116 protein-coding genes, 1 other RNA gene and 1 other annotated feature (1 of these 118 only partly in view) are annotated in these 113148 nt (G+C 55.5%); of the genes, 59 read left to right on the top strand and 58 right to left on the bottom strand.

The window, feature by feature from the left end; genetic code table 11:
* Nucleotides 1-1088, top strand: the 3' portion of a protein-coding gene (ydiK, locus tag AC2FAK_RS07480) for an AI-2E family transporter YdiK (protein ID WP_013096976.1). The gene continues 28 nt to the left of window position 1, outside the view; 1088 of the gene's 1116 nt are visible here — the last part of the coding sequence; the start codon falls outside the window, past its left edge; it ends in the stop codon at nt 1086-1088.
* 209 nt (nt 1089-1297) lie between these two features.
* Nucleotides 1298-1405, top strand: an RNA gene (gene rprA / locus AC2FAK_RS07475) — antisense sRNA RprA.
* Between the two features lie 5 nt (nt 1406-1410).
* On the opposite strand, the gene AC2FAK_RS07470 is transcribed toward rprA, so the two are convergent.
* The 3 genes from AC2FAK_RS07470 to ppsA form a co-directional block, all read right to left on the bottom strand.
* Nucleotides 1411-3786 (bottom strand): glycoside hydrolase family 3 N-terminal domain-containing protein, encoded by a 2376-nt coding sequence (locus AC2FAK_RS07470; protein WP_095454819.1) that lies wholly within the window; start codon nt 3784-3786, stop codon nt 1411-1413.
* 3 nt (nt 3787-3789) lie between these two features.
* The gene (locus AC2FAK_RS07465; RefSeq protein ID WP_095454820.1) at nt 3790-5190 is read right to left on the bottom strand and encodes an MFS transporter; all 1401 of its coding nucleotides are present in this window, start codon (nt 5188-5190) and stop codon (nt 3790-3792) included.
* A 233-nt stretch (nt 5191-5423) separates the two neighbouring features.
* Nucleotides 5424-7802, bottom strand: a complete 2379-nt coding sequence (gene ppsA, locus AC2FAK_RS07460) for a phosphoenolpyruvate synthase (RefSeq protein WP_020688345.1) — start codon at nt 7800-7802, stop codon at nt 5424-5426.
* A gap of 335 nt (nt 7803-8137) precedes the next feature.
* Here ppsA and ppsR point away from each other — a divergent pair, with 335 nt between their 5' ends.
* From ppsR to AC2FAK_RS07420, 8 genes are all read left to right on the top strand, one after another.
* A complete protein-coding gene (gene ppsR, locus AC2FAK_RS07455) occupies nt 8138-8971 on the top strand; it encodes a posphoenolpyruvate synthetase regulatory kinase/phosphorylase PpsR (RefSeq protein ID WP_023620693.1) in 834 nt (277 codons plus the stop codon).
* A 152-nt stretch (nt 8972-9123) separates the two neighbouring features.
* Nucleotides 9124-10170 carry a 3-deoxy-7-phosphoheptulonate synthase AroH gene (gene aroH, locus AC2FAK_RS07450; protein WP_095454821.1) on the top strand — a complete coding sequence of 349 codons (1047 nt, stop codon included), beginning with the start codon at nt 9124-9126 and terminating at the stop codon, nt 10168-10170.
* Between the two features lie 208 nt (nt 10171-10378).
* Entirely contained in the window at nt 10379-10561 is a 183-nt protein-coding gene (hemP, locus tag AC2FAK_RS07445) for a hemin uptake protein HemP (RefSeq protein WP_061771859.1), read from the top strand.
* Nucleotides 10562-10637: 76 nt separating this feature from the next.
* Nucleotides 10638-12623: a TonB-dependent hemoglobin/transferrin/lactoferrin family receptor gene (locus AC2FAK_RS07440; protein WP_095454822.1), complete on the top strand. Its 1986-nt coding sequence runs from the start codon at nt 10638-10640 to the stop codon at nt 12621-12623.
* A gap of 45 nt (nt 12624-12668) precedes the next feature.
* The gene (locus tag AC2FAK_RS07435) at nt 12669-13697 is read left to right on the top strand and encodes a hemin-degrading factor (RefSeq protein ID WP_095454823.1); all 1029 of its coding nucleotides are present in this window, start codon (nt 12669-12671) and stop codon (nt 13695-13697) included.
* Entirely contained in the window at nt 13694-14515 is an 822-nt protein-coding gene (locus AC2FAK_RS07430) for a heme/hemin ABC transporter substrate-binding protein (protein WP_095454824.1), read from the top strand. Before AC2FAK_RS07435 ends, AC2FAK_RS07430 begins: the two co-directional genes overlap by 4 nt.
* The gene (locus AC2FAK_RS07425; RefSeq protein WP_014831563.1) at nt 14515-15507 is read left to right on the top strand and encodes a FecCD family ABC transporter permease; all 993 of its coding nucleotides are present in this window, start codon (nt 14515-14517) and stop codon (nt 15505-15507) included. Before AC2FAK_RS07430 ends, AC2FAK_RS07425 begins: the two co-directional genes overlap by 1 nt.
* Nucleotides 15500-16279: a heme ABC transporter ATP-binding protein gene (locus AC2FAK_RS07420; protein WP_094084151.1), complete on the top strand. Its 780-nt coding sequence runs from the start codon at nt 15500-15502 to the stop codon at nt 16277-16279. The genes AC2FAK_RS07425 and AC2FAK_RS07420 overlap by 8 nt, the downstream gene beginning before the upstream one ends.
* Here AC2FAK_RS07420 and AC2FAK_RS07415 read toward each other — a convergent pair.
* Nucleotides 16246-17169: a LysR family transcriptional regulator gene (locus AC2FAK_RS07415; protein ID WP_170942739.1), complete on the bottom strand. Its 924-nt coding sequence runs from the start codon at nt 17167-17169 to the stop codon at nt 16246-16248. The genes AC2FAK_RS07420 and AC2FAK_RS07415 overlap by 34 nt on opposite strands.
* Before the next feature lie 140 nt (nt 17170-17309).
* Between AC2FAK_RS07415 and AC2FAK_RS07410 the strand changes: the two genes are divergently transcribed.
* The 5 genes from AC2FAK_RS07410 to AC2FAK_RS07390 are packed head-to-tail and all read left to right on the top strand — an operon-like array spanning nt 17310 to nt 22083.
* Nucleotides 17310-18017 carry a CoA transferase subunit A gene (locus AC2FAK_RS07410; protein WP_095454826.1) on the top strand — a complete coding sequence of 236 codons (708 nt, stop codon included), beginning with the start codon at nt 17310-17312 and terminating at the stop codon, nt 18015-18017.
* Nucleotides 18018-18019: 2 nt separating this feature from the next.
* A complete protein-coding gene (locus AC2FAK_RS07405) occupies nt 18020-18676 on the top strand; it encodes a CoA transferase subunit B (protein ID WP_047023717.1) in 657 nt (218 codons plus the stop codon).
* Between the two features lie 9 nt (nt 18677-18685).
* Nucleotides 18686-19867: an acetyl-CoA C-acetyltransferase gene (locus tag AC2FAK_RS07400; RefSeq protein ID WP_095454827.1), complete on the top strand. Its 1182-nt coding sequence runs from the start codon at nt 18686-18688 to the stop codon at nt 19865-19867.
* Between the two features lie 43 nt (nt 19868-19910).
* Entirely contained in the window at nt 19911-21302 is a 1392-nt protein-coding gene (locus AC2FAK_RS07395) for a GntP family permease (protein ID WP_095454828.1), read from the top strand.
* Between the two features lie 10 nt (nt 21303-21312).
* Entirely contained in the window at nt 21313-22083 is a 771-nt protein-coding gene (locus AC2FAK_RS07390; protein WP_095453118.1) for a 3-hydroxybutyrate dehydrogenase, read from the top strand.
* Between the two features lie 39 nt (nt 22084-22122).
* On the opposite strand, the gene selO is transcribed toward AC2FAK_RS07390, so the two are convergent.
* The 14 genes from selO to thrS all read right to left on the bottom strand — a co-directional run bounded on the left by selO (nt 22123) and on the right by thrS (nt 34818).
* On the bottom strand, nt 22123-23565 hold the full coding sequence (gene selO / locus AC2FAK_RS07385; protein WP_013096994.1) for a protein adenylyltransferase SelO: 1443 nt from the start codon (nt 23563-23565) through the stop codon (nt 22123-22125).
* A gap of 64 nt (nt 23566-23629) precedes the next feature.
* Nucleotides 23630-24340, bottom strand: a complete 711-nt coding sequence (locus AC2FAK_RS07380; protein WP_023620701.1) for an EAL domain-containing protein — start codon at nt 24338-24340, stop codon at nt 23630-23632.
* A gap of 293 nt (nt 24341-24633) precedes the next feature.
* The gene (locus AC2FAK_RS07375) at nt 24634-25098 is read right to left on the bottom strand and encodes a C40 family peptidase (protein WP_023620702.1); all 465 of its coding nucleotides are present in this window, start codon (nt 25096-25098) and stop codon (nt 24634-24636) included.
* Nucleotides 25099-25172: 74 nt separating this feature from the next.
* A complete protein-coding gene (btuD, locus tag AC2FAK_RS07370) occupies nt 25173-25928 on the bottom strand; it encodes a vitamin B12 ABC transporter ATP-binding protein BtuD (RefSeq protein ID WP_013096997.1) in 756 nt (251 codons plus the stop codon).
* Nucleotides 25928-26479, bottom strand: coding sequence for a glutathione peroxidase (locus AC2FAK_RS07365; RefSeq protein ID WP_020688363.1), 552 nt, complete (start codon nt 26477-26479; stop codon nt 25928-25930). The genes btuD and AC2FAK_RS07365 overlap by 1 nt, the downstream gene beginning before the upstream one ends.
* A 22-nt stretch (nt 26480-26501) precedes the next feature.
* Nucleotides 26502-27482, bottom strand: coding sequence for a vitamin B12 ABC transporter permease BtuC (btuC, locus tag AC2FAK_RS07360; protein ID WP_095454829.1), 981 nt, complete (start codon nt 27480-27482; stop codon nt 26502-26504).
* A 103-nt stretch (nt 27483-27585) separates the two neighbouring features.
* Complete coding sequence (gene ihfA / locus AC2FAK_RS07355; RefSeq protein WP_013097001.1) at nt 27586-27885, bottom strand: integration host factor subunit alpha; 300 nt, start codon at nt 27883-27885, stop codon at nt 27586-27588.
* 4 nt (nt 27886-27889) lie between these two features.
* Nucleotides 27890-30277 carry a phenylalanine--tRNA ligase subunit beta gene (gene pheT / locus AC2FAK_RS07350; protein ID WP_095454830.1) on the bottom strand — a complete coding sequence of 796 codons (2388 nt, stop codon included), beginning with the start codon at nt 30275-30277 and terminating at the stop codon, nt 27890-27892.
* A gap of 15 nt (nt 30278-30292) precedes the next feature.
* Nucleotides 30293-31276, bottom strand: coding sequence for a phenylalanine--tRNA ligase subunit alpha (pheS, locus tag AC2FAK_RS07345; protein ID WP_013097003.1), 984 nt, complete (start codon nt 31274-31276; stop codon nt 30293-30295).
* Between the two features lie 62 nt (nt 31277-31338).
* Nucleotides 31339-31463 (bottom strand) — a sequence feature (Phe leader region).
* Nucleotides 31414-31458: a pheST operon leader peptide PheM gene (pheM, locus tag AC2FAK_RS07340; protein ID WP_001386830.1), complete on the bottom strand. Its 45-nt coding sequence runs from the start codon at nt 31456-31458 to the stop codon at nt 31414-31416. It overlaps the preceding feature by 45 nt.
* A gap of 178 nt (nt 31464-31641) precedes the next feature.
* Nucleotides 31642-31998 carry a 50S ribosomal protein L20 gene (rplT, locus tag AC2FAK_RS07335; RefSeq protein ID WP_000124850.1) on the bottom strand — a complete coding sequence of 119 codons (357 nt, stop codon included), beginning with the start codon at nt 31996-31998 and terminating at the stop codon, nt 31642-31644.
* Nucleotides 31999-32048: 50 nt separating this feature from the next.
* Nucleotides 32049-32246, bottom strand: a complete 198-nt coding sequence (rpmI, locus tag AC2FAK_RS07330) for a 50S ribosomal protein L35 (protein WP_001124225.1) — start codon at nt 32244-32246, stop codon at nt 32049-32051.
* Between the two features lie 97 nt (nt 32247-32343).
* Nucleotides 32344-32886, bottom strand: a complete 543-nt coding sequence (gene infC, locus AC2FAK_RS07325) for a translation initiation factor IF-3 (RefSeq protein ID WP_023616141.1) — start codon at nt 32884-32886, stop codon at nt 32344-32346.
* Between the two features lie 3 nt (nt 32887-32889).
* On the bottom strand, nt 32890-34818 hold the full coding sequence (gene thrS / locus AC2FAK_RS07320) for a threonine--tRNA ligase (RefSeq protein WP_013097005.1): 1929 nt from the start codon (nt 34816-34818) through the stop codon (nt 32890-32892).
* A 294-nt stretch (nt 34819-35112) separates the two neighbouring features.
* Between thrS and yncL the strand changes: the two genes are divergently transcribed.
* Nucleotides 35113-35217 (top strand): stress response membrane protein YncL, encoded by a 105-nt coding sequence (gene yncL / locus AC2FAK_RS07315; RefSeq protein WP_071829997.1) that lies wholly within the window; start codon nt 35113-35115, stop codon nt 35215-35217.
* Between the two features lie 85 nt (nt 35218-35302).
* Nucleotides 35303-35410: a small membrane protein YniD gene (gene yniD / locus AC2FAK_RS07310; protein ID WP_008500658.1), complete on the top strand. Its 108-nt coding sequence runs from the start codon at nt 35303-35305 to the stop codon at nt 35408-35410.
* Nucleotides 35411-35517: 107 nt separating this feature from the next.
* On the opposite strand, the gene AC2FAK_RS07305 is transcribed toward yniD, so the two are convergent.
* Nucleotides 35518-35727, bottom strand: a complete 210-nt coding sequence (locus AC2FAK_RS07305) for a hypothetical protein (protein ID WP_013097006.1) — start codon at nt 35725-35727, stop codon at nt 35518-35520.
* 261 nt (nt 35728-35988) lie between these two features.
* The gene (locus AC2FAK_RS07300) at nt 35989-36747 is read right to left on the bottom strand and encodes a DUF481 domain-containing protein (RefSeq protein WP_013097007.1); all 759 of its coding nucleotides are present in this window, start codon (nt 36745-36747) and stop codon (nt 35989-35991) included.
* Between the two features lie 295 nt (nt 36748-37042).
* Here AC2FAK_RS07300 and pfkB point away from each other — a divergent pair, with 295 nt between their 5' ends.
* From pfkB to AC2FAK_RS07285, 3 genes are all read left to right on the top strand, one after another.
* Nucleotides 37043-37975 carry a 6-phosphofructokinase II gene (gene pfkB / locus AC2FAK_RS07295; RefSeq protein ID WP_020688369.1) on the top strand — a complete coding sequence of 311 codons (933 nt, stop codon included), beginning with the start codon at nt 37043-37045 and terminating at the stop codon, nt 37973-37975.
* Between the two features lie 103 nt (nt 37976-38078).
* Entirely contained in the window at nt 38079-38369 is a 291-nt protein-coding gene (ghoS, locus tag AC2FAK_RS07290) for a type V toxin-antitoxin system endoribonuclease antitoxin GhoS (protein ID WP_013097009.1), read from the top strand.
* 105 nt (nt 38370-38474) lie between these two features.
* A complete protein-coding gene (locus AC2FAK_RS07285) occupies nt 38475-39335 on the top strand; it encodes a fructosamine kinase family protein (protein ID WP_013097010.1) in 861 nt (286 codons plus the stop codon).
* Between the two features lie 33 nt (nt 39336-39368).
* Here the strand turns inward: AC2FAK_RS07285 and AC2FAK_RS07280 are convergent, their stop codons facing one another.
* The gene (locus AC2FAK_RS07280; RefSeq protein ID WP_013097011.1) at nt 39369-39905 is read right to left on the bottom strand and encodes a YniB family protein; all 537 of its coding nucleotides are present in this window, start codon (nt 39903-39905) and stop codon (nt 39369-39371) included.
* A 148-nt stretch (nt 39906-40053) separates the two neighbouring features.
* Here AC2FAK_RS07280 and hxpB point away from each other — a divergent pair, with 148 nt between their 5' ends.
* From hxpB to tcyP, 4 genes are all read left to right on the top strand, one after another.
* The gene (hxpB, locus tag AC2FAK_RS07275) at nt 40054-40725 is read left to right on the top strand and encodes a hexitol phosphatase HxpB (RefSeq protein WP_095454831.1); all 672 of its coding nucleotides are present in this window, start codon (nt 40054-40056) and stop codon (nt 40723-40725) included.
* 129 nt (nt 40726-40854) lie between these two features.
* Nucleotides 40855-41616 carry a 2-dehydro-3-deoxy-D-gluconate 5-dehydrogenase KduD gene (gene kduD, locus AC2FAK_RS07270; protein WP_029882011.1) on the top strand — a complete coding sequence of 254 codons (762 nt, stop codon included), beginning with the start codon at nt 40855-40857 and terminating at the stop codon, nt 41614-41616.
* A 93-nt stretch (nt 41617-41709) separates the two neighbouring features.
* A complete protein-coding gene (locus tag AC2FAK_RS07265) occupies nt 41710-42300 on the top strand; it encodes a metal-dependent hydrolase (protein ID WP_013097014.1) in 591 nt (196 codons plus the stop codon).
* 127 nt (nt 42301-42427) lie between these two features.
* Complete coding sequence (tcyP, locus tag AC2FAK_RS07260) at nt 42428-43819, top strand: cystine/sulfocysteine:cation symporter (RefSeq protein ID WP_020688372.1); 1392 nt, start codon at nt 42428-42430, stop codon at nt 43817-43819.
* Between the two features lie 53 nt (nt 43820-43872).
* Here tcyP and cedA read toward each other — a convergent pair whose 3' ends face one another.
* Nucleotides 43873-44121, bottom strand: coding sequence for a cell division activator CedA (gene cedA, locus AC2FAK_RS07255; RefSeq protein WP_071829998.1), 249 nt, complete (start codon nt 44119-44121; stop codon nt 43873-43875).
* Between the two features lie 188 nt (nt 44122-44309).
* On the opposite strand from cedA, the gene katE reads away from it, so the two are divergent.
* On the top strand, nt 44310-46559 hold the full coding sequence (gene katE, locus AC2FAK_RS07250) for a catalase HPII (protein WP_038979915.1): 2250 nt from the start codon (nt 44310-44312) through the stop codon (nt 46557-46559).
* A gap of 89 nt (nt 46560-46648) precedes the next feature.
* On the opposite strand, the gene chbG is transcribed toward katE, so the two are convergent.
* The 7 genes from chbG to osmE all read right to left on the bottom strand — a co-directional run bounded on the left by chbG (nt 46649) and on the right by osmE (nt 52501).
* Nucleotides 46649-47398, bottom strand: coding sequence for a chitin disaccharide deacetylase (chbG, locus tag AC2FAK_RS07245; protein WP_058651487.1), 750 nt, complete (start codon nt 47396-47398; stop codon nt 46649-46651).
* Between the two features lie 11 nt (nt 47399-47409).
* A complete protein-coding gene (locus tag AC2FAK_RS07240; protein ID WP_095454832.1) occupies nt 47410-48765 on the bottom strand; it encodes a 6-phospho-beta-glucosidase in 1356 nt (451 codons plus the stop codon).
* A gap of 110 nt (nt 48766-48875) precedes the next feature.
* Nucleotides 48876-49694: a transcriptional regulator ChbR gene (gene chbR / locus AC2FAK_RS07235; protein WP_013097020.1), complete on the bottom strand. Its 819-nt coding sequence runs from the start codon at nt 49692-49694 to the stop codon at nt 48876-48878.
* A 29-nt stretch (nt 49695-49723) separates the two neighbouring features.
* Nucleotides 49724-50071, bottom strand: a complete 348-nt coding sequence (chbA, locus tag AC2FAK_RS07230) for a PTS N,N'-diacetylchitobiose transporter subunit IIA (protein ID WP_013097021.1) — start codon at nt 50069-50071, stop codon at nt 49724-49726.
* Nucleotides 50072-50119: 48 nt separating this feature from the next.
* Nucleotides 50120-51478, bottom strand: coding sequence for a PTS N,N'-diacetylchitobiose transporter subunit IIC (gene chbC / locus AC2FAK_RS07225; protein ID WP_013097022.1), 1359 nt, complete (start codon nt 51476-51478; stop codon nt 50120-50122).
* 79 nt (nt 51479-51557) lie between these two features.
* On the bottom strand, nt 51558-51875 hold the full coding sequence (gene chbB, locus AC2FAK_RS07220) for a PTS N,N'-diacetylchitobiose transporter subunit IIB (protein WP_013097023.1): 318 nt from the start codon (nt 51873-51875) through the stop codon (nt 51558-51560).
* 281 nt (nt 51876-52156) lie between these two features.
* Entirely contained in the window at nt 52157-52501 is a 345-nt protein-coding gene (gene osmE / locus AC2FAK_RS07215; RefSeq protein WP_003857836.1) for an osmotically-inducible lipoprotein OsmE, read from the bottom strand.
* A 232-nt stretch (nt 52502-52733) separates the two neighbouring features.
* Here osmE and nadE point away from each other — a divergent pair, with 232 nt between their 5' ends.
* Together nadE and cho are read left to right on the top strand one after the other, a co-directional pair.
* Entirely contained in the window at nt 52734-53561 is an 828-nt protein-coding gene (gene nadE, locus AC2FAK_RS07210; RefSeq protein ID WP_013097024.1) for an ammonia-dependent NAD(+) synthetase, read from the top strand.
* A 149-nt stretch (nt 53562-53710) separates the two neighbouring features.
* Nucleotides 53711-54589, top strand: coding sequence for an excinuclease Cho (gene cho / locus AC2FAK_RS07205; protein ID WP_013097025.1), 879 nt, complete (start codon nt 53711-53713; stop codon nt 54587-54589).
* Here cho and ves read toward each other — a convergent pair.
* The 7 genes from ves to astC all read right to left on the bottom strand — a co-directional run bounded on the left by ves (nt 54567) and on the right by astC (nt 62265).
* Nucleotides 54567-55124 carry an environmental stress-induced protein Ves gene (gene ves, locus AC2FAK_RS07200; protein ID WP_013097026.1) on the bottom strand — a complete coding sequence of 186 codons (558 nt, stop codon included), beginning with the start codon at nt 55122-55124 and terminating at the stop codon, nt 54567-54569. The genes cho and ves overlap by 23 nt on opposite strands.
* A gap of 288 nt (nt 55125-55412) precedes the next feature.
* Nucleotides 55413-55904, bottom strand: a complete 492-nt coding sequence (gene spy, locus AC2FAK_RS07195; protein ID WP_014831529.1) for an ATP-independent periplasmic protein-refolding chaperone Spy — start codon at nt 55902-55904, stop codon at nt 55413-55415.
* 337 nt (nt 55905-56241) lie between these two features.
* Nucleotides 56242-57207: a succinylglutamate desuccinylase gene (gene astE, locus AC2FAK_RS07190; protein ID WP_095454833.1), complete on the bottom strand. Its 966-nt coding sequence runs from the start codon at nt 57205-57207 to the stop codon at nt 56242-56244.
* 10 nt (nt 57208-57217) lie between these two features.
* Nucleotides 57218-58543 carry an N-succinylarginine dihydrolase gene (astB, locus tag AC2FAK_RS07185; protein WP_014831527.1) on the bottom strand — a complete coding sequence of 442 codons (1326 nt, stop codon included), beginning with the start codon at nt 58541-58543 and terminating at the stop codon, nt 57218-57220.
* The gene (gene astD, locus AC2FAK_RS07180) at nt 58530-60017 is read right to left on the bottom strand and encodes a succinylglutamate-semialdehyde dehydrogenase (RefSeq protein WP_095454834.1); all 1488 of its coding nucleotides are present in this window, start codon (nt 60015-60017) and stop codon (nt 58530-58532) included. Before astD ends, astB begins: the two co-directional genes overlap by 14 nt.
* The gene (gene astA / locus AC2FAK_RS07175) at nt 60014-61048 is read right to left on the bottom strand and encodes an arginine N-succinyltransferase (RefSeq protein WP_014831525.1); all 1035 of its coding nucleotides are present in this window, start codon (nt 61046-61048) and stop codon (nt 60014-60016) included. Before astA ends, astD begins: the two co-directional genes overlap by 4 nt.
* Entirely contained in the window at nt 61045-62265 is a 1221-nt protein-coding gene (gene astC, locus AC2FAK_RS07170; RefSeq protein ID WP_095454835.1) for a succinylornithine/acetylornithine transaminase, read from the bottom strand. Before astC ends, astA begins: the two co-directional genes overlap by 4 nt.
* A gap of 433 nt (nt 62266-62698) precedes the next feature.
* On the opposite strand from astC, the gene xthA reads away from it, so the two are divergent.
* The 6 genes from xthA to AC2FAK_RS07140 all read left to right on the top strand — a co-directional run bounded on the left by xthA (nt 62699) and on the right by AC2FAK_RS07140 (nt 68874).
* Nucleotides 62699-63505: an exodeoxyribonuclease III gene (gene xthA, locus AC2FAK_RS07165; protein ID WP_013097033.1), complete on the top strand. Its 807-nt coding sequence runs from the start codon at nt 62699-62701 to the stop codon at nt 63503-63505.
* Nucleotides 63506-63511: 6 nt separating this feature from the next.
* Entirely contained in the window at nt 63512-64195 is a 684-nt protein-coding gene (locus AC2FAK_RS07160; RefSeq protein ID WP_095454836.1) for a TVP38/TMEM64 family protein, read from the top strand.
* Nucleotides 64196-64210: 15 nt separating this feature from the next.
* Nucleotides 64211-65371, top strand: a complete 1161-nt coding sequence (locus AC2FAK_RS07155; RefSeq protein ID WP_375714102.1) for an ABC transporter substrate-binding protein — start codon at nt 64211-64213, stop codon at nt 65369-65371.
* Nucleotides 65344-66873, top strand: coding sequence for an ABC transporter permease family protein (locus AC2FAK_RS07150; protein WP_058681915.1), 1530 nt, complete (start codon nt 65344-65346; stop codon nt 66871-66873). Before AC2FAK_RS07155 ends, AC2FAK_RS07150 begins: the two co-directional genes overlap by 28 nt.
* A complete protein-coding gene (locus tag AC2FAK_RS07145) occupies nt 66873-67493 on the top strand; it encodes an ATP-binding cassette domain-containing protein (protein ID WP_061771528.1) in 621 nt (206 codons plus the stop codon). Before AC2FAK_RS07150 ends, AC2FAK_RS07145 begins: the two co-directional genes overlap by 1 nt.
* 73 nt (nt 67494-67566) lie before the next feature.
* Nucleotides 67567-68874 (top strand): sulfurtransferase, encoded by a 1308-nt coding sequence (locus AC2FAK_RS07140; protein WP_058681913.1) that lies wholly within the window; start codon nt 67567-67569, stop codon nt 68872-68874.
* On the opposite strand, the gene AC2FAK_RS07135 is transcribed toward AC2FAK_RS07140, so the two are convergent.
* A complete protein-coding gene (locus AC2FAK_RS07135; protein WP_058681912.1) occupies nt 68871-69488 on the bottom strand; it encodes a CDP-alcohol phosphatidyltransferase family protein in 618 nt (205 codons plus the stop codon). The genes AC2FAK_RS07140 and AC2FAK_RS07135 overlap by 4 nt on opposite strands.
* Nucleotides 69481-70050, bottom strand: coding sequence for a carboxymuconolactone decarboxylase family protein (locus tag AC2FAK_RS07130; RefSeq protein WP_095454838.1), 570 nt, complete (start codon nt 70048-70050; stop codon nt 69481-69483). Before AC2FAK_RS07130 ends, AC2FAK_RS07135 begins: the two co-directional genes overlap by 8 nt.
* A 75-nt stretch (nt 70051-70125) precedes the next feature.
* Between AC2FAK_RS07130 and AC2FAK_RS07125 the strand changes: the two genes are divergently transcribed.
* Entirely contained in the window at nt 70126-70542 is a 417-nt protein-coding gene (locus AC2FAK_RS07125) for a pyrimidine (deoxy)nucleoside triphosphate diphosphatase (RefSeq protein WP_058681910.1), read from the top strand.
* On the opposite strand, the gene AC2FAK_RS07120 is transcribed toward AC2FAK_RS07125, so the two are convergent.
* Nucleotides 70502-70774 (bottom strand): YnjH family protein, encoded by a 273-nt coding sequence (locus tag AC2FAK_RS07120; protein WP_013097042.1) that lies wholly within the window; start codon nt 70772-70774, stop codon nt 70502-70504. The two genes, AC2FAK_RS07125 and AC2FAK_RS07120, sit on opposite strands and share 41 nt — an antisense overlap.
* Before the next feature lie 228 nt (nt 70775-71002).
* On the opposite strand from AC2FAK_RS07120, the gene gdhA reads away from it, so the two are divergent.
* Complete coding sequence (gene gdhA / locus AC2FAK_RS07115) at nt 71003-72346, top strand: NADP-specific glutamate dehydrogenase (protein WP_020688396.1); 1344 nt, start codon at nt 71003-71005, stop codon at nt 72344-72346.
* Between the two features lie 69 nt (nt 72347-72415).
* On the opposite strand, the gene AC2FAK_RS07110 is transcribed toward gdhA, so the two are convergent.
* The 3 genes from AC2FAK_RS07110 to AC2FAK_RS07100 form a co-directional block, all read right to left on the bottom strand.
* Nucleotides 72416-74323 (bottom strand): DNA topoisomerase III, encoded by a 1908-nt coding sequence (locus tag AC2FAK_RS07110; protein WP_038979877.1) that lies wholly within the window; start codon nt 74321-74323, stop codon nt 72416-72418.
* 4 nt (nt 74324-74327) lie between these two features.
* The gene (selD, locus tag AC2FAK_RS07105; protein ID WP_014831513.1) at nt 74328-75371 is read right to left on the bottom strand and encodes a selenide, water dikinase SelD; all 1044 of its coding nucleotides are present in this window, start codon (nt 75369-75371) and stop codon (nt 74328-74330) included.
* Nucleotides 75372-75487: 116 nt separating this feature from the next.
* Nucleotides 75488-76039, bottom strand: a complete 552-nt coding sequence (locus tag AC2FAK_RS07100; RefSeq protein ID WP_014831512.1) for an NAD(P)H nitroreductase — start codon at nt 76037-76039, stop codon at nt 75488-75490.
* 167 nt (nt 76040-76206) lie between these two features.
* Here AC2FAK_RS07100 and sppA point away from each other — a divergent pair, with 167 nt between their 5' ends.
* The 4 genes from sppA (at nt 76207) to chiD (ending at nt 81222) form a co-directional block, all read left to right on the top strand.
* Nucleotides 76207-78063 carry a signal peptide peptidase SppA gene (sppA, locus tag AC2FAK_RS07095; RefSeq protein WP_095454839.1) on the top strand — a complete coding sequence of 619 codons (1857 nt, stop codon included), beginning with the start codon at nt 76207-76209 and terminating at the stop codon, nt 78061-78063.
* A 63-nt stretch (nt 78064-78126) separates the two neighbouring features.
* Nucleotides 78127-79143: an asparaginase gene (ansA, locus tag AC2FAK_RS07090; RefSeq protein WP_013097048.1), complete on the top strand. Its 1017-nt coding sequence runs from the start codon at nt 78127-78129 to the stop codon at nt 79141-79143.
* Between the two features lie 9 nt (nt 79144-79152).
* Entirely contained in the window at nt 79153-79794 is a 642-nt protein-coding gene (pncA, locus tag AC2FAK_RS07085) for a bifunctional nicotinamidase/pyrazinamidase (RefSeq protein ID WP_058681908.1), read from the top strand.
* A 171-nt stretch (nt 79795-79965) separates the two neighbouring features.
* Entirely contained in the window at nt 79966-81222 is a 1257-nt protein-coding gene (gene chiD, locus AC2FAK_RS07080) for a chitinase ChiD (RefSeq protein WP_095454840.1), read from the top strand.
* A gap of 60 nt (nt 81223-81282) precedes the next feature.
* Here chiD and AC2FAK_RS07075 read toward each other — a convergent pair whose 3' ends face one another.
* Both AC2FAK_RS07075 and msrB read right to left on the bottom strand, forming a co-directional pair.
* On the bottom strand, nt 81283-81561 hold the full coding sequence (locus AC2FAK_RS07075) for a YeaC family protein (RefSeq protein WP_013097051.1): 279 nt from the start codon (nt 81559-81561) through the stop codon (nt 81283-81285).
* 41 nt (nt 81562-81602) lie between these two features.
* Entirely contained in the window at nt 81603-82016 is a 414-nt protein-coding gene (gene msrB / locus AC2FAK_RS07070; RefSeq protein WP_013097052.1) for a peptide-methionine (R)-S-oxide reductase MsrB, read from the bottom strand.
* Nucleotides 82017-82357: 341 nt separating this feature from the next.
* Between msrB and gapA the strand changes: the two genes are divergently transcribed.
* Complete coding sequence (gene gapA / locus AC2FAK_RS07065; RefSeq protein WP_013097053.1) at nt 82358-83353, top strand: glyceraldehyde-3-phosphate dehydrogenase; 996 nt, start codon at nt 82358-82360, stop codon at nt 83351-83353.
* Nucleotides 83354-83425: 72 nt separating this feature from the next.
* A complete protein-coding gene (locus AC2FAK_RS07060; RefSeq protein ID WP_095454841.1) occupies nt 83426-84310 on the top strand; it encodes a D-hexose-6-phosphate mutarotase in 885 nt (294 codons plus the stop codon).
* Between the two features lie 97 nt (nt 84311-84407).
* Here AC2FAK_RS07060 and AC2FAK_RS07055 read toward each other — a convergent pair whose 3' ends face one another.
* Entirely contained in the window at nt 84408-85154 is a 747-nt protein-coding gene (locus tag AC2FAK_RS07055; RefSeq protein WP_013097055.1) for a MipA/OmpV family protein, read from the bottom strand.
* Between the two features lie 431 nt (nt 85155-85585).
* Here AC2FAK_RS07055 and yeaG point away from each other — a divergent pair, with 431 nt between their 5' ends.
* The 3 genes from yeaG (at nt 85586) to AC2FAK_RS07040 (ending at nt 89495) form a co-directional block, all read left to right on the top strand.
* Nucleotides 85586-87520 carry a protein kinase YeaG gene (yeaG, locus tag AC2FAK_RS07050; protein WP_013097060.1) on the top strand — a complete coding sequence of 645 codons (1935 nt, stop codon included), beginning with the start codon at nt 85586-85588 and terminating at the stop codon, nt 87518-87520.
* Nucleotides 87521-87596: 76 nt separating this feature from the next.
* The gene (locus AC2FAK_RS07045) at nt 87597-88880 is read left to right on the top strand and encodes a YeaH/YhbH family protein (RefSeq protein WP_057071578.1); all 1284 of its coding nucleotides are present in this window, start codon (nt 87597-87599) and stop codon (nt 88878-88880) included.
* A gap of 114 nt (nt 88881-88994) precedes the next feature.
* A complete protein-coding gene (locus AC2FAK_RS07040) occupies nt 88995-89495 on the top strand; it encodes a YbaK/prolyl-tRNA synthetase associated domain-containing protein (protein ID WP_095454842.1) in 501 nt (166 codons plus the stop codon).
* 21 nt (nt 89496-89516) lie between these two features.
* Here the strand turns inward: AC2FAK_RS07040 and yoaI are convergent, their stop codons facing one another.
* Entirely contained in the window at nt 89517-89621 is a 105-nt protein-coding gene (yoaI, locus tag AC2FAK_RS07035) for a small membrane protein YoaI (protein WP_020690334.1), read from the bottom strand.
* 145 nt (nt 89622-89766) lie between these two features.
* Between yoaI and AC2FAK_RS07030 the strand changes: the two genes are divergently transcribed.
* The gene (locus AC2FAK_RS07030) at nt 89767-90213 is read left to right on the top strand and encodes a DUF441 domain-containing protein (RefSeq protein ID WP_008500737.1); all 447 of its coding nucleotides are present in this window, start codon (nt 89767-89769) and stop codon (nt 90211-90213) included.
* On the opposite strand, the gene AC2FAK_RS07025 is transcribed toward AC2FAK_RS07030, so the two are convergent.
* Nucleotides 90197-90988 (bottom strand): AraC family transcriptional regulator, encoded by a 792-nt coding sequence (locus AC2FAK_RS07025; RefSeq protein WP_038419134.1) that lies wholly within the window; start codon nt 90986-90988, stop codon nt 90197-90199. The genes AC2FAK_RS07030 and AC2FAK_RS07025 overlap by 17 nt on opposite strands.
* Before the next feature lie 99 nt (nt 90989-91087).
* Between AC2FAK_RS07025 and AC2FAK_RS07020 the strand changes: the two genes are divergently transcribed.
* On the top strand, nt 91088-92263 hold the full coding sequence (locus AC2FAK_RS07020) for a CynX/NimT family MFS transporter (protein WP_013097065.1): 1176 nt from the start codon (nt 91088-91090) through the stop codon (nt 92261-92263).
* 33 nt (nt 92264-92296) lie between these two features.
* Here AC2FAK_RS07020 and AC2FAK_RS07015 read toward each other — a convergent pair whose 3' ends face one another.
* Nucleotides 92297-93004, bottom strand: coding sequence for a CTP synthase C-terminal region-related (seleno)protein (locus AC2FAK_RS07015; RefSeq protein ID WP_014831497.1), 708 nt, complete (start codon nt 93002-93004; stop codon nt 92297-92299).
* Nucleotides 93005-93105: 101 nt separating this feature from the next.
* Here AC2FAK_RS07015 and AC2FAK_RS07010 point away from each other — a divergent pair, with 101 nt between their 5' ends.
* Entirely contained in the window at nt 93106-93450 is a 345-nt protein-coding gene (locus AC2FAK_RS07010) for a DUF488 domain-containing protein (protein WP_058679138.1), read from the top strand.
* Here AC2FAK_RS07010 and AC2FAK_RS07005 read toward each other — a convergent pair whose 3' ends face one another.
* Together AC2FAK_RS07005 and AC2FAK_RS07000 are read right to left on the bottom strand one after the other, a co-directional pair.
* Entirely contained in the window at nt 93451-93756 is a 306-nt protein-coding gene (locus AC2FAK_RS07005) for a hypothetical protein (RefSeq protein WP_095454843.1), read from the bottom strand.
* 80 nt (nt 93757-93836) lie between these two features.
* Nucleotides 93837-94091, bottom strand: coding sequence for a putative hemolysin (locus AC2FAK_RS07000; RefSeq protein WP_038979863.1), 255 nt, complete (start codon nt 94089-94091; stop codon nt 93837-93839).
* A gap of 307 nt (nt 94092-94398) precedes the next feature.
* Here AC2FAK_RS07000 and AC2FAK_RS06995 point away from each other — a divergent pair, with 307 nt between their 5' ends.
* Genes AC2FAK_RS06995 through yoaJ form a run of 3 tightly spaced genes read left to right on the top strand, consistent with a single transcriptional unit; the run spans nt 94399 to nt 95646 of the window.
* Entirely contained in the window at nt 94399-95427 is a 1029-nt protein-coding gene (locus AC2FAK_RS06995) for a sensor domain-containing diguanylate cyclase (RefSeq protein ID WP_095454844.1), read from the top strand.
* Between the two features lie 45 nt (nt 95428-95472).
* The gene (locus AC2FAK_RS06990) at nt 95473-95571 is read left to right on the top strand and encodes a YoaK family small membrane protein (protein WP_014883431.1); all 99 of its coding nucleotides are present in this window, start codon (nt 95473-95475) and stop codon (nt 95569-95571) included.
* Nucleotides 95572-95646, top strand: coding sequence for a protein YoaJ (yoaJ, locus tag AC2FAK_RS06985; RefSeq protein ID WP_071830143.1), 75 nt, complete (start codon nt 95572-95574; stop codon nt 95644-95646).
* Nucleotides 95647-95700: 54 nt separating this feature from the next.
* On the opposite strand, the gene AC2FAK_RS06980 is transcribed toward yoaJ, so the two are convergent.
* On the bottom strand, nt 95701-95949 hold the full coding sequence (locus AC2FAK_RS06980) for a GlsB/YeaQ/YmgE family stress response membrane protein (RefSeq protein ID WP_008500746.1): 249 nt from the start codon (nt 95947-95949) through the stop codon (nt 95701-95703).
* 279 nt (nt 95950-96228) lie between these two features.
* Nucleotides 96229-97713: a sensor domain-containing diguanylate cyclase gene (locus tag AC2FAK_RS06975; RefSeq protein WP_045295800.1), complete on the bottom strand. Its 1485-nt coding sequence runs from the start codon at nt 97711-97713 to the stop codon at nt 96229-96231.
* Between the two features lie 247 nt (nt 97714-97960).
* Here AC2FAK_RS06975 and AC2FAK_RS06970 point away from each other — a divergent pair, with 247 nt between their 5' ends.
* On the top strand, nt 97961-99487 hold the full coding sequence (locus tag AC2FAK_RS06970) for an EAL domain-containing protein (RefSeq protein WP_095454845.1): 1527 nt from the start codon (nt 97961-97963) through the stop codon (nt 99485-99487).
* Here the strand turns inward: AC2FAK_RS06970 and AC2FAK_RS06965 are convergent.
* The 5 genes from AC2FAK_RS06965 to icd all read right to left on the bottom strand — a co-directional run bounded on the left by AC2FAK_RS06965 (nt 99465) and on the right by icd (nt 104527).
* Complete coding sequence (locus AC2FAK_RS06965) at nt 99465-99710, bottom strand: YmjA family protein (protein ID WP_020690326.1); 246 nt, start codon at nt 99708-99710, stop codon at nt 99465-99467. The two genes, AC2FAK_RS06970 and AC2FAK_RS06965, sit on opposite strands and share 23 nt — an antisense overlap.
* Before the next feature lie 71 nt (nt 99711-99781).
* Entirely contained in the window at nt 99782-100129 is a 348-nt protein-coding gene (locus AC2FAK_RS06960) for a DUF1304 domain-containing protein (RefSeq protein ID WP_095454846.1), read from the bottom strand.
* Nucleotides 100130-100190: 61 nt separating this feature from the next.
* Nucleotides 100191-102188 carry a BCCT family transporter gene (locus tag AC2FAK_RS06955; RefSeq protein WP_038979854.1) on the bottom strand — a complete coding sequence of 666 codons (1998 nt, stop codon included), beginning with the start codon at nt 102186-102188 and terminating at the stop codon, nt 100191-100193.
* Nucleotides 102189-102331: 143 nt separating this feature from the next.
* Nucleotides 102332-102967 carry a response regulator transcription factor gene (locus AC2FAK_RS06950; protein WP_095454847.1) on the bottom strand — a complete coding sequence of 212 codons (636 nt, stop codon included), beginning with the start codon at nt 102965-102967 and terminating at the stop codon, nt 102332-102334.
* Nucleotides 102968-103276: 309 nt separating this feature from the next.
* Nucleotides 103277-104527: an NADP-dependent isocitrate dehydrogenase gene (gene icd / locus AC2FAK_RS06945; RefSeq protein ID WP_013097077.1), complete on the bottom strand. Its 1251-nt coding sequence runs from the start codon at nt 104525-104527 to the stop codon at nt 103277-103279.
* A gap of 117 nt (nt 104528-104644) precedes the next feature.
* Here icd and rluE point away from each other — a divergent pair, with 117 nt between their 5' ends.
* The 8 genes from rluE (at nt 104645) to AC2FAK_RS06905 (ending at nt 112453) form a co-directional block, all read left to right on the top strand.
* Nucleotides 104645-105298 (top strand): 23S rRNA pseudouridine(2457) synthase RluE, encoded by a 654-nt coding sequence (gene rluE / locus AC2FAK_RS06940; RefSeq protein ID WP_095454848.1) that lies wholly within the window; start codon nt 104645-104647, stop codon nt 105296-105298.
* Nucleotides 105299-105307: 9 nt separating this feature from the next.
* Complete coding sequence (locus AC2FAK_RS06935) at nt 105308-105781, top strand: NUDIX hydrolase (protein WP_095454849.1); 474 nt, start codon at nt 105308-105310, stop codon at nt 105779-105781.
* A gap of 40 nt (nt 105782-105821) precedes the next feature.
* Nucleotides 105822-106934, top strand: coding sequence for a tRNA 2-thiouridine(34) synthase MnmA (mnmA, locus tag AC2FAK_RS06930; protein WP_013097080.1), 1113 nt, complete (start codon nt 105822-105824; stop codon nt 106932-106934).
* 27 nt (nt 106935-106961) lie between these two features.
* Nucleotides 106962-107591, top strand: coding sequence for a high frequency lysogenization protein HflD (gene hflD / locus AC2FAK_RS06925; RefSeq protein ID WP_013097081.1), 630 nt, complete (start codon nt 106962-106964; stop codon nt 107589-107591).
* Between the two features lie 19 nt (nt 107592-107610).
* A complete protein-coding gene (gene purB / locus AC2FAK_RS06920; protein WP_029881974.1) occupies nt 107611-108981 on the top strand; it encodes an adenylosuccinate lyase in 1371 nt (456 codons plus the stop codon).
* 123 nt (nt 108982-109104) lie between these two features.
* On the top strand, nt 109105-109776 hold the full coding sequence (gene phoP / locus AC2FAK_RS06915; RefSeq protein WP_013097083.1) for a two-component system response regulator PhoP: 672 nt from the start codon (nt 109105-109107) through the stop codon (nt 109774-109776).
* Nucleotides 109777-111240: a two-component system sensor histidine kinase PhoQ gene (gene phoQ, locus AC2FAK_RS06910; protein WP_029881973.1), complete on the top strand. Its 1464-nt coding sequence runs from the start codon at nt 109777-109779 to the stop codon at nt 111238-111240.
* 91 nt (nt 111241-111331) lie between these two features.
* On the top strand, nt 111332-112453 hold the full coding sequence (locus AC2FAK_RS06905) for a ribosomal protein uL16 3-hydroxylase (RefSeq protein WP_014831472.1): 1122 nt from the start codon (nt 111332-111334) through the stop codon (nt 112451-112453).
* A gap of 43 nt (nt 112454-112496) precedes the next feature.
* Here AC2FAK_RS06905 and AC2FAK_RS06900 read toward each other — a convergent pair whose 3' ends face one another.
* Nucleotides 112497-112988 carry an REP-associated tyrosine transposase gene (locus AC2FAK_RS06900; protein WP_038979836.1) on the bottom strand — a complete coding sequence of 164 codons (492 nt, stop codon included), beginning with the start codon at nt 112986-112988 and terminating at the stop codon, nt 112497-112499.
* Nucleotides 112989-113148 lie beyond the last annotated feature (160 nt).

The raw sequence follows: 113148 nt of genomic DNA, 5'->3' as shown, positions 1-113148 counted from the left end.
TTGCGCAAATTTTGCTGTCGGTGCTGTTTCTGGCCCTCATGATTATTGCGTGTCTGTGGATTGTTCAACCTTTCATACTTGGCTTCGCCTGGGCCGCAACGGTGGTCGTGGCGACCTGGCCGGTGCTGTTACGTTTGCAGAAACTGCTGTTTGGCCGCCGCGGTCTGGCGGTACTGGTCATGACCCTGCTGCTGTTCCTGCTGTTTATTATTCCGATTGCGCTGCTGGTGAACAGCCTTGTCGATTCCAGTGGCCCGGTTATTCGCGCCGTCACCAGCGGTGATTTAACGCTGCCGGATCTCGCCTGGCTGAACAGCATTCCGGTGGTAGGCGCCAAACTTTACAGCGGCTGGCATAGCCTGCTGGAGATGGGCGGCAGCGCGTTGATGGCGAAAGTGCGTCCGTATATTGGCACCACCACCACCTGGTTTGTGGGTCAGGCGGCACATATTGGTCGCTTTATGATGCACTGTGCGCTGATGCTGGTCTTCAGCGCCCTGCTCTACTGGCGCGGTGAGCAGGTAGCGTTGGGCGTACGCCATTTCGCTACCCGACTGGCCGGTAAACGCGGCGATGCCGCGGTTCTGCTGGCGGCGCAGGCCGTGCGGGCGGTTGCGCTTGGGGTGGTCGTCACGGCGCTGGTGCAGGCGGTGCTGGGCGGTATCGGCCTGGCCATTTCTGGCGTGCCGTACGCTACCGTCTTTACGGTGGTGATGCTGATGACCTGTCTTGCTCAGCTGGGGCCGTTGCTGGTGCTGGTCCCCAGCATCATCTGGCTTTACTGGACGGGGGATACCACGTGGGGAACCGTTCTGCTGGTCTGGAGCTGCGTGGTCGGCACCATGGATAACGTGATTCGTCCCATCCTCATCCGCATGGGCGCGGACCTGCCGCTGATCCTGATCCTCTCCGGCGTCATTGGCGGGTTAATCGCCTTTGGGATGATCGGTCTGTTTATTGGACCGGTGCTGCTTGCCGTCACCTGGCGTCTCTTCTCCGCCTGGGTACACGAAGTGCCGCCGCCGGGCACCGACCCGGATGTGATTTTGAGCGAACTCGAAGAGCTGGAAGAGAAGAATACGCAGTAAAAGGGATTGCCGGGTGGCGTTGACGCTTACCCGGCCTACATTCCCCCTGGTAATACTTAAATGTTGCTAAACTATTTATTCGTTGCGCACTGGTCCGACCCGCCTTTTTTGCTCTAAGTCCGCTATTCACCTCAAGAAATCTTTACTTCTCTTTAACTATTGAGACGAATCTGATCGACGCTCAAGGTTGGCATGCCTACTATTAGCTCACGGTTATAAATCAACACCTTGATTTATAAGCATGGAAATCCCCTGAGTGAAACAACGAATTGCTGTGTGTAGTCTTTGCCCATCTCCCACGATGGGCTTTTTTTTATCCTGGCTACGCGTGCTGAACCTGACAGGTGCTTAGCATGCGCCATTCAGCAGGCAGCACCCGCGTCTCTCCCGTCACATTGACCGTCACCACGTCGCGAATATCCGCCGATGATGCTCCCACCTGTAGCTCAAACTCGCCCGGCTCGACAATGCGTTTGCCGTCCCGACGAGTAAAGTTGAACATCTCCACGGGCAGCGTAAAGGTGAGCGTGGCCGTTTCGCCCGGCGCGAGCGCCACACGCTGGAACGCTTTCAGTTCCTGAAGCGGCCGCACCTGCGTGGCAACCTTATCCCGGACGTACACCTGCACCACCTCGCTGCCGCTGCGTTCACCGCGGTTGGTGACGTCAATACTCAACACAACTTCGCCGTCCACCGGTACGCTGTTTTGCGCGAGGCGTGCTGCGCCCCAGTTAAATTGCGTCCAGCCAAGGCCGAAACCAAAGGGATAGCGGGAGCCAAAGTGGAACGCGAATGGCGTGCCGCCGCTTTTCAGCTTGTGGTTGTAGTAGTACGGCATGGCGCCCGCACTTTTCGGCACGCTCACCACCAGACGTCCCTGCGGCTCCGCGCGCCCGGTTAACACATCGGCAATTGCCCAGCCCCCTTCCTGCCCAGGCGCCCAGGCCATCATCAGCGCCGCGACCTTATCTTCCAGCCCCTGAAGATTATACGGCCGCCCACCGGTCATCACGACAATCACCGGTTTGCCCGTGGCGACCAGGGCTTCCAGCAGCTGTTGCTGAACGCCAGGCAGGTTCAGGGAATCGGTATCGGATCCTTCCCCTACCGTGCCGCTCTGGAACAAACCGGCGAGGTCGCCGACGCAGGCCACCACCACGTCGCTCTCCTGCGCGGCGTTCACGGCTTCGGGGATCAGCGCGGTACTTTGCGACACCGGCGACTGCTGCATCGGTTTGCCCCCGCTGTCACCCGGGAAGACCGGCGCGCCCGCCATTCGTTTTTCGATGATGTGACACCCTTTGGCATAACGCACGTTCGACGCGCCCAGATAGTGCTCCAGCGCCGCGCGCGGAGTCGTCACCTGTGACGTTTCGTCAACCATATCGCTGATAATCAAATGCACCGGGAAGCTGTAGCCGCTGAGCAACGCCAGCGGATCGTCCGCCGTGGGGCCCACCACCGCCACGCGGGGTTTGCCGCCGAGAGGCAAAATGCCGTTATTCTCCAGCAGCGTCAGCGAACGGGTCGCCACCTCACGTGCAACCTGCCGGGTGGTCTCATTTTGCAAATCAATGCCACTTTCATCGGCATACGGGTTTTCAAACAGGCCGAGACGGAATTTTTCGGTCAGCACGCGTCCTACAATCTCGTCCACTTTCGCCATGGAGATCAGACCACGCTCAACGGCCTCAGCCAGATGGCGGGCGCAGTCATCTTTCGGCAGCTCAACATCAAGCCCGGCGTTAAAGGCCAGCGCGGCGGATTCGGTCGCATCATGCGAGACCCCGTGATGCTGATGCAGCAGGCTGACGCCGCCATAGTCCGCCACAACGATCCCGTCAAAGCCCCACTGTTCGCGCAGGACGGTGGTCAGCAGGAAGTGGTCACTGTGCCCCGGCTGATTGTCGATATCGTGGTAGGCAGGCATCACCGACCCGGCATTGGCCAGCTTCACCGCCATTTCAAACGGCAGCAGGAAGGTATCATTCAGTTCGCTAAAGCCCAGATGAACCGGGGCATGGTTGCGCGCCCCCTCGCTGAACGAGTGGCCCACATAGTGCTTAAGCGTGGCCAGCAGATCGCGTTTATCGCCCTGCAGCCCTTTAACGTAGGCCGTGGCCATCACACCCACCAGCCAGGGATCTTCGCCAAAGGTCTCTTCCGTGCGCCCCCAGCGCACATCGCGGGAGACATCCAGCACCGGGGCCAGCCCCTGCTGGCAGCCCACGGACCGCGCCTCTTTGCCTATCTGCTCGGCTGCCCGCTGTACCAGCGCCGGATCCCAGGTTGAACCGTAGTTGAGCGATGACGGGAACAGCGTGGCCGCTTTGCACAACAACCCCACCAGACACTCCTCATGGAACAGCGCCGGAATGCCGAGCCGCGTCTCTTCCATCATCATCCGCTGCAGACGGTTGGCGGCGCGCACGCCGGTTTGCGCATCAACGATATGGGTACCCAGCGGACGGGTAATCTGCCCGACGCCCAGCTTAAGCCGTTCGCTGAGCGAGGCCTGTTCACTCACCCCCGCGAATTCGTCACTCAAGTCGCTGCGTTCACGGTGGTTGCCGTTTTCATCGAGGATCAGCCAGTACGCGTGCATCTGGGCGAACTTCTCTTCCGGGGTCATGCGTGCCAGCAAGTCGGCGACGCGCTCGTGCACGGGACGTCCCGCGTCCTTATAGATTGCAGTCATGTTTTACTCCTGTAGGGCGGAAGGGGCAGCCGGGCTGAGTTGCCCTGCTTCTGGCCGCACGTCGCGCTTGCTGGCCAGTTCGCGGGCGATGGAATCCACCAGCCGACTGTTGAGTTTGTAGATGGCAAGCAGCGCGACCATGCCGAGGAACAGCACGCACGGAATAAGGGTAAACAGTGCGTTAATGGTCGTGAGTACGTGCGGCGTCTGGGTTGCCTGGCCTGGCGCGTAATCCACCATCCCGAGCACCCAACCCACCACTGCCCCACCCAACGCCAGACCAAATTTGATGGCGAACAGCGCGGTGGAGAAGACCAGACCATCGAGCCGGCGACCGCTGCGGTGCTCTTCATAGTCGACCACATCGGAGAACATGGTCCACTGCAGCGGCGTGGTCAGGTTCTGGATGAAGCTAAAGACAATATTGAGGCCGAAAATCAGCCAGACCTGTGAAGGCGGCAGGAAGAAGATCAGCGCCCCAAAAATCACGAAGGAAATAATGGTCCACTGATAGGCACGTACGCGGTCAAATTTCCCCAGCAGCCGTTCGGATAATAATGCGCCACTTAAGGAGGCCACCATCCCGGAGACGATAAAGGCAAACACCAGTTCCGGGCGCAACAGCACATAATTCACGTAATACATCGTGGCAGAGCCGCGCGTCACGACCGCCGTTAACAGCAAAATATTAAACAGGAACACAATTCGCCACTGGCTGTTCCCGGCCAGCAGTTTTAAATCGGTGAGCATGGAGCCAGAAGTATCATTCCGCGGAGAATAGCGCTCGCGGGTCATCAGGAAGCAGCAGAAGAATAAAATAATCCCCAGTAATCCCATCAGGCTCATGGCATAGAAATAGCCTTTCTGTACGTTGCCCTGTCCAAGATGCGAAACCAACGGCAAAGCGATAACCGTCACAATCAACCCGCCGATAAACGACAGGCCAAAGCGCCACGACTGCAGCGAATGGCGCTCGCGCGGATCCAGCGTCAGCGCGCCCGGCATGGCGCAGTAAGGGACGTTAATGGCGGAATAGATGAGGCTTAAAATCCCGTAGGTCACACAGGCATAGACGATTTTCGCCGTGGGCCCGACGTCGGGAACGTAGAACGTAATGAGGCAGCTCACGCCAAACGGAATGGCAAACCACAGCAGCCATGGACGGAAACGACCGTGACGCGTTTGGGTGCGATCCACCAGCGCGCCGATACAGGGATCAATAAAGGCATCGACCACGCGCACCACTAAAAACATGGTGCCCATAATGGCCGCGGGTAAACCGAAAACGTCTGTATAGAAATAAGCAAGAAATAACGTCGCTGTTTGCCAGACCAGCGCACTGGCCATATCACCTAAGCCATAACCTATTTTATCTTTGGTACGCAGTACAGAGGAGATTGTCATTTGTTATTTGCCTTTTTATCAGGTTAAAACGTATTTCAACCAGTTGCGCAAAATCCTGTTGATTTGCGCGGTAAGGCTCAAGTATTAGCAACCCTTTGTGTGCTAACAATTGTCTAAATTAACAGACAAATTATGATATTTGGTTTTTTACTTTATTTGTGATGGGGAGCAAATATAAGCGGAAATAAAAAAGGCGAGGATTATTTCCCTCGCCTTTTCAGATACGGAAGACGTTACTTGTTCAGTTCAGCCAGGCTCAGCCAGGTTTGCACCACGGTGTCCGGGTTGAGGGAAAGACTGTCGATCCCCTCTTCCATCAGCCAGGCCGCGAAGTCTTCATGGTCAGAAGGGCCCTGGCCACAAATCCCGACGTATTTACCCTGTTTCTTCGCCGCACGGATGGACATCGACAGCAGGGCTTTCACCGCCTCGTTGCGTTCGTCGAACAGCTCAGAGACCACGCCGGAGTCACGGTCCAGACCCAGCGTCAGCTGCGTCATGTCGTTCGAACCGATAGAGAAGCCGTCGAAGTGCTCCAGGAACTGCTCTGCCAGCAGGGCGTTGGACGGGATCTCACACATCATGATGATCTTCAGCCCATTTTCGCCGCGCTTCAGCCCCTGACGCGCCAGCTCGTCCACCACCGCTTTCGCCTGGTCCACGGTACGTACGAACGGGATCATGATCTCAACGTTAGTCAGCCCCATGTCGTTGCGCACGCGTTTTACCGCTTCACACTCCAGCGCGAAGCAGTCGCGGAAGCTGTCGGAGACATAACGTCCGGCCCCACGGAAGCCCAGCATCGGGTTCTCTTCTTCCGGCTCGTAACGCTCGCCGCCCACCAGGTTGGCGTATTCGTTAGACTTAAAGTCTGACAGACGCACGATCACGCGCTTCGGATAAAACGCCGCCCCGAGCGTCGCGATCCCTTCGGTCAGACGGCCAACGTAGAACTCTTTCGGCGAGTCGTAGCCTTTCATCATCTCGCGAATTTCGTTCTGCAGCTTTGCGTCCTGGTCGTCAAACTCCAGCAGCGCGCGCGGGTGAACGCCAATCATACGGTTGATGATGAATTCCAGACGCGCCAGGCCCACGCCTTCGTTCGGCAGGCAGGCGAAGTCAAACGCGCGGTCCGGGTTACCGACGTTCATCATGATCTTCAGCGGCAGGTCCGGCATGGTATCGACGCTGGAGCTTTTCACGCTGAAGTCAAGGATGTCGGCATACACGTAGCCGGTATCCCCTTCGGCACAGGAGACGGTCACGTTCTGTCCGTCCTTCATGCGTTCGGTTGCGTCACCGCAGCCGACAACCGCCGGGATCCCCAGCTCGCGGGCGATGATCGCCGCGTGACAGGTACGCCCGCCACGGTTGGTGACGATAGCCGCGGCTTTCTTCATGATCGGTTCCCAGTCCGGGTCGGTCATGTCGGTTACCAGCACGTCGCCCGGTTCAATGCGGTTCATCTCGCTGATATCGTGGATCACTTTCACCGGACCGGCACCAATGCGGTGACCAATCGCGCGGCCTTCCGCCACGATTTTGCCCTGCGCGTGGAGGGTATAACGCTCCATCACCTGGCCGCGGGAGCGAACCGTTTCCGGGCGCGCCTGGACGATGAACAGCTTGCCGGTGTGACCGTCTTTGGCCCATTCGATGTCCATCGGACGGCCGTAGTGTTTTTCAATCTGCACCGCCTGCTTCGCCAGCTCCTGCACTTCGGCGTCGGTCAGGGAGAAGCGGTCGCGCAGCTCCTGCGGTACATCTTCAATCTTCACCTGCTTGCCATGCTCCTGGGTCGGGGCATAGATCATGCGGATTTTTTTCGAGCCCATGGTGCGACGAACCACCGCCGGACGGTTGGCGGCAAGCGTCGGTTTGTGGACGTAGAATTCGTCAGGGTTCACGGCACCCTGCACCACCATCTCACCCAGACCCCACGCGGAGGTGATGAATACCACCTGGTCGAAGCCGGACTCGGTATCAATGGAGAACATCACGCCGGAAGAGCCCACGTCGGAACGCACCATACGCTGTACGCCCGCAGAGAGCGCGACGCCGCGATGGTCATAGCCCTGATGCACGCGATAGGAGATAGCGCGATCGTTAAACAGGGAGGCGAACACGTGTTTCACCGCCACCAGTACCGCGTCATACCCCTGAACGTTCAGGAAAGTTTCCTGTTGTCCGGCGAACGAGGCATCCGGCATGTCTTCTGCGGTTGCAGAGGAGCGCACGGCGAAAGAGGCCTGCGCATCATCAGCGGAGAGCTGGTTGTACGCATCGTGAATGGCTTTTTCCAGTTCCGGCTGGAAAGGTGTGTCGATAATCCACTGGCGGATCTGCGCCCCGGCTTTAGCAAGCGCGGTAACGTCATCAATATCCGTTTTATCCAGCAGGTCGTAAATGCGCTGGTTTACACCGCTCTGGTCTAAAAACAGGTTAAACGCATCGGCGGTCGTGGCAAACCCGTTTGGTACGGAGACACCCATACCGGACAGATTTGTAATCATTTCACCCAGGGAGGCATTTTTGCCCCCAACTCTGTCTACATCATTCATGCCGAGTTGGTTATACCAAAGCACCAGCGGTGACGAGCCATTGTTGGACATCGAAACAATCCTTTTGTGATATTTGATCGGAGTAAGAAACACCTGACTACGTATTTATACTGGCATATTTATTTACGCTAAAAAAACGGTGAATCGTGTAAGCAATTTAAATTTTCAACTTTTCGGATACTTTCCCTCCACCGGATAAGCCGATGATTCCTATATATTCAGCCAAAAACCACAAAAATGACGTCGCTATTTGAAAAATGAAATCCACTTTTCAGGAAAATCAAAAACACCATTTCATTTTAAATTCAGATAACTTCTTTGCTGTGCAATTAACTTTTTTAATTTATGCTTTCAGACAATTAGGTCCGATATTCAGGGTGGATAAAATGGATAATGCTGTCGATCGCCACGTTTTTTATATTTCTGATGGTACGGCGATTACCGCCGAGGTGCTGGGGCATGCGGTGATGTCACAGTTCCCCGTTTCGATTAACAGCATCACGCTGCCGTTTGTGGAAAATGAGAGCCGCGCGCGGGCGGTCAAGGACCAGATTGATGCCATTTACCAGCAGACGGGCGTGCGCCCGCTGGTGTTCTACTCCATCGTGATCCCGGAAATTCGCAACATCATTCTGCAAAGCGAAGGCTTTTGTCAGGATATCGTGCAGGCGCTGGTGGCCCCGCTGCAGAGCGAGCTGAAGCTCGACCCGACCCCCATCGCCCACCGAACCCACGGGCTGAACCCTGGCAACCTGACCAAATACGATGCGCGTATCGCCGCCATTGACTACACCCTGGCGCATGACGACGGCATCTCGCTGCGAAACCTCGACCAGGCGCAGGTCATTTTGCTGGGCGTCTCGCGCTGCGGCAAAACCCCGACCAGCCTCTACCTGGCGATGCAGTTTGGTATTCGTGCCGCCAACTACCCGTTCATTGCCGATGATATGGACAATCTGGTGCTACCTGCCGCCCTGAAGCCGCTGCAGCACAAGCTGTTCGGGCTGACCATTAACCCGGAGCGCCTTGCCGCCATCCGCGAAGAGCGCCGCGAAAACAGCCGCTACGCCTCCATGCGCCAGTGTCGAATGGAGGTCTCCGAAGTGGAAGCGCTGTACCGCAAAAACCAGATCCCGTGGCTGAACAGCACCAACTATTCGGTTGAAGAGATCGCTACCAAAATTCTCGACATCATGGGCCTTAATCGTCGCATGTACTAATATGCTAGTACATTAGCTCAGATTCAGGTATCATCCACCACATCCTCGGGGCGGAGCCGCCCCGAACTTGAAATCAGCAGGGATTGGTTTAAGGTGATGCCCATCACTTCCCGGTAGTCTGCCGATGAAGCAAAAAATTTCTGAGACATTCCATGAATAAAACCGACGAACTCCGCACAGCGCGCATTGACAGCCTGGTTACACCGGCTGAACTGGCACAGCGGCATCCACTTTCCGCAGGCGTTGCGGAGCATGTTACGGCCTCGCGCCGACGCATTGAAAAAATTCTTAATGGTGAAGACAAACGTCTTCTGGTGGTAATTGGCCCCTGCTCGATCCATGACCTGGACGCGGCGATGGATTATGCAAAACGGCTACAGGGGCTGCGGGAAAAACACCAGCATCGCCTTGAGATCGTGATGCGGACCTACTTTGAAAAACCCCGTACCGTGGTGGGCTGGAAAGGATTAATTTCAGACCCCGATCTCAACGGCAGCTATCGCGTTAACCATGGGATTGAGCTGGCACGTAAGCTGCTTTTGCAGGTGAATGAGCTGGGCGTTCCCACGGCCACCGAGTTTCTCGATATGGTGACCGGCCAGTTTATCGCCGATCTGATCAGCTGGGGCGCGATTGGCGCGCGGACCACCGAGAGCCAGATCCACCGTGAAATGGCCTCTGCCCTCTCCTGCCCGGTCGGGTTTAAAAACGGAACCGATGGCAACACCCGGATTGCGGTCGATGCGATCCGCGCTGCGCGTGCCAGCCACATGTTCCTCTCGCCGGATAAGAGCGGCCAGATGACCATCTACCAGACCAGCGGTAACCCGTACGGGCATATCATTATGCGCGGCGGCAAGACACCGAACTATCACGCCGGGGATATTGCCGTGGCCTGTGAAACGCTGGCCGAGTTCGATCTGCCGGAACATCTGGTGGTGGACTTCAGCCACGGTAACTGTCAGAAACAGCACCGTCGCCAGCTGGATGTCTGCGATGAGATCTGCCAGCAGATCCGCAGCGGTTCAAGCGCCATTGCGGGCATTATGGCCGAAAGCTTTATCCGCGAAGGCACGCAGAAAATCGTGTCGGGTCAGCCGCTGGTTTACGGCCAGTCGATCACCGACCCGTGCCTGAGCTGGGAAGACAGCGAACTGCTGCTGGAGAAGCTGGCGTCGGCGGTAGATTCGCGCTTCTGATGTTATTGTCGGGTGGCGCTGCGCTTACCCGACCTACGATACGTGCCCTTCTCCCTCTCCCTGTGGGAGAGGGCCGGGGTGAGGGCATCAGACCGCACCTCCCCCAAATTTGATCCTCTCACCCTTTTTTCACAAAAACGCTTGCCGCGAATTTGCAGTTTATTGATAATGATTATCATTGTTACATTGATTGTTATTTATAAACATTATGTCACGTACGGATAACACTGCGGCAACGCCGCCAAAAACAGACACAGCATCCGCCCCCGTCGAGCGTCGCATTGACAGCAAAACCCTGCTGGGCGATGAGGGACGGGTCATTATCGAGCATGACGGTCAACGCTACCTGCTGCGCCAGACCCATGCCGGAAAATTGATCCTCACAAAATAAACAACACAAAAACTCCGCCAGCCACCCAGGTGAACCCCAGGCAGCCAGCGCTTTCAATTCTTAATGGAGAGTTGCTATGCCACACCTGCCTTCCGCGCCTTTACGTCCGTCACTTCTGGCGCTGGCGATTGTCAGCACCCTGCCGGGCGTCGCGTTTGCTACCACAGATGAAATGACCGTGACCGCCACGGGTAACGCCCGTAGCGCCTTCGAAGCCCCCATGATGGTGAGCGTGATTGACGCCAGCACACCGGATAAACGAACTGCCAGCTCGGCAGCCGACCTGCTGCGTAACGTCCCCGGCCTGACGCTCGATGGCACCGGACGCACCAACGGCCAGGACGTTAACCTGCGCGGTTATGACCGTCGCGGCGTGCTGGTGCTGGTTGACGGCGTGCGCCAGGGAACCGACACCGGCCACCTGAACAGCACGTTCCTCGATCCGGCGCTGATTAAACGTATCGAAGTGGTGCGCGGTCCGTCGGCCCTGCTGTACGGCAGCGGCGCGCTGGGCGGTGTGATTGCCTATGACACCGTCGATGCCAAAGATCTGCTTGAGCCGGGTAAAAACAGCGGCTACCGGGTGTTCGCTACCGGTGCGACGGGCGATCACAGCATCGGCATGGGGGCCAGCGCCTATGGCCGCACCGATACCCTGGACGGGCTGGTCTCCTGGTCGAGCCGGGATCGCGGCGATCTGCGCCAGAGTGACGGCACAACCGCCCCGAACGACGAATCCATTCAGAACATGCTGGCGAAGGGCAGCTGGAAAATCGACGCGGCCCAGAGCCTGAGCGGCTCCCTGCGCTATTACAATAACGCTGCACAGGAGCCGAAAAACCCGCAAACCAGTACAGCAGACAGCAGCAGTAACCCGCTGACCGACCGCTCCACCATCCAGCGTGACGCGCAGCTCGGCTATCACCTTGCTCCACAGGGTAACGACTGGCTGAACGCCGACGCGAAAATTTACTGGTCCGAAGCGCGTATCAACGCCCAGAACATCGACGGCAGCGGTGAGTTTCGCAAACAGACCACCAAAGGCGGCAAAGTGGAGAACCGCACCCGCCTGTTCAGCGATTCCTTTGCCTCACATCTGCTGACCTACGGCGGTGAGTATTATCGTCAGGAGCAACGCCCGGGCGGGGCAACAACGGGCTTCCCGCAGGCACAAATCGATTTCAGCTCCGGCTGGCTGCAGGATGAAATCACCCTGCGCGACCTCCCCGTGACCCTTCTTGGCGGCACGCGCTACGACAACTACCGCGGCAGCAGCGATGGCTACAAGGATGTGGATGCCGATAAGTGGTCCTCCCGCGCCGGGTTAACCGTCAACCCGACCGACTGGCTGATGCTGTTCGGCTCTTACGCGCAGGCGTTCCGCGCGCCAACCATGGGCGAAATGTATAACGACGCCAAACACTTCTCCATTGGCCGCTTCTATACCAACTACTGGGTGCCTAACCCCAATCTGCGCCCGGAAACCAACGAAACGCAGGAGTATGGTTTTGGTCTGCGCTTTGATGATCTGATGCTGGCCAACGATGCGCTGGAGTTTAAAGCCAGCTATTTCGATACCAACGCCAAAGACTACATCTCCACCACCGTCAATTTTGCGGCGGCGACCACCATGTCATATAACGTCCCGAACGCCAAAATCTGGGGCTGGGACGTGATGGCGAAATACTCCGCCGACCTGTTCAACCTCGACCTCGCCTATAACCGCACGCGCGGAAAAGATACCGACACGGGCGAGTATATTTTCAGCATTAACCCGGATACCGTCACCAGCAAGCTGGATATTCCGCTGGCACAAAGCGGCTTCTCCGTCGGCTGGATCGGCACCTTTGTCGATCGCTCAACCCACATCAGCAGCAGCTACAGTGAGCAACCCGGCTACGCGGTTAATGATTTCTACGTGAGCTACACCGGCCAGGCGCAGCTTAAAGGCGTCACCACGACGCTAGTGCTGGGCAACGCCTTCGACAAAGAATACTGGTCGCCACAGGGCATTCCGCAGGATGGCCGAAACGGGAAGATTTTCGTCAGTTATCAATGGTAATCCCCGCCCCGGCTGGCCGGGGCAATGCTTTGAGAGGAAAAGACAATGAACCACTACACACGCTGGCTTGAGCTAAAAGAAGAAAATCCGGGTAAGTACGCGCGCGACATTGCAGGTTTAATGAACATCAGCGAAGCCGAGCTAACCTTCGCCCGTGTGGGTCATGACGCCTGGCGCCTGCGCGGTGATGCCCGCGAGATCCTGGCCGCGCTGGAAGCGGTGGGCGAAACCAAATGCATCTGCCGCAACGACTACGCCGTTCACGAGCAGGTCGGCGCCTTTACCCATCAACACCTGAGCGGCCACGCCGGGCTGATCCTCAACCCGCGCGCGCTGGATCTGCGCCTGTTCCTTAACCAGTGGGCGAGCGTATTTCATATCAGCGAGGCCACCGCCCACGGCGAGCGGCAGAGCATTCAGTTCTTCGACCTCCAGGGCGACGCCCTGCTGAAGGTTTACGCCACGGATAACACCGACCTCACCGCCTGGGGCGACCTGCTCACCCGCTTTATCTTTGCCGGGAATTCGCCGCTGGCGTTGAAAACGGCCGATGTCCCGGCTCACGCTGAAAACCCGGACGCCTCGCTCGTGGACACAGAGTGGCGTGCCATGACCGACGTGCATCAGTTCTTCAGCCTGCTCAAGCGTCACAACCTCAGCCGCCAGCAGGCGTTTCGCCTGGTGGGCGACGATCTGGCCTGCAGGGTCGACAACACCGCGCTGGCCCAGCTGCTGGAAACGGCACGCCTGGACGGAAACGAAATCATGATTTTCGTCGGCAACCGCGGCTGCGTGCAGATCTTCACCGGCGTGGTGGAAAAACTGATGCCGATGAAGGGCTGGCTGAACATCTTCAACCCGGCTTTCACCCTCCATCTGCTGGAAGGCGCCATCGCAGAATCCTGGGTCACGCGCAAACCGACGGCTGACGGGCATGTCACCAGCCTGGAGCTGTTTGCCGCCGACGGCACGCAGATTGCCCAGCTGTACGGCCAGCGGAGTGAAGGCGAAACCGAGCAGAGCCAGTGGCGCAGCCAGATCGACGCCTTAACGGCAAAAGGGCTGGCCGCATGAAAAAATGGCTTGCCCTGATCAGCGCCCTGCCGCTGCTGGCATTTGCTGCGCCGCAGGAGAAAATCGTCGCGCTCGGCGGCGACGTCACCGAGATTGTCTATGCGCTCGGCGCTGCGTCTTCGCTGGTGGCACGCGACAGCACCAGCCAGTGGCCACAGGCGGCGAACACGCTGCCGGACGTGGGCTATCTGCGCCAGCTGAATGCCGAAGGCATTTTGTCCATGCGCCCCACGCTGGTACTGGCCAGTGCACAGGCACAGCCGTCTCTGGCGTTAAAACAGGTAGAGCAGAGTCACGTCAGGGTGATCACCGTTCCGGCAGGCAATGACCTCAGTGTTATCGATGAAAAGGTTCGGGTTATCGCTGAGGCGACGCACCGCGAGGCAGAAGGGAAAACCCTGCGCAACTCGCTGCGTCAGGCGCTGTCGGCGCTTCCCGTGTCACCGCTCAATAAACGGGTGCTGTTTATTCTCAACCACGGCGGGATGACCGCGATGGCCGCCGGGCAACAAACCGCAGCGGATGCTGCCATTCGTGCGGCAGGGCTGCAGAACGCGATGCAGGGCTTCACTCGCTATCAGCCGCTGTCTCAGGAAGGCGTTATCGCCAGTCAGCCCGACCTGGTGGTGATCTCGCAGGATGGCGTGAACGCTCTGGGTGGGGCGGATGCGGTGTGGCAACTGCCCGGTCTGGCGCAAACTCCAGCGGGACGTCACCGGCAGATGCTGGCCATCGACGATATGGCGCTGCTGGGCTTTAGCGTGCGAACGCCACAGGCGATCCAGCAGTTACGCCGTAAAGCGGAGCAACTGCCCTGATGTCCCGACGCGCCGTACTGGCATTGTGGTTGCTGGCCGCGCTGCTGGCCGTCATGACGCTGGCGGCCAGCGGTGTGGGCGCGTTGCGCCTGCCGGTCAGCCTGCTGTGGACCGGCAGCGACGACGCGCTGCGTCAGATCTGGCTGACGATCCGCCTGCCCCGCGTGCTGCTGGCGCTGGCAATCGGCGGCTCACTGGCGCTGGCGGGCTGTGTGATGCAGGGACTGTTTCGTAACCCGCTGGCCGATCCGGGCCTGCTGGGGATCAGCAGCGGCGCAGCACTCGCCGTTGCGCTGTGGGTGGTTATTCCGCTCTCGCTGCCCGCGCTGGTGATGCTGTACGCCCCGATGCTGGCGGCGTTTCTCGGCGCGCTGGCCGCCACATTCGTCATTTTCCTGCTCAGCCGGCAGCGTGACAGTTCCCTGTCGCGACTGCTGCTGGTGGGGATTGCCATCAATGCCCTGTGCGGGGCGGCCGTCGGCGTGCTGTCATGGCTCAGTAATGATGCCCAGCTTCGCCAGCTCTCACTCTGGGGCATGGGTAGCCTCGGCCAGGCCCAGTGGTCAACGCTGCTGGCCGTCTGCTCGCTGATGGTTCCCACCGTGCTGGTTATCTGGCGCCTGGCTGGCGCACTTAATTTGCTGCAGCTTGGCGAGGAAGAGGCGCACTACCTCGGGGTGGAGGTGGCCGTTGTACAGCGGCTCCTGCTGCTGTGCAGCGCCCTGCTGGTGGCCGCCGCGGTGGCCGTCAGCGGTGTCATCGGCTTTGTTGGCCTTGTGGTGCCACACCTGGTGCGCATGTGGCTGGGGGCCGACCACCGGGCGGTGATCCCCGGCTCGGTGCTGGCCGGTGCGTTACTGTTGCTGGCTGCCGATACGCTGGCACGCACCCTGGTCGCCCCGGCGGAAATGCCGGTCGGTTTATTGACCAGTCTTCTCGGTGCGCCGTGGTTCCTGTGGCTTATCTTTCGTCGCGGAGGTGCGCATGGCTGAACGCTACTGTGCGGAAAATATTGTCTTTCACGCCGGGCAACGGACGCTGATCGACAACGTGTCGCTGACCCTTTCCCAGGGCGAACTGGTGGCGTTGATTGGCCCCAACGGTGCCGGGAAATCGACCTTGTTACGCCTGCTTACCGGCTATCTCAAACCCGCGAGCGGACGGTGCAGTCTTGCAGGAACGCCGCTTGCGGCCTGGCCGCCGGACAGACTCTCCCGCTACCGGGCGGTCATGCGCCAGAATACCCAGCTCGGATTCGACTGGCCGGTAGAAGCGGTGATCGGGATGGGGCGTGCGCCGTGGACGCGCCGCCCTGAGGCGTCGGTGATTGAGGAGGTGATGGCCATCTCCGGCTGTTTACCGCTGGCGGGCAGGCAGTTTGCGGCGCTCTCCGGCGGGGAGCAGCAACGCGTTCAACTCGCCCGCGCGCTGGCACAGCTCTGGTGCGACGGTGCGCCGCGCGGCTGGCTGTTTCTGGATGAACCCACGTCCGCGCTGGATCTTTACCACCAGCAGCATCTGCTGCGCCTGCTCTCTTCCCTGACCCGTCGGGGGCATTTGCATGTCTGTGTTGTGCTGCACGATCTCAATCTGGCGGCGCTGTGGGCCGATCGCATCCTGTTGTTACATAACGGCAAAATGGTCGCTCAGGGGGCCCCGGAGGCGGTTCTGCAGGCCGATACGCTGACGCGCTGGTACGGCGCGCAGGTGCAGGTTGGCCGACACCCGGCTCATGCTGCGCCGCAGGTGTTTCTCGTCCCCTGATCGGGCTGATAAAAATCTTTCAGGGTTTCCAGCAGGGCATGCGCCGCTTTTGAGAGCTGCGTGTGCCCTGGATGGATCACCCCGATACATTTTTCTATCGGCGGGCTGTCCAGCGGAATACAGACCGCACCCAGCGATGTCATCTGCGCCTCGCACAGCGCCGGTACGGCACTGCCGCCCAGCCCGCTGGCGACCATCCTTCCTACCGTCACCAGCTGATGGCTCTCCAGCGCCACCTCCAGCTTGCGGCCGCTACGGGCCAGCTCCTCTTCCATCATCAGGCGCACCGCCGAGGGGCGCTGCAGGGTAATGAAATCCAGCGTCAGCAGTTCATTCCAGGAGAGGCGTTTTTTCACCGCAAGGGGGGACGCTTTCGGCACAATGGCGACAAACCGGTCGAGGCCCAGCGGCGTAAACAGCAGGTTATGCGTCGGCGCCGGTTCAAAGGCGATCCCCATCTCGACCCGCCCTTCCCGCACCATCTCAATTACCTGTTCGTTGATGACATCATGCACGGTGACGTTGATCCCGGCATGGCGATCGCGAAACGCTTTCAGCACCTCCGGCAGGACGTTAGCCGCAAACGACGGCATGGCCGCGACCGAGATTTTGCCGCGCTGCAGCGTAAAGCACTGGTGCATTGCCTCTTCCACGTTATCCCAGTCAGCCAGCAGCTGCCGCGCCATCGGTAAAAAGGTTTCGCCCTCCTGCGTCAGGGTGACCTTACGCGTGCTTCGCTGCAGCAGCGGGCCTCCGAGCGCATCCTCCAGCCCTTTAATCGTCAGGCTGAGGGCTGGCTGAGAAAGATTTAACCGTTCGCTGGCGTGCGCAAAATTGAGAGTGTGAGCTACCGCTAAAAACGCGCGTAACTGTTTGACACTCATTCTCATTTTTCATCCTGTTAACTAATTGAAAAAATTTAGTTAACAGGAAATTAATAAGAAAACCAAATGAGTGGGTCACAAATTCAAAATTAACAAAAGAGTCGTCGCCCCCAATGATACCGCCACGGACAACAGGAGGGATGGCTATGGCAGGACTGGATAAGCGCGTCGGCAGCTATGCGCAGGCGCTGGAGGGGCTGACAGACGGGATGACATTACTGGCGGGCGGCTTTGGCCTGTGCGGTATTCCTGAAAATCTGATTGCGGAAGTCAAACGCCGTCAGGTGCAGGGCCTGACGGTGGTATCGAACAACTGCGGCGTGGATGGTTTTGGGCTCGGACTTCTGCTGGAGACGCGCCAGGTGCGGAAGGTGGTGGCGTCTTACGTCGGCGAGAACGTGCTGTTCGAACAGCAGGTGCTGAGCGGCGAGCTGGAGGTTGAGCTGACGCCCCAGGGCACGCTGGCCGAAAAGGTGCGCGCGGGCGGGGCCGGTATTCCGGCATTTTACACGGCCACCGGCTATGGCACGCCCGTGGCCGCAGGGAAAGAGGTACGTCAGTTTGCCGGTAAGCACTACATCCTTGAAGAGGCCATCACCGGCGATTTTGCGCTTATCAAGGGCTGGAAAGCGGACTGGTACGGCAACGTTATCTACCGCCACACCGCGCAGAATTTCAACCCGCTGATGGCCACCGCAGGACGGATAACCGTGGTGGAGGTGGAAGAGATTGTCCTGCCGGGTGAGCTGCCGCCGTCCGCGATCCACACTCCGGGAATTTACGTCGACAGGCTGATTGTCGGCCAGTTTGAGAAACGCATTGAACAGCGCACGCTGCGCGCAGAGGGAGTCTGACCATGTTAACCCGCGAACAGATGGCCATGCGCGTCGCCCGCGAGCTGCGCGACGGTTACTACGTCAACCTGGGGATCGGTATCCCGACGCTGGTGGCGAACTACATCCCGGACGGCATGGACGTGATGCTCCAGTCGGAAAACGGACTGCTGGGGATGGGGGAATTTCCCGATGCGCAGAGTCTTGATGCTGACATGATCAACGCCGGTAAGCAGACCGTTACCGCGCGAACCGGTGCCGCTATTTTCGACTCGGCCCAGTCGTTCGCCATGATCCGGGGCGGTCACGTCGACCTCACGGTGCTGGGGGCGTTTGAGGTGGACGTGGAAGGCAACATCGCCTCGTGGATGATCCCCGGAAAGATGGTGAAAGGCATGGGCGGCGCCATGGATCTTGTCGCCGGGGCGCAGAACATCATTGTCGTGATGACCCACGCGTCGAAGAGCGGTGAGTCCAAACTGCTGTCGCGCTGCACGCTACCGCTCACCGGCGTGGGCTGCATCCGCCGGGTGTTAACCGACCTGGCCCTGCTGGAAATTAAAGACGGTGCGTTCATTCTGCGTGAATACGCCCCCGGCGTCGGCATTGACGAGATCGTCAGCAAAACTGCCGGAAAAATCATCGTGGCGGACGACGTTCGCGAAATGCGCTTTAGCTGAGGACTCAACATGAAAAACGTCATGATAGTCGGGGCAACGCGAACGCCGATTGGCAGTTTTCGCGGTTCGCTCTCTCCCCTTTCCGCCGTTGAACTTGGTGCTGTCGCAGTGCGTCGCCTGCTTGAGGAGAGCTCGCTTTCGGCAGGTGACACAGACGAACTGATTTTTGGGCAGGTGCTGACGGCAGGCTGCGGACAAAACCCGGCACGTCAGACGGCTATCGCCGCCGGGCTGCCCGTCAGTACCCCTGCCACCACGGTCAATCTGGTCTGCGGCGCGGGGCTGAAGGCGGTACAGCTTGCGGCACAGGCTATCCGCTGTGGCGACGCAGAGGTGGTGATCGCGGGCGGTCAGGAGAGCATGAGCAATGCCCCTTACCTGCTGGACGGCGCCCGTTCCGGGCTGCGTTTTGGCCACACGGGCCTGCAGGACAGCATGATCGTCGACGGCCTGTGGGATGCGTTTAACGATTACCACATGGGGATCACCGCGGAAAACGTCGCCCGGCAGCACGGCATTTCACGCGAGCAGCAGGATGCCTTCGCCGCCGGGTCACAGCAAAAGGCTGCGTCTGCCATCGAATCTGCTCGCTTTGAGGCCGAGATTACCCCGGTAACGGTGAAACAGGGCAAGAAGCCGCTATTGGTGATTCGTCATGACGAACAACCCCGGCCAGGAACCACCGCAGAACAGCTAGCGCAACTACGCCCCGCGTTTCGCCATGAGGACGGCACGGTCACGGCGGGGAATGCCTCCACCCTGAACGATGGCGCCGCCGCGGTGTTGCTGATGAGCGAAGAAAAAGCGCGGGCGAGCGGGCTACCGATGCTGGGCCGGATCGTGAGCTACGCCGTCACGGGCGTCGATCCGTCCGTAATGGGCATCGGCCCCGTCAGCGCCTGCCAGACCGCGCTGGCGCGGGCAGGCTGGTCGCTGGATGAGGTGGATCTCATCGAAGCCAACGAAGCTTTTGCCGCGCAGGCGCTGGCGGTCGGCAAACTGCTTGGCTGGGATGCGCGCAAGGTGAATGTTAACGGTGGCGCTATCGCGCTGGGCCATCCGATTGGTGCATCCGGCTGTCGGATCCTTGTGACGCTGCTGCATGAGATGCAGCGCCGTGACGCCAAAAAAGGGCTGGTCACTCTGTGCATAGGCGGCGGGCAAGGCATTGCGCTGACCGTCGAGCGTTAAACCTCTCGTGAGTACCCGAATATAACAACAGTAAGGAGTCGCAATGAGTGTGTTAATTGCCCTGGCGGCGCTGGCGCTGCTGATGCTGGCGGCCTATCGCGGATATAGCGTTATTCTTTTTGCGCCCATTGCGGCGCTGGGTGCCGTGCTGTTAACCGACCCGGGCGCTGTCGGCCCGACGTTTACCGGCCTGTTTATGGAAAAGATGGTGGGCTTCGTCAAGCTCTACTTCCCGGTGTTCCTGCTGGGCGCCGTGTTTGGCAAGCTGATTGAACTCTCCGGCTTCTCACGCTCCATTGTTGCCGCGGCGATTCAAATCCTTGGCCGCCGCCACGCCATTCCGGTGATTGTGCTGGTCTGCGCGCTGTTAACCTACGGCGGCGTGTCGCTCTTTGTGGTGGCGTTTGCCGTTTATCCTTTCGCCGCCGAACTGTTTCGCCAGAGCGGGATCCCCAAACGGCTGATCCCGGCGACCGTGGCGCTGGGGGCGTTCTCGTTCACCATGGACGCCCTGCCCGGCACGCCGCAGATCCAGAATATTATCCCCACCAGCTTCTTCGGCACTAATGCCTGGGCTGCCCCCTGGCTGGGGCTGATTGGCTCGCTGTTTATTATCTGCTTTGGCCTGCTCTGGCTGGAGCGCCAGCGGCGGAAAGCGCTCAATAACAATGAAGGTTACGGCATGGATCTGAAAAACGAACCGGAAACGCCGGACAACATTAACCTTCCCCATCCGCTGATTGCGATTTCCCCCCTGCTGGTGGTGGGGATCCTCAACCTGCTTTTTACCCGCTGGATCCCCGGCTGGTATGGCACCAGCCACGAGCTGACCCTGCCCGGGCTGGCAAAGCCGATTGTGACCGAGGTCAGCAAGATCACCGCCATCTGGGCCGTGGAAGCTGCGCTGATTTCCGGTATCGTGCTGGTGCTGATCTTTGGCTTTCGCAACATCCGGGGACGTCTGGCGGAAGGCAGCCGGACGGCAGTGAGCGGCGCGATCCTGGCGGCGATGAATACCGCCTCGGAATATGGTTTCGGTGCAGTTATCGCCGCCCTGCCCGGCTTTCTGGTCTTATCCCACGCGCTGGCGGCTATTCCGAACCCGTTACTGAATGAAGCGATCAGCGTGACCGTTCTCGCCGGGATCACCGGTTCGGCTTCAGGTGGGATGAGCATTGCGCTGGCGGCCATGGCAGACAGCTTTGTCGCCGCCGCCCATGCCGCGAATATTCCGCTGGAGGTCCTGCACCGGGTGGCTTCTATGGCCAGCGGTGGCATGGATACACTCCCCCATAACGGCGCGGTGATTACGCTGCTGGCCATCACCGGTCTTAGCCATCGTCAGGCCTATGGCGGTATTTTCGCCATCACGATCATCAAAAGTCTGGCGGTGCTTTTTGTCATTGCCGTGTTCTATCTCACCGGCATTGTGTAAGGAGAATAAAATGAATCTGAACGGTAAAACGGCGCTGGTGACCGGCTCGACCAGCGGTATTGGTCTGGGCATCGCCCGCATACTGGCAAAGGCCGGAGCGCAGCTGATCCTCAACGGTTTTGGCGACAGTGACGCAGCAAGAGAAGAGATCGCCCGGCTGGGGAAAAAACCGGGTTATCACGATGCAGATCTGCGTGACGCCCTGCAAATCGATGCGATGATGCGCTACGCCGACACGCAGTTCGGCGGGGTGGATATTCTTATCAATAATGCCGGGATACAGCATGTCGCCCCGGTTGAGGCGTTCCCGGTGGAGAAATGGAACGACATTATTGCCATTAACCTGTCGTCGGTGTTTCACACCAGCCGACTGGCGCTGCCTGCAATGCGCGAGAAAAACTGGGGACGCATCATTAATATCGCCTCCGTGCATGGGCTGGTGGCATCAAAAGAGAAGTCTGCCTATGTCGCCGCCAAGCATGGGGTGGTCGGTTTTACAAAATCCCTGGCGCTGGAGACTGCCCGCACCGGTATTACCGCGAACGCCATCTGCCCGGGATGGGTGCTTACGCCGCTGGTTCAGCAGCAGATCGACAAACGTATCGCAGAAGGTGTGCCTGCGGATCGGGCGCGCGAGCAGTTGCTTGCGGAGAAACAGCCCTCAGGAGAATTTGTGACGCCGGAACAGCTGGGTGAACTGGCGCTGTTTTTATGTAGCGACAGCGCCGTGCACGTGCGGGGCGCGGCGTGGAATATGGACGGCGGGTGGGTCGCCCAGTGACGTATCGGCCGGGCAAGCCTGTGCTTCCCGGCCAAAACATTAGCTTGAGCAGCTGACCTCCAGCCGCTTGCCCCAGTCAGGCGGGCGGCTGACATAATCGTCGTCCCGGTCGGCAAACGGCGTGCGCAACGCTACGTGCAGCCGGTGTAATTCCGCATATTCACCTTGCTCCGCCTGCTCAATCGCCCGCTGCGCCAGCCAGTTGCGCAAGACCATCGCCGGGTTCGCCGCGTTCATCTGCGCCTGCCGGGTCGCGTCATCCACCTGCTCTTGTTGCAGGCGCGCGCGGTAAGTGGCAAACCAGTCGTCAAACGCCTGTCGGTCGATAAACTCATCGCGCAGCGGTGAGGCAGCGCTATGCTGCTCTGTCTGGCCGAGCATACGGAAGGTACGGGTATAGTCGCTGCCCTCACGCGCCATGAGCGCAAACAAGCCATTCAGAATAGTGTTATCGCCCTTCTCCTGTGTCATCAGCCCCAACTTGTTGCGCATCAGCGTGCCGTATTCGCGCAGCAATGTCTCCTGATAGCCGTCGAGCGCATCATTCAGGGCATCAACGTCGATAAACGGCGACAGGGATTGCGCCAGACGCTGCAGATTCCACAGCCCCACCGCCGGCTGATTGTCAAAGCTGTAGCGCCCCTGATAGTCCGAGTGGTTGCAGATATACCCCGGCTGGTAGTCATCGAGAAAACCAAACGGACCGTAATCAAAGGTCAGCCCCAGAATTGACATGTTGTCGGTGTTCATCACGCCATGAGCAAAGCCTACGGACTGCCAGCGGGCAATCATGATTGCCGTGCGGGCAACCACATCGCGGAACCAGAGGTGGTATTTGTCGGCCTCGTCCTGTAACTGCGGCCAGTGCCGTCGGATGGCGTAATCGGCAAGCTGGCGTACGTTTTCCGGCTCGCGGCGATAATAAAAGTGTTCAAAATGGCCGAAACGCAGATGGCTTTGCGCAATGCGCATCAGCATGGCGCCTTTCTCTACCGTTTCGCGGACCACCGGGGTGTCACTGGTCACTATCGTCAGCGCGCGCGTGGTGGGAATACCCAGCGCATGCATCGCTTCCGACGCCAGACTTTCACGGATGGTTGAGCGCAGTACCGCGCGCCCGTCGCCCATGCGTGAATAGGGTGTGAGACCCGCCCCTTTCAGGTGCCAGTCGACCGTCTCTCCGCCGGGGAGCTGTTGTTCGCCAAGCAGGATCCCACGGCCGTCCCCCAGCTGTCCCGCCCAGACGCCAAACTGGTGTCCGCTATAGACCTGAGCGAGGGGCTGCATGCCATCGAGCAGCGTTTCCCCTCCCCAGACGCCCGCGCCGTCTGAAGGCTGGAACATTTCCGGTGGGATAGCCAGGTCGTTCGCCAGCGAATCGTTATGCCAGACAAGACGGGAATGATGTAATGGTGTTGGTTTGAGTGCGGTATAAAAACCCGGCAACTCGTCATGCCAGTGCGCAGTAAAAGACAGGGTCATAAGTCCTCCTGCTTTTAGTGTAGAGGGTTTACCCGGACTTAAACACGGGCGAAAGAAAGGGTTATCACTGAACCAGCGTGGTGACGCGCTCTGCAGTTACGGCAGGCCACAGCGCCCCCTGCATGGCACCAAAGTTGAAGGATAAAACGCGCTGCAACAGGGCATGATCGTCAATACCGGCGACGAGCACAGACTGACAATGTGACGTTATTTGCCACAGAATAGCACGCATAAAGGGCTCAAAAGAAAGCGCTGCCGCGTGCTGCTGGATAAACCCTTTGTCCAGAATGACACGTTTAAACAAACCATCATAAATGGCTTTAAGCGAGGCTTCACCGGCACCAAAGTTTGCCAGCACCAGCGGAAAATGAATCGCCATTCTCGCCAGTTCAGGATCGTCCTTTCCGTTATTTAAACCTGGATAATTCTCATTAACAGTAAACTCAAGAAACGGATAACGCTCAAGTATTGAAACAGCGTTCCCATTACTTAATAAAAACTCAACTATTACAGGTGTAATATTGATCCATGCAATTAACTGATGCTGAATAAAAAACAGTTTGCAGGTATCAAGCAATTGCAGTTTTTCTTGAAACAGCGCTAACTCTTCTGCCGGAGTCAGACGCGGGATAACGAGTTCAGTGGGGATCCGTACATCGCTGCCGACGCCAGTAAAGTTAACCGTCACCTCTAATCCTTTAAGCTCACCGGCATTATTGCGGGCAGGCTGGAGCAACAGCTCAGACTGGTAGGCATTATCTAACGTAATAATCATTGCACTCGCCCCGCATTAAAGATGAGAGAGGACATCCTGGAGCAATTGCTGACACAATTCCACTGTCTTGATTTTAATAAGTTTAATTTCATTAGATCCGTATTAATTTTCAGATTTATCCCTGAATCTAAAATAATCTTATCCTGGTTGCTGCGTAATAGCCAGTTTTAGATAAAACAGACACATAAGGACATAAGTAATTTGTTGTAAATTTAACTTTAATCATCTTATTTGCAAAAAAACGGCATGGTTTAATTGTGCCATGCCGTCAGAAATGCGTGGTCGGTGGCGGACTAAATACGTCGTGCCTGCCAGAAATTTTTACGCCAGTAAACATTATCGAGGGAAGAACGCATCACCCCACGACTGGTCGAGGCATGAATAAACTGGTTATCCGTATCATAAATGCCAACATGCAGACCACTTTCACCCGAGCCGGTTTTGAAAAAAACCAGGTCGCCGGGTAACAACTCATCTTTATCAATTTCGGTACCGATTTCAGCCTGTTTGCGCGTTTCGCGCGGAAGCTGCAAATCAAACTTATCCCGGAACGTCATCAGCACAAAGCCGGAGCAATCCACCCCACCGCGACTCATGCCACCGTAACGATACGGTGTCCCGCGCCAGTTGCTCAGCTGATCGTTCAGGCTGGCAATCACGGTGATTGAATCTGAAAGTCGTGGGTTAGGCGGCGGTGCGCGATGGCTACTGCATCCCGCAAGAAATAACGCTGCCACCATGAGAAACCAGAATCGCATGTCCAGACGAATCCTCTGCTTTTTTTATTCTTTTCGTAATTTAGCGTGCAATGGCGCTAACAGGCAAGAAACGGTTACTCGTGTGCGGTAGAAATCAGCATCTTATGCCCTTCGATATCCAGCCTGCGGAACGGCATATGGTAAGCACGAGCGAGATTTGGCGGCGTAAGGACGCTATCGCGCGTGCCGCTGGCAATCATCTTCCCGCGCGCCAGAAGCCAGACGCTGTGCGCATGGCGCAGCGTATGGTTCAGGTCATGGCTGCTCATCACCACGGCAATGCCTTGTCGACAGAGCGCGCTGAGGAGCGTGTCCAGCGCCGCCTGTTGCGCCACGTCCAGACCGCTCATCGGCTCGTCCAGCAACAACAGTCGCCCGTGAGGGTTGCCCGCCGGATGGATCTGAAGGATCACCGCCGCCAGACGGACGCGCTGCCACTCGCCACCGGAAAGCTGGCTGGCATGCCGGGAAAGTTTGTCCTCTAACCCCAACGCCGCCGCCACTTCGGTGAGCAGCGCGGTCTGCTGTTTATCGTGCAGATGCAGCATCAGATAGTGCCAGACCGGCATCGCAAACGGCGGGACCTGCTGCTGAACAAGGTAGCTCCGCCGGTGCGCCAGCGCGACCGCCGACCAGTCACTCAGGGGGCTATCGAGCAAGGTGATCGAGCCTGGCCCGACTGTCAGCCCCGCCATGCGCGCCAGCAGCGTACTCTTCCCTGCCCCGTTCGGCCCCACCAGATGCAGGATTTCACCTGCACGGATGGCCGCCGTCACCGGCTCCAGACGCCCCGTCTCGGCAACGTCCGTGAGCTGCATCAGCTGCGTCATTATTTCGCCAGCGCCAGCTTGATTGACTCCATGACGATAGGATCTTCAGGCGTCATATCCGGAGAAAAACGCTGAACGACCTGGCCGTCACGACCAATCAGGAATTTTTCGAAATTCCACAGGATGTCGTCCGGATAGAGCGGTGCTCGCCCTTTGCTGGCCATACGCTCGTAAAAGCCACTGCCTTCCGGTGCCACGGCGGTCGGCGCGGCGGCCACCAGTTTGGCATACAGCGGGTGACGATTTTCGCCATTCACATCAATTTTGCTGAACATCGGGAACGTCACGCCATAGGTGGTGCTGCAAAACGTTTTGATCTCCTCTTCACTACCCGGCTCCTGACCCAGGAACTGATTGCACGGGAAGCCCAGCACGGTAAAGCCGTCTTTCTCCCAGGCTTTCTGAATGTTCTCCAGCTGCTCATACTGCGGCGTCAGACCACATTTGGAGGCTACGTTCACAATGAGCAACACGTTGCCTTTGTAGCGTTCCAGGGTGGTTTTGTCCCCGTCGATGGTGGTCACTTCGGTATTCAGAATATCAGACTGCATAGCATTTCCTCAGGTTATCGATTTAACGTCCAGCTTTTAATAGTAGCCAGATAAACACCGGCGCGCCCAGCGTGGCGGTGACCACACCGATGGGCAACTCAGCGGCGTTCAGGGCGAGCCTGGCGATGATATCCGCCACCAGCAGCGTTGCCGCACCGGCCACTGCCGAGGCGGGAAGTAAGATTCGATGGTCAGTGATGCCACACAGACGCAGCATGTGCGGGATAACCAGCCCAATAAAGCCAATCGCCCCCGCCAGCGCCACGCTCACTCCCACCAGCCAGCCGATTGCAATCACCAGCGCATTGCGCCAGACGCCAATCGGCATCCCAAGCTGGCGGGCTGAGGTTTCACCAAGAGCGAGAATATTCAGCGGCTGCGACTGCACGCCCGCCCACAGTATGACCGGGACCAGCAGCACCATCAGCCAGCCCTGCCGCCAGTCTACGCCGCCAAACCCGCCCATCATCCAGTACATCAGCTGACGCAGATCGAACGAGGTGGAGAAGTAGACCGCCCAGGTCATCAACGCGCTGCAGATGATCCCCAACGCAACCCCGGCAAGCAGCAGCCGACTGGTTGATAAATGGCGTCGTGCGAAACGCAGGAGAATGAGGGTGATCAGTAATGCCCCGAGAATGGCGCTGAGGCTAACCCCCCAGGTGGAAAGCGCCCCACCGCCGAGCATCACCGCGGCAATCAGACCTACACCGGCGCCATTTGAGACACCGAGCAGCCCCGGCTCTGCCAGAGGGTTTTCAAACAACGCCTGCATAATGGTGCCTGAGAGCGCCAGCGCGGCACCGACCAGGATCACCGCCAGCGTGCGCGGCAGACGAATTTGCCAGACGAAAAGCTGCCCTTCAGGACCAAACCAGCGTGCCGGGCTTAGCCACTGGTCGCCGGCACACAGGCTGAAACTGGCGGCAACAAAAAGCAGCAGTACCAGCAAAAGCAGGCGGCGTCGATCGGAACGCTGTTGGCGATGGGCAAAATCAAGCATGTGTACGGTTTTATTAGCGTGAGATGTAATTGATTTTACGGCGGGTTTGCCAGCGAGAGCAAAGAAAAAAGGCCGCGAGAGCGGCCTTTTTAGTTAGTTCATATTACTCTGTTTTGGGCGTTGCGTTTTCGACACGGCTTTTTAACTTCTGTCCGGGTCTGAAGGTCACCACGCGGCGGGCTGTAATGGGAATATCTTCCCCCGTCTTCGGGTTACGGCCCGGACGTTGGTTTTTGTCTCGCAAATCAAAATTGCCAAAGCCGGAGAGTTTTACCTGCTCACCATTTTCCAGAGCACGACGGATCTCTTCGAAAAACAGCTCTACCAGCTCTTTGGCATCCCGTTTGCTAAGCCCAAGCTTATCAAACAGATATTCTGACATTTCAGCTTTTGTAAGCGCCATAGGTTCAATCCCTCAATGATGCCTGGAATCGCTCTTTTAATGCCTCTACACATTTGGCGACGGTAGCGGCAATCTCCTCTTCTTCGAGTGTACGGCTGGTATCCTGAAGGATAAGGCTGATAGCGAGGCTCTTGAAACCTTCTGCTACGCCCTTGCCGCGGTACACGTCAAATAAGTTTACGCCAACTACCTGATTTACGCCAACTTTCTTACACTCGGCCAAAATATCTGCTGCAGGCACGTTTTCAGCGACCACAACCGCGATATCACGGCGGTTTGCCGGGAAGCGAGAGACGTCCTGCGCCTGTGGGATCACGCGGTCTGCAACCGGACTCCATTCCAGCTCAAACACGATGGTACGGCCGTTCAGGTCCAGTTTACGTTCCAGCTCAGGATGAACAACACCAATAAAACCAATGCGTTTGCCCGCTAAATAGATAGCCGCACTTTGGCCCGGATGGAGTGCCGGAATGGCTTCTGCACGGAATTCAATTTCAGATAATTTACCGGTCAGATCGAGAATCGCTTCCAGATCGCCCTTCATATCGTAGAAATCAACCGTGCCTTTTGCCAGGTCCCAGTGCTCTTCATAGCGATTACCGCTGATGGCGCCAGCCAGCATGAGATCCTGACGGATGCCTAAATTTGCCTGATTATCCGGCACAAAGCGCAAACCGCTTTCGAAAATTCGCACACGGTTTTGCTGACGATTCTGGTTGTAGACAATCGTGCCCAGCAGGCCGGTCCACAGAGACAGGCGCATTGCCGACATCTCGCTGGAGATCGGGCTTGGCAGGATCAGCGCTTCCTGGCCTGGATGGATCAGCTGCTGCAGCTTAGGATCGACAAAGCTGTAGGTGATCACTTCCTGATAACCTTTGTCGTTCAGCATGGTTTTCACACGCTTCAGGGAGAGATCGGCTTCACGGTGGGAGCCCATCACCAGACCGGCCTGTACCGGCTCGTCAGGGATGTTGTTGTAGCCGTAGACGCGGGCCACTTCTTCCACCAGATCTTCTTCAATCTCCATGTCGAAACGCCATGACGGCGCAACGGCTTTCCACTCGTCCTGCCCTTCCGTCACGTCGCAACCCAGACGCTTCAGAATATCGGTGACCTGTGCATCGGCAACGTGGTGGCCAATCAGGCGATCCAGCTTGCTGCGACGCAGGGTAATGGTCGCGCGCTTCGGCAGCGTGTCTTCGTCGGTTACATCAATAACCGGGCCCGCTTCGCCGCCGCAGATGTCGATCAGCAGACGGGTCGCACGTTCCATCGCTTTGTACTGCAGCGCCGGGTCAACGCCGCGCTCGTAGCGGTGAGAGGCATCGGTGTGCAGACCATGACGACGCGCACGACCGGTAATAGAGAGCGGGCTGAAGAAGGCACATTCCAGCAGAACGTTTTGCGTTTCATCGTTCACGCCAGAGTGTTCGCCACCGAAGATCCCGCCCATCGCCAGCGCCTTGCCGTGATCGGCAATCACCAGCGTGTCGGCATTCAGTTTTGCTTCGCTGCCGTCCAGCAGAACCAGGGTTTCACCCTCTTTTGCCATACGCACGATAATCCCACCGTCGATACGATCTTTATCGAACGCGTGCATTGGCTGGCCCAGTTCCAGCAGAACATAGTTGGTCACGTCAACAACCGCATCAATAGAACGGATACCGCAGCGACGCAGTTTTTCTTTCATCCACAGCGGGGTCGGCGCTTTGACGTTGATACCTTTCACCACACGACCGAGGTAGCGTGGGCAGGCTTCAGGCGCGTCTACCTGAATAGGCAGGACGTCGCTGATGGTAGCAGCAACCGGGACAATCTCCGGCGCGTTCAGTTCGGTCTGGTTCAGCACCGCAACATCGCGAGCCACGCCGATAATCCCTAAGCAGTCCGCACGGTTTGGCGTCACGCTGATTTCGATGGTGTTGTCATCGAGCTTCAGGTATTCGCGGATATCGGTGCCGATTGGCGCATCCAGCGGCAGTTCAATAATGCCGTTGTGATCGTCGGAAATACCCAGCTCGGAGAACGAGCACAGCATGCCTTCAGACGGCTCGCCGCGCAGTTTGGCCGCTTTAATTTTGAAATCGCCCGGCAGCACCGCGCCGACAGTCGCCACGGCCACTTTCAGACCCTGACGGCAGTTTGGCGCGCCGCAGACGATATCCAGCAGACGATCGCCACCCACATTAACTTTGGTGACGCGCAATTTGTCAGCGTTAGGATGCTGACCGCATTCAACCACTTCGCCCACGACCACGCCGGTGAAGGCGCCAGAAACCGGCTCTACACCGTCAACTTCCAGACCCGCCATGGTGATCTGGTTGGAAAGCGCTTCGCTGTCCAGCGTGGTGTTTACCCATTCGCGTAACCACAGTTCACTGAATTTCATTGTTCTGTCCTGCCCTTATTTAAACTGTTTGAGGAAACGCAGATCGTTTTCGAAGAATGCACGCAAATCGGTCACGCCATAACGCAGCATGGTCAGACGCTCCATGCCCATCCCAAACGCAAAGCCGGAGTAAACTTCCGGGTCGATACCCACGTTGCGCAGTACGTTAGGATGCACCATGCCGCAGCCCAGCACTTCCAGCCATTTGCCGTTTTTGCCCATCACGTCCACTTCCGCAGACGGTTCGGTGAACGGGAAATAGGACGGACGGAAACGAACCTGCAGATCTTCCTCAAAGAAGTTGTTCAGGAAGTCGTGCAGCGTGCCTTTCAGGTTGGTGAAGCTGATGTTTTTATCAACGATCAGCCCTTCCATCTGGTGGAACATTGGGGTGTGGGTCTGATCGTAATCGTTACGGTAGACGCGGCCCGGTGCAATGATACGGATCGGGGGTTCCTGCTCCTTCATGGTACGGATCTGTACGCCGGAGGTCTGAGTACGCAGCAGACGGGTGGCGTCGAACCAGAAAGTGTCGTGGTCAGCACGTGCCGGATGATGGCCTGGAATGTTCAGAGCGTCGAAGTTATGGTAATCATCTTCGATTTCCGGGCCAGTCGCCACGGTAAAGCCGAGCTCACCGAAGAAACTTTCAATACGATCGATGGTGCGGGTCACCGGATGCAGGCCACCGTTTTCGATACGGCGCCCAGGCAGAGAAACATCGATCGTCTCTGCCGCCAGACGCGCATTCAGCACGGCACTTTCCAGCGCCGCTTTACGCGCGTTCAGAGCCTGTTGCACCTGCTCTTTGGCTTCGTTTATCACCGCACCGGCTGCCGGGCGCTCTTCCGGCGGCAACTCACGCAGGGTAGTCATTTGAAGGGTCAGATGCCCTTTCTTACCCAAATATTCGACGCGGACATTGTCTAACGCGGCAACATCTGAGGCCTGATTAATGGCGGCTGTTGCACTGGCAACCAGCTCTGCGAGATGTGACATGATTTTCCTCATTATGTCGGTACAGACACCGATTTGGTGGACGTATTCTCTCAAATTCAGGCACAAAAAAAGCCTCCATCGGGAGGCTTATCTGGCGCTGTTTTTCGTTTCATCTTTCACGCGCTAGCCTCCTGAAGTCAGGTGCTAAAGTAAAAGAAGAAGCGGAAAATAGCAGCATTCATGCTTGCGTTACCTTGTGTGGTAAAAACCGTTAAGACCTTATTGAAAAGCCTGCACGGATAAAAGTCAATCTTCTGATAAGGTTATACCCTAAATAATTCGGAACGAACGCAGCCAACGCAGGTACAACTTGAAGTATGACGGGTATATGAAAAGAGGGAGCCAGGCCCCCTCTCTCAACTGGCTTATGCCAGTGCTGCTTTCGCTTTTTCGACCAGCGCGGTGAACGCGACTTTGTCGAATACTGCGATGTCAGCCAGGATCTTACGGTCGATTTCAACAGAGGCTTTTTTCAGGCCGTTGATGAATTTGCTGTAAGAAATACCGTTCTGACGTGCTGCTGCGTTGATACGCGCAATCCACAGTTGACGGAACTGACGCTTACGCTGACGACGGTCACGGTAAGCGTACTGACCTGCTTTGATAACAGCCTGGAAGGCAACGCGGTATACGCGTGAACGCGCACCGTAGTAGCCTTTAGCTTGTTTCAAAATTTTCTTGTGACGTGCACGTGCAATTACACCACGTTTTACGCGAGCCATGTGTGCTCTCCTGTATCTATTCTAAGTTAAAAAAGTTAAACGTTAACGACTTATGCGTACGGCAGGCACGCGATAACCAGGCCCAGATCGCCTTTAGAAACCATGGCTTTTGGACGCAGGTGACGTTTACGCTTGGTAGCTTTCTTAGTCAGAATGTGACGCAGGTTAGCGTGCTTGTGCTTAAAACCACCTTTACCGGTTTTTTTGAAGCGCTTAGCAGCACCGCGTACGGTCTTAATTTTTGGCATTTTAATAACTTCCACTTCGCATTGTTAAATAAACGAAACATAGGCGAGCAAAACCTATGAGGCCCGAAGGCTCCACAGATTTTGCTGCTTGAAGGCCTTACTGTTTCTTCTTAGGAGCGAGCACCATGATCATCTGGCGGCCTTCGATCTTCGTAGGGAAGGATTCGACTACTGCCAGTTCACTCAGATCGTCACGGACGCGGTTAAGCACTTCCATACCAATCTGTTGGTGGGCCATTTCACGACCGCGGAAACGCAGTGTGATCTTGGCCTTATCGCCATCTTCCAGAAAGCGAATCAGGCTGCGGAGTTTTACCTGATAATCGCCATCGTCGGTACCAGGACGGAATTTAATTTCCTTAACCTGGATAACTTTTTGCTTCTTCTTCTGTTCCTTAGAAGACTTACTTTTTTCATAAAGGAACTTGCCGTAGTCCATGATACGACAAACTGGCGGTTCGGCGTTAGGGCTGATTTCAACTAAATCTACTCCAGCTTCTTCAGCTTTTTCGATTGCTTCTCTCAGACTCACAATCCCCAGCTGCTCACCTTCCAGACCTGTTAAGCGAACTTCCTGGGCGCGAATCTCGCCATTGATACGATTCGGACGTGCCGTTTGAACTCGTTTTCCGCCTTTAATACCTTATTCCTCCAGTTGTTGAAGACTGCGGCTGCGAATCTCTTGTTGCAGCTTCTCAATCACTTCACTTACGTCCAGGCTGCCCAGGTCTTTACCACGGCGGGTGCGAACGGCAACTTTGCCTGCTTCCACCTCTTTATCACCACAGACCAACATATACGGGACACGACGTAAAGTGTGCTCGCGGATTTTAAAGCCAATCTTCTCATTTCTCAAGTCTGCTTTTACGCGAATGCCCGCATTTTGTAGTTTCTGCGTCAATTCTTTAACGTAATCCGCCTGAGAATCGGTAATGTTCATGACCACTACCTGCACCGGCGCAAGCCAGGTTGGGAAGAAGCCCGCGAACTCTTCGGTCAGGATGCCAATGAAGCGCTCCAGAGAACCGAGAATAGCACGGTGAATCATTACAGGGACCTGACGCTCGTTGTCTTCGCCAACATAAGAGGCGCTTAAACGCTGAGGCAGGGAGAAGTCCAGCTGTACTGTGCCGCACTGCCAAGCTCTGTCGAGACAGTCATACAGGGTAAATTCAATTTTCGGACCGTAGAAGGCGCCCTCACCCAGCTGGTATTCAAACGGAATTCCGTTCTCTTCCAGCGCCACGGCGAGATCCGCTTCTGCACGATCCCAGGTCTCATCGCTACCGATACGTTTTTCCGGACGCGTTGAGAGTTTGACCACGATCTTCTCGAAGCCAAAGGTACTGTACATATCGTAGACCATACGAATACAGGCGTTAACTTCATCACGTACCTGATCTTCAGTACAGAAGATATGCGCATCATCCTGCGTAAAGCCACGAACACGCATCAGACCGTGCAGCGCACCTGATGGCTCGTTACGGTGGCAACTACCGAACTCTGCCATACGCAGCGGCAGATCGCGGTAAGATTTCAGACCCTGGTTAAAGATCTGAACGTGGCCCGGGCAGTTCATTGGCTTGATGCAGTATTCACGGTTCTCAGAAGAGGTGGTGAACATCGCATCTTTGTAGTTGTCCCAGTGGCCGGTTTTTTCCCACAGCACACGGTCCATCATGAACGGACCTTTCACTTCCTGATACTGGTACTCTTTCAGCTTGGAACGTACGAAGGTTTCCAGCTCACGGAAAATAGTCCAGCCGTCGTTATGCCAGAAGACCATACCCGGTGCTTCTTCCTGCATATGGTACAGGTCAAGCTGTTTACCGATTTTACGGTGGTCACGCTTCGCCGCCTCTTCCAGGCGCTGCAGGTAGGCGTTCAGGGCTTTTTTATCTGCCCACGCGGTACCATAAATACGCTGCAACATCTTGTTGTTGCTATCGCCACGCCAGTAGGCGCCAGCAATTTTCATCAGTTTGAAGTGATGGCAGAAGCGCATGTTCGGCACGTGCGGCCCGCGGCACATGTCGATGTATTCCTGGTGATGATACAAGCCAGGCTTGTCATCATGAGCAATGTTCTCATCAAGAATAGAGACTTTATAGCTCTCGCCACGCTTCACGAAGGTTTCACGCGCTTCGTGCCAGCTGACTTTCTTCTTAATGACGTCATAGTTGGTTTCGGCGAGCTCGTGCATACGTTTCTCGAGCGCGTCGATATCTTCCTGGGTCAGGGTGTGGTCAAGGTCAACGTCGTAGTAGAAGCCGTTGTCGATAACCGGGCCGATCGCCATTTTGGTGTTTGGCCACAGCTGTTTGATGGCATGACCTAACAGGTGCGCACAGGAGTGACGAATGATCTCCAGACCTTCTTCATCTTTTGCGGTGATGATAGAGAGTTGCGCGTCGTTTTCGATCAGATCGGATGCATCAACCAGCTCACCGTTCACACGGCCCGCGATGGTCGCTTTCGCGAGTCCAGGACCGATGTCCAGGGCAACATCCATTGGGCTAACGGCGTGGTCGAAATGGCGTTGGCTGCCATCAGGAAGAGTAATTACAGGCATTTTATATCCTTATTTGCAGTGATGCCCCACACATAAGAGCATATACAAAGAAAATAATCATAGTTTAACAAGAGATTACGACACCATCTGACCAACAATCGTCAAATTGGCTCGTCATCCTGCACCTGCCAAAATCAGAATAATGCCGGTTTACGGCAGGCTTTCTAATGGTAACACTAATGACAGGGCGTATGCACCCTCTGCGACCAGTTTGAACGTATGAGGGCACGATCGCCTGCCAGAGCTCGCAATACCCGATTGTTGAGCTATTCTTGAACAGGTCCTGACACAGCCATGAGGCATCACATGAATGTATCCAGTAGAACCGTAGTGATATTGAATATACTTTCTGCTGCCGGTTTAGCGTTGATCCTTGCCGAGAGATTTCATTGGTTCTAGCCCAACCGGTGATGTGGCATAACCTTCTGTCCCCGACAGCGCGTATTTTGATAGACTGAAGGCATCAACAGACAAGGATTAGGTTATGCCAACAAAACGATTTGCCGTCAAACACTGGAAAATGGTGTTGGTCTTAATTGCCATCTGCGGTGCAATGCTGCTATTGCGTTGGGCGGCGATGATTTGGGGCTAAGCGGGAATTTGACGCAACGGCGGACAGAATAAAACACGTTATCGATATTCCACCTGTTTTTCGTCAAGGCGAAATACAGGTGGAATAATGGCGTACACAATTACCTGTCAGGACCATTCACCTGCTACCAGTTTATGTACATCAAACGCGTCATTCATTGATTGACCGGTAGACGGCGCGCCCGGCGCGATGTTTGACCCGGCTTCAACGTCAGAAGCGCGAGTCATTCCAACCTGACTGGCATCATCTGCTGCGAATACACCAAACGAAAGTGCAGAAAGCACCATGGCTGCAGCAGTATTTTTGATTTTTTTCATACTATTATTCTCTTTCTGAAGACATGCAATACTTCTCAAGGCAAATAAATGCCTGTGTATTGAGTATAACGCTGGTTCATCCTTTTGCCTCGCCTGGTTATTATCAATTTGTGTCAAATAAACAGAATGCGGTCTGGCCAGGATGAATTATGAAGAAATTAAGAAGGTTTTTGAGGACCAATTATTTTAAAACGGCGTTTAATATAAAACAGCACAGTTTCTGAAAATAAAAAACGGGCCGAAATAATCGGCCCGTCTGCATTACATCTTATAGCCCAGTGAAACGGTGGTTCTGCGGTCGGTATGATCCGGCGCAGTCTCTGGAGGCGAAGAGTTCCAGGTCACGTTATAGGCCACTTTCAGGCCAAAGTGTTCGTTGATGTCCACATTCAGCGCTGTCTCAGAATTCAGCGTTGTGTCCTCGGCGCCAAACACAGAAACACCCTGGGTGAACTTCGTGTTGTCGGTCATCTGCCAGGCGTAGGTGCCAGACGCATAGCCGAGCGGTTGCGTTTTGGTATCGCCGTCGGTGAACTCGTCATAACGGACACCCGGACCGAATTCGAAGCGGAAGCTATGAACCGGACCGTTCAGGAACTGACGACCATAACCTGCGGTGAAGACATCGCGTTGACGATAGCCGTTGTAGCGGTCAGTCAGCCAGCTTGCCTGGCCAAACAGGTAGTCATAGTCAGTCATGTTGTAACGGCTACGTCCACCTACCGCGTATTTCTCGGAGGAGCGTTCATCGTTAGCGGAGGTGTTGCTGGCGTTTCCCCACAGAGACCAGGCGGTGGTGTTACCATACCAGGTCAACGTGCTATCCGCCGTCAGAGAGGAGCTTTTCGTGTTACCGGATTGCGCCAGGTACCCGGCGTTCAAATTACCTTCAAAAGGTTTTTTCGCCGCGGTGGGATCGTCCATGACAGTAAAAACGGAATCATCAGCGGTTGCGCTCATAGCCGCAAACACGCCACCCGCCAGCATCAGTGCAGCGGGCACTGTCTTCAAAAGCTTCATTTTATTAAGGAGTCCGTACAACAAAAAAAGAGACCACACGGTCCCGGAAACTTTCTTGAGGATCAATGACAAGGCGTCCAGAGAAAGGTAACAAATTATAAAAAGCCGCAAATAACATAGCAATGTTTTCTTATTTCATTTTTTGAATAAGAACGATCCCAAAATGCGTTTTATTTTATATATCGCTTAGCCTTCGCTTTGTCATTATTCATATTGAAAATCATACTGTTATTTACATTGCCTTCCTGCCAAATGGTGCCAGACTAAAAGGAACCCACGCTAAAAGGAGGTAATGATGGTTTCTATCTACACTCTGACGCTCTCCCCTTCCCTCGATTCCGCCACCCTTACGCCGCAGATTTACCCGGAAGGTAAACTTCGCTGCAGTGCCCCGGTGTTTGAGCCCGGCGGCGGGGGGATCAACGTGGCACGCGCCATCACCCATCTCGGTGGGAAAGCCACGGCGATATTCCCCGCAGGCGGTGCCACCGGAGAACATCTCGTCTCTCTGCTGGCAGATGAACAGGTCGCCGTGGAGACGGTCGAGGCCAAAGACTGGACACGTCAAAATCTGCACGTGCACGTGGAGTCCAGCGGAGAGCAATATCGCTTTGTGATGCCAGGCGCCAGACTGAGCGACGATGAGTTCCGTCAGCTTGAAGAGAAAGTGCTGACGATTGAAAGCGGTTCACTACTGGTCATCAGCGGCAGTCTGCCACCCGGTGTCAGTACAGAAAAGCTGACGGCGCTCATTCGGGCCGCACAGCAGCGCGGCATCCGCTGTATTGTAGACAGCAGCGGCGAGGCGTTGCAGGCAGCGTTAGAGCCGGGCAATCTTGAGCTGGTCAAACCAAACCAGAAAGAGCTGAGCGCGCTGGTTAACCGCGAACTTACTCAGCCGGATGATGTGCGCAGCGCGGCCCAGGAGCTGGTGCGCACGGGTAAAGCGCGGCGCGTGGTGGTCTCTCTTGGTCCACAAGGGGCGCTGGCCGTGGATGAAACGGGGTCAGTGCAGGTTGTCCCGCCGCCGATGAAAAGCCAGAGCACCGTAGGCGCAGGCGACAGCATGGTTGGGGCAATGACGCTAAAACTGGCGCAGGGCGCGACGCTGCTTGAGATGACACGCTACGGCGTGGCGGCAGGTAGCGCGGCAACCATCAACCAGGGAACGCGGCTGTGTTCGCTGGCCGATACGCAAAAAATTGTCGATTACCTGTCCCGAAATTAACCCGCTTTCCCCTTCGCGCTGAAGGGGAAATGCAGTGCAAAGTCGCCAAACACACACTATCGACTATGCTAAGAAAACTTTCATGATAACAACGAGGTGAATTATGAGCAGTGGTGACATCACCCGCTACGTCGTTACCGTCAACATTCATGAAGCGTCGCTGACCGAGCTGAATGAGCTTAACAACGCCTTTACCCGGGCCAATTTCCTGCTCACGCTGACGGATGAAGAAGGCAATATTCATGATTTAGGCACGCTGGCATTCGGCCTGATAAGCGCCCTCAGCGAAGAGGAGGTTCGCGCGCTGGCGGAAAGCCTGGCTGAGAGCGTGACCGATAAACCTGCCGAAATTGATGTGGATACCTGGGAAACCTGGCAGAAAAAAGAACAATAAGTGCCCTGCATGAAGGTAAACCGCTCAGGTGTGCGTTAGTTCGTATTTTTTTACCGCAGTTATGCGCTAACTTTATGATCTGGCAGACAACATGGGAGAGAGATCATGTGGCAGGCTATCAGTCATCTTTTACGTGAACAACTGGGCGAAGGTGAAATTGAACTGCGTAACGAACTGCCAGGCGGAGAGATCCACGCCGCATGGCATATACGCTACTCAGGGCGCGATCTCTTCGTAAAATGCGACGAGCGAGAGTTGCTCCCGATTTTCACCGCCGAAGCCGATCAGCTGGAACTGTTGTCGCGCAGCAAAACGGTCACCGTCCCGGAGGTGCTGGCCGTGGGCAGCGACCGCGACTACAGCTTTCTGGTGATGGAATATCTCCCTGCCCGTCCGCTGGATGCCCACAATGCGTTTATTCTGGGACAGCAGATAGCGCGCCTGCATCAATGGAGCGACCAGCCGCAGTTTGGTCTCGACTTTGATAACGATCTCTCCACCACACCACAACCGAATGCCTGGCAACGCCGCTGGTCGACCTTTTTTGCCGAGCAGCGTATCGGCTGGCAGCTTGAGCTCGCCGCCGAGAAAGGCCTCGAATTTGGCAACATTGATGCCATCGTCGAGCATATACAGCAGCGCCTGGCCTCTCATCAGCCTCAGCCTTCTTTGCTGCACGGCGATTTGTGGTCCGATAACTGCGCGCTGGGCCCCAATGGGCCTTATATATACGATCCGGCCTGCTACTGGGGCGACAGAGAGTGCGACCTCGCCATGTTGCCCCTCCACCCCGAGCAGCCGCCACAAATTTATGACGGTTATCAGTCAATCTCCCCCTTACCGCAGGGCTTCCTCGACCGTCAGCCAGTGTATCAGCTTTATACCCTGATGAACCGCGCAATCCTGTTTGGGGGTGAGCATCTGGTGAACGCACAGCGGGCGCTTGAGCGCGTGCTGGCCGCGTGAAGGCAGGACGGGTGGCCTCAGGCCACCCTGTGATTATAAAAAGCCGAGCAGTGAGAAAAAGAAGTAGCCCGCCACAATAATGATCACCGGCAGGACATAGAGCGGAAAGATTTGCAGGAAGATAGAGTGACGCGGCACCACGATGCGGGACTCGATCTGTTCACGCGTCATCCCTTCCGGGCCTTTGGCCTGTTCCAGAATCATCTGGTCTTCCACCCCTTCACGTAAAAAACGGGTCTGACGGCTCATGCGTGCGCCTGACGCCTGTAACGCCATGGCGATAAAAATCAGCGCATAAATCACCCAAAACCCGATATTCAGCTGCTGGTGAAAGTCCGGCGTGGGCGAGTTGAACCAGAAGATATTCAAAAATGGCGTGTTGAAACGCATCATCTCAATCATGACATGCGCAAAATCAAGCATGACCGCATTGATACCCGGCTGTTTTTCGCTGTGATCGTACATAAACTTGAGCACAGAAATCAGCGTAGAAATAACGGCAGGAATAAAAATCACCCAGCCAGCAACCCGTTTTAAGACAGCAATGCGTCCAGCTTGTTGATACGTCATCAGTTCCTCTTCATAAAGACGCGTTATTTGTGGCTAAGTCTACCTCCTGACCGTCATTTTCGCCCGATCTTTAAAGGCAATATGCTAAATTGCAGATTGTACTTAGCACGTATCGTCTGTCGTACACCCTTAATAAGGAGACGTTGTGATGTCGACACCGCGCCAAATTCTTGCCGCTATTTTTGACATGGATGGATTACTGATCGATTCCGAACCGCTCTGGGATCGTGCTGAACTGGACGTTATGGCCAGCCTCGGCGTCGATATCAGCCGCCGCCATGAACTTCCGGATACGCTGGGCTTGCGTATCGATATGGTGGTTGACCTGTGGTATGCCCATCAGCCATGGGTGGGCCCGGATCGCGATGAGGTCACCGCCCGCATTATCAGCCGCGCCATTGCGCTGGTGGAAGAGTCCAGGCCGCTGCTGCCGGGCGTCCGTGAAGCTGTCGCCCTGTGCAAGGCGCAGGGGCTGAAGGTGGGACTGGCCTCCGCCTCCCCGCTGCACATGCTGGAAAAAGTGCTCACCATGTTCGAGCTGCGTGACAGTTTCGATGCGCTGGCCTCTGCGGAAAAGCTCCCCTACAGTAAGCCCCATCCCCAGGTGTATATGGATTGTGCCGCTAAGCTCGGTCTTGATCCGCTAACCTGCGTGGCGCTGGAAGATTCCGTTAACGGCATGGTGGCCTCTAAAGCTTCGCGGATGCGTTCCATTGTCGTTCCTGCTGAAGAGGGCCGACACGATCCCCGTTTTGCGCTTGCCGACGTGAAGCTAAACTCCCTGGCTGACCTGACGGTGCAACACCTGCGAGGCGAATAAACGCTCTGTTTCAGGCAGCCTCGTGCTGCCTGAAAATAAAATAAAACACCGTTCCATTTCGGTTGCATTTCTCACGCCCGACTCCTATTCTAAGTTTCAGAACGACAATCACCTGCTTCTGAGGCGCGAATGATACTGGATACCTTTACTCTTTCAGGAAAAGTGGCCATCGTCACCGGATGCGATACCGGTCTGGGGCAAGGCATGGCCATCGCGCTGGCACAGGCGGGCTGCGATATCGTGGGCGTCAACCGTAAAGCGCCTGAGCAAACAGCGGCCAGCGTGACGGCGCTCGGCAGACGGTTTACGGCCATTCGGGCCGACCTCGGCCAGCAGGCGAGTCTTCAGGGCGTTGTGGAGCGTGCCGTCGCTGAGATGGGGCGCGTCGATATTCTGGTCAATAACGCCGGGACGATTCGCCGGGAAGATGCGCTGGCGTTCACGGAAAAGGACTGGGATGAGGTGATCGACCTCAATCTGAAATCCGTCTTCTTCCTCTCACAGGCCGTGGCAAAGCAGTTTATCGCCCAGGGTCAGGGTGGGAAAATCATCAACATCGCCTCAATGCTCTCCTTCCAGGGCGGCATCCGCGTGCCCTCTTATACCGCCTCAAAAAGTGGCGTGCTGGGGATCACCCGTCTGCTGGCGAACGAGTGGGCGGCGCATGGCATTAACGTCAACGCTATCGCACCGGGTTACATGGCGACCAATAATACGCAGCAGCTGCGTGATGACGAGCAGCGTAGCCAGGAAATCCTTGACCGCATTCCTGCCGGGCGTTGGGGCGTACCGGAAGATCTGCAGGGCCCGGTGGTGTTTTTGGCCTCCGCCGCCTCAGACTACGTGAACGGCCATACCCTGGCCGTCGACGGGGGCTGGCTGGCGCGTTGACCCGCTTTGTGACAAAGAGTTACACCGTCACCTCTTTCGCCTACTGTATAAAAACCCTATACTGTATGAATTGACAGTTTCCTGGGTTTTATCATGACGGCGGAAGGCCACCTGCTTTTTTCCATTGCGTGCGCAGTATTTGCCAAAAACGCTGAGCTTACCCCCGTGCTTGCACAGGGGGACTGGTGGCATATTGTTCCTTCTGCCGTGCTGACCTGCCTGTTACCCGACATCGACCATCCTAAATCTTTTCTTGGGCAACGCCTGAAGTGGATCTCAAAACCTATCGCCCGTGCGTTTGGCCATCGCGGGTTTACGCACAGCCTGCTGGCCGTGTTTGCCCTGCTGACACTGTTCTATTTAAAAGTACCTGAAAGCTGGATAGTGCCCGCCGATGCCATTCAGGGCATGGTGCTGGGCTATTTGAGTCATATTCTCGCCGATATGCTGACGCCTGCTGGCGTGCCGCTACTGTGGCCCTGCCGCTGGCGTTTCCGCCTGCCTGTTCTCGTTCCCCAGAAAGGGAATCAGCTTGAGCGCGTGTTGTGCATGGCTCTGTTCGCCTATGCCGTCTGGATGCCGCAGACATTGCCCGAAAACAGTGCAGTGCGCTGGTCATCTCAGATGATCAATTCGCTGCAATTTCAGTTCAATCGCTTTATTCATCACCAGATTGAACAGTAAACCAGCAAAATTATCGCATTTGTCATAACCCATTCCATTTGGATATAAGCGCGACATCACACTTCTGCTAACCTTGCGCCAACAGGATCGGTAAAAACCGGCCACATAATAAATCAGGAGAACGGGGATGAATTTTCCACTCATCGCGAACATTGTCGTGTTCGTTATATTGCTATTGCTTCTCGCTCAGGCGCGTCACAAACAGTGGAGCCTGGCGAAGAAAGTGCTGGTGGGTCTGGTCATGGGTGTCGTGTTTGGCCTGGCCTTACATGCCGTCTACGGCTCCGATAGCCCGATACTGAAAGACTCCATTCAGTGGTTCAATATTGTCGGTAACGGCTATGTCCAGTTGCTGCAGATGATCGTCATGCCGCTGGTATTTGCCTCTATTCTGAGCGCTGTTGCTCGTCTGCATAACGCTACGCAGTTGGGTAAAATCAGTTTCCTGACCATCGGTACGCTGCTGTTTACCACGCTGATTGCTGCGCTGGTGGGTGTGCTGGTGACTAACCTGTTCGGCCTGACCGCCGAAGGTCTGGTTCAGGGTACCGCTGAAACCGCGCGTCTGACCGCAATTCAGACCAACTACGTGGGTAAAGTCGCTGACCTGACGGTGCCGCAGATGGTGCTCTCCTTCATTCCGAAGAACCCGTTTGCTGACCTGACAGGCGCCAGCCCAACTTCCATCATCAGCGTGGTGATTTTCGCTGCCTTCCTGGGCGTGGCGGCACTGAAGCTGCTGAAAGACGATGCGCCGAAAGGCGAGCGCGTGCTGACCGCTATTGATACCCTGCAAAGCTGGGTGATGAAGCTGGTTCGTCTGGTGATGCAGCTGACCCCTTACGGTGTTCTGGCGCTGATGACCAAAGTGGTTGCTGGCTCTAACCTGCAGGACATCATTAAGCTTGGCAGCTTCGTTGTCGCCTCTTATCTGGGTCTGGGCATTATGTTTGTCGTACACGGCATTCTGCTGGGTGTGAACGGCGTAAGCCCGCTGAAATACTTCCGTAAAGTCTGGCCGGTGCTGACCTTTGCCTTCACCAGCCGTTCCAGCGCCGCATCTATTCCGCTGAACGTCGAAGCGCAGACTCGTCGCCTGGGTGTACCTGAGTCTATTGCCAGCTTCTCGGCCTCCTTTGGTGCCACGATTGGTCAGAACGGGTGTGCGGGTCTCTACCCGGCGATGCTGGCCGTGATGGTTGCGCCAACGGTTGGGATCAATCCGCTGGATCCGGTCTGGATTGCTACGCTGGTCGGTATTGTCACCATTAGCTCCGCAGGCGTTGCGGGCGTGGGCGGCGGTGCTACCTTCGCCGCGCTGATTGTTCTGCCTGCGCTGGGCCTGCCGGTAACGCTGGTGGCCCTGCTGATCTCCGTTGAACCGCTGATCGATATGGGGCGTACCGCCCTGAACGTGAGCGGCTCAATGACGGCCGGTACGCTGACCAGCCAGTGGCTGAAGCAGACCGACAAAGCCATCCTGGATAGTGAAGAGGACGCCGAGCTGGCGCACCGTTAATCATTGAAAATAAAAAAACCGCCGTCAGGCGGTTTTTTTATACGTGTTATTTTTCAAACTTCTTCATCCTGTCGAATTTGTACCGCCCACCGCTGGGCCGCTTCCGGCACAGTAAACACCGGAGAACGACGGAAATGCTCGCCAATCAGCACAAAGGCCACATATTTGCCACGTAACTGCCAGACATCGCGATAGCCATCCACCTTCAGCGCATGTTCAGGGGGAGCGGGTTCGACACGGGGCACGTAGCTAATAACCTGGCGATTTTGTTGACGAAGAGGTTTCATAAGCGACTGGTTCATTAAAGCACATTCTGAAAGCAGGAAATTTCTATGATAGCCGATCCTGCCCCCACGCGTCGCGCCTTGCGTGTGGTGGACCGCCTCTTTTACTAAGGCGGTGTCTGAAAAAGCTGAGTTCGCCTGCCCTTTCCGTACATTGTTCTATAGTTAACAGGGTTTTTTAGGAATGAATAAAGGAGAAGCGTGCAATGTCGAACAAAGATAACACACATCAATCACCCATTCATGGCACTGAAGAATCACAGCCGGGTATGGACTCCCTTGCACCTGAAGATGGCTCTCATCGCCCTTCACCGGGCCCCTCAGCCCCTGGCGAGCAGCCCACCGCGCCCGGTAGCATGAAATCACCGGACACCGGCAATGAGAAGCTAAAATCACTCGAGCCACACCGCAAAGGCGGAGAAGGCTATGCGTTGACCACCAATCAGGGGGTGCGCATCGCTGACGATCAGAATTCCCTGCGCGCGGGATCCCGCGGACCGACTCTGCTGGAAGACTTCATCCTACGGGAAAAAATTACCCACTTTGACCATGAGCGTATCCCGGAGCGTATCGTGCACGCGCGCGGTTCCGCCGCTCACGGCTATTTCCAGCCCTACAAGAGCCTGAAGGAAATCACCAAAGCTGACTTCCTTTCAGACCCGGATAAGATCACACCCGTATTTGTGCGCTTTTCCACCGTGCAGGGTGGCGCAGGTTCGGCTGATACCGTGCGAGATATTCGCGGCTTTGCCACCAAGTTTTATACCGAAGAGGGTATCTTCGACCTGGTCGGCAATAACACCCCAGTCTTTTTCATTCAGGATGCGCATAAATTTCCTGACTTTGTCCATGCGGTAAAACCGGAGCCCCACTGGGCGATACCGCAGGGACAAAGTGCGCATGACACCTTCTGGGACTATGTCTCCCTGCAACCCGAGACGTTACACAACGTGATGTGGGCGATGTCTGACCGCGGGATCCCGCGCAGCTATCGCACCATGGAAGGGTTTGGCATTCATACCTTCCGGATGATCAACGCCGAGGGCAAAGCGACGTTTGTCCGTTTCCACTGGAAACCGGTCGCCGGGAAAGCCTCGCTGGTGTGGGATGAAGCCCAGAAGCTGACCGGCCGCGATCCGGACTTCCATCGCCGCGAGCTGTGGGAATCCATTGAAGCGGGCGACTTCCCGGAATATGAGCTGGGGTTACAGCTGATCCCGGAAGAGGACGAATTTAAGTTCGATTTTGACCTGCTGGATCCGACCAAACTGATCCCTGAGGAGCTGGTGCCGGTTCAACTGGTGGGCAAAATGGTGCTGAACCGCAACCCGGACAACTTCTTTGCCGAGAACGAACAGGCGGCTTTCCATCCCGGTCATATCGTCCCCGGCCTGGATTTCACCAACGATCCGCTGCTGCAGGGGCGACTGTTCTCCTACACTGATACGCAGATCAGCCGACTGGGCGGGCCGAACTTCCATGAAATTCCGATTAACCGCCCCACCTGTCCGTACCACAATTTCCAGCGCGACGGGATGCATCGTCAGGATATCGATACCAACCCGGCCAACTATGAGCCGAACTCCATCAACGATAACTGGCCGCGCGAAACGCCTCCTGGCCCGAAAAGGGGTGGATTTGAGTCGTATCAGGAACGTGTGGACGGTAACAAAATCCGCGAGCGCAGCCCGTCATTTGGAGAGTATTACGCCCACCCTCGCCTGTTCTGGAACAGCCAGACACCGATTGAGCAGCAGCATATTATCGGCGGCTTCAGCTTTGAACTGAGCAAGGTTGTGCGGACCTACATCCGCGAGCGCGTGGTCGATCAGCTGGCACACATTGATATTCAACTCGCCCAGAGCGTGGCCGATAACCTCGGCATTACGCTGACGGATGAGCAACGCAATCTTGCCCCGCCAAAAGAGGTCAACGGGGTGAAAAAAGATCCGTCGCTCAGCCTGTACGCGGTGCCGGGAGGCTCGATTAAAGGCCGGGTGGTGGCGATCCTGCTTAACGACAAAACCCGCGCCAGCGACGTGCTGGGGATCATGCAGGCACTGAAAACCAAAGGCGTACACGCCAAACTGCTCTACTCCCGAATGGGTGAAGTAACTGCCGATGACGGGTCAGTGCTGCCGGTTGCCGCCACCTTTGCCGGTGCGCCATCCCTGACGGTGGACGCGGTGATTGTGCCATGCGGCGATATTGCCAGCCTGCTCAGCAACGGTGACGCGGTCTATTATCTGCTTGAAGCCTATAAGCATCTGAAACCGATCGCCCTTTCCGGTGATGCGCGACAGTTTAAAGCGCGCCTGAACGTGGCCGATCAGGGTGAAGACGGGATTGTGGAAGGCGATAACGTCGACGACGCGTTTATGACGAAGCTGTTTGATCTGCTAGCCGCGCACCGCGTCTGGTCGCGCAGCAGCAAGATTGACCAGATACCGGCGTAAAAAAAGCCGGGTGGCGCTTGCGCTTACCCGGCCTACATTTCGACTGGTTTTGTAGGCCCGGTAAGGCGAAGCCGCCACCGGGCTTTGTCTTAAAGATCCCCGAAAGTCCCCAACCGATACCCGCGCTCGGCAATCGCGTATTTCAGCGACGGCGACGTCAGCACCTCCAGCTCCGCCAGGCGCGGCCAGCAGTAGGCGCTCTTACGGACGGTGTTATCGACAAACGCAGGATGCGCCATCACCTCCAGCGACCGTTCCCCCCGGGCTGCGGAATCATCCAGTACCTTCAGGAACAGCGCTTCGTCGATCTCCTCACCGTAAAATGCGCTGCTGAACCCCTCCGATGTTGTCACGGCAAAGTCCGGCAACCCGCGCACGTCGCGATCCACACGCATCGCCACGCCTTTACGCTGAGCAAAATCCGCAACGAGCGGAAAAATCGCCGGGATCATATGCACATGATGATGGCTGTCGATATGGGTTGGTTCGCGACCAAAGAGGTCAACAAAACGGTTGTACTGACAGTCCAGTTCGCGGGCAATCTCTTCGAGCGGCAGCGCGTCCTGCTCCGCCAGTTCCCAAATCCATTTCCCGAGTTGCCCGTCACGCGTCAGGCCCGGCATCGCTGAAAGCGGCCTCCCCAGCGTCAACACAAAGTGCATGCCCACGCCCAGCTCAGGCGCTTCACGACTCAGCTGCGCCGCGTGCTCTATCGCCTCTCCATTCACCAGCGCGGTGGTCGAGGTCACCACACCCCGTCGGCAGGCTTCAACAATGCCGTAGTTCTGCCCCTTAGACAGGCCAAAATCATCAGCATTGACGATCAGCAGGTTTTCCATCGCACGTCCTCTTAACGGTGTTGGTGCTTGAGCTTCTCAACCGTGGCGGCAAAGTTTGGCAGCCATTTTTCATGCGCCAGTATCATCTCGCTGGCCAGCCCTTCCGCATCGCGGTCGGAATGCACCAGCGGGCTGAGGTTCAACGCCAGCAGCACGTCATTCAACTCACCGCTCAGCGCAGCGTTGCTGGCCGCCACTTCAAACCCTTTGATGGTATGGATGAGCCCCATCACTTTGTCATCAAAGTGGGTAATACGCGGATGCGGTTTTGCCCCCTCACGGCCCAGGATACAGGTCATCTCTACGGCCCAGTCGGCCGGGATATTGTCGATATGGCCGTGGTGCGGCACATTGACGTAGTGCTCAGCCTGCTTGTCATTGTAAATGGCGTTGATCACTTCGCACGCCGCGTCGGAATAGTATGCCCCACCGCGCTGTTCAAGCTCTTTCGGCTTCACATTCAGGTTCGGATCTTTATACAAATCAAACAGCTGCTTTTCAACTTTCTGCACAACCTGAGCGCGGGCACCGCCTTTATAGTACTCGCCCATTTCGATGGCCAGCATCTCTTTCTGCTTGAAGTAGTAAAGCAGATACGAGCACGGCAGCAGATTCAGGGAACGGATGAGCCCTTCGCTGAACGGCAGGTCGAAGATATTTTTTACGGATGCTGCGGTCAGGCGGCCGGAAGCCACGCCGTCCAGCAGTTCAGCAAAGCGAGACTGGCCGTTTACTATCACATCTTTGATGAACACCATGTGGTTGAGACCGAACAGATCGATAGAGAGATCGTCATTGTCGGTCAGCTCCAGCACGTCGCGGATGAACATCTTCATGCCAATCGGAATATTGCAGACACCGATAAAACGCTTGAAGCTGGTATGGCGATAGACCGCCTCGGTGACCATCCCGGCTGGGTTGGTAAAGTTAATCACCCATGCGTTCGGGCAGATCTCCTGCACATCTTTGATGATGTCGAAAATGACCGGGATGGTGCGCAAACCTTTAAACAGGCCGCCCGCGCCGTTGGTTTCCTGTCCCAGATAGCCGTGGCTCAGCGGAATGCGTTCGTCCAGTTCACGCGCTTTGAGCTGGCCCACGCGCAGCTGAGTGGTGACGAAGTCAGCGTCCTGCAACGCCAGGCGACGATCGAGGGTTTTATGCACGGTTAAGGGCACACCGGCTTTTTCTACCATCCGCTGGCACAGGTCAAAAATAATATTCAGCTTTTCCTGCCCTTCTTCAACATCCACCAGCCATAATTCACTGACCGGTAATTCATGATAACGTTTCAGGAAACCTTCCAGTAATTCCGGGGTATAGCTGCTGCCGCCGCCAATGGTCACGACTTTTAATTTCTTTTGCATAACATCTCCCTTAGCGTATCAGGTTAATCGCCTGCAAGGTATAGCGGACTCTTCCCGCTATTTGGGCAAGCAATCAAGTCAATATTCGTGGCGAATACACTCGCCAGGCACTAATTAATTACCGTCAAATTCTTCCGGTAACTGTTTGGTGTGAATGAGGTAAATTTCTTAAAGGTTTTAATAAACAGGCTGGGGCTACTGTAACCGGACTCATAAGCAATATCGGTGACAGAGTAGTTGGTAATTTCCAGCTGTTTTTTGGCAAAATTAATGCGGATTTCATTAATAATTTGCACGGGCGTTTTACGATAATAACGCTGTGTCGCCCGGGTCAGGTATTCCTGGGATTTTCCGGACAGTGACACCATATTTTCCAGAGCATTCTCGCTGAACTGCCCTTTGTCGTGCATCAACTCGACGGTACTGCGCAGCCATTGCGGAATGTCGTCGCTCACCTGCTGCTCTTCACGGTGATGGCGAAGGCGGTTCATCACATAGAACGTCACGGTTTCAATAAATTCATCGAACTCATTGTCGCGGAAGTTGAGCGAGGCGATCACCGTTTCGATCCAGGTCATAAATTCGTTTTTCACGCGATAGACCTGTGACGCCACAAAGCAGAACGGCACCAGCGGCAGATAGTGTTTCTCAAAGAAACGTCTGCTGACGCCAACATTCAGAATACGGGTGGCACCAAATTCGTAAAAGCTCTGGTGATAAGATCCCATCGGCAGGAAAACAAAATCACCGCGCTCCAGCAGGACACGCTTGCCGTTAATCTCCTGATAGTAGCGGCCGGTCAGAACAATCGTGAACTCGTAGTAGTCATGCTGGTGCAGACCACTGGCGCTCTCCGTCTTGTTGTAAATAACCACGTGAAAATTCTTGCCATTAAACAGCTGCTGTTCAAGTGCGGTTTTAATTTCCATCGTGCTGACCTCCTGCTACTCAGTCTGACTTACTGCAGCTTCTCGTGAAGCTCAATTAACTCTGCCACCAGCTCGCGTGCCAGCATCGAGGTCATCAGGTGATCCTGTGCATGCACCAGCACCAGGCTGACTTTCATCTTCCCTTCCCCCTGGTCGCCTTCGATAAGCTTAGTCTGCACCAGGTGCGCTTCATTCAGCGCGATACGGGATTGATCCATCATGGTCTTAGCGGCAGCAAAATCGCCCTGCTTGGCCTGCTTCAGGGCGGCATACGCCAGGCTACGTGCTTGCCCGGAGTTGATGATAAGCCCCATCACCACTTCTTCCAGATCGTTCTCTACGGCGTCTTCGGCTACGATACTATCCAAATCTAACATCTTTAAGCTCCTTTTCGCTGGCGCGGGTTACCCCGTGCCGGGCAATATTTAGAATTTCAGTGCGAGGGCGATATCCTCTTCGCTCTCTTCTTCATCAATCACGGTCGCGGCTTTGTTGGCTATCGCCACGAATGGCATGTAGAGCAGTGTTGCAATCCCGAGGTTGAATATCGCCAGCAGGAAGGCCGCGACGCTACCGTTGGTGTTGAAGAACGCTCCCAGCCCCGCCGGCATGGTCCACGGCGCAATGTTGGTAACAGGCGGGATAATGCCCAGGTAATAGGCCGTCAGGGTGATCCCCGCCAGCAGCGGCTGAATCAGGACGAATGGAATGAACATCACCGGGTTCATGATGATAGGCAGACCAAACAGAATCGGCTCGTTAATCTGGAAGATGCCTGACGGCAGCGCCAGCTTCGCAACCTGACGATGGTCAGCGCGACGAGAGACAATAAAGACCGCGATGATCAGACCCAGCGTCGCCCCGGTCCCCCCCAGGAAGATATAAGAGTCCAGCATCGGCTTCGCCCACACATGGAAGGTTTTACCGGCTGCCAGCGCCGCATCAACGGAGCCGTACTGCTGATAAAGTGCAACGTTTTCCAGTGCCCATGGGGTCATGATACCGCTGTCCAGCGCGGCCAGTGCCAGTGAACCATGTACGCCGAAGAACCACAGCAGGGAGGTGAAAATCACGTACGCCCAACCGACCACGCCACCCATCGACGCCAGCGGCGTAGAGATAGAGTCCATGATGATCTGGTGGAAGTTTGTGCCCCAGTGAGAGAGCGCCCAGGCAATAATCCCCATGATGGAGAGAATAATGAAGCCTGGAATCAACGCGGAAAATGAACGGGAAACGGAGCCCGGTACGCTATCTGGCAGGCGAATTACCCAGTTGCGACGGATAATAAAGGTGAACATCTCGGCAACCACCAGACCGATAACGATACCGGAAATAATGTTTGCCCCACCCAGCCAGTTGGCACCCACAGCATAAGCTTCACCCACGCTGTATGGGGTGACGGTCATAAAGGCGGCAACGGACAATAACCCCGCGGCCAGTGGATCCACCTTACGTTCTTCGGCTAATGCCATCCCAATAAAGAAAGGCGCCATCAGCGACATAATACCCAACGTACCGTTATATACGTTGCCGCCGATGGCTTTAAAACCGTTAAGGGTTTCAATGGTTGAAGCGTCTAACCGAATTCCTAATGAATAAAAAAAGGAACCTTCACCAAAGCTCAGAAAAACGTTGTTAATTAAAACGAACATTGCCCCGGCCAGCGTCAACGGCATTAATTTAATAAAGCCGTTTTTGATGGCGTTAACGTGAGGCTGCTTTCCTATTTTAACAGCAAAAGGAAGGAGTACCTTTTCAAGTGAAGCGATGACTTTACTCATAGGAAAATACCCTTAAATGCCGCAACGTATGTCGCGGCGTATTGTGTGTGAAATAACTCTTTGACGGGAAAAATAAAAATTAATTAGCAGCTTTTTTAATTGCTGCCACAGCAGCTTTCAGTACACCTAAACCATCAATCTTACCGTACAGCCCTGAATCGATTACCTCGACCGGTTTATTCGGTAACAGACGTTGAATTTCTGGCAACATGTAAGCGATCTGCGGCCCCAGTAAAATAACATCTGCGGTCTGGCCTTTTTCACCCGCCAGCGTTTCCGGGAACGCTTCGATCACCACCGGCACTTCATACTTTTCGGCCTGCGCACGCATCTTCGACACCAGCAGTGACGTTGACATGCCTGCAGAGCAGAACAGGTAGATATGTTTCTTTTCCATCATGATTTCCCTCTTTTATGACTACCTGCCGTCTCGCTATCACTCGACTCGCTCTCCTGGCTGACAGGTAATGTGCTGACTGTTGTTTATCGTTGGAGTGAGTATACGTAATGGTACAGAGGGGGGATAATTCTGCACAGGCCTAAATTGTCTCTCATTGACCTGGCTTGTTGACTACCTTCACATTTCAGGCAAATAATTCGCGCAAAGAAATAAGATTTACGTATGCATAAAAAAACCGGCCCAAAGGCCGGCTTGTTAACATCCTCAGGCAAGCAGGGTTACTGCGCCTTAGGTGCCTGCGGATCGGTATCGTATTCTGCACAGGTCTGGTAACCGGAATTGATGACGTGACCGGTGTCATCCAGAGCAACAAAGTAGGTTTCTGCCTTACCATCACGTTGACCCAGGATATAGGTCTGGCAGGTACCACGCGCGTGGATCATGGTCACTTCTGACGAAGGCTTACCGGCAATCGCAGCCACCTGCGAACGGGTCATGCCTTTTTTGACATCTTTCACTACCGGCTGTGTAAACTGATCTTTGGTGCGATCGTAAGCCGTACACCCTGCCAGCATAGTCAGTACCGCCGCTGCGCTAAGAATTCCTGCTACGTTCTTGTTCATATTCCGTCCTCTTGTTTATCAGCGTGTTATCTAAGCATGGGATAAAAAGTACTATTGTTCAACTTTGCGAGTTACGCCAGACGAATTTCGGAAAATTCTAATAAAACAACGATAAGCTGCTAAAACGCCGCAAAATAGCGCACTCGAAACTGTGATCCTTGTCGTTTTACGCCTGAAGGGTTAGTTTTAACAGTTAACACATTCTGTTTATGGTCTGCATATGGAGGGCGTGATGGCTCTGCAACACGAGATTATTCAGGCGCTGGGCGCGAAGCCTGCGGTAGATGCAAATGAAGAGATCCGCCGAAGCGTTGATTTTTTAAAATCCTATTTAAAAACGAACTCGTTTCTGAAAACGCTGGTACTGGGCATCAGCGGCGGGCAGGACTCGACGCTGACCGGCAAACTCTGCCAGATGGCCATTTCAGAGCTGCGCGAAGAGACGGGAGATGAAGCGCTGCAGTTTATCGCCGTGCGTCTTCCGTATGGCGTGCAGGCAGACGAACAGGATTGTCAGGATGCCATCGCCTTTATCCAGCCAGACCGCGTACTGACGGTCAATATCAAAGGATCGGTGCTGGCGAGTGAACAGGCGCTGCGTGAAGCGGGCATTGAGCTGAGCGATTTTGTGCGCGGCAATGAAAAAGCGCGCGAACGTATGAAAGCGCAGTACAGCATTGCAGGCATGACCAAAGGCGTGGTTGTCGGGACCGATCACGCGGCAGAAGCCATCACCGGTTTCTTCACCAAATATGGCGACGGGGGCACCGACATTAACCCTATCTTCCGTTTGAACAAGCGTCAGGGTAAACAACTGCTGGCTGCGCTGGGCTGCCCGGAGCATTTATACAAGAAAGCGCCAACGGCGGATCTGGAAGACGATCGCCCTTCCCTGCCGGATGAAGCGGCGCTCGGTGTGACCTATGACAACATCGATGATTATCTGGAAGGCAAGAAACTGGACGAGAGTATCGCGAAGATTATCGAAGGCTGGTATCTGAAAACCGAGCACAAACGCCGCCCACCCATTACCGTGTTTGACGATTTCTGGAAGAAATAAAAGCAAAACGGTAACCCAGGTTACCGTTTTTAATGTTTGCGCCCTCTCCCGTGGGAGAGGGTTGGGGTGAGAGCATCAGGCGACCCGGCTCTTTTTTAACCACCCCACTCCTGCTACACTGTATACCTGAACAGTATATGGAGTCGTATGTGAGCAGGCGTCAATCTGCCCCGCGTCTGGAGTTTGAAGCGGCGGCTATCTATGAATATCCCGAACATCTCCGCCCCTGGCTTGAGGAATTACCTAAACAGCCGGGCGTGTACATCTTTCATGGCGAAAGCGACACTCTGCCGCTCTATATCGGCAAAAGCGTGAATATTCGCAGCCGGGTGCTGTCCCATCTGCGCACGCCGGACGAAGCCGCCATGCTCCGCCAGTCGCGACGCATCAGCTGGTATCCAACGGCAGGGGAAATGGGAGCGCTCTTACTGGAAGCCCGGCTGATCAAAGAGCAACAGCCCTTGTTTAATAAGCGTCTGCGCCGCAATCGTCAGCTCTGCTCGCTGCAGATAACCGCGGGCAAACCGCAGGTTGTCTATGCGCGCGACGTCGATTTTTCGCACGCACCGAATCTGTACGGCCTGTTCGCCAACAAACGTGCTGCGCTACAGGCGCTGCAAACGCTGGCGGACGAGCAGCAGCTTTGCTATAGCCTGCTGGGGCTGGAGGCCACCACCCGTGGACGCGCCTGTTTCCGCTCTGCGCTCAAACGCTGTGCGGGTGCCTGCTGCGGCAAAGAGAGCGTCGAGGATCATCACGCCCGGCTTCTTGGCGGGCTGGCGGCCATCAGCGTGAAGTGCTGGCCGTGGGAAGGGGCCGTTGCGCTAAAAGAGGTGGGAGAGACGATGACGCAGTACCACATCGTTCATAACTGGTTCTGGCTGGGGGCGGTCGATAATCTGCAGGAGGCCGCCACCCTGTTACGCACACCCGCCGGCTTCGACCATGATGGCTACAAAATTCTCTGTAAGCCCGTGCTGACCGGCGAGTTTGACGTTATTGTGCTTAATGACCAGGCAGCCAGTTGATTTCGCTGAATAATAACCTGCCGTGCGATTCCAGCAAACGCAGGGTGTGGGTTCCCTCCTCCCAGCTCGCGCCCTGATCGGCCGTCAGCAATTTATCCCCCAGCTGCCACGCACCGCTTAAGACGAAGACCACCCCCCCACGTGAGCCAAAGGTAGTGAAGGTGCGGTCCGCCACCCGCACTTTCGCCTGGCAGCAATCCCGCCGGGTCATGATGTTGAAGTCCATCGACATCTGCCCGTCGCTTAACAGCGCTTTTACCGGCTGGTCGCCGGAAAAACAAAAGGGCTGATGGTGCTTCAGGGTATGGCAAAACGCCTGACCGGCATCCAGCGTCACTTCCCCCCCTTCCAGCAGGGTGATAACCCGGTCAACACCGGGAAAGGAGGAGAATTCGCCATTGCTGGCGATGGTCGCAATGCTGGCACGCCAGAAAAAATCGCGCGTCGCGGGAGGAAAACAACAAATTTCGCGCGTCTCACCAGCACCATTGCGCCAGAGACTGACCGGCATTTTACGGATATCAAAGAACTCCATCACCACTCCTGAATGGCGCAACGAGCGCCAGGGCAAGGATATCGCTATCGTTGCTGTCTTGTTTGTTATGATTGAATAGTTACAGACGTAGTATCGGCAGCAGAGCGGGCAAGCCTTAGCGGGACGCTGATAAAAAATCTAACGTCATGAATTCTCTGAAGCGATGACAGGAGAATACCGCGCCTGTTGCGGCAGACAAGAGGGTAAGAAAGAAAAAACCGCCGGTCCTGTCCACAGCATTTGCGCTTTTGTAGACAGGATCCCGGCGGTCTTAAGAGAGTGAACCGTTTATTCGGTTGGTGCTGGCATTTTACCTTCCATTGCCGGACGTTCTGTCAGACGCTTCTCAAAATTGGCATTAAATTGTTTTTTCTGTTCCGGCGTCAGAATGTTGTAGATCTTGTTCTGGGTTTCCATATGAGCCAGCATGCGGGCTTTATGCTGCTCAGCCATTTTGTCGATCTGCGCTTCGGCTTTTGCCTTATCGAAGCTGTCGCTGGCGATAATGTCATGCATCGCGCGGCGCTCTTCCAGCGGAGGACGTTTCATCTGGTCACGCTGGCTTTTCATGATGTCGCGGATCTGCTGTTTCTGCGCATCCGTCAGGTTCAGATCTTTGAACATCATCATCTCGTGCATACCCGGCTTGCCTTTGTGATGCATCATCATTTTGCCTTCAGCAGGCGCGGCAGTGGTGGTTGCGGTATCTGCGGCGAACGCCATGCTGGTAGCGCCCAGAGCCAGGGTAGAAGCAACAAACAGTGCAGTAAACTTACGCATAATTTATTTCCTTACTTTCAGTTATTCTTCGGCGCTATGCCGTGTTGACGAGATTAACTTTACGGGGTTTATCGTCAATTAGTCAGAGCAACGGTAAAACAATGAAAGTGTAAAAAACAAATTTTCGCCAAATATGGAGGAAATAAGGATAAAGCGTGGAGAGTTGCAACAAAAATATGCAACAGACTGATTATCAAAAGATTGTGCAGAAGTATAACCAACTACCGATTAATAATAAAGCAATAATCCAGGAATATTCCGCAAAGAAAATGCGATCGCCTTAATCGCTAAGAAAATAGTTTTAAATTTCCCCTCCTGCAGACAGGAGGGGAAACGATCAGGACACTTTCTCCAGCATCAGCCCGGCACGCAGACCAAAGGCCACCGACGGGTTGGGGAACAGCACATACTCGGTTGTTTTCTGCACCTCATAGCGCTCGTCACCATCCTCCGCCAGTAATACCCCTTTGCGAAACGGCGTAAAATTGAGCGTGTGGGCCGGCATGTGAAGCTGGAAAGCTTCGCTGCGGCGGGTGATCTGCTGCACTACCCGATAACGCTCGACGGGCTGGCTGGTATGCTCCGGCACGGTACCGCCCAGCAGCGCCCGCAGCGCAAGATGCGTCGGGGCAAAGCGCGTGAGATCGTTTTGCCCAAACGGCAGCGCTTTTCCCAGCTCCAGCGTGCAGGCCAGCGCACCGAAGCGTTCACAGGTGAAGTGGGTAAAGGTGCCCCCCGGCGACTGGTGAAAGACCAGCGCTTCCAGCCCCGCATCCCCCAGCCAGCGCAGAAAGTCTTCATCCCAGGGCTGATTCCGCTGCGGCAGCACGCCAAAGCGCACGTGATACGAGGCACGGATCGCCGTATGCAGATCGAGATGCCAACGCGATGGTCCCGCGTCGGTGAAAAAGTGAGTGACGATCTGCTCCAGCCACTGAGCCCGTGCCGTTTCATCACTCGGCGGGAATTGCGACCAGCGGCCACCGAACATGCGGTTAATATCGCTCACCAGATAGCGTTTGTTTTGCGCCAGCGCAGTCGGGTTCCCCAGAACCACCAGCAGGCGGCAGTGCAGCGCAATCTCCCCGCGATACAATGCGCGCAGCAGCAGGTCGACAATTTCCACGGGTGCCGTTTCATTGCCGTGAATGCCGGTTGAAAGCACAAGCGACTGTTCACTCTTCGCGGTCGGCGTCAGCTCAAGCACGCCGCGTCCCAGCCATTGCCAGTGGAATGAGGGGCCGTCCCCCTCACTCTGCTCTGGCGTTTCGTCTGCCAGCGTCAGCGCCAGTAAATTCTCCATAGCCTCTCCTTTAGCGCTGGAACGGGTAAACCGGGCCCAGCTGCAGGATTGAGGTTAACGCGTCCAGCGCCTCACGGCCTTCGCGCAGCAGCTGCGGGTCAACCAGATCGGCCTGCGTTAACCGGTCGCGATAGTAGCGGTCCACCCAGTCGTTCAGGGTGTTAAATAGTGTCTCATTCATCATCACTGCCGGGTTAACGGCCTGCATTTCATTGGGCGTAAGTACCACGCGCAGACGTAAACAGGCCGGACCGCCCCCGTTCGCCATGCTCTCGCGCAGATCAAAGACGCGCAGCTCCGCAATCGGGTTGTCGGCTTTCACCAGTTCCGTCAGATAACGCCACACGCCCTGGTGATCCCTGGACTCTTGCGGCAACACCAGCATCATGCTGCCATCGTCCCGGCTCAACAGCTGGCTGTTAAAGAGATAGGTCTCAACCGCATCCTGCACGCTCACCGCCTGGGTCGGTACCTGAATCGGCATAAAGCCGGGCACGCGTTCATGCAGCGTGGCGAGGAGTTTCTCCTGATGGGCGAACGCCTGCTCGTGGCAGAACAGAACCTGACGGTTAGAGACGGCAATCACGTCGTTATGGAACACGCCCTGGTCGATCACATGCGGGTTCTGCTGGGCAAAAATCACCTGTGACGGATTGACCTGATTCAGACGCGCCACGGCCTGGCTTGCCGCCAGCGTCTGTCGGGCCGGGTAGCGGGTGGGCGCAGAATGGCCGCCCTCTTCCCGCCCGTAAATAAACAGCTGTAACCCCGGTTCACCGTAATCGCCGCCCAGGCGGTTATGGTTGGCAGCACCTTCATCACCAAACATCGCCACCTGCGGCAGAGCCGGATGGACAGCAAAATGGGCGTCATTATGGAATATGGCGCGCAGCACGCGCTCCGTGGTCTCCGCTTCGGTGGCGCGGTGGAATTTGTTGTTCAGGTTCGCCACCGTCAAATGGACCTTGCCATCCAGCGTATCGGCAGAGGGTGCGACGGTCGCTGCGTTGGCCACCCACATTGAGGAGGCAGAACTCGCCGCCGAGAGCAGGTGTGGCGTCTGCGTTCCCGCTTTTTCGACCACCTGCTCATCCGTACCGCTAAAACCAAGCTGGCGTAACACCGCCACGTTTGGACGCTCCTGCGGCGGGATCACCGCCTGCGGAAAACCCGCGTCCGATAACGCCTTCATTTTCAGCAGCCCCTGCTTTGCCGCCAGTTTCGGGTTGGAAACCTGAAAACGATGCTTCGTCGAGGCTTCATTACCAAAGGAGAGCCCGGCATAGTGATGCGTCAGCCCCACCAGTCCGTCAAAATTCACTTCACGCGCTTTCATGGCGTTCTCCCTGACTAAAGTCCAGACCCGGGCTCAGCGTGTCCGGCAACGTCAGCGCAGCTGTTTCCAGGCTCGCCATCGGCCACGCACAGTAATCCGCTGCATACCACGCGCTGGCGCGATGGTTCCCGGAAGCCCCTACGCCGCCAAACGGGGCGGTACTCGCGGCACCGGTCAGCGGTTTGTTCCAGTTAACAATCCCGGCGCGCGCTTCGAGCAGCAGCTGATCAAACTTCTCGCGCTGCGGTGAAATCAGACCGCTCGACAGGCCGTAGCGGGTGTTGTTGGCCATCGCAATGGCACTGTCAAAATCGTCATAGCGCCAGACGCACAGCAGGGGGCCAAAGACCTCTTCATCCGGCACGTTGCGCGCCCCGCTCATCTCAACAATGCCTGGCGTCAGCAACGACGTGCCCGGCTGAACCTGCTTCGGCTCCAGCAAGGTTTTCGCGCCGCGTGAGACATGGTCCTGCCAGGCTTTCAGAACGTTTAGCGCCGCCTGTTCGGAGATCAGCCCGCCGATAAACGGCTGCGGGTCGGCATCCCACGTCGCAGGCACCAGACGCGCGCTCACCTCTACCAGACGCCTGAGGAACGCATCGCCCTGCGCCCCGCGCTTCACCAGCAGACGACGCGCGCAGGTGCAGCGCTGACCGGCAGTAATAAAGGCCGACTGGATGGTCAGGTGGACTGCCGCGTCCATATCATCAGGATCTTCCACAATGAGCGGGTTGTTTCCGCCCATCTCCAGCGCCAGAATTTTTTCCGGCTGCCCGGCCAGCTGGCGATGCAGCTGATAGCCCGTCCCGGCGCTGCCGGTAAACAGCAGGCCATCAATATCACTTAACGCGCTCAGCGCCTGGCCGGTTTCACGCCCGCCCTGCACCAGGTTCAGCACGCCCGGCGGCAAACCCGCCTGCTCCCAGAGCTTCACCACCACCTCACCGGTCAGCGGCGTTAATTCACTCGGTTTGAAAATGACGCTATTTCCCGCCAGCAGTGCGGGCACAATATGCCCGTTTGGCAGATGCCCCGGGAAGTTGTAGGGGCCAAACACCGCCAGTACGCCATGGGGGCGATGGCGCAGCGTGGCCGCGCCGTCAGCCATTTCGGTATGCTGCTCGCCGGTGCGGGTATGGTACGCCTTTACCGAGATGGCGATTTTGTTGATCATCGCCGTCACTTCAGTCGCCGCTTCCCAGCGTGGCTTGCTGGTCTCCAGGGCGATCGTGCGGGTCAGCTCGGTTTTATTCGCTTCCAGCAGAGAGGCAAACTTTTCGACAATCCCCTGGCGCACGGTGAACGGCTGTTTCGCCCACGCCGGAAACGCGCGGCGCGCGGCGTGGCAGGCCTGTTCAACCTGCCCGGCGCTGGCATCATTACCTTTCCAGAGCACCTCGTTGCCGACCGGATTGGTCTTCACTCGCTGTTCGCCTTCGCCCGTTACCCAGTCTCCGTTGATCCATAAAGTCATGCTGTTTTCTCCTCAGGGCAGAGTCGCACCAGGCGAACCGTATCGCCGGCATTACATTTCAGGGCATCCAGTTCTGCAGCCGTCAGCACCAGACGTTCACATTTCGGGTTGGTACGCACCAGCATGGCGCGGAAGTTGGTGTAATTTTCGTTCGCCACCAGGCACGCCGGCCAGTCACCCGGCGCGGGCTGACCTTCAGAGACGTCAACCAGTCGGCTTTTACGGATCGCGCGCACGCGGTCGATGTCGCACTCCAGCGTCGGCCCGCCGTCAAAGATGTCGACATAATTACGGTAGCGGAAGCCTTCTTTCTCCAGCACCGCGCGGGCAGGCGCCGTTTGCGGATGGACTTCGCCAATCACCGCCTGCGCTTCCGGGGTTAAGAAATGGGTATAGATAGGGTGTTTCGGCATCAGCTCAGCGATAAACGCTTTCTGTCCGGTGCCGCACAGATAGTCTGCCCGGCTGAACTCCATCGAGAAGAAACGCTCGCCCAGGCTCTCCCAGAACGGCGAATAACCTTTATCGTCGATCACACCGCGCATTTCAGCCACCACCTTTTCGTTAAAACGATCGCGGAAAGCGGCCATAAACATAAAGCGCGATTTGGAGAGCAGATACCCGTTGCCCTCTTTACGCCACGCCGGATCAAGGAACAGCGTGCAAAGCTCGCTGGCACCGGTGTGGTCATTACAGAGAAACAGCGTCGGCAGCGCGTTATAGACGTTCAGCTCTTTTGAGGCATGAACCATGGTGCCCACGCGGTAGTTGTACCACGGGTCATTAAGGCCAACGGCCACTTCGATGGCGCAGATCCCGGCTACGGTCCCCGTGTCGGTATCTTCCAGCACGAACACATAGCCCTGTTCGCTTTTTGGCAACGTCCCCTGCCAGGTTTGCAGGGCGCGCTCAATGCGCGCCGACAGCGTTTTTTCATCGGCAGGAAGCGAGGTCAGCCCGCCCCCCGTCTTACCGGCAAGCTGCATGAGCCCGGCGAGATCGCCGCGCTCAACGGGACGGATGACCATCATGATGACACCCCGGATTTCACACGTTCACAGGCCAGCGCAAAACGGTCTAAACCGGTGCTCACCTCTTCCTCGCTGACAATCAGCGCAGGGGCAAAACGCACCACGTTGGCACCGGCAATCAGCGCCATCACGCCCTGTTTCGCCGCTTCCTGTGAAATAAGTTTAGCTTTTCCGGCAAACTCCGGCGTCAGTTCGCAGCCAATTAACAGCCCCAGGCCGCGAATCTCTTTAAACAGACCGGTCTTGCTGTTAATGGCGTTCAGACGCTCCACAAACCAGTCGTGACGCTGTTTAACCCCCTTCAACACTTCCGGGGTATTGATGATATCCAGAACCTGTCCGGCCACGGCCGTTGCCAGCGGGTTACCGCCATAGGTGGTGCCATGCGTGCCCACGACCATTACGCTGGCGAATTTATCGGTGGTCAGCATCGCGCCAATCGGGAAGCCGCCGCCCAGCGCCTTCGCCGTTGAGAGAACGTCCGGCGTTACGCCGTAGTGCATATACGCATACAGCTCACCGGTACGGCCTACGCCGGTCTGCACTTCGTCGAAAATCAGTACCGCGTTGTGACGGTCGCACAGTTCGCGCAACCCTTGCAGGAACGCTTTCTGTGCGGGCAGCACACCGCCTTCCCCCTGCATTGGCTCGACGATCACCGCGCAGGTGGTGTCGTCGATCAGCTCGCGGGCTGACTGCAGATCGTTATATACCCCGTGGCGGATATCCGGCGGCAGCGGCGCAAAGTCCTGCGAGTAGGACGGCTGCCCCCCTGCGCTGACGGTAAAGAGCGTGCGGCCATGGAACGCGTTCTTAAAGGCCACAATCCCGCTCTTGTGCACACCGAATTTATCGTGCGCATATTTGCGTGCCAGCTTCAGCGCCGCTTCGTTTGCCTCCGCGCCCGAATTGCAGAAAAAGACTTTCTCCGCAAACGTCGCGTCGATCAGTTTTTTCGCCAGACGCAGCGCCGGTTCGTTGGTATAGCCGTTCCCGGTATGCCAAAACTTCGCCGCCTGGTCGTTTAACGCCTGGCGCAGCGCCGGGTGTGCATGGCCCAGCGCGTTAACCGCAATCCCGCCCGCAAAGTCGATATACTCTTTACCCTGCTGATCCCACAGGCGCGAGCCTTCCCCACGAACCGGAATAAAAGCCGCCGGAGCGTAAACCGGCATCATCCATTCATCGAAATTTTCACGCGTAATTGACAGAGACATAGCGACCTCATCCGGTAAATAAAAGGTTATTTGAATGTTAAATAATTGAGTGTTTGCACTGTGAATGTAGATTGCAGCCTTCGTGCCAGCCAGCGATAAAAATGCATAAACGGGTGGAGGTAACAGAATATCAATAAGTTACAATATGGAGTTATTCACTTTTATTGCATAAAAAGTGCATATTTTTACGATAAGCGGCGCTTTGCCGCATGAAAATCAGAAAGAGTATGCAGAGGCCAAATATAATTCTGGAATTGTGATCGCTCGCGAAATTTATCGGCCATTTACGCCCCTTTTAAGGGCGAAGCGCGTCAGAATGGTGCAAATATTGCACCGTTGGCATTATCTGTCGCAGTTATTGGTCAATCCCCGTAACAGACGACGCAAATTCTGCTACCATCCATGCACTATTCACCTTGCACTGGCAGCGACTATGAAATTTGTCTCTTTTAATATCAACGGCCTGCGTGCCCGCCCTCACCAGCTTGAAGCGATTGTTGAACAACATCAGCCTGATGTGATCGGCCTGCAGGAGACAAAAGTTCACGACGATATGTTTCCCCTCGAAGAGGTGGTGAAACTGGGTTACAACGTCTTTTATCACGGGCAGAAAGGGCATTACGGCGTTGCCCTGCTGACCAAAGAGACGCCGGTTTCCGTCCGCCGCGGCTTCCCGGGTGATGGCGAAGAAGCGCAGCGCCGGATCATCATGGCGGAAATTCCTTCAGCGCTCGGCAATATCACCGTGATCAACGGCTATTTCCCGCAGGGGGAGAGCCGTGACCATGAGACCAAATTCCCGGCGAAAGCGAAGTTTTATCAGGATCTGCAGGATTACCTGACCACCGAACTGAAAAAAGAGAATCCGGTGCTGATCATGGGCGACATGAATATTAGCCCGACCGATCTGGATATCGGCATTGGTGAAGAGAACCGCAAACGCTGGTTGCGCACCGGCAAATGTTCATTCCTGCCGGAAGAGCGCGAGTGGATGGATCGCCTGCTGAGCTGGGGTCTGGTGGATACCTTCCGCACGGCTAACCCGGACACCCAGGATCGCTTCTCATGGTTCGATTACCGCTCAAAAGGCTTTGATGACAACCGCGGGCTGCGCATAGACCTGCTGCTGGCAAGCTCCCCGCTGGCGGAACGCTGCATTGAAACCGGGATCGACTACGATATCCGCAGCATGGAAAAACCGTCGGACCACGCGCCGGTGTGGGCGAAATTCAAGCTGTAACCCCGTGTGAACATTCGAAAAATTGTCGTACTGTGCGCCCTGCTGGGCGCCTTTATGCTGACGTGGCTCACTCTTCCTCCGGGCACGCTCTCTCTTGAAACCGTCAAAACGCATCAGCAGACCTTGCTCGCCTGCGTCGAACACGCCCCGCAGCAAAGTGCGCTGATCTTTTTTGCGCTCTATGTGGTGGTTTCCGCCCTCTCTATCCCCGGTGCCGCGATACTGACCCTGCTGGGCGGCGCGCTGTTTACGCTGTGGAAGGGGACGCTGCTGGTGTCGTTTGCCTCCACGCTCGGCGCCACGCTCGCGATGCTCGCCAGCCGTTATCTGCTGCGCGACTGGGTTCAGCGACGGTTTGCCCAACAGATGAAAACGGTGAACGCCGGGATGGCGCGTGACGGCGCAGGGTATCTTTTCGCCCTGCGCATGATGCCGTTGTTCCCGTTTTTTCTGGTCAATCTGCTGATGGGGCTGACCCGCATTGGGGTGCGTCGGTACTGGTGGGTCAGCCAGCTCGCCATGCTGCCCGCAACGGTTATCTTCCTCAACGCCGGCCGCGAGCTGGGAAAAATCACCTCGCTGCGCGATATTCTGTCGCCGGGCATGCTGTTAGCCTTTACACTACTGGGGGTATTACCGCTGATGAGCCGATGGCTGTTTTCCCGACTCCCCTCTTCGTTTAAAAAGTGAGGCATTATGCGCCGTGTGCGTTTTTGCGCGTTTCTGACCGGTCTGCTGCTGACCGCCCCTCTGTGTGCCGCCGACAGCTGGCACGTTATCCAAGAACAAGCCAAAGGCCAGACCGTCTGGTTTAACGCCTGGGGAGGCGATCAGGCGGTTAACCGCTACCTCGACTGGGTCAGCGGCGAGATGAAAACGCACTACGCGATCAACCTCAACATTGTCCACCTGGCCGATGCGGCGGATGCGGTAAAACGGATCCAGACAGAAGCTGCCGCCGGGCGTAAGACCCATGGTTCGGTGGATCTTTTGTGGGTTAACGGTGAGAATTTCCGCACGCTGAAAGAGGCTAACCTGCTGCAAACCGGATGGGCACAGACGCTGCCTAACTGGCGCTATGTCGACACGGGCAAACCGGTCACGGAAGATTTCGCCCTGCCAACCGAGGGCGCAGAATCTCCGTGGGGTGGCGCGCAGCTCACCTTTATCGCCCGCAAAGCGAGCATGCCGACTCCACCGTCAGACCCGCAGGGATTACTGGCCTGGGCCAAGCAGCATCCGGGTAAAATCAGCTATCCTCGTCCGCCTGATTTTACCGGCACCGCGTTTCTGGAACAGTTGCTTCTCACGCTCACCTCCCGGCCCGATGCGCTGAAACGCACGCCCGATGACACCTTTGCACAGGTTACCGCGCCGCTCTGGGACTACCTCGACAAACTCCACCCGCTGCTGTGGCGAGAAGGAAAAGATTTCCCGCCTTCACCTGCGCGGATGGATACCCTGCTCGCCCGCGGCAGTCTGAGCCTGTCGCTGACCTTTAACCCGGCACATGCGCTGCAAAAAGTGGCCAGCGGTGAACTGCCTGCCGACAGCTACAGCTTTGGTTTTCACAACGGGATGATCGGTAACGTTCATTTTGTTGCCATCCCGGCGAACGCCAGCGCCAGTGCGGGGGCCAGGGTGGTTGCCAATTTCCTGCTCTCACCTCAGGCGCAAATCCGCAAAGCCGACCCGGCTATCTGGGGCGATCCGAGCGTACTGCAGGCGAACACGCTGCCCGCAGATGAAGCAAAACAGCTTCAGGCCCACACGCCACAAGGGCTTCCGCGGATGCTTGCGGAGCCACACGCAGCCTGGGTTAACGCGCTGGAGCAGGAATGGCTGCGTCGTTACGGCACCCGCTGAGCGCACTCATCTGGCTGGCGATGGCGGCAGTGTATCTGCCGCTTGTTCCCGCCGCCGCCATGCTGTTGACGCCGGCGCTGTCGGCAGGAAACTGGCAACGCCTGTTTGACGACCCGCAGATCCCGCAGGCGCTCGCCGCCACCCTGGTATCCACGCTGATTGCCACTCTCGGCGCCCTGTTTATCGCCCTGATTTTCGTCACCACGCTCTGGCCCGGTGAGCGCTGGCGTCGTCTGTGCACCCGTTTGCCGTGGCTGCTGGCCGTTCCGCACGTTGCTTTCGCCACCAGCGTGTTGCTGACTTTTGCCGAAGGCGGTCTGTTTTATCAGCTCTGTACACGCTGCTCTCCGATGTTGGATCGCTACGGGATTGGGCTGGGGCTGACTCTCGCCGTCAAGGAGAGCGCCTTCGTGCTGTGGGCGATATACGCGGTGTTACCTGAAACCCAGCTGGGTCGCCAGAATGTCGTGTTGCAAACCCTGGGATACGGGCGGTTCCAGCGACTGTGCTGGCTGGTGATCCCGGAGATCGCGCCGGCGCTGGGTGCCACAATGCTGGCGGTGCTCGCCTGGTCCCTCTCTGTTGTGGATGTCGCCATTATCCTGGGGCCGGGGAATCCGCCTACCCTGGCGGTACTGGCCTGGCAGTGGCTGACCCAGGGCGACGTGCAGCAGCAAACGAAAGGAATGCTGCTCTGCCTGCTGATGCTCGCGCTGCTGGCCGTGCTTTCGGCGCTGGGGTTCGGCATCTGGAAAGCGTGGCGTCGCACGCTGCCCGCGCTGACAGGGGTGCGACGCACGTTCCCCCCCGCGCCGCCCGCCCGTATGCTCAGCGGAATCCTCCCCGCATGCGGCATGCTTTGCGCCGGAGTGCTGCTGATGCTGGCCCAGTGGGATGATGTTAGCGCCGTGCGTGCCAGCTTATCGTTCGGCCTGCTCGCCAGCCTGATCGCCCTGATCATGATACTGCTCTGGCTGGAATGGGGGCCGCGGCGTGGTGCGCTGTGGGTCTGGCTCCCTCTCGCCCTTCCTGCGCTGCCGCTGGTTTCCGGGCAATACAGGGTGGCGTTATGGCTGGGTATCGACGGGCAGTACGCCGCCGTGCTCTGGAGTCATCTGCTGTGGGTGTTGCCGTGGATGCTGCTGATACTGCAACCCGCCTGGCGGCGCATCGATCCGCGGCTTCTCCTCACGGCCAGAACGCTTGGCTGGCGGCGGACAAAAGTCTTCTGCCTGATCAAATGTCCCCTGCTGTTGCGCCCCGCGCTGCTGGCGTTTGCAACCGGATTTTCGGTCAGCATGGCGCAATACATGCCAACACTCTGGCTCGGCGCGGGGCGTTTCAGCACCCTTACCACCGAAACCGTGGCGCTCAGCAGTGGCGGCAGCATCCCGATTCTGGCTAACCGGGCGCTGTGGCTTCTGCTGGTGACAGGGGCCGTCTTCGGCGTTGCCGCACTGTTATCCCGGCTCGCAGGCCATTATCGACGAGGATTACGTTAATGCTGAAGGTCAACAATCTCACCATTGCGCCGCTGTTCCGTGAGGTTAACTTTTCTGTTCCTCGCGGTGAAATTGTCACCCTGATGGGGCCGTCCGGCAGCGGGAAATCGACCCTGTTCTCATGGATGGTTGGGGCACTGTCTGACGACTTTCAGGCGCAGGGCGAGCTGTGGCTTGACGATCGCCGCTGTGACGGGCTGCCTGTCGAGCAACGCGGGATCGGGATTCTCTTTCAGGACGCACTGCTGTTTGACCAGTACAGCGTCGGGCAAAATCTGCTGCTGGCGTTACCGGCGCGAATAACCGGACGCGCACGCCGGGAAAAGGTGCAACAGGCCCTGGATTCAGCCGGGCTAAATCGCCACTATGCCAGCGATCCGGCCACGCTATCCGGCGGGGAGCGTGCCAGGGTGAGCCTGCTGCGGGCTCTGCTTGCCGAGCCGCAGGCATTGTTGCTGGACGAACCGTTTAGCCGCCTTGATAAATCACTGCGGTCGTCCTTTCGGACATGGGTGTTTGATGCCCTGCGCGCACGCAATATCCCGGTGGTGCTGGTCACGCATGACGATGAAGATATTCCGCCGGGTGGCGAGGTGATTGAGATTTCTCGCTGGCAATAATGTGCTAACGCAATGTTTTACCTTTCAGGAGAGACGACAATGCCCCCCTCTTTTACTGACGTCAGGTTATTCGATGAAACGTGTTTCTCAACTGACCGCGCTGGCCCTGCTTTGCGGCCTCGCCTCACTCTCTTGCATGGCCGCTGATATGCCCCATTCGCTCACACTGGCTCAGCTTCAGGAACAGCACGGCGCGGCGATCGATACCCGTGCCAGTGCGTTTTATAACGGCTGGCCGCAAACGCTGAGCGCCCCCTCCGGGCACGAGCCCGCTGCGCTTAACCTCTCTGCCACCTGGCTGAGCGAGATGAGCGACGACCAGATTGGCCGCTGGGCAAAACAGCATCAGCTTACCCCCACAACGACTATCGCCCTCTACGGCAGTGACGCTGACAACCAGGCGGTGAGCGCCCGCCTGAAGAAAGCCGGTTATCCCCGGGTTTCCGTTCTCAGCGATGCCCTGCAGTCCCCTGAGCGTCTGCAGCGCCTGCCGCACTTTGAACAGCTCGTTTACCCGCAGTGGATTTATCAGCTTTCTCAGGGCAAACCGGTGGCAGCCGCCCCGGCCGGTGACTGGAAAGTGATTGAAGCCGCCTGGGGTGCGCCGAAGTTCTATCTACTGAACCACATTCCCGGCGCGGATTATATTGATACCAACGAAGTGGAAAGCGAGCCGCTGTGGAATAAGGTTTCTGACGACAAACTGAAAGCGATGCTGGCAAAACACGGGATCCGTCACGATACCACCGTCATTCTGTATGGTCGCGATGTCTATGCCGCCGCCCGCGTGGCACAAATTATGCTCTACGCGGGCGTGAAGGACGTGCGTATTCTTGATGGTGGCTGGAAAGCGTGGTCAGAGGCCAACCTGCCGGTGGAAAGAGGGATGCCTGCTGATGTCAAACCCGCTCCCGATTTCGGCGCGCCGATCCCCGGTCAGCCACAGCTGATGATCGATATGGCGCAGGCGCGCGGGATGCTGCATCGCCAGGATGCCTCGCTGGTCAGCATTCGCTCGTGGCCGGAGTTTACTGGCGAAACCAGCGGCTACAGCTACATCAAACCCAAAGGTGAAATTGCCGGTGCCCGCTGGGGTCATGCCGGAAGCGATGCCACCCATATGGAAGATTTCCATAACCCGGACGGCACCATGCGCAGCGCCGATGACATCGCCGCCATGTGGAAAAGCTGGAACATCCTGCCGGAACAGCACGTGGCCTTTTATTGCGGTACCGGCTGGCGAGCCTCTGAGGGCTTTATGTATGCCCGGGCGATGGGCTGGAAAAACATCTCCGTCTATGACGGTGGCTGGTACGAATGGAGCAGCCACCCGCAAAACCCGGTGTCGTCTGGCGAGCGCGGACCCGACAGTTCGCGCTAGGGCGTGAGTGAACGCAGCGTCAGATACCCGCTCCAGATGCGCGTTGTGGTGGTCAGCCAGCACAACGCGCCAAATACCCACGCGAGAAGCGTGAAGTGCGCCGGAAACAGGCAGCACAACACAAACAGCACGATGGTCTCCGTCCCTTCCGTTAATCCGCCGATATAGTAAAACGACTTGTGCGCATAGCCGGGGTTATCGATATTGTGTTTCGCCGCCAGAGCGGCAAAGGCCAGAAAGCTGCTGCCGGTTCCGATAAAGGCGAACAGTAGCCAGGCCGCGGCCAGCGCATTCTCAGCGGGAGCCGCGAGGGCAAAACCAAACGGCACCAGCGCGTAGAACAGAAAATCGAGCGCGATATCCAGCAACCCGCCCGCATCCGTCAGCCCTCTGCGGCGTGCCAGCGCGCCGTCCAGGCCATCCAGCAGGCGATTAACCACAATGGCGACCAGGGCCGCCGGATACCAGCCAAGCGCCAGAAACGGTAGCGTCAGCACGCCTGCGGCAAATCCGGTTAACGTTAAGCCATCGGGCGTGATGCCGGGTTTATCCAGCCAGGAGGCCAGCCGGTTAAGGGCGGGCTTTACCCGGGGATGAAGATGTCGATCAAGCATGCGGCTTTCCTTTAAACGTGTCGCACAGTCCCTGCGCCGGGATATCCAGGGCGGCATTAAAGCGGGCCGAAAGGTTTTGAAACGCAATCAGCGCCGTCATTTCGCTCATCATCTCATCGGTAAAAAGGCGTTTGAGCTCGCTTTTGAGCGCCTCATCCACCTGCGGCGGCGTGGCGGTGACGGCCTCCGCGTAGGCCAGCGCCGCGCGCTCCTGCTCATTGAAAAGCGCGGCGTCACGCCACTGGCTTACGGCCTGCACTTTATCCAGCGCGCCCGCGCGTTCGGCCAGGCGCAGGCTGTTGGCATCAATGCAAAATGCACAGTGACAGAGTTGGGATACCCGCGTCATCAGCAGCGAGCGCAGCACCGGCGTCAGGCGGGCGTTGCGTCGCTCCAGAAACCCGACAAACAGCGCCACCAGCCAGAACAGGCGCGGCATACGTCCCCACCAGCGCGTGGGGTTAAGCACTGCGCCAAAGTGTTTTTTCTGCATGGCGGCAATGGGTTTGAGGCTGGCGGGAAGGGATTCAACCGGGGCAACCCAGGGGGATGTCTCTTTCACGTAATTCTCCTGATGACTGGACTCCTGGAAAGGGCACGATAATATGGTGTTTTTCGCTATCAAGTATTGACGACCATGCTGAAAACACTCGATGTCGTTGCGGCAATCATCGAAAAAGACAATAAAATTTTACTGGCGCAGCGCCCCATGCATGCCGATCAGCCGGGCCTGTGGGAGTTTGCCGGTGGAAAGGTGGAAGCCGGAGAAACGCAGCCCGAAGCGCTGATCCGCGAGCTGCAGGAGGAGTTGGGGATCCACGCGCGACCGTCGTACTACGTGGCAAGCCACCAGCGGGAAGTGTCACAGCGGATAATCCATTTACACGCCTGGCACGTGCCCCACTTCAGCGGTGAACTAACGGCGCACTACCACAGCGCCCTGGTGTGGTGTACGCCTGAAGAGGCGTTTGACTACCCCTTAGTCCCGGCGGATATTCCGCTGCTGGAAGCCTTTATTCTTTTACGCGACGCCAGACCAGTGGGTTCGTACTGATGGTGCGTTCATCGCGCTGGCACTGCAGCAGGATGCCGTCCGCTTTCACCACCGCCCCTTCTGAGTAGTTCTGATCCTGATAGATGCAGCACTGGTTACAGGGCTGCGCTCTCTGGCCGCTGGAGCTAAAGACCTCCGGCGGTACGTTCACTTCCACATCCGGACGAATGCGGTCAGCCTGCGCGCCAGCGCTCAGCATCAAACATAACGCGGTCATCACGTAACGGTTCATAGACTTCTCTTCCTGTTGTGTCCTGATAATGACTATAACGGTTAATCATCGCGGAACCTTTAATTTATCTCGTCATCGCTTTTGGTTATGACGCCGCACAGGTCATTAATTTCCCTTTCGACATAAATTTCTGCTTGCTTCGCAAAGCGGTACGGGTGGTATAGTCAAAAAAACAACACAAATCGTATAAGACACATACGGAAATTATCATAAGAGGTTCTTATATCTATGGATCAGACACGCACTCTGGAAAGTTTTCTCACCCATGTTCAGCAGCGCGACCCGCATCAGAGCGAGTTTGCGCAGGCCGTACGTGAAGTAATGACCACCCTGTGGCCCTTCCTGGAACAAAACCCACGTTATCGTCAGATGTCTTTGCTTGAGCGCCTCGTCGAACCTGAGCGCGTGATCCAGTTCCGCGTGGCGTGGGTGGACGACCGCAATCAGGTGCAGGTGAACCGCGCGTGGCGCGTGCAGTTTAACTCGGCTATCGGGCCGTTTAAGGGCGGGATGCGCTTCCACCCTTCAGTGAACCTGTCGATTTTGAAATTCCTTGGCTTTGAGCAGACCTTTAAAAACGCGCTCACTACCCTGCCGATGGGCGGCGGTAAAGGCGGCAGCGATTTTGACCCGAAAGGCAAAAGCGAAGGCGAAGTAATGCGCTTCTGCCAGGCGCTGATCACCGAGCTTTATCGCCACCTTGGCCCGGACACCGACGTCCCTGCCGGTGATATCGGCGTGGGCGGGCGTGAAGTGGGCTTTATGGCCGGAATGATGAAAAAGCTCTCAAACAACAGCGCCTGCGTCTTTACCGGCAAAGGACTCTCCTTCGGCGGCAGCCTGATCCGCCCGGAAGCGACCGGCTACGGTCTGGTCTATTTCACCGAAGCGATGCTGAAACGCCACGGCTTAGGCTTTGAAGGCATGCGCGTGGCGGTCTCCGGCTCCGGCAACGTGGCGCAATATGCTATCGAAAAAGCAATGCAGTTTGGTGCCCGCGTAGTCACCGCGTCTGATTCCAGCGGTACCGTCGTGGATGAAGCCGGCTTCACGGCTGAGAAACTGGCGCGTCTGTGTGAAATTAAAGCCAGCCGCGATGGCCGCGTGGCCGATTATGCCCGCGAGTTTGGTCTGACCTATCTTGAGGGTAAACAACCGTGGGGCGTGCCGGTGGATATCGCCCTGCCGTGTGCAACCCAGAACGAACTGGACGTTGAAGCCGCTCGCACCTTAATCAGCAATGGCGTAAAAGCGGTAGCCGAAGGGGCGAATATGCCAACCACCATCGAGGCGACCGATCTGTTCCTGGAAGCAGGCGTACTGTTTGCACCGGGCAAAGCCGCCAACGCCGGCGGCGTGGCAACGTCCGGTCTGGAGATGGCGCAAAACGCCGCGCGTCTGGGCTGGAAAGCAGAGAAAGTGGATGCCCGTCTGCACCACATCATGCTGGATATTCACCACGCCTGCGTAGAGTACGGCGGTGAGGCCTCGCAAACCAACTACGTGCGTGGTGCGAATATCGCCGGGTTCGTGAAGGTGGCGGACGCGATGATTGGGCAGGGTGTGATTTAAGGTTTATCGTGCGGCCGGGTGCCCTCACCCCGGCCCTCTCCCACAGGGAGAGGGAAAAAAAAGGGGGTGTCAGGCCGCGCTCTTTTTCTTTTTAAACGGTTTCTTCGCACCACCACCCGGTGCCACCATTCCTCTGAACCGCTTCACCGGCGTGCTGCGCGCCTGATCGATCAGCTGATACAGCGTCCCCACCAGCGGCTGCATAAAGTCCTGATAGCGGCACTGTTTCTCGCTGATCTGCGTCAGCACCGATTCCCAGTGCGCCGTCATATCCGGCCTGGCAGCCAGCTCCGGCAGGGAGTGGATTAATGCCCTGCCCGGCTCGGTGGAGTGAATATAGCGCCCTTTTTTCTCCAGGAAGCCGCGTTTGAACAGCAGCTCGATGATCCCCGCGCGGGTTGCTTCGGTTCCCAGCCCGTCAGTGGCGCGCAGGATCTTTTTCAGCTCTTTGTCCTGCACAAAACGGGCAATTCCGGTCATGGCGGAGAGCAGCGTCGCATCGGTGAAATGACGTGGTGGCTGCGTCTGGCGCTCTACCACTTCCCCTTTCTCACACAGCAGTTCGTCGTCTTTAGCCACCACCGGCAGCGGAGTACCGTCGTTCTCTTCGTCACGCTCTTTGTTGCCAAGCAGCGTGCGCCAGCCCGCTTCCGCCAGAAAACGTGCTTTGGCAATAAATTTGCCTTTGGCGATCTCCAGCTCAATGACGCACTTGCGGAACACCGCGTCCGGGCAGAACTGCATCAGATATTGACGCGCGATCAGGTTATAGACCTTCGCTTCGTTCTCCGTCAGGTTGACGTTGCTGGCCCGCGCCGTCGGGATGATCGCATGGTGGGCATCGACTTTTTTATCGTCCCAGCAGCGGTTATGGGTATCCGGGTTGACGACCGGTTGCGGCAGCAGATCCGGCGCATGCACGCCGATGGCGTTCATCACCGCGTGGCGTCCGGCAAAGTGCTCTTCAGGCAGGTAGCGGCTGTCTGAACGTGGATAGGTGATGAGCTTGTGGGTTTCGTAGAGCTTCTGGCAGATATCCAGCACGTTCTGCGCGCTCAGGCCAAAGCGCTTCGCGGCCTCAATCTGCAGGGCAGAAAGTGAAAACGGCAGCGGTGCGGGTTCGGATTCCCGTTTATCGTTATAGCTGGTGACGATGGCGGGTTGACCAGTGATCCGGTTGACCACGTGCTCCGCCAGCGGACGGTGCAGCAGACGCCCTTCTTCATCCTGATACGATTCGCAGGCATCACTCGGCTGCCAGACGGCGGTAAAACGCTCCTCTTTCGGGGTAACGATGTGCGCTTTCACTTCGAAGAAATCTTTGGCGACGAAGTTTTCAATTTCCTCATCGCGGCGCACCACCAGCCCCAGCACCGGCGTTTGCACGCGGCCAACGGAGAGTACCCCCTGATAGCCGGCATTCCGCCCAAGGATCGTGTAGGCGCGGGTCATGTTGATCCCGTATAGCCAGTCTGCGCGCGCGCGCGCCAGCGCGGACACGCACAGCGGGATAAACTCGCTGTTGGCACGCAGGCGCGAAATCGCCCGCTCCACCGCCTGCGGGTTGAGGTCGTTAATCAGGCAGCGCTGCACCTGCTGGCGTTTTTCCGGCGCCAGCTCCAGATAGTCCAGCACTTCATCCACCAGCAGTTGTCCTTCCCTGTCCGGGTCACCGGCGTGGACAACTTCAGACGCTTCATGCAAAAAGCGCTTAATGACGTTGAGCTGTTTGGTGACGGAGGGGCGCGGTTGCAGCCGCCATTTTTCCGGCACAATCGGCAGATCGTTGAGGTTCCAGCGGGCATAGCGGCTGTCGTAGACGTCCGGCTGTGCCTGCTCAAGCAGGTGACCAATGCACCAGGTGACCACCTGCCCGTTACCGCATTCAATAAAGCCGTCGCCTTTGCGATGCGGCTTCGGCAGCACATCGGCGATGGCACGGGCCAGACTCGGCTTTTCGGCAATAAACAACCGCATCGAATTAACGGATCTCAATCATCGGTCGGCCACCGCGCGCGGTCACCAGCTCGCCGATCGCCGTCAGGGTAATACCAAACTCGGCGGCCGTAGCCTGCACCTCAGCTTCTGACTCCGGCGTGACCGCCAGCAGCAGGCCACCCGAGGTTTGCGGATCGCACAGCAGGTTACGCCACTCTTCAGGCATTTCGCCCATCAGATGACCATAGCTGGCAAAGTTACGCTGAGTACCGCCCGGCACGGCGCCCTGGGCAATGTACGCTTCCACGCCTGGCAGCTTCGGCACGTCCTGATACCAGACCTGCGCCTGCACGCCCGCGCCCTGACACACTTCAGAGAGATGCCCCAACAGGCCAAAACCGGTGACGTCGGTCATCGCCTTCACGCCGTCGATATTGGCGAAAGCGGCACCGGCCAGGTTCATCTGGCACATCACTTCCGTTGCCAGACCTTTGTGTTCCGGTTTCAGCAGGGATTTTTTCTCGGCAGTGGTCAGTACGCCAATGCCCAGCGGCTTGGTGAGGAACAGCTTGCAACCCGCCTGCGCGGTGCTGTTGCGTTTGACGCGCTCGGTAGGCACCACGCCCGTGACCGCCAGACCGAAGATCGGCTCCGGCGCATCAATAGAGTGACCACCGGCCAGGGCAATCCCCGCCTGCTGGCAGGCAAAGCGTCCGCCCTCAATCACCTGGCGGGCTATTTCTGGCGCCAGGGTGTTGATCGGCCAGCCCAGAATCGCAATCGCCATAATCGGTTTACCGCCCATCGCGAAGATATCGCTGATGGCGTTGGTCGCCGCGATGCGCCCGAAATCGAACGGGTTATCGACAATCGGCATAAAGAAGTCAGTGGTACTGATAATGCTGGTGCCGTTACCCAAGTCATAAACCGCTGCATCGTCACGCGTTTCGTTGCCAACAAGCAGGTTCGGGTCGACAAACTTCGCCTGTTCGCTGTGCAGGATGGTTTCCAGCACTTTGGGGGAAATTTTACAACCGCAACCGGCTCCGTGGCTGTATTGCGTTAAACGAATGGTTTGCTCGCTCATGGACATCTCCTGTCAATGCAATCGCGCTATGGTAGCGCTCATTCCTTAAAGAGGTAAGTATGACTGTCTGAATTCTGCGGCAGATGCTCAGAATCCAGACAGTTTAGCGCGCGTTATCAGAAACGGCTGACGAAAGGCGTAGTGTCCGGCACGCTAATGGTGCTGGAGGCTTTAAGCTGAGGGGTGCCGAGATAGAGGAAACCGACGATTTTATCATGCTCGCCGCAGTTGAGTCCGTCGCGCACCGCCGGGCTTTCAGTCAGTGGCCCGGTACGCCAGATACCGTTGAAGCCTTGTGCAACAGCGGCCATCTGCATCGCCATCACCGCGCATCCCGCCGACATCTCCTGCTCCCATACCGGCACTTTATGCTCCGCCTGACACTTCGCCACGACGGCGATGATCATCGGTGCACGGAACGGCGCGTTACGGGCTTTATCGATCCCTTTCTCATCCTGACCGGCGGCAACCGCCCCCTGCTCCAGCAGCTGGCTGAAGCGCTCGCGGCCTTCACCCTCAATAATAAAGAAGTGCCACGGCTGAAGTGTGCCGTGATCCGGCGCACGCATACCGGCACGCAGAATGTTCTCCAGCTGCTCACCCGCTGGCGCAGGATCCGCCAGACGTGACGCGCTACGGCGGTTAACAAGCAGTTCAAGTGCGTCCATTGGTTAACTCCTTTCTTGAAATTTACTCACAAAATTAACACGACGGCAGATTTTGTTACAGCCTGGCAGGCGATTCCTGCTGACAAGTGGCGGTTGGGTCATTACGATAACCCAACATTACCGTCCAGTGGCGACGGAAACAGTCATTTTCTGGTTAGGGAGAATACATGCGAACCCTTTGGCGAATCTTTGCCGGTTTCTTTAAATGGACGTGGCGACTGCTCAATTTCGTCCGCAACCTGGTGATGAACCTCTTTTTCATCCTCCTGATGCTGGTTTGCGCGGGCATCTGGATGCACATCAGTAACGCAAACCAGTCACAGCATTCGACGCGCGGCGCGCTGCTGCTCGACATCACCGGCGTGATTGTCGATAAGCCTTCCACCAGCAATCGTCTGGGAGTGATTGGTCGTCAGCTGTTCGGCGCTACCTCGGACCGCCTGCAGGAAAACTCCCTGTTCGATATTGTCGATACCATTCGTCAGGCAAAAGATGATCGCAACATTACGGGTATCGTGCTGGATCTGAAAGATTTTGCCGGGGCCGACCAACCTTCCATGCAGTACATCGGCAAAGCCCTGCGTGAATTCCGTGACAGCGGTAAACCGGTGATCGCAATAGGCGACAGCTACAGCCAGGGGCAATATTATCTGGCGAGCTTTGCCAATAAAATCTGGCTTTCACCTCAGGGTACGGTCGACCTGCACGGCTTTGCCACGAACGGGCTTTACTACAAATCTCTGCTCGACAAGCTGAAGGTCACCACCCACGTGTTCCGCGTCGGTACGTATAAATCTGCCGTTGAGCCATTCATCCGTGATGACATGTCCCCTGCCGCCCGTGAAGCGGACAGCCGCTGGATTGGTGAGCTGTGGCAGAACTATCTGACCACGGTTGCCAGTAACCGCCAGATTACCCCTGCACAGGTCTTCCCTGGTGCTCAGGGCGTGCTGGACGGCTTGCGCAAGGTTGACGGCGATACCGCGAAATATGCGCTTGATAACAAGCTGGTCGATGCCCTGGGAACCAGCGCGGAGATCGAAAAGTCCCTGAGCAAACAGTTCGGCTGGAGCAAAGAGGATAAAAATTACAGCGCGATCAGCATGTACGATTACGCGGCGAAAAAACCGGATGAGAGCGGTGACAGCGTTGCCGTCGTCTTCGCCAATGGCGCAATCATGGACGGTCAGGAGACACCGGGGAACGTCGGCGGTGATACCACCGCGTCGCAGATCCGTGACGCGCGTCTTGATCCGAAAGTGAAAGCGATTGTGCTGCGTGTGAACAGCCCGGGGGGCAGCGTCAGCGCCTCTGAAGTGATCCGCGCCGAGCTGGCCGCAGCGCGTGCAGCAGGTAAACCGGTGGTGGTTTCCATGGGCGGCATGGCGGCTTCCGGCGGTTACTGGATCTCAACCCCGGCTAACTACATCGTCGCTAACCCAAGCACCCTGACCGGATCAATTGGCATCTTCGGGGTGATCAACACGGTAGAGAACAGCCTGGATTACCTGGGTGTACATACGGATGGTGTGGCCACTTCACCGCTGGCGGATGTGTCGGTAACCAAATCCCTGCCACCTGAAGTGTCCGAGATGATGCAGCTCAGCATTGAGAATGGCTACAAGCGCTTTATCACGCTGGTCGCTGACTCGCGTAAGAAGACGCCGCAGCAGATCGACGAGATTGCTCAGGGCCACGTCTGGACAGGACAGGATGCGAAGAGCAACGGCCTGGTCGACAGTCTGGGTGACTTTGATGACGCGGTGAAGAAAGCCGCCGAACTGGCGAAGCTCAAACAGTGGCATGTTGAATACTATCAGGATGAGCCGTCGTTCTTCGATATGGTGATGGACAGCATGTCCGTCTCCGTGCGCGCCATGTTGCCGGAAGCGCTGCAGGCTTATCTGCCAGCGCCTGTCGCCACGGCCGCTAAAGCGATGAAAGCGGAAAGCGATAAGCTCGCGGCGTTTAATGATCCACAAAGTCGTTACGCGTTTTGCCTGACCTGCGCAAACGTACGTTAAACCCCGTCCCCTCTTCCGGTGAAGAGGGGATTTTTTTCTTTTGAAGAACAAGAAATCACTACCATGCAGAAGAAATCGATTTATGTAGCCTACACTGGCGGTACCATCGGGATGCAGCGCTCTGAAAACGGCTATATTCCCGTGTCCGGCCATCTTCAACGTCAGCTTGCCCTGATGCCGGAATTCCACCGCCCGGAAATGCCTGACTTTACCATCCACGAGTACGAGCCGCTGATGGACTCCTCCGACATGACGCCGGAAGACTGGCAGCATATCGCGGATGACATCAAAGCCCATTACGACCAGTACGACGGCTTTGTGATCCTGCATGGTACCGACACCATGGCCTTTACCGCCTCGGCGCTCTCCTTCATGCTGGAAAACCTGAGCAAACCGGTGATTGTCACCGGCTCGCAAATTCCGCTGGCGGAACTGCGCTCGGATGGACAGATTAACCTGCTTAACTCCCTCTACGTGGCGGCGAACTACCCGATTAACGAGGTCTCGCTGTTCTTCAACAACCGTCTGTATCGTGGCAACCGTACCACCAAAGCGCACGCCGATGGGTTTGACGCCTTCGCCTCACCAAACCTGCAACCGCTGCTGGAAGCGGGTATTCATATTCGTCGTCTGGGCACGCCGCCTGCGCCGACCACCTCAGGCGAGCTGATCGTTCACCCGATCACCCCGCAGCCGATCGGTGTGGTAACCATTTATCCGGGCATCTCTGCTGATGTGGTGCGTAACTTCCTGCGCCAGCCGGTAAAAGCGCTGATTTTGCGCTCCTACGGTGTGGGTAACGCGCCGCAGAACAGTGAATTCCTGAAAGAGCTGCAGGAAGCGAGCGAGCGCGGGATTGTGGTGGTTAACCTGACGCAATGTATGTCCGGCAAGGTCAATATGGGCGGCTATGCCACCGGTAACGCTCTGGCGCATGCGGGGGTGATCAGCGGATTCGATATGACCGTCGAGGCCACACTGACTAAACTTCATTATTTACTGAGTCAGGATCTGGACATCCAGTCCATTCGCAGCGCCATGATGCAAAACCTGCGCGGCGAACTGACCCCGGACGAGTAAGGAGGCCTCATGAAGCAACGCGCCCTGTTACTGGTCGATTTGCAAAATGATTTCTGCGCGGGCGGCGCACTGGCCGTCGCAGAAGGTGACAGCACGGTCGACGTGGCCAATACCCTGATTGACTGGTGTAAATTGCGCGGTGAAGCCGTTGTCGCAAGCCAGGACTGGCACCCGACGAATCACGGCAGTTTTGCCAGCCAGCACGGCGTTGAGCCCTTCACTCAGGGTGAACTCGACGGTCTGGCGCAAACCTTCTGGCCCGATCACTGCGTGCAGCAAACGGAAGGCGCCGCGCTGCATCCGCTGCTGAATCAGAAAGCCATCGACGCGGTGTTTCATAAAGGCGAAAACCCGGCTATTGACAGCTACAGCGCCTTTTTTGATAACGGACATCGCCAGAAAACGGCGCTGGACGCGTGGTTACGTCACCACGAAATCACCGAGCTGATTGTGCTGGGGCTGGCAACGGACTACTGCGTGAAGTTTACCGTGCTGGACGCGCTCCAGTTGGGTTATACGGTCAGCGTCATCACCGACGGCTGTCGCGGAGTGAACATTCAACCGCAGGACAGCGCGCAGGCGTTTATGGATATGGCCGCTGAAGGCGCAACGCTCTATACGCTGGCAGACTGGCTGGAGACGCAGGCGTAGTCTTTTATGCCGGGTAAGGCGAAGCCGCCACCCGGCATTTCCACTCCGATCCCCATAAAGTGAACTCCCTCGCATCACCAGCGAAGCGGCAATGTTATGCTTTTCAGGCTGTTTTTTCGCCACGCTTTTTCTGTGGCGTGGTTATTTTTATTCTGTCAAAGAGGAACTTGTATGAAACGTTTGCCATTGCTGGCAGCATTACCCCTGCTTTGCGCGTCAGTTGCTTATGCCGCCCCCCTGATGTCCGTGGGCTACTTTAACGGCGGTGGTGATGTCACTGCCGGACCCGGTGGCGATATCAATACGCTTGATGTCCGCCAGATCACCCACCTGAACTATTCGTTTGGTCTTATCTACAATGACGAAAAAGACGAAATCAACGCCGCCCTGAAAGATCCGGCGAAGCGGCATCAGATCTGGTTATCGCCGAAAGTGGCGTCCGACCTGGCGCTTATCCCACAGCTTCGTAAACAAAACCCGAAATTAAACGTTCTGCTTTCCGTCGGCGGCTGGGGTGCCCGTGGTTTCTCGGGCGCAGCAGCCACCAAAGAGAGCCGCGCGGTGTTTATCCGCTCGGCGCAGGAGATTGTTGAGAAATACGGTCTGGACGGGATCGACCTTGACTGGGAGTACCCGGTAAACGGCGCATGGGGGCTGGTCGCAAGCACGCCTGCTGACCGGGATAACTTCACCGCTCTGCTGAAAGAGCTGCGTGCCGCCTTCGGGCAGAAAAAACTGGTCACGATTGCGGTTGGAGCCAATGCGGAAAGTCCGAAAAGCTGGGTCGATGTGAAAGCCATCGCTCCCCTTCTCGACTATATCAACCTGATGACCTACGACATGGCGTACGGCACTCAGTATTTTAACGCGAACCTGTATGACTCCAGCGCCTGGCCGACCGTGGCGGCAGCAGATAAATACAGCGTTGATTTTGTGGTGAATAATTATCTGGCCGCGGGGCTGAAGCCACAGCAGATGAACCTTGGGATTGGTTTCTATGGGCGCGTGCCAAAACGCGCTGTGGAACCGGGCATTGACTGGAGCAAGCCCGATGCGCAAAACAATCCGGTGACACAGCCTTACTTCGGCCCACAGGAGATCGGGTTGTTCAGATCACTCGGTTATGACCTGACCAAAGATACCTACGTGAAGTACAACGATATCGTGAAGAAACTGCTAAACGACCCGCAAAAGCGCTTTACTGAACACTGGGACGACCAGGCGAAAGTGCCGTGGCTTTCCGTGAAGGGCGCCGACGGGAAGGATCTGTTTGCCCTCTCGTATGAGAATCCACGTTCCGTCGCTATCAAAGCGGACTATATCAAAGAGAAAGGTCTGGCAGGCGCAATGTTCTGGGAGTATGGGGCGGATGATAATAACCAGTTAGCGAAGCAGCTGGCAGAGTCGCTCGGGATCTCGCACAAGTAGTGAGGTAATCAACCCCTCTCCCACAAGGAGAGGGTTGAGTGAGGGCATCAACCCACACCGTTATTGTATTTTCATCGTCGCAATCGGCTTTGGCGTGATACCAAACTCTTCCTTCAGTTCACGCTTGCTCTTCATCACCATCTGGCCGTTGGTATCGATTGTCATGTGTTGCGCATCGGTATTGTTGCGCGCCTGCCACAGCATGACCAGCTGCAGACTGTTCTCTTTTTGCTCCGGGGTTAAGGCAACGCCATCAGGCCATTTCCCCAGCTCAACGGCGGTGACCAGACGCTGATAAACTTCCGGCGTCATACCGTTAATCATGTCATCAATATTCACGATCTCTCCCTTTCAAAGGAATAATTTGCTGAATCGTTTTTTCAACCTTTAATCTGGTCGCCGTTTTCATCGTCGCTAAAGCTCAGAGAAGCTGAGTTAACGCAGAAACGCTCGCCCGTTGGCTGAGGGCCATCCGGGAAGACATGCCCCAGGTGCGCATCGCAGTTGCCGCAGCGAATTTCGGTACGCACCATCCCGTGCGACGAGTCAGTTAAGTAGCGGATTGCGTCATCGCTCACCGGCTCGTAAAAGCTCGGCCAGCCGCAGCCAGAATCGTATTTCGTTTGTGAATTGAACAGCGGGGCGTCACAGACCAGGCAATGGTATACGCCATCGCGTTTGTTATGCAGTAAACGCCCGGTAAATGGCGGCTCCGTGCCGTGATTCTGCGTCACGTAAAACTGCATTTCTGTGAGGTTTTTTTTCAAATCGTCAGGGTTACGTTGGTTCGACATATGCTTACATCTCGCTGTAGAAACAGACACCTTTTAACCCGGATTCTAACAAAACATTAACACCCTTGCGTGCACTTTTGATCTAAACTTATGTGTCGCGAAAAGGCGGTCAGGCAATTGTGATCATTCTCACATATTTATCCTGCGAGGCCTTTAAAATTCCGGGCGCAGCCCCCATGTGGTTGCTAGCTCAAAGGGAAAGTGAGGCGAGTCAGTCGCACAAACGTTAGTCACAGGATTGATTTGTCGCAATGATTGACACGATTCCGCTTGACGCTGCGTAAGGTTTTTGTAATTTTACAGGCAACCTTTTATTCACTAACAAATAGCTGGTGGAATATATGACTATCAAAGTAGGTATCAACGGTTTTGGCCGTATCGGCCGTATTGTTTTCCGTGCTGCTCAGAAACGTTCTGACATCGAAATCGTTGGTATCAACGATCTCCTGGACGCTGAATACATGGCGTACATGCTGAAGTACGACTCAACTCACGGTCGTTTCGACGGCACCGTTGAAGTGAAAGACGGCCACCTGGTTGTTAATGGCAAAACCATCCGCGTTACTGCTGAGAAAGACCCAGCTAACCTGAAATGGAACGAAATCGGTGTTGACGTTGTTGCTGAAGCAACCGGTATCTTCCTGACCGACGAAACTGCGCGTAAACACATCACCGCGGGTGCGAAAAAAGTTGTTCTGACTGGTCCTTCCAAAGACAACACCCCAATGTTCGTTCGTGGTGCTAACTTCGAAACTTACGCTGGCCAGGATATCGTTTCTAACGCATCCTGCACCACCAACTGCCTGGCACCGCTGGCAAAAGTTATCAACGACAACTTCGGCATCATTGAAGGTCTGATGACTACCGTTCACGCGACCACCGCTACTCAGAAAACCGTTGATGGCCCGTCTCACAAAGACTGGCGTGGCGGCCGTGGCGCGGCTCAGAACATCATCCCATCCTCTACCGGTGCTGCTAAAGCGGTAGGTAAAGTACTGCCAGAACTGAATGGCAAACTGACTGGTATGGCGTTCCGCGTTCCAACTCCTAACGTATCCGTTGTTGACCTGACCGTTCGTCTGGAAAAAGCTGCTTCTTACGAAGACATCAAGAAAGCAATCAAAGCTGCTTCCGAAGGCCCAATGAAAGGCGTTCTGGGTTACACCGAAGACGACGTTGTATCTACCGATTTCAACGGCGAAGTATGCACTTCCGTGTTCGATGCTAAAGCAGGTATCGCACTGAACGACAACTTCGTTAAACTGGTATCCTGGTACGACAACGAAACCGGCTACTCTAACAAAGTACTGGACCTGATCGCTCACATCTCCAAATAAACTGGAATGAGTGCTTGATCCAAAAAGGCGACTTCGGTCGCCTTTTTTATTTATAAGACAGAGGATTGCTTAATGATTAATAAAATTTTTGCACTTCCGGTAGTCGAACAACTTACCCCTGTGCTCTCCCGTCGCCAGATTGATGGCGCTGATGTTATCGTCGTTGACCACCCGCGTGTGAAAGCCTCCGTTGCGCTGAACGGCGCCCACCTGCTCTCCTGGAAACCGGAAGGTGAAACGGAAGTGCTGTGGCTGAGCGATGTGACCTCTTTCAAAAAAGGAGCGGCGATCCGCGGCGGCGTGCCTGTCTGCTGGCCATGGTTTGGCCCGTCAGCGCAGCCGGGACTGCCTTCTCATGGTTTTGCCCGCAACCAGCAGTGGACCCTGAAAGCGCATAACGAAGATGATAACGGTGCCGTGCTGACTTTTGAGCTTCAGGCCAATGACGAGACCCGTGCGCTATGGCCGCACGAGTTTACCCTGTACGCCCGCTTCAAGCTGGGTAAAACCTGCGAGATTGAGCTGGAAGCGCACGGCGAGTTTGAAACGACGTCTGCCTTGCACACCTACTTCAACGTGGGTGATATCAGCGCGGTAAAAGTGAGCGGCCTTGGCGATACCTATATCGACAAAGTGGACAATGCCAAAGAAGGGAAACTCAGCGACGGCGTGCAGACCTTCCCTGACCGTACCGACCGCGTTTACCTGCATCCGGAAGCGTGCAACGTGATCCACGACAGTGCCCTCAACCGTGGCATCGAAGTGATTCACCATCATCACAGCAACGTGGTGGGCTGGAACCCAGGTCCGGCACTCTCAGTGAGCATGGCCGACGTGCCCGATGACGGTTACAAAACGTTTGTCTGCGTTGAAACGGCCTGCGTCACTACGGCGCAAAAAGCCAGCGAAGAAAAACCGTCTCGCTTAGGGCAGACTATTCGCATTGTGAAGCGCTAAGCCTTTGACGCGGTATGGTTATGACCGCACCAGCACAATGCAAACGGGGCGCAAGCGCCCCGTTATAATGCAAAGATTGCACTGTTTTAATGCGCAATCAGAACTTGTAGGTCACACCGACAGAGAAAATACCCGCCCAGGACTTGTCGACCATTGGGCTGTCTTTCACTTCGTCGCTCAGACGCTCGTAACGGCCAGTACCGTATACATTCCAGTCACCCAGGAAGTTGTAGCTCGCGGTCAGCTCCAGGTACGGATCCCAACCATCATCTGCGCTGTAGCTCTTCAGACCGCTACGACGGGATTCATTCTTAGAAACGCCATAGTAGTAGTCGTTGTAGTTCTCACTGTTGTACTGCACACCAATACCTGGCGTCAGCGTTAACGCACCGTTCGTGTAGCGATAGAGCCAGGCCAGATCCCAGATAAAGCCGTTGCTGTTATCCAGCGTGTCTCCCGCCAGCGCGGTACGCAGGAAGCCATACTCGGTGTTATGCACATAAGAGAGACCCGCCATCATGGTGCTCTTACGCTTGTCGAGTCGACGCAGGGCGTGGCTGTCGCTATCACCCGGTTTGAAGTGCGTCGGATCGTAGTAGGCCATAATGGAGAGCTTATCGGCCGTATCGTTCCACAGATAGTAGCCGCCGCCCAGTCCACGGAACCAGAAGTTATCGCCTTCATAGGTGACAACCGGAACGGGATAAACATCACGATCATACTGTTTATACGGGCTGTTAATGACGCCAACGCCCGCACCTACCGTCCACTGGCTTTCCGCCTGTGCGGTGCTAACTGCGGTCGCGGCGAGTACGCCCAATGCCAGAAGTTTGAGTTTGGTCACAATCCATTCTTTCCTGTAGTCAAATAATCAGCGGGAGAAGTGTAACCGCCAGACCCGTACTTCCCCAAATTTTTTGCCTGCTAATCAGTTTGATTAACCCGTTATTTTTCATTTTTCAGATGACAGGCCGTTTTCACTTCTGTGACCGCAGGGTGAAAAATGCCCGTATGACATATAACGGCAATGGATATTTTTGGATGAGTTATTGATATGTCATTGAAATTAGATTTTATCAGCATGCAAGTTTTGCAAATGCCATCTACGCTTTAATTTAAGAAGAGTTTTCCTGCACGCCCCGCGGTTCTTAGCGTCTGACCTGGCACACAGGTTGCTGCTCTGGCAGTGAGGTGCGAGAGATTCTCTTCCGGGAGCCTCCACTACTCATACGAACGGCTCTTATCCTGTGCTAAAAAACGAAAGGACGGCATGCCATGAATATATTCGATCACTATCGCCAGCGCTATGAAGCTGCCAAGGACGAAGAGTTCACACTGCAGGAGTTTCTTACCATCTGTCGGCAAGATCGCAGTGCCTATGCCAACGCGGCAGAACGGCTATTGATGGCTATTGGTGAGCCAAACATGGTTGATACTGCCCAGGAACCACGGCTTTCCCGTCTCTTTTCGAATCGGGTGGTCGCCCGATACCCGGCGTTTGAAGAGTTCTATGGCATGGAAGATGCCATCGAGCAAATCGTCTCCTACCTGAAGCATGCTGCTCAGGGTCTGGAAGAGAAGAAACAGATCCTCTATTTACTCGGCCCGGTGGGTGGCGGTAAATCGTCGCTGGCTGAACGGCTGAAATCGCTGATGCAGCGCGTGCCTATCTATGTGCTGAGCGCCAACGGTGAACGCAGCCCGGTGAACGACCATCCGCTGTGCCTGTTTAACCCGCAGGAAGATGCGCAAATTCTGGATAAAGAGTACGGCATTCCGCGTCGTTATCTCGGCACCATCATGTCGCCGTGGGCGGCGAAACGCCTGCATGAGTTTGGTGGCGATATCACCAAATTCCGCGTCGTGAAAGTGTGGCCATCCATTCTGGAGCAGATCGCCATCGCCAAAACTGAACCGGGTGATGAGAACAACCAGGACATCTCGGCGCTGGTCGGGAAAGTCGATATCCGTAAACTGGAAAACTACGCCCAGAATGACCCGGATGCCTACGGCTACTCTGGCGCACTGTGCCGGGCAAATCAGGGCATTATGGAATTCGTCGAGATGTTTAAAGCACCCATAAAAGTGCTGCATCCACTGCTGACGGCCACCCAGGAGGGGAACTACAACGGGACGGAAGGTATCTCTGCCCTGCCGTTCAACGGCATCATCCTGGCGCACTCGAACGAATCCGAGTGGGTCTCCTTCCGAAATAACAAAAACAATGAGGCGTTTCTTGACCGTGTGTACATCGTCAAAGTGCCTTATTGCCTGCGGATCTCCGAAGAGATCAAAATTTACGAAAAACTGCTTAACCACAGTGAGCTAATGCATGCCCCATGCGCACCGGGCACGCTGGAAACGCTGTCGCGCTTCTCCATCCTGTCGCGTCTGAAAGAGCCGGAAAACTCCAGCATCTACTCCAAAATGCGCGTGTATGACGGGGAAAGCCTGAAAGATACCGACCCGAAAGCGAAGTCATATCAGGAGTACCGCGATTACGCGGGTGTCGACGAGGGCATGAACGGTCTGTCCACGCGTTTCGCGTTTAAGATCCTCTCCCGCGTGTTTAATTTCGACCATGCGGAAGTGGCGGCCAACCCGGTCCACCTGTTCTATGTGCTGGAGCAGCAGATTGAACGCGAGCAGTTCCCACAGGAGCAGGCGGAACGTTACCTTGAGTTCCTGAAAGGTTATCTGATCCCGAAATATGCCGAGTTTATTGGCAAAGAGATCCAGACGGCCTACCTGGAATCCTATTCAGAATACGGCCAGAACATCTTTGACCGTTACGTCACCTATGCTGACTTCTGGATCCAGGATCAGGAGTACCGCGACCCGGATACCGGACAGCTGTTTGACCGTGAATCCCTGAACGCGGAGCTGGAAAAAATTGAGAAGCCTGCCGGGATCAGTAACCCGAAAGACTTCCGTAACGAGATTGTGAACTTCGTACTGCGTGCCAGAGCGCATAACAACGGTCGTAATCCGAACTGGACCAGCTACGAGAAACTGCGCACGGTCATCGAGAAGAAAATGTTCTCTAATACCGAGGAGCTGTTACCCGTCATTTCGTTTAACACCAAAACCTCAACTGACGAGCAGAAAAAACACGACGATTTTGTCGACCGTATGATGGAAAAAGGCTACACCCGCAAACAGGTTCGTTTGCTGTGCGAATGGTATCTGCGCGTACGGAAATCGTCTTAAAACAAGTGCCCGGTGGCGCGTTTAACGCTCACCGGGCCGACAAAATGCAAGTTGGCAAATGCAGTACGGGGGGTATATGACCTGGTTTATTGACCGGCGTCTGAACGGCAAAAACAAGAGCATGGTGAATCGCCAGCGCTTCTTGCGCCGTTACAAAGCGCAAATTAAACAGTCGATCTCCGAGGCCATCAACAAACGCTCGGTAACCGACGTCGACAGCGGCGAGTCTGTCTCCATCCCCACCGATGACATCAGCGAACCGATGTTTCATCAGGGGCGTGGCGGCCTGCGCCATCGCGTACACCCAGGTAATGACCACTTCGTTCAGAACGACAGAATCGAGCGCCCACAAGGAGGCGGCGGCGGTTCTGGAAGCGGTCAAGGACAGGCCAGCCAGGATGGTGAAGGTCAGGATGAATTCGTCTTTCAGATCTCAAAAGATGAGTATCTCGACCTGCTCTTTGAGGATCTGGCGCTGCCTAATCTGAAAAAGAACCAGCACCGTCAGCTTAACGAATACAAAACCCATCGCGCGGGTTATACCGCGAACGGCGTACCGGCCAATATCAGCGTCGTTCGTTCGCTGCAGAACTCGCTGGCGCGGCGCACGGCCATGACGGCCGGTAAACGGCGGGAGCTGCGCGAACTGGAAAGCAGCCTGAAGGTGGTAGAAAACACAGAACCGGCGCAACTGCTGGAAGAAGAGCGCCTGCGTAAAGAGATTGCCGAGCTGAGGGCGAAGATTGAGCGGGTACCGTTTATTGATACCTTCGACCTGCGCTATAAAAACTACGAAAAACGGCCGGAGCCTTCGAGCCAGGCTGTCATGTTCTGTCTGATGGACGTCTCCGGTTCAATGGACCAGGCCACCAAGGATATGGCGAAGCGTTTTTACATTCTGCTCTATCTGTTCCTGAGCAGAACCTATAAGAACGTGGAAGTGGTTTATATCCGCCACCACACCCAGGCCAAAGAGGTGGATGAACATGAGTTCTTCTACTCGCAGGAGACCGGCGGCACCATCGTATCGAGCGCCCTGAAGCTGATGGATGAGGTGGTGAAAGAGCGTTACGATCCGGCTCAGTGGAACATCTATGCTGCGCAGGCGTCGGATGGCGACAACTGGGCGGATGATTCGCCGCTGTGTCACGACATTCTGGCGAAGAAAATTTTGCCGGTGGTGCGTTACTACAGCTATATCGAAATCACGCGTCGTGCTCACCAGACGCTGTGGCGTGAATATGAACATCTGCAATCGATGTTCGATAACTTCGCCATGCAACACATCCGTGACCAGGATGATATCTATCCGGTGTTCCGGGAGCTGTTCCACAAGCAATCGGCCACCAGCAATGCCTGACCACACAGCCAGCGACACGCTGGCTGTTTTCTTTCCCCTTCGTCCATCCCCTTCGCAAAATGATCTGTGCTACTGTTGGAAACTGCGTATTGGCAGATAACAGGTAAACTGACTATGTCTGATGAGGTTAAGGGTACGGCTACCCACCAGCAACTCATTTCGCTGTTAACGCAGCAAGGTGCGCGCTTTCGCGTGATGGAGCACGAGGCCGTAGGAAAATGCGAAGCGGTAAGCGAAATCCGCGGAACCGATCTGGGGCAAGGCGCAAAAGCGCTGGTCTGCAAAGTGAAGGGAAATGGTGTAAAAAAACACGTTCTGGCAATCCTGGCCGCTGACCAGCAGGCCGACCTGAGCCAGCTTGCCAGCCATTTCGGCGGCTTAAAAGCCTCTCTCGCAAGCCCGGCCGAAGTCGATCATCTGACCGCCTGCGTGTTTGGCGCTATTCCACCGTTTAGCTTCCATCCGGATCTGACGCTGGTCGCCGACCCGCTCCTGTTCGAGCGTTTTGACGAAATCGCGTTCAATGCCGGTCTGCTGGAAAAATCCGTGATCATGGATACCCAGGATTATCTGTGCATTGCCCACCCTGAACTGGTGACGTTTCGTAAAGCGTGACCGTGATGGCTGACGCCTCTGTCAGCCTCTCTTTTCCAGAAACAGAACTGATGCGATCAAAATCACCGCAATAGCGAAAAACGATGAGGAGATAATCAGCGTTTCAACAAACATGTGATCGTTCATCTTAGCGACCCTTTGCGATGCCTGATGCCGTTTTATCCCCTGCAAATGACACGGATATGACAATCTCCTATTTTTTTTAAAACACTGTCGTTAGCCGTTTTTCCGCGTAAAGTAAGCAGGCTTACTATTCTGGCAAGGACTCCTCATGTTTGACCCTACTCTGCTTATTCTACTGGCACTCGCTGCACTCGGCTTTATCAGCCATAACACCACCGTCGCCATCTCGATCCTGGTGTTGATCATTGTGCGCGTCACCCCGTTAAACACTTTTTTCCCGTGGATAGAAAAACAAGGCCTGACGATCGGGATAATCATTTTGACCATTGGGGTGATGGCCCCCATTGCCAGCGGCACGCTTCCGGCCTCAACGCTGCTGCACTCGTTTGTTAACTGGAAATCACTGGTGGCTATCGCGGTGGGGATTTTCGTGTCATGGCTGGGTGGTCGCGGCGTCACGTTGATGAGCAGCCAGCCCTCGCTGGTGGCTGGCCTGCTGGTGGGAACGGTGCTTGGCGTGGCGCTCTTTCGCGGCGTTCCGGTGGGCCCGCTCATTGCCGCCGGGCTGGTTTCGCTGTTTATTGGGAAGTCGTAGTCAGGCTGGCAATATAGCGCGCGGGCGTTTGCCCCAGCCCCTTTTTAAACATCGTAATAAAGGCGGTGGTGGAGTCATAACCAAGTGACTGCGCCACCTGCTGAACTGACTTCCCGCCAATCAGCAGCTGCAACGCCACAATCAACTGCAGCTGATGACGCCAGCGGCGAAAGCTTAAGCCCGTCTCTTTGACCACCAGCCGCGCCAGGTTGCGCTCACTCATGGCAAAGTGGCTCGCCCATTGTGCCAGCGTCTGCCACGCGGCGGGCTCTTCCGCCATCTTTTCGCTCATCAACCGAATTTTTGGATGAGGGGAAACGGGCAGCTGTAAATGCTCCTGGCGCTGGAGCGGCAGTTCATCAAACAACACATCCACCAGACGCGAGGTGGTGGCAAGCGGCAGTTGCTCACGCGTTTTTCCCGCCAGCGACAGAATCAGCTCCCGCACCAGGGGCGATATTTTAAGGGTACAGCACCGGTCCGGCAGACTGACGGCACCCGGTTCAATAAACAAAAAGCAGAGCTGCGCACCTGGCGTGGCCCTGTTGCTGTGGGGCATCTGCCCGGGGATCCACACGGCATACTGGGGCGGAACCATCAGCATGGCATTTTCTACCTCACAGGTGATTGCACCACCCAGCGCCAGAATCAGCTGCCCTTTGCGGTGCTGATGGAGCGGAATATATTGCTCCTGCGCTACCACGCGGATGCGAAACGCGACCGCGGCATCGAATTGGCTATCGGGATCGTAGCCGTCGAGTCCCAGACCGTTCATCAGGTTGTCCGATATTAGCGATAAACTGTCATTTTAGCCTGATTTCAACCACGGCGAAAATCGGTATTGTGTGCGCTCGCCTGAACGTATGAGAAAACAATGACTACTGCTACTCGCAAAGGCGCGCTGCTGATCGCCGGCATTCTGATGATTGCCACGACGCTTCGCGTCACCTTTACCGGCGCAGCGCCGCTGCTCGATACCATTCGCCTTGAATATGGATTAACCACCGCGCAAACCGGCCTGCTAACCACCCTGCCGCTATTAGCGTTTGCCCTTGTCTCGCCGCTTGCCGCGGGCGTAGCACGGCGTATCGGCATGGAGCGCAGCCTGTTCCTCGCCCTGCTGCTGATCTGCGCCGGGATTGCCGTGCGCTCTCTGCCCTCTGCGGCCCTGCTGTTTACCGGCACGGCGGTGATCGGTTGCGGTATCGCGCTCGGGAATGTGCTATTACCGGGCTTAATCAAACGCGACTTTCCCGGCCAGGTTGCCCGCCTTACCGGGGCCTATTCCCTGACAATGGGCGTTTCGGCGGCGCTCGGTTCGGCGCTGATTGTTCCTCTCGCCCAGGGAGCCGCAGGCTGGCATGGCGCGCTGCTAATGCTGATGATCTTTCCCCTGCTGGCGTTACTGCTCTGGCTGCCGCAGTGGCGCCAGAAGCAGGTCGCCACGGTGACCGGTGCAGGAGCGCTGCACAACCGCGCCATATGGCGTTCTGCCCTCGCCTGGCAGGTGACGCTCTTTCTCGGCATTAACTCGCTGATTTACTACGTCATCATCGGCTGGTTGCCCGCGATATTACTCAGCCACGGCTACAGCGAAGCGCAGGCAGGCTCCATGCACGGGCTCTTACAGCTGGCCACGGCCATTCCGGGCCTTGCCGTACCGCTGATCCTGCATCGTCTGAACGATCAGCGCGGGATCGCCGGTGCCGTAGCCCTGATGTGCGCAGTGAGTGCGGCCGGTTTCTGGTTTGCACCGGATTTGGCAGTCGTGTGGACGCTGGTGTTTGGCTTTGGCACCGGAGCAACGATGATCCTCGGTCTGACGTTCATCGGCCTGCGCGCCAGCTCTGCCCATCAGGCGGCGGCACTGTCCGGTATGGCGCAGTCGATTGGTTATCTGCTGGCCGCCTGCGGGCCTCCGCTGATGGGGAAAATTCACGATACCGCCGGTGACTGGCAGATCCCCCTTCTGGCCTGCGCGCTGGCCTCGGTGGTGATGGCCATCTGCGGCATGCTTGCCGGGCGCGACCGGGAGATCACGCCCCGCTAAAAACAGTGGCAGACCTGACGGTCTGCCTGTTATTTATCCCCGTGCCGCACGCAGCATCGCCTGTACCAACACCACCGGACGCCCCGCCAGCGCAGCACGCTCGTGCTGGAATAAGGTAATCACGAAGAACGGATGGGTAACCAGCTCTGCGGCACGGATTTCCCCCTGCTCGTCCCAGCCCGTCACGCGCATATCACCGCTCTCCAGCTCCTGCGCAAATTCCGGCGATACGCCGTAGTTGCAGTGATATCCCTCTTCAATTTCCGGCTTGCCGTAGGCTTTCGCAATAAGCGTGTTGTTACGCAGTTCAATCGCATCGGTTTTTTCCACCAGCGAGCAGGTCAGCGGCGCAATCACCATTGAGCCTTCGGTGTCCGTTTCGGCGTGCGCCGCATCGCTCCAGCCGAGCACATTACGCGCATACTCAATCAATGCATGCTGAAAACCGCCGCAGGTGCCGAGAAACGGAATGCTGTTTTCGCGCGCGTAGCGTGCAGCGATAAAGGCGGCTTCGGTGTTTTTGTAGGGGCTTGCAGGAACCAGCCAGATGGCATCGTAACCCACCAGATCTTCAGGGCTGGTCAGCTCCGTCGTCGCTAGCCAGTCGTAATCAGCGGTGAGATCCAGTACTGCAGCAGCATCATCAATGGCCAGCGGGATCGCCTGGTGCGCAATCACATCGGGATTGTAATCGCCAACCAGCGCAATGCGCAGCGTCGTTTTAACCGGGAGGTGTTCCATGAAAGGTTCCTTATGCCAGAGTATTATCAGATAACATAAGGAACCTCAGACTACCGATCTTCTGCAATAATCACAATACCTTAAATTGGGAGGGGGAAATGATGATTCAGTGCAAGCGCGTCTATGAACAGGCAGCCCCGGAGGATGGTTATCGGGTGCTGGTGGACAGACTGTGGCCGCGAGGGGTGAAAAAAGCAGACCTTGTGCATGATGAATGGTGCAAAGCGCTTACGCCTTCTGACGGGTTACGTAAGGCCTTTCACAGTGAAACCATTGATTTCGCTGCCTTCAGCCAGGCGTATCGGGAAGAGCTGGCGCAGCATAAAGACGAAGGATTGCGTCTTGCAACCCTCGCCAGACAGCAAACCTTAACCCTTCTCTACGCCGCGAAAAATACCGAACAGAATCACGCAATGGTCTTAGCCGACTGGCTGCGCCATCTGTAATTAGTTGGCCGTCAGCGCATCGGAGGTTTGCGGTGCCTCATCCGGCGTGAGCGGCAGCAGATGTTCGGCGCGCACAAACGCAAAACCGTGCTGATTATCAAAGGCGTAGACATCGCCAGTTACCAGCCAGAGCGCGCGATCCGCTGTCGCGGGCAGCTGCGTCATCACGCCATTGACCGGGTTAACGAAGCGCTGGCCGGGCTGGCAAAGGCCAAACAACTCAACGGATTTACCCACATTGCGACGGCCTGAGGCCGTGCGGGCACCAATGATCAACGCCATGCTGCCCGGTTTAAGCTGAAACATACTTCTCTCACGATAACGGTGGCCAGAAACTGGCTAAGAATAATCCTAAAGAGAAGTGTATCGCAATCTTTGTCCTGCTGTCACCTGGCGGGTTGCGGATGATCGCGGCGGTAGAGCTCCCATTCGTCGATCACTTCGCCACCGGGCAATTTACACTCCGTACGCACGCCCTGCGGGCTCTGGATTGGGATCTGCTCTCCCCCTTTTTCCAGACAATAGACAGAGGCAGGGTTAGCCATCCCCACCCTATGCGGCGGCGGTGGGGCAACAGGTGGAGACGTTTTTGTGGTACAGGCCGCCAGGGGTAGCGCGAGAGCCAAAAGCAGAAATCTCATCGTGTTGATCCTTTTTACATCATCAGAAGATAAGGGTAACGGGTCGCCGTCGCTTTCTCCATCATTTCTCCATTTTAACTGCACTTTTCAACACTATAGTGAGGCGTGTTCTCCTTACGACCAGAGAACATCATTCCGTAATCAAGATGTCTTTGCCCCGGTCTCAACAACGGGGCCTTTTTCTCCCCTGCCTGCTTCTGGTGGATATATAAAATTTTCACCATTCATGTTTTACTATGGCTGAAGTCGAAATTTTCAGCATAACATGCAGATGCAGACGTCTTGTGCATGGGAGTCAACCTACGTCATGTCAGATATCATCCTGGCCCGAGTGTCAGAAACGCTCACCACGGAACAATCCCTTGAAAGTCTCGTTCGCCAGTTGCTGGAGATGCTGGAACTTGTGACCGAAATGGAGTCGACCTACCTGACGAAGGTCGATATCAATGCCCGTCTTCAGCATATTTTGTATGCCCGAAACAGTAAGCAGATGCAGATCCCGGAGGGACTAAGCGTGCCCTGGGGCGATACATTGTGCAAACGTGCGCTGGACAGTGACACCATTTTCAGTAACGAGGTTCCTGAACGCTGGGCGGATTGCGACGCCGCGAAAGCGCTCGGTATTACCACGTACATGAGCGTGCCGGTTCACCTGGCGGATGGTTCCCTGTACGGCACGCTCTGTGCGACCAGCACGGAAAAGAAGCTGCTCAGTGAACGCGGCGAACACGTGCTAAAACTCTTTGCCGGGCTGATTGCCCAGTATATTCAGAAAGAGTCGTTGCTTTCTCAACTTCGAGAAGCGAATGCAGCGCTCATCGCCTACTCCTTTACCGACGTTCTCACCGGTTTACCCAACCGCCGCGCCATCTTTGAAGATCTCAACACCCTGTTTTCTTTAGGCCGCCACCTTAAACGCAACGTGATTATCGCTTTTATCGATCTGGATGATTTTAAACGGATTAACGACCAGTACGGGCATGAAGCAGGCGATCAATTCCTCATTGAAGTCGGCAAACGTCTGTCAGATGAAAAGACCGAAGACGAGATAATCGGCCGCCTGGGGGGCGATGAGTTCCTGGTAGCCTGCCTGAGTAAAGCGGAAAATCAGGCTGACGATGGCCAGATTAACCTGCTCAGGGCGCGGCTTCGCGACCGGATTGCCGGCCAATACGGGTTGGGCAGTGTGAGTATTGTGTACCCGGGTGCAAGCCTGGGAGTTGTCGAAGTTGATCCTGCCGGGACGGATCCGGACAGCGCATTACGCGTCGCGGATGTTGCGATGTATCAGGATAAAAAGGGTAAAGGCAAAACGCGCTTTCACGTTTTGGATTAACCCCGTACACTCTACGGCATTCTGAAAACCAAAACAGGTGATGGCATGAGAATAGGGATCCTCTTCCCGGTCGTTATTTTTATAACGGCGGTGGTTTTTTTAGCATGGTTTTTTGTCGGTGGTTACGCGGCTCCGGGAGCATAAATGAGAAAAACCACCCTCATTATGCTGCTCGTCGCCATCGTCGCCGTTGCTGGCACACAATTTGGCTGGTGGTAACACCGCAACGTAAAAAGGCCGCCATCTGGCAGCCTTTTTTAACGCTTATCAAACTTAGCTTTTGATTTTTCTGTAGATAAACAGAACAACCAGCGCGCCGATCACGGCGACAGCAAAACTGCCGAAGTTGAAACCGTCAACTTTGCCAAACCCGAACAGCGTACTGATCCAGCCGCCGACGACCGCGCCGACAATACCCAGTATCACGGTAACGATAAAACCACCGCCATCTTTGCCCGGCATGATCCACTTCGCCAGAATACCCGCAATAAGCCCAAAGATAATCCAGGATAAAATTCCCATAACTTTCCTCTCTGTATGGTTTTTGTCATTAAATCAACGACACAAAAAGGATAGCACAGGATCCAGGAAAGGAAATTTGTGATTAGTATCACAGCGAGAGAGTGCGCATTTAGTATCCAAAACCGCACCACACGAAATGTGGGGTTGCAACTTAAGATGAGAAAGATTATCTTTCTCAACACTGAATAGTTGAGTTAAACGCTCAAGTATTCAGTACGACATTGCTCACATTGCTTCCAGTATTTTTGCCCACGCTTTAGTGGGCATTTTTTTGCCCACTTACACGGCGATAAAGGCATAGCGGTTGCGTCCTGCGCGTTTTGCCTGATAGAGCGCCTGGTCAGCCGCAATAATAATGTTCTGCTGGCTGCCTGCAATGTCAACGGCACGTGCGGTTGACACCCCGACGCTGACCGTTACCCGTCCAAAGGGGCTAAAGGCATGCTCAATATGCAGTGAAAATACATTGCGAATGATCGTCTGGGCCAGGCGGATGGCTTCCTGAATATCGGCGTCTGGCAGGATCAGCGCAAACTCTTCGCCGCCATAACGCGCCACAAGCTGGTTGTTGCGGGTGAGGCTCTCTCTGAGGCTATTCCCCAGTAGGGTAAGGCATCGGTCTCCTTCTGGGTGACCGTAGTTATCATTGTATTTTTTGAAATAATCGACATCGACAATGAGAATAGAAATAGGCGTGTCGTTATCCGCACATGTGGCAATTTCAGACAGAATTTTTTCATCAAACGTGCGGCGGTTGAAAAGCCCCGTCAGCGCATCTTCAGAGGCTATTATCTTGAGCTCTTTGTTATCTCTGGTTTTTCTGGACAGATCCGAATAGAGAAAATAAGACGCGACGATAAGCGCCACGGTAAAAATAAGAATGAGTACGGCGAGCTGAATGGCCTGCTTACGCCAGGCTGCAAGTGCTTCTTCTTTACTCACTGCAACGGTGGTAACCAATCCGTAACGTTTGTTTTTCTCAAAAGCGAAAATGCGTTCGACTTTATCAAACCGCGAAACCGAGCTGGCAATCCCTGAATTTTGTACCTTCAGGTATTCTCTGAACAGGGGTGAGTCTGAAACAATCGCGCCAATGTAGTTATTTTTAAACGGATAGCGAACCAGCAACACGCCGGATTGTGTCGTGAGGCCAATGACACCAGCATGGCCAATATTAATCTGCCCGTACAGTGCCAGAAAATTTTCGATTCCAAGCGTCACCACGACAACGCCGTTAAAGTCTCCGGTCTGCGTTTCAAGCCGTCGACTGATCGTAATCACCCATTTCCCGTTCGTTCTGCTCACGACCGGCTGGCCAATAAAAATCTGCTGACTTTTATTTTCCTTGTGATAGATAAAAAACGATCTGTCAGCCCCTTTTCGCGGCCCGGAAAAACGTCCGTACAATGCCGTGAAGATGTCACCATTGACATCGTAAATAACCACATTATTAATCTGGCTAAGAAGATTATCCTGGTTTTCAATTATCCGCTGAATATTGGTCGCCTGTTCCGGGGTCATACCATAAATGTCGATCATGTCTGAAATGGTGGTGATCAGCATTTCACTTTGACGCATGATCCCCTCAGTATAAACATCCAGGGTATGGCTCAGGTTAGCAACGCCGGTATTAATTTGCTGAATTGACTGCTGTCTGGACGTGGTAATTTGGACCGCAAGCGACAACGAGATGATCAACGAGACAATGATGACAGTAATGGTTGTTGTGTAAAAAGTATTTTTCACATGCACGAGCTTTTCCACCTTATCACGCCTGACATCCCTGGCTGACAACTCGTGTCACTGTAACAAAGGTCAGGATAAGAGGAAAATAAATTGCACTTAAGCGCACAATAAGAAGCGGTTATTATTTTGCTTCACTAAAATTTGCTTCAGGGTTATTACGGAGATCTCCTGGCACTGCCGCTCTCTCCCGTGAGGACCAGGCTTGTACCCTGCCCCGGCTGTGTTAAGATTCACCCCATCAGGGAGCTGACAGGATAACCGGAAAATGAAAAAAATCATTGCCGTTGCTACCGTATCAACGATTCTGGTCATTCTGTCTCTGTATGCGGTGAATGCGGTTATCGTCAGCCAGCAGAAGGATAAACAGCGTGAGATCGCCCAGACGCTTTTACACTATTCCGAAGGACTATCCGAAAGCATCGCGCTGGCCCTTAAAGAGGTAACAACCCGAGGCTGCGATCAAACCAGCCTTGATCGCTACAGAAAGCTAAAACTCGACAGCCCCTATTTTTCCGATATCGGTTTTGTTGAAAATGGGCAAGTCGTCTGTACTGCCTTTTGGGGTAAGCTCGCCAATCCAGTCCCTCTACCAACAGAACTCCATAAAACACCAAGAGGCTTTCTGTTAGCGCAGTTTTCGAGAAAAGATTTTTTCACTGGCAACGCGGCAATCTATAATAATGTGATTATTTTCACCTCGCGTTATGCCTACGATAAATTCATGCCGGTTACGGCAAACTATGCGCTGAGTACCACGACGAAAAATTTCGACCGAACTTTTTTCTCGGTTAAGCCAGATGTCATAAAACACCACTGGCCAGATTCAGCGCTATTTACCCTGATCCTGACGCAGTGCAGCACGCGATGGGACATATGCGTTACGGTGAAGCATTACGACGCGGGCCTGGCTTCGCTCCCCGTTGTGGTGTTTATTCTTCTGACGACTATTTTGTGTTTTATCTGGACCGCAATCTCGTTGTTTTTCATGCGCATTTACGAAGATCGCTTCTCACTGGAGCGAACGCTGGTTAAGGCGGTAAAAAACAATTCTATCAGCGTTAACTACCAGCCGATTATACGTATCCAGGATAAAAGCATTGTCGGGGTAGAAGTGCTGTCGAGATGGCGCGATTATCATCGCACCGATGTTTCTCCGGAACTGTTTATTCCTTTAATTAAGAAAATTGGGCTGTACCGACAGTATTATATTAATATTATTGAAAAATCGCTGTCTGAGATCGCACCGCTTGCCATTAAACATCAGCTGATGATTTCGCTGAACGTTGGGCGAACAGAGATTGAAGATGGACAGTTTATCCAGACGTTACGTCGTGAATGTGCATTTAATCACATCCCCCTGTCTTTGATAAAAGTGGAACTTTCAGAAAAAGCGGTATCCAGTGCGGATATTCTGGAAGGGTTTTGTCTGGAGCTGAAAAAACGTGGGGTGAGAATATCGATAGACGATTTCGGCGTGAAAAACTCAAACCTGGACCGACTCTCTCTGCTGGAATATGACGAAATCAAAATCGATAAGTCGCTGGTGGACGGTATCAATGAACATTATAAGCAGAATATTTTTGCTATTTTTTGCGATGCGCTTGCCAGGCTCAACAAAACGCTCGTTTTCGAAGGGGTGGAAAGTGAAACCCAGTATCGTTTTATTGCGGAGAGGTATCCTGACGCTCTGATCCAGGGGTGGTACTTCTCAAAATCACTGACACGCAGTGAACTGGCGAAGAAACTTACGATGAGAATGCCCTTGCGGGCTACTCGTTCCCCCACTGATTAAGGAAATTCGCAATATCATCGATGCGTGCCGTGCGGATCCCCGCCTCACTGGCCATTTCCTGCTGGGCTTCCTCGCTGATTTCCTCGTTGTTCGTTAACCGCGTCAGCAGCAGCTGGAAATAGTACGCCAGCGCGTCATGCTCTGACTCACTGACTGGCTCAGCGGTTTCCGTCGAATACTCATCGACGATGTCATAATATTTAAGCGGAATATCGTTGTTCATAAACAGTCTCTCGTCTGTCATTTAGCGGGTGATGCACCGAGTATAGCGGACGCATTACGTTGACCAAAGTATTAGATAAGCAGCGCAAGTAAGGCAGCGAGAGCCGGCATAGCCTGAACATAGAGGATTTTTCGACTGGCAGTCGCTGCGCCAAAAATTCCGGCAAGTAGCACGCAGCTCAGGAAAAAGACGGTCACAGGGACACCGCGCTCTCCGAGCCAGAGTCCCCAGAGCAGACCCGCCGCCAGAAAACCCTTATAAAGCCCCTGATTCGCAGCCAGTACGCGGGTTTCACGCGCAAAATCGGGCGTGAGATTGAAAGCCTTGTGCCCGGTTTTGGTGTTCCACAGGAACATCTCCAGCACCAGAATATAGAGATGGATTAACGCAACAATAACGATAAGTACAGTGGCTAACATGAGGCTGTCTCACACAGTCAGTGGCAAAATAAATGCCGTCCCATCGGACGGCATTTTGGTATTAACGAACCAGATGCAGGAAGTGCAGATGTTTTTCGTACTGGTCCAGTATGTCATTGATAAGCTGTTCCTGATTCCAGCCCATCACATCATAGTTCTGACCGCCCTCTTTCAGATACACTTCAGCGCGATAATAGCGGTGTTGCTCTGCCTGTTGCTCGTCATTATCCATAGCGGCAAGAGCAAAAGTTGGCGAATTATAGCCACGTAGCCTCACTTCATAAATAAAGTTCAGCTCATTGCCTAAATCAACTTCAAGCCGGAGACGATCGTCAGCCGCATCATTGATATGACTCAACGTCCCCTGCTTGTTCAGTTCTTCCTGAACCAACGTCATGGCAGGCTGGATAACGTCGTCCATAAACCGTTTCACCAGAGAACGTTTCGGCAGATAGGCGATATTGCGCAACCTTCTTTGCCACGGAATAGGGTTACGTGCGGCGGTCGGCGCAATCGTCGCCATGCTCAGACTTTCACGTTTGGTCAAATCCCGACGCAGGGCTTTTAACAGTCCGTATATTGAGATCAATAAGATCACGGAGAATGGTAATGCGCTCGCTATTGTCACGGTTTGCAGCGCGCTCAGCCCACCCGCAATCAGCAGTGCAATGGCCACAATCCCCATAAGCGAGGCCCAGAAAATTCGTTGCCATACAGGCGTATTAGCGACGCCACCCGATGCCAGCGTATCAACAACCATCGCCCCGGAGTCAGCCGAGGTGACAAAGAAGACAATGACCATCGCCATTGCAATAAATGACAACACTGAGGAAAACGGGAAATGTTCAAGGAAATTAAACAGGGCCAGCGCGACATCCTGCTGGACGGTATTTGCCAGGTCTGTTGCTCCCTGATTCATGATGAGATAAATGGCGCTGTTACCAAACACCGTCATCCACATGAGGGTAAAACCTGCGGGAACAAACAGCACGCCCGTAACAAACTCACGAATTGTCCTGCCACGGGATACGCGCGCGATGAACATACCGACAAACGGCGACCAGGAAAGCCACCATCCCCAGTACAACAGCGTCCAGCCACCAAGCCAGTTGCTTGATTTCGGTTCGTAGGCGTAAAGGTTAAAGGTTTTACTCACTAATTCCGAAAGATAACCGCCGGTATTTTCGACAAAAGATTTCAGTAAAAGTACGGTTGGTCCAAGACACAGCACAAGCGCCAGAAGTAAAACAGCCAGACCCAGATTGAGTTCAGAGAGGATACGTATTCCCTTGTCCAGACCGGACACCACTGAAATCGTCGCTAACCCCGTGATGACCACAATCAGAATGACCTGCACCGTTTCATTGATGGGCACCCCAAAAAGATGGTTCAGACCGGCATTAACCTGCAAAACACCGTAACCCAGCGATGTGGCAACGCCAAAGACCGTCCCTATCACCGCAAAAATATCGACTGCATGGCCGACAGGACCGTAGATGCGATCGCCGATGATGGGATAGAGTGCGGAACGCAGCGTTAAAGGCAAACCGTGACGGTAGCTGAAGAATGCCAGAATCAGCGCCACAATGGCATAGATGGCCCATGCATGCAGTCCCCAGTGGAAGAACGTCAGGCGCATGGCTTCTTTCGCTGCGGCTACGGTTTCAGGGGTGCCGACGGGTGGCGAAAGGTAATGCATTACCGGTTCGGCAACGCCAAAGAACATCAGGCCGATCCCCATCCCTGCCGAAAACAGCATCGCAAACCAGGAATGGTAGCTGAAATCAGGCTGGGCATGATCCGGCCCCAGTTTGATATCACCGTAACGCGAAAGACCGAGGAAAGTAACACTCAGTAAAATCAGGGCGACAGCAAGAATGTAGAACCAGCTGGCATTGGTGAATATCTGTTGCTGCAGGAGTTTGAATTTTTTGTCGGCCAGATCCGGGAATACTGCGGCAAAGGCGACAAGAAGGAAAATTAACAAAGCAGATGTGAAGAATACCGCTTTGTTAATCTGGCTTGTAGACTTCTTTGGGATAGTATCATTTTCACTCATAATCAATTCATTCCATTATCGTAGACCGCCCCGGTTGAGAGGCGTTACCTCTCATAGGGTAGCAAAATTCAACACCCCAGGGGGACAATAATCTGAATGAATGTCAGGGTGGTATAAACTGTCCGGTGACGATCGCCGCGTTATCAATAAAGCCTGCGGGGTGGACATCGGGATTTACCGATTTGCAACGTGCCGGCAGCATGCACCAGATCCGCTAACGTACGAACCTGCATTTTATCCATCACCCTGCGTCGATGTACCTTCACCGTAATTTCTGTTATGCCCAGTTCCGATGCGATTTGTTTATTTTGCAAGCCATTAATTGCCAGCTCAAAAATCTGTTTCTCACGTCGCGTCAACGCCTGGTAATTTTTGCATAGTTCAAATAACCGTTGCTGTTCCAGAAAATGGTTTGTCGCGTCGATCAATACCTCATTCACCACGCGCAAAAGTTGTTCAGGTTCGACCGGTTTGGTCAAAAAATCCCGGGCGCCTGCTCTCATTGCCCGAACGCAGGCAGGGATGGAGCCGCTCTTCGTCAGAATGAGTACCGGTATAGCGCATCCACGCGCTTTGAGTGCATCCATCACGTCAAAGCCATTCATACGCGGAAGGTTTAATTCAAGGATTAAGCATGAAGGATGATCAACGATCGGAGAGGATAAAAATTCTTCGGCATTACTGAAGTCAAACGTCTGATAGCCCGCGGCTGTTAAGAACTGAACAACAAACGACCGATATGCATCATCATCATCGATAACATAAATAACCTCTTCCATATCAATTTCTCCTGATTAAATCTTTCAGGGACATAATACGAACAGTTGCGTCCATTCCCAAAGTATTTATGACTGCTAACGTTATGCCGGATAACATTTCCACACCGTTCGCTTTCGAGAGCGAATAACGTTGATGCGCTCACATAGCCATTTCTGTCAGAAGCTATAGTCTCGCTTTCGCTTATTTCCCGGGAATGTTCTGAGTATGAATTTTTTTATGAAATTTCCGTGGTAGTCGTGATACCGGTTTCACACAAAATAAAAACGGGAGCCAGCAAGCTCCCGTTCTTGTTTAACCCAGAATCTGGATTACATATTCGCGATAATCGCGTCGCCAAACTCTGAACATTTCAGCAGTTTAGCGCCTTCCATCAGACGTTCGAAGTCGTAAGTTACGGTTTTCGCGTTGATCGCGCCTTCCATACCTTTGACGATCAGGTCTGCGGCTTCGAACCATTCCATATGACGCAGCATCATCTCTGCGGACAGGATGATAGAGCCTGGGTTCACTTTGTCCTGGCCTGCGTATTTTGGTGCAGTACCGTGGGTTGCTTCGAACAGGGCGCATTCGTCACCGATGTTCGCGCCTGGGGCGATACCGATACCGCCAACCTGTGCAGCCAGGGCATCGGAGATGTAGTCACCGTTCAGGTTCATACAGGCGATCACGTCGTATTCCGCTGGACGCAGCAGGATCTGCTGCAGGAACGCATCGGCGATAACATCTTTAATGATGATCTCTTTGCCGGTGTTCGGGTTCTTGATCTTCTGCCATGGGCCGCCGTCGATCAGCTCACCGCCGAACTCTTCTTGCGCCAACTGGTAACCCCAGTCTTTGAACGCGCCTTCGGTGAACTTCATGATGTTGCCTTTGTGAACCAGAGTCACAGAGTCACGGTCGTTGGTGATCGCGTATTCAATTGCCGCGCGCACCAGACGTTTGGTCCCTTCTTCGGAGCACGGCTTGATGCCGATACCGCAATGCTCAGGGAAGCGAATTTTCTTCACGCCCATCTCTTCGCGCAGGAATTTAATCACTTTTTCTGCGTCAGCAGAGTCAGCTTTCCATTCGATACCCGCGTAGATGTCTTCTGAGTTTTCGCGGAAGATAACCATATCGGTCAGCTCAGGGTGCTTAACCGGGCTTGGGGTGCCCTGATAGTAACGAACCGGACGCAGACACACGTACAGGTCCAGCTCCTGACGCAGTGCCACGTTCAGGGAACGGATACCGCCACCAACTGGCGTCGTCAGTGGGCCTTTGATAGCAACGCGGTAGTCGCGGATCAGGTCCAGCGTTTCTGCTGGCAGCCAAACGTCCTGGCCATAAACTTGAGTAGATTTTTCACCGGTGTAAATTTCCATCCAGGAAATTTTACGCTCGCCTTTGTAGGCTTTCTCAACAGCGGCATCAACCACTTTCAGCATTGCCGGGGTAACGTCTACACCGATACCATCACCTTCGATGAATGGAATGATCGGATTGTGAGGAACGTTAATCTTGCCGTTTTGCAGGGTGATCTTTTTACCTTCCGCCGGAACAACTACTTTGCTTTCCATTAACCTCTCCTTCGAGCGCTTCTGGTTGTTACTGATCTTATGTTAATAAATTGTAATGAGCCCTTCGATAGTACCTGATTGTCCTGCGCCATGAAAGGTCTTCGTTATTAGGCTATAATGCGGCAATTGATAACGCCTGAAAATACCATGAAGAAAACTTCTTTTACAAAACACCGGGTTGAGCGATTCAGCTCACGACAAGCCGCCAGAAGACCGCAAGAAAGCCAGCCAAAGCGGGTTATTTTGTTCAATAAACCCTACGATGTGTTGCCGCAGTTTACCGACGAAGCCGGGCGCAGCACGTTAAAGGATTACATTCCTGTTCAGGGCGTTTATGCCGCGGGTCGTCTGGACCGCGATAGCGAAGGTCTGTTGGTCTTAACCAACGACGGAGCCCTACAGGCAAAACTCACGCAGCCCGGAAAACGCACCGGCAAAATTTACTTTGTGCAGGTGGAAGGTGAGCCGGATGAAGAGGCGCTCGCGTCACTCCGCAACGGCGTGACGTTAAACGATGGCCCCACCCTGCCCGCAGGTATTGAACGTGTTAATGAACCGGAGTGGCTGTGGCCGCGCAACCCGCCCATTCGCGAGCGCAAATCTATTCCCACCAGCTGGCTCAAAATCACCCTTTATGAAGGCCGCAACCGTCAGGTTCGGCGCATGACCGCCCACGTGGGCTTCCCTACCCTGCGCCTGATTCGCTATGCCATGGGCAGTTACACCCTGGATTCCCTGGCTAATGGTGAATGGCGGGACGTTGCCCCTTAAGGAGTCAATATGTTTAAACCTCATGTCACGGTCGCCTGTGTGGTTCACGCACAGGGTAAATTCCTGGTTGTAGAAGAGAGCATTAACGGCAAAGCGCTGTGGAATCAGCCAGCCGGGCATCTGGAAGCCAATGAAACCTTATTACAGGCCGCAAAACGTGAACTCTGGGAAGAGACGGGCATCCACGCGGATCCTCAGCACTTCATTCGTATGCATCAGTGGATTGCGCCTGATAAAACGCCCTTCCTGCGTTTTTTATTTGCCGTCGAGCTTAGCGAAACGTGCTCCACTGAGCCGCACGACGACGATATCGATCGCTGCCTGTGGGTCAGCGCCGACGAGATCCTGAACGCGCCAAACCTGCGCTCGCCGCTGGTTGCCGAAAGCATTCGCTGCTGGCAGTCAGGCGCACGCTTGCCGCTGGAGGTCATCGGAGAATTTAACTGGCCGTTTACAGAGGGTGTCAATGGTGGGGGGGCGTGATAGAATACGCCGCCTTGAAGTTCAATGTCGTGAGTATTCCATGTCAGATAACAGCCAGAAAAAAGTGATCGTCGGCATGTCCGGCGGTGTCGATTCCTCCGTTTCCGCCTACCTGTTGCAACAACAGGGCTATAAGGTGGAGGGCCTGTTCATGAAGAACTGGGAGGAAGATGATGGCGAGGAATATTGCACTGCCGCTGCGGATCTCGCCGATGCGCAGGCCGTGTGCGACAAGCTCGGCATTGAACTGCACACCGTTAACTTTGCCGCAGAATACTGGGATAACGTGTTTGAGCTTTTCCTGGAAGAGTACAAAGCGGGCCGTACCCCGAACCCGGATATTCTGTGCAACAAAGAGATCAAATTTAAAGCCTTCCTCGAATTCGCGGCGGAAGATCTGGGCGCAGACTATATTGCGACCGGTCACTACGTGCGTCGCGCCGATGTGAACGGCAAAAGCCAGCTGCTGCGCGGTCTGGACGGTAATAAAGATCAGAGCTATTTCCTTTATACGCTAAGCCATGAACAGATTGCACAAAGCCTGTTCCCGGTTGGCGAGCTGGAAAAGCCAGAAGTCCGTAAAATTGCTGAAGAGCTGGATCTGATCACCGCGAAGAAAAAAGACTCCACCGGTATCTGCTTTATTGGCGAGCGCAAATTCCGCGATTTCCTTGGTCGCTACCTGCCTGCGCAGCCGGGCAAAATTGTCACGGTCGATGGCGACGAAATTGGCCAGCATCAGGGGCTGATGTACCACACCCTCGGCCAACGTAAAGGCCTGGGTATCGGCGGTACCAAAGACGGTAGCGAAGATCCGTGGTACGTGGTCGACAAAGATGTCGAAAACAATATTCTGATCGTCGCTCAGGGGCACGACCATCCGCGTCTGATGTCCGTTGGCCTGATCGCGCAACAGTTGCACTGGGTCGACCGTGAACCGCTCAAAGGTACCCTGCGCTGCACGGTAAAAACACGCTACCGTCAGACGGATATCCCCTGCACCATTACCGCGCTGGATGACGATCGCATTGACGTGCGTTTTGACGAGCCAGTTGCAGCCGTCACGCCGGGCCAGTCCGCCGTCTTCTACAGCGGTGATATCTGCCTGGGTGGTGGGATCATAGAACAGCGCCTGCCGCTGCCGGCCGTTTAACCCGATAGCACACATAAAGGAGAACGTGTGGCGAAGAACTATTATGACATCACCCTGGCACTGGCAGGAATTTGCCAGTCAGCCCGTCTGGTGCAACAGCTGGCGCATCAGGGTCATTGTGACGCTGACGCGCTGCACGTTTCGCTCAACAGCGTTATCGATCTCAACCCCGGTTCAACCCTGGGTGTCTTCGGTGGCAGCGAAACCAATCTTCGTCTCGGTCTTGAAACCTTGCTTGGCGTGCTTAATGCCAGCAGCCGTCAGGGATTAAACGCAGAGCTTACCCGTTATACGTTAAGCCTGATGGTGCTGGAACGTAAACTCAGCGCAGCGAAAGGCGCGCTGAATACGTTGGGTGACCGCATTGCCGGATTGCAGCGTCAGCTCGACCATTTTGATCTGCAGTCTGAAACGCTGTTGAGCGCCATGGCCGGTATTTATGTTGATGTCATCAGTCCGCTGGGCCCGCGTATCCAGGTCACCGGTTCACCTGCCGTACTGCAAAGCCCGCAGGTCCAGGCAAAAGTACGCGCCTCGCTGCTGGCCGGTATCCGTGCCGCCGTGCTGTGGCATCAGGTTGGCGGTGGCCGCCTGCAGTTAATGTTTTCTCGTAATCGCCTGACGACTCAGGCAAAACAAATTCTTGCTCATTGTTAACCTCCCGGAGTTGCGAATTATGGAATTATCCTCACTGACCGCCGTATCCCCTGTCGATGGACGCTACGGCGATAAAGTCAGCGCGCTGCGCGGGATCTTCAGCGAATATGGCCTGCTGAAGTTCCGTGTTCAGGTTGAAGTACGCTGGCTGCAAAAGCTGGCCGCCCAGGCAGCAATCAAGGAAGTTCCTGCTTTTGACGCCCAGGCAAACGATTACCTTGATAAAATCGTTGCTGACTTCAATGAAGAAGATGCTGCTCGCATCAAGACCATTGAACGTACCACCAACCACGACGTAAAAGCGGTTGAGTACTTCCTGAAAGAGAAAGTGGCAAGCGTTCCGGCGCTGCACGCGGTGTCTGAATTCATTCACTTCGCCTGTACTTCTGAAGACATCAATAACCTGTCTCACGCATTGATGCTCTCTACCGCGCGCAAAGAGGTGGTTCTGCCTTACTGGCGTAAAATCATTGACGCGGTGAAAGCGTTGTCTGTGGAATACCGCGACATTCCCCTGCTCTCCCGTACCCATGGTCAGCCCGCTACGCCATCCACGATGGGTAAAGAGATGGCTAACGTGGCATACCGTATGGAGCGTCAGTATCGTCAACTGGAACAGGTTGAGATCCTTGGTAAAATCAATGGCGCGGTAGGTAACTACAACGCCCATATTGCCGCTTACCCGGAAGTGGACTGGCATCAGTTCAGTGAAGAGTTCGTGACCTCCCTGGGAATTCAGTGGAACCCGTACACCACTCAGATTGAGCCGCACGACTATATCGCCGAGCTGTTCGACTGTATCGCCCGCTTCAACACCATTCTGATCGACTTCGACCGTGACGTGTGGGGTTATATCGCGCTGAACCACTTCAAGCAGAAGACCATCGCCGGTGAAATCGGCTCTTCAACCATGCCGCACAAAGTGAACCCGATTGACTTCGAAAACTCTGAAGGCAACCTGGGTCTGGCCAACGCCGTGTTGCAGCATATGGCGAGCAAACTGCCGGTTTCCCGCTGGCAGCGCGACCTGACCGACTCCACCGTGCTGCGTAACCTGGGCGTGGGGATTGGCTATGCGCTGATCGCCTATCAGTCCACCCTGAAAGGGGTGAGCAAGCTGGAAGTGAACCGCGATCGTCTGCTGGACGAGCTGGACCACAACTGGGAAGTGCTGGCCGAACCGATCCAGACCGTGATGCGTCGTTACGGCATCGAAAAACCGTATGAAAAACTGAAAGAGCTGACCCGCGGTAAACGTGTCGATGCGGAAGGTATGAAACAGTTTATCGATAGCCTCGCATTGCCGGAAGCGGAAAAAAACCGCCTGAAAGAGATGACACCAGCGAATTACATTGGCCGCGCCATCACCATGGTCGACGAGCTGAAGTAATCTCCTCCGCCCCCTTTTCGCCCGAAAAGGGGGCTGCTTTTTCCCCGGTTTACTCAATGTTTATCCCCACAACAACATAATCAGCGTTAAACTATTCATACTATTAATTCTGGGAGAAAGATGATGCGCGTACTGGTTGTTGAGGATAACGCATTGCTACGTCATCACCTGAAGGTTCAGCTTCAGGAGATGGGACATCAGGTGGATGATGCGGAAGATGCAAAAGAAGCCGATTATTATCTCAATGAACACCTGCCGGATATCGCCATCGTTGATCTCGGGTTACCTGACGAAGACGGACTGTCATTGATTCGCCGCTGGCGCAGCCACGATGTCTCCCTTCCTGTCCTGGTGCTGACCGCGCGTGAAGGCTGGCAGGACAAAGTGGAAGTGCTCAGTGCCGGTGCCGATGATTACGTCACCAAACCGTTTCATATTGAAGAAGTGGCGGCACGCATGCAGGCCCTGTTACGCCGCAACAGCGGGCTCGCCTCCCAGGTGATTTCCCTTCCACCTTTCCAGGTGGATCTCTCCCGTCGGGAATTCTCAATCAACAATGAAGTCATCAAACTGACGGCCTTCGAATACACCATCATGGAAACGCTAATCCGTAACAACGGTAAAGTGGTGAGCAAAGACTCCTTAATGCTCCAGCTTTACCCGGATGCCGAACTGCGTGAGAGTCACACCATTGATGTGCTGATGGGCCGTTTGCGTAAGAAGATTCAGGCGCAGTATCCGCATGATGTGATCACAACCGTGCGCGGTCAGGGCTACCTGTTCGAATTACGCTAAATGAAACGACTAATGCGGCATATTATGCCCCTTTCACTGCGGGTTCGCTTTTTGCTGGCTACAGCCGCCGTTGTGCTGGTGCTGTCGCTTTCTTACGGCATGGTGGCGCTGGTTGGTTACAGCGTCAGTTTTGATAAAACGACCTTTCGTCTGCTGCGCGGTGAGAGCAACCTGTTTTATACCCTCGCAAAGTGGGAAAACAACCAGATCAGCGTTGAAATGCCGGAGAATCTTAACCAGCAGAGTCCCACGCTGGCGCTGATTTACAATGAAAAAGGGAAACTGCTGTGGGCACAGCGTGATGTTCCCTGGCTGGTGAAAAGCATCCGCCCGGAATGGCTGAAAACCAACGGATTTCATGAAATTGAAGCCGATCTGAATACCACCAGCAGCCTGCTGCGCGAAGATCGCTCTCTGCAAAAAAAGCTGAATGAGATCCGCGCCGATGACGCCGAAACAGAAATGACCCACTCCGTCGCCATCAACCTCTATCCCGCCACGCCTGACATGCCGCAGCTGACCATCGTAGTGGTGGATACCATCCCCGTCGAGCTTAAACGCTCTTATCGGGTCTGGGGCTGGTTCGTCTACGTGCTGGCTGCCAATCTGCTGCTGGTCATACCGCTGCTGTGGATTGCCGCCTGGTGGAGTTTGCGCCCGATTGAATCGCTGGCGAAAGAGGTTCGCGAGCTGGAGGAGCATCATCGCGAGAAGCTTAATCCTGAGACGACGCGTGAGCTAACAAGTCTGGTGCGTAACCTTAACCGCCTGCTGAAAAGTGAACGCGAGCGCTACGATAAATACCGCACCACGTTGACTGACCTCACTCACAGCCTGAAGACCCCGCTGGCCGTCATGCAAAGCACCCTGCGATCCATGCGCAGCTCCAGAATGAGCGTTGATGATGCCGAGCCGGTGATGCTTGAGCAGATCAGCCGTATTTCGCAGCAAATTGGCTACTATCTTCATCGCGCCAGCATGCGTTCCGGCAGCGCCCTGCTGAGCCGGGAGCTGCACCCCGTGGCACCACTGCTGGATAACCTGACCTCTGCGCTGAATAAGGTGTATCAGCGTAAAGGGGTGAACATCAGTCTCGATATCTCTCCTGAAATCAGTTTCGTCGGCGAAAAGAATGATTTCATGGAGGTGATGGGTAACCTGCTCGATAACGCCTGTAAATATTGTCTGGAGTTCGTGGAGGTTTCCGCCCGTCAGACGGACAACGAGCTGCACATCATTGTTGAGGACGATGGCCCGGGGATCCCGCGCAACAAACGTGACGTGGTATTTGATCGCGGTCAGCGTGCGGATACATTGCGTCCCGGCCAGGGGGTGGGGTTGTCCGTCGCACGCGAGATTGTCGACCAGTACGACGGCAAAATCGAAACCGGTGAAAGTTTACTTGGCGGTGCCAGAATGGAAGTGATTTTTGGCCGTCAGCAGCCCACATCGAACGATAGTTAGCCCGTTATGTGAAAAATGCGCGGATCTCGCACCCAGGCTTCTGCGCTTCCGTTATAATCCGACTCAGTAAGAGCCTGCGGAATAAAAAAATATGGATTATCACTTAGCACTGAACTGGCCCGAGTTTATTGAACGCTACTGGCAGAAACGCCCGGTAGTTCTTAAGCGCGGGTTCAGCAATTTTGTCGACCCTATCTCGCCTGACGAACTGGCTGGCCTGGCCATGGAAAACGAAGTCGACAGCCGCCTGGTGAGCCACCAGGATGGAAAATGGCAGGTCAGCCATGGTCCTTTCGAAAGCTACGATCACCTCGGTGAAAATAACTGGTCATTACTGGTGCAGGCGGTCAACCACTGGCACGAGCCGACGGCAGCCTTAATGCGCCCGTTCCGCGCCCTGCCCGACTGGCGAATGGACGATCTGATGATCTCCTTCTCCGTGCCAGGGGGCGGCGTTGGCCCGCATCTGGATCAGTACGATGTGTTTATCATTCAGGGGACCGGCCGCCGCCGCTGGCGCGTGGGTGAAAAAGTGCCAATGAAACAGCACTGCCCGCATCCTGACCTGCTTCAGGTAGATCCGTTTGACGGGATCATCGACGAAGAGCTGGAGCCGGGTGATATTCTTTATATCCCGCCTGGATTCCCGCATGAAGGCTACTCGCTGGAAAACTCCCTCAACTACTCCGTCGGGTTCCGCGCGCCAAGCGGTCGCGAGATGATCAGCGGTTTTGCCGATTACGTTCTGCAACGCGAGCTGGGCAGCCATCGCTACAGCGATCCGGATGTGCCTTCCCGCGAGCATCCGGCAGACATTCTGCCAGCAGAGCTGGATAAGCTGCGCGGCATGATGCTGGATCTGATCAACGAGCCGGAACATTTCAGACAGTGGTTTGGTGAGTTTATCAGCCAGTCACGTCACGAGCTGGATGTGGCGCCTCCGGAGCCGCCATACCAGGCCGACGAGATTTATGATGCGCTGCAGCAGGGGGACAAGCTGGTTCGCCTCGGTGGGTTACGCGTGCTGCGCATCGGTGAAGATGTCTTCGTCAACGGCGAGAAGCTGGATTCTCCGCATCGCCCGGCGCTGGAAGCCATCGCCAGCCATCTGGTACTGACTGCCGATACCTTTGGCGACGCCCTGGAAGATCCCTCTTTCCTCGCCATGCTTGCCGCGCTGGTCAACAGCGGGTATTGGTTCTTTGAGGACTGAGTTGTAATGTATTGCCGGGTGGCGCTGCGCTTACCCGGCGTTTTTACTTCCACTCCCCCGCCGCAAAATCCACAATCTCCGCGGCCCAATCCGCCGGATACAACCCTTCCCGTACATCCCGATGAAACGTTGAAAACGGCCAGTCGACGACCTTACCAACGTACCCATGTTTTACCGGGTTGAGGTAGATGTAATCCATATGTCGGCGGTAATCATTGTCGTTGCGGATGGTATGTTCCCAGAAACGCGCCTGCCAGATGTGGCGCATTTCAATGTTTCGTGAGAACGTTTTTTTGATGTCACGCCAGCGCCCGGAAAAATCGCTGTCACCTTCCGGCAAGGTCCAGATACAGTGCATATGTTCAGGAAGGATCACCCAGCCATTAATCGTAAAGGGCTTTGATCGTTTCACCGATGAGGTGGCCTGGCGGAGGCTATCAATATGGCGGGTAAGTAAATCGCTCTGCCGGTTTTGCAGGTTGACGGTAAAAAACCAGGTGCCGCCGGGGACGTAATGGCGACGGTAGTTTGACATGGGCACTCCTTGCCTTTATGCCCAGTGGCGCTGCGCTTACCGGGCCTACGATCCGAATGTAGATACTGTTATGCCACGCAAGCATTTTTCTCGTGCAGTGTGGCATCGAACGGGCGTCCTGATTTCAGGACGCCATACGCCACCTGCGCCAGCTTACGCA

The organism is Enterobacter cloacae complex sp. 394F7 (genome assembly GCF_057320385.1).
This window is presented reverse-complemented; position numbering and strand designations above follow the sequence as displayed.

Coding starts and splice junctions, on each gene's coding strand:
- AC2FAK_RS07470 (WP_095454819.1), bottom strand. CDS start 3,786: ATGACTGCAATCTATAAGGACGCGGGACGTCCCGTGCACGAGCGCGTC.
- AC2FAK_RS07465 (WP_095454820.1), bottom strand. CDS start 5,190: ATGACAATCTCCTCTGTACTGCGTACCAAAGATAAAATAGGTTATGGC.
- ppsA (WP_020688345.1), bottom strand. CDS start 7,802: ATGTCCAACAATGGCTCGTCACCGCTGGTGCTTTGGTATAACCAACTC.
- ppsR (WP_023620693.1), top strand. CDS start 8,138: ATGGATAATGCTGTCGATCGCCACGTTTTTTATATTTCTGATGGTACG.
- aroH (WP_095454821.1), top strand. CDS start 9,124: ATGAATAAAACCGACGAACTCCGCACAGCGCGCATTGACAGCCTGGTT.
- hemP (WP_061771859.1), top strand. CDS start 10,379: ATGTCACGTACGGATAACACTGCGGCAACGCCGCCAAAAACAGACACA.
- AC2FAK_RS07440 (WP_095454822.1), top strand. CDS start 10,638: ATGCCACACCTGCCTTCCGCGCCTTTACGTCCGTCACTTCTGGCGCTG.
- AC2FAK_RS07435 (WP_095454823.1), top strand. CDS start 12,669: ATGAACCACTACACACGCTGGCTTGAGCTAAAAGAAGAAAATCCGGGT.
- AC2FAK_RS07430 (WP_095454824.1), top strand. CDS start 13,694: ATGAAAAAATGGCTTGCCCTGATCAGCGCCCTGCCGCTGCTGGCATTT.
- AC2FAK_RS07425 (WP_014831563.1), top strand. CDS start 14,515: ATGTCCCGACGCGCCGTACTGGCATTGTGGTTGCTGGCCGCGCTGCTG.
- AC2FAK_RS07420 (WP_094084151.1), top strand. CDS start 15,500: ATGGCTGAACGCTACTGTGCGGAAAATATTGTCTTTCACGCCGGGCAA.
- AC2FAK_RS07415 (WP_170942739.1), bottom strand. CDS start 17,169: ATGAGAATGAGTGTCAAACAGTTACGCGCGTTTTTAGCGGTAGCTCAC.
- AC2FAK_RS07410 (WP_095454826.1), top strand. CDS start 17,310: ATGGCAGGACTGGATAAGCGCGTCGGCAGCTATGCGCAGGCGCTGGAG.
- AC2FAK_RS07405 (WP_047023717.1), top strand. CDS start 18,020: ATGTTAACCCGCGAACAGATGGCCATGCGCGTCGCCCGCGAGCTGCGC.
- AC2FAK_RS07400 (WP_095454827.1), top strand. CDS start 18,686: ATGAAAAACGTCATGATAGTCGGGGCAACGCGAACGCCGATTGGCAGT.
- AC2FAK_RS07395 (WP_095454828.1), top strand. CDS start 19,911: ATGAGTGTGTTAATTGCCCTGGCGGCGCTGGCGCTGCTGATGCTGGCG.
- AC2FAK_RS07390 (WP_095453118.1), top strand. CDS start 21,313: ATGAATCTGAACGGTAAAACGGCGCTGGTGACCGGCTCGACCAGCGGT.
- selO (WP_013096994.1), bottom strand. CDS start 23,565: ATGACCCTGTCTTTTACTGCGCACTGGCATGACGAGTTGCCGGGTTTT.
- AC2FAK_RS07380 (WP_023620701.1), bottom strand. CDS start 24,340: ATGATTATTACGTTAGATAATGCCTACCAGTCTGAGCTGTTGCTCCAG.
- AC2FAK_RS07375 (WP_023620702.1), bottom strand. CDS start 25,098: ATGCGATTCTGGTTTCTCATGGTGGCAGCGTTATTTCTTGCGGGATGC.
- btuD (WP_013096997.1), bottom strand. CDS start 25,928: ATGACGCAGCTGATGCAGCTCACGGACGTTGCCGAGACGGGGCGTCTG.
- AC2FAK_RS07365 (WP_020688363.1), bottom strand. CDS start 26,479: ATGCAGTCTGATATTCTGAATACCGAAGTGACCACCATCGACGGGGAC.
- btuC (WP_095454829.1), bottom strand. CDS start 27,482: ATGCTTGATTTTGCCCATCGCCAACAGCGTTCCGATCGACGCCGCCTG.
- ihfA (WP_013097001.1), bottom strand. CDS start 27,885: ATGGCGCTTACAAAAGCTGAAATGTCAGAATATCTGTTTGATAAGCTT.
- pheT (WP_095454830.1), bottom strand. CDS start 30,277: ATGAAATTCAGTGAACTGTGGTTACGCGAATGGGTAAACACCACGCTG.
- pheS (WP_013097003.1), bottom strand. CDS start 31,276: ATGTCACATCTCGCAGAGCTGGTTGCCAGTGCAACAGCCGCCATTAAT.
- rplT (WP_000124850.1), bottom strand. CDS start 31,998: ATGGCTCGCGTAAAACGTGGTGTAATTGCACGTGCACGTCACAAGAAA.
- rpmI (WP_001124225.1), bottom strand. CDS start 32,246: ATGCCAAAAATTAAGACCGTACGCGGTGCTGCTAAGCGCTTCAAAAAA.
- thrS (WP_013097005.1), bottom strand. CDS start 34,818: ATGCCTGTAATTACTCTTCCTGATGGCAGCCAACGCCATTTCGACCAC.
- yncL (WP_071829997.1), top strand. CDS start 35,113: ATGAGGCATCACATGAATGTATCCAGTAGAACCGTAGTGATATTGAAT.
- yniD (WP_008500658.1), top strand. CDS start 35,303: ATGCCAACAAAACGATTTGCCGTCAAACACTGGAAAATGGTGTTGGTC.
- AC2FAK_RS07305 (WP_013097006.1), bottom strand. CDS start 35,727: ATGAAAAAAATCAAAAATACTGCTGCAGCCATGGTGCTTTCTGCACTT.
- AC2FAK_RS07300 (WP_013097007.1), bottom strand. CDS start 36,747: ATGAAGCTTTTGAAGACAGTGCCCGCTGCACTGATGCTGGCGGGTGGC.
- pfkB (WP_020688369.1), top strand. CDS start 37,043: ATGGTTTCTATCTACACTCTGACGCTCTCCCCTTCCCTCGATTCCGCC.
- ghoS (WP_013097009.1), top strand. CDS start 38,079: ATGAGCAGTGGTGACATCACCCGCTACGTCGTTACCGTCAACATTCAT.
- AC2FAK_RS07285 (WP_013097010.1), top strand. CDS start 38,475: ATGTGGCAGGCTATCAGTCATCTTTTACGTGAACAACTGGGCGAAGGT.
- AC2FAK_RS07280 (WP_013097011.1), bottom strand. CDS start 39,905: ATGACGTATCAACAAGCTGGACGCATTGCTGTCTTAAAACGGGTTGCT.
- hxpB (WP_095454831.1), top strand. CDS start 40,054: ATGTCGACACCGCGCCAAATTCTTGCCGCTATTTTTGACATGGATGGA.
- kduD (WP_029882011.1), top strand. CDS start 40,855: ATGATACTGGATACCTTTACTCTTTCAGGAAAAGTGGCCATCGTCACC.
- AC2FAK_RS07265 (WP_013097014.1), top strand. CDS start 41,710: ATGACGGCGGAAGGCCACCTGCTTTTTTCCATTGCGTGCGCAGTATTT.
- tcyP (WP_020688372.1), top strand. CDS start 42,428: ATGAATTTTCCACTCATCGCGAACATTGTCGTGTTCGTTATATTGCTA.
- cedA (WP_071829998.1), bottom strand. CDS start 44,121: ATGAACCAGTCGCTTATGAAACCTCTTCGTCAACAAAATCGCCAGGTT.
- katE (WP_038979915.1), top strand. CDS start 44,310: ATGTCGAACAAAGATAACACACATCAATCACCCATTCATGGCACTGAA.
- chbG (WP_058651487.1), bottom strand. CDS start 47,398: ATGGAAAACCTGCTGATCGTCAATGCTGATGATTTTGGCCTGTCTAAG.
- AC2FAK_RS07240 (WP_095454832.1), bottom strand. CDS start 48,765: ATGCAAAAGAAATTAAAAGTCGTGACCATTGGCGGCGGCAGCAGCTAT.
- chbR (WP_013097020.1), bottom strand. CDS start 49,694: ATGGAAATTAAAACCGCACTTGAACAGCAGCTGTTTAATGGCAAGAAT.
- chbA (WP_013097021.1), bottom strand. CDS start 50,071: ATGTTAGATTTGGATAGTATCGTAGCCGAAGACGCCGTAGAGAACGAT.
- chbC (WP_013097022.1), bottom strand. CDS start 51,478: ATGAGTAAAGTCATCGCTTCACTTGAAAAGGTACTCCTTCCTTTTGCT.
- chbB (WP_013097023.1), bottom strand. CDS start 51,875: ATGGAAAAGAAACATATCTACCTGTTCTGCTCTGCAGGCATGTCAACG.
- osmE (WP_003857836.1), bottom strand. CDS start 52,501: ATGAACAAGAACGTAGCAGGAATTCTTAGCGCAGCGGCGGTACTGACT.
- nadE (WP_013097024.1), top strand. CDS start 52,734: ATGGCTCTGCAACACGAGATTATTCAGGCGCTGGGCGCGAAGCCTGCG.
- ves (WP_013097026.1), bottom strand. CDS start 55,124: ATGGAGTTCTTTGATATCCGTAAAATGCCGGTCAGTCTCTGGCGCAAT.
- spy (WP_014831529.1), bottom strand. CDS start 55,904: ATGCGTAAGTTTACTGCACTGTTTGTTGCTTCTACCCTGGCTCTGGGC.
- astE (WP_095454833.1), bottom strand. CDS start 57,207: ATGGAGAATTTACTGGCGCTGACGCTGGCAGACGAAACGCCAGAGCAG.
- astB (WP_014831527.1), bottom strand. CDS start 58,543: ATGAAAGCGCGTGAAGTGAATTTTGACGGACTGGTGGGGCTGACGCAT.
- astD (WP_095454834.1), bottom strand. CDS start 60,017: ATGACTTTATGGATCAACGGAGACTGGGTAACGGGCGAAGGCGAACAG.
- astA (WP_014831525.1), bottom strand. CDS start 61,048: ATGATGGTCATCCGTCCCGTTGAGCGCGGCGATCTCGCCGGGCTCATG.
- astC (WP_095454835.1), bottom strand. CDS start 62,265: ATGTCTCTGTCAATTACGCGTGAAAATTTCGATGAATGGATGATGCCG.
- xthA (WP_013097033.1), top strand. CDS start 62,699: ATGAAATTTGTCTCTTTTAATATCAACGGCCTGCGTGCCCGCCCTCAC.
- AC2FAK_RS07150 (WP_058681915.1), top strand. CDS start 65,344: ATGGCTGCGTCGTTACGGCACCCGCTGAGCGCACTCATCTGGCTGGCG.
- AC2FAK_RS07145 (WP_061771528.1), top strand. CDS start 66,873: ATGCTGAAGGTCAACAATCTCACCATTGCGCCGCTGTTCCGTGAGGTT.
- AC2FAK_RS07140 (WP_058681913.1), top strand. CDS start 67,567: ATGAAACGTGTTTCTCAACTGACCGCGCTGGCCCTGCTTTGCGGCCTC.
- AC2FAK_RS07135 (WP_058681912.1), bottom strand. CDS start 69,488: ATGCTTGATCGACATCTTCATCCCCGGGTAAAGCCCGCCCTTAACCGG.
- AC2FAK_RS07125 (WP_058681910.1), top strand. CDS start 70,126: ATGCTGAAAACACTCGATGTCGTTGCGGCAATCATCGAAAAAGACAAT.
- AC2FAK_RS07120 (WP_013097042.1), bottom strand. CDS start 70,774: ATGAACCGTTACGTGATGACCGCGTTATGTTTGATGCTGAGCGCTGGC.
- gdhA (WP_020688396.1), top strand. CDS start 71,003: ATGGATCAGACACGCACTCTGGAAAGTTTTCTCACCCATGTTCAGCAG.
- AC2FAK_RS07110 (WP_038979877.1), bottom strand. CDS start 74,323: ATGCGGTTGTTTATTGCCGAAAAGCCGAGTCTGGCCCGTGCCATCGCC.
- selD (WP_014831513.1), bottom strand. CDS start 75,371: ATGAGCGAGCAAACCATTCGTTTAACGCAATACAGCCACGGAGCCGGT.
- AC2FAK_RS07100 (WP_014831512.1), bottom strand. CDS start 76,039: ATGGACGCACTTGAACTGCTTGTTAACCGCCGTAGCGCGTCACGTCTG.
- sppA (WP_095454839.1), top strand. CDS start 76,207: ATGCGAACCCTTTGGCGAATCTTTGCCGGTTTCTTTAAATGGACGTGG.
- ansA (WP_013097048.1), top strand. CDS start 78,127: ATGCAGAAGAAATCGATTTATGTAGCCTACACTGGCGGTACCATCGGG.
- pncA (WP_058681908.1), top strand. CDS start 79,153: ATGAAGCAACGCGCCCTGTTACTGGTCGATTTGCAAAATGATTTCTGC.
- chiD (WP_095454840.1), top strand. CDS start 79,966: ATGAAACGTTTGCCATTGCTGGCAGCATTACCCCTGCTTTGCGCGTCA.
- msrB (WP_013097052.1), bottom strand. CDS start 82,016: ATGTCGAACCAACGTAACCCTGACGATTTGAAAAAAAACCTCACAGAA.
- gapA (WP_013097053.1), top strand. CDS start 82,358: ATGACTATCAAAGTAGGTATCAACGGTTTTGGCCGTATCGGCCGTATT.
- AC2FAK_RS07060 (WP_095454841.1), top strand. CDS start 83,426: ATGATTAATAAAATTTTTGCACTTCCGGTAGTCGAACAACTTACCCCT.
- yeaG (WP_013097060.1), top strand. CDS start 85,586: ATGAATATATTCGATCACTATCGCCAGCGCTATGAAGCTGCCAAGGAC.
- AC2FAK_RS07045 (WP_057071578.1), top strand. CDS start 87,597: ATGACCTGGTTTATTGACCGGCGTCTGAACGGCAAAAACAAGAGCATG.
- AC2FAK_RS07040 (WP_095454842.1), top strand. CDS start 88,995: ATGTCTGATGAGGTTAAGGGTACGGCTACCCACCAGCAACTCATTTCG.
- yoaI (WP_020690334.1), bottom strand. CDS start 89,621: ATGAACGATCACATGTTTGTTGAAACGCTGATTATCTCCTCATCGTTT.
- AC2FAK_RS07030 (WP_008500737.1), top strand. CDS start 89,767: ATGTTTGACCCTACTCTGCTTATTCTACTGGCACTCGCTGCACTCGGC.
- AC2FAK_RS07025 (WP_038419134.1), bottom strand. CDS start 90,988: ATGAACGGTCTGGGACTCGACGGCTACGATCCCGATAGCCAATTCGAT.
- AC2FAK_RS07020 (WP_013097065.1), top strand. CDS start 91,088: ATGACTACTGCTACTCGCAAAGGCGCGCTGCTGATCGCCGGCATTCTG.
- AC2FAK_RS07015 (WP_014831497.1), bottom strand. CDS start 93,004: ATGGAACACCTCCCGGTTAAAACGACGCTGCGCATTGCGCTGGTTGGC.
- AC2FAK_RS07010 (WP_058679138.1), top strand. CDS start 93,106: ATGATTCAGTGCAAGCGCGTCTATGAACAGGCAGCCCCGGAGGATGGT.
- AC2FAK_RS07005 (WP_095454843.1), bottom strand. CDS start 93,756: ATGTTTCAGCTTAAACCGGGCAGCATGGCGTTGATCATTGGTGCCCGC.
- AC2FAK_RS07000 (WP_038979863.1), bottom strand. CDS start 94,091: ATGAGATTTCTGCTTTTGGCTCTCGCGCTACCCCTGGCGGCCTGTACC.
- AC2FAK_RS06995 (WP_095454844.1), top strand. CDS start 94,399: ATGTCAGATATCATCCTGGCCCGAGTGTCAGAAACGCTCACCACGGAA.
- AC2FAK_RS06990 (WP_014883431.1), top strand. CDS start 95,473: ATGAGAATAGGGATCCTCTTCCCGGTCGTTATTTTTATAACGGCGGTG.
- AC2FAK_RS06980 (WP_008500746.1), bottom strand. CDS start 95,949: ATGGGAATTTTATCCTGGATTATCTTTGGGCTTATTGCGGGTATTCTG.
- AC2FAK_RS06970 (WP_095454845.1), top strand. CDS start 97,961: ATGAAAAAAATCATTGCCGTTGCTACCGTATCAACGATTCTGGTCATT.
- AC2FAK_RS06965 (WP_020690326.1), bottom strand. CDS start 99,710: ATGAACAACGATATTCCGCTTAAATATTATGACATCGTCGATGAGTAT.
- AC2FAK_RS06960 (WP_095454846.1), bottom strand. CDS start 100,129: ATGTTAGCCACTGTACTTATCGTTATTGTTGCGTTAATCCATCTCTAT.
- AC2FAK_RS06955 (WP_038979854.1), bottom strand. CDS start 102,188: ATGAGTGAAAATGATACTATCCCAAAGAAGTCTACAAGCCAGATTAAC.
- AC2FAK_RS06950 (WP_095454847.1), bottom strand. CDS start 102,967: ATGGAAGAGGTTATTTATGTTATCGATGATGATGATGCATATCGGTCG.
- icd (WP_013097077.1), bottom strand. CDS start 104,527: ATGGAAAGCAAAGTAGTTGTTCCGGCGGAAGGTAAAAAGATCACCCTG.
- rluE (WP_095454848.1), top strand. CDS start 104,645: ATGCGGCAATTGATAACGCCTGAAAATACCATGAAGAAAACTTCTTTT.
- AC2FAK_RS06935 (WP_095454849.1), top strand. CDS start 105,308: ATGTTTAAACCTCATGTCACGGTCGCCTGTGTGGTTCACGCACAGGGT.
- mnmA (WP_013097080.1), top strand. CDS start 105,822: ATGTCAGATAACAGCCAGAAAAAAGTGATCGTCGGCATGTCCGGCGGT.
- purB (WP_029881974.1), top strand. CDS start 107,611: ATGGAATTATCCTCACTGACCGCCGTATCCCCTGTCGATGGACGCTAC.
- phoP (WP_013097083.1), top strand. CDS start 109,105: ATGCGCGTACTGGTTGTTGAGGATAACGCATTGCTACGTCATCACCTG.
- phoQ (WP_029881973.1), top strand. CDS start 109,777: ATGAAACGACTAATGCGGCATATTATGCCCCTTTCACTGCGGGTTCGC.
- AC2FAK_RS06905 (WP_014831472.1), top strand. CDS start 111,332: ATGGATTATCACTTAGCACTGAACTGGCCCGAGTTTATTGAACGCTAC.
- AC2FAK_RS06900 (WP_038979836.1), bottom strand. CDS start 112,988: ATGTCAAACTACCGTCGCCATTACGTCCCCGGCGGCACCTGGTTTTTT.